The organism is Pelomonas sp. CA6 (assembly GCF_022549225.1).
Lineage (GTDB): Bacteria > Pseudomonadota > Gammaproteobacteria > Burkholderiales > Burkholderiaceae_C > Roseateles.
Map to the genome: position 1 here is coordinate 387,126 of NZ_JAKZFD010000002.1, position 109,691 is coordinate 496,816.

General features: G+C 70.9%; 81 protein-coding genes (1 of these 81 only partly in view). 28 read left to right on the plus strand and 53 right to left on the minus strand.

Annotated features, from left to right (window positions below; translation table 11 throughout):
* The 9 genes from LZ017_RS05535 to LZ017_RS05575 form a co-directional block, all read right to left on the minus strand.
* A protein-coding gene (locus tag LZ017_RS05535) for a PIN domain-containing protein (protein ID WP_241299086.1) crosses the window boundary here: on the minus strand, window positions 1–191 show its start. 268 nt of this gene lie to the left of the window's left edge; the window shows 191 of its 459 coding nt (coding positions 1–191); it begins with the start codon at window positions 189–191; its stop codon lies beyond the left edge, outside the window.
* Window positions 188–580, minus strand: a complete 393-nt coding sequence (locus LZ017_RS05540) for an AbrB/MazE/SpoVT family DNA-binding domain-containing protein (protein ID WP_241299088.1) — start codon at window positions 578–580, stop codon at window positions 188–190. The genes LZ017_RS05535 and LZ017_RS05540 overlap by 4 nt, the downstream gene beginning before the upstream one ends.
* A gap of 230 nt (window positions 581–810) precedes the next feature.
* Window positions 811–1,329, minus strand: a complete 519-nt coding sequence (locus LZ017_RS05545) for a GNAT family N-acetyltransferase (protein WP_241299090.1) — start codon at window positions 1,327–1,329, stop codon at window positions 811–813.
* Between the two features lie 112 nt (window positions 1,330–1,441).
* A complete protein-coding gene (locus tag LZ017_RS05550) occupies window positions 1,442–2,128 on the minus strand; it encodes a PolC-type DNA polymerase III (RefSeq protein WP_241299093.1) in 687 nt (228 codons plus the stop codon).
* Window positions 2,125–2,436: a nucleotide pyrophosphohydrolase gene (locus tag LZ017_RS05555; protein WP_241299095.1), complete on the minus strand. Its 312-nt coding sequence runs from the start codon at window positions 2,434–2,436 to the stop codon at window positions 2,125–2,127. The genes LZ017_RS05550 and LZ017_RS05555 overlap by 4 nt, the downstream gene beginning before the upstream one ends.
* 364 nt (window positions 2,437–2,800) lie before the next feature.
* Window positions 2,801–3,445 carry a 7-carboxy-7-deazaguanine synthase gene (gene queE / locus LZ017_RS05560; RefSeq protein WP_241299096.1) on the minus strand — a complete coding sequence of 215 codons (645 nt, stop codon included), beginning with the start codon at window positions 3,443–3,445 and terminating at the stop codon, window positions 2,801–2,803.
* A 10-nt stretch (window positions 3,446–3,455) separates the two neighbouring features.
* Window positions 3,456–4,592: a 6-carboxytetrahydropterin synthase gene (locus LZ017_RS05565; RefSeq protein WP_241299098.1), complete on the minus strand. Its 1,137-nt coding sequence runs from the start codon at window positions 4,590–4,592 to the stop codon at window positions 3,456–3,458.
* 306 nt (window positions 4,593–4,898) lie between these two features.
* Window positions 4,899–5,951, minus strand: coding sequence for a S1/P1 nuclease (locus LZ017_RS05570; RefSeq protein WP_241299100.1), 1,053 nt, complete (start codon window positions 5,949–5,951; stop codon window positions 4,899–4,901).
* Window positions 5,952–6,077: 126 nt separating this feature from the next.
* Window positions 6,078–6,791: a triacylglycerol lipase gene (locus LZ017_RS05575; protein ID WP_241299102.1), complete on the minus strand. Its 714-nt coding sequence runs from the start codon at window positions 6,789–6,791 to the stop codon at window positions 6,078–6,080.
* A 164-nt stretch (window positions 6,792–6,955) separates the two neighbouring features.
* Here LZ017_RS05575 and LZ017_RS05580 point away from each other — a divergent pair, with 164 nt between their 5' ends.
* The 3 genes from LZ017_RS05580 to LZ017_RS05590 all read left to right on the plus strand — a co-directional run bounded on the left by LZ017_RS05580 (window position 6,956) and on the right by LZ017_RS05590 (window position 9,087).
* Window positions 6,956–7,846: a LysR family transcriptional regulator gene (locus LZ017_RS05580; protein ID WP_241299104.1), complete on the plus strand. Its 891-nt coding sequence runs from the start codon at window positions 6,956–6,958 to the stop codon at window positions 7,844–7,846.
* Between the two features lie 100 nt (window positions 7,847–7,946).
* Window positions 7,947–8,657 (plus strand): Bax inhibitor-1/YccA family protein, encoded by a 711-nt coding sequence (locus tag LZ017_RS05585; RefSeq protein WP_241299106.1) that lies wholly within the window; start codon window positions 7,947–7,949, stop codon window positions 8,655–8,657.
* Window positions 8,658–8,685: 28 nt separating this feature from the next.
* Window positions 8,686–9,087 carry a hypothetical protein gene (locus LZ017_RS05590; protein WP_241299108.1) on the plus strand — a complete coding sequence of 134 codons (402 nt, stop codon included), beginning with the start codon at window positions 8,686–8,688 and terminating at the stop codon, window positions 9,085–9,087.
* Between the two features lie 4 nt (window positions 9,088–9,091).
* Here LZ017_RS05590 and LZ017_RS05595 read toward each other — a convergent pair whose 3' ends face one another.
* Entirely contained in the window at window positions 9,092–9,664 is a 573-nt protein-coding gene (locus LZ017_RS05595; RefSeq protein WP_241299110.1) for a DUF1566 domain-containing protein, read from the minus strand.
* 167 nt (window positions 9,665–9,831) lie between these two features.
* Between LZ017_RS05595 and LZ017_RS05600 the strand changes: the two genes are divergently transcribed.
* Window positions 9,832–10,353 (plus strand): GNAT family N-acetyltransferase, encoded by a 522-nt coding sequence (locus tag LZ017_RS05600; RefSeq protein WP_241299112.1) that lies wholly within the window; start codon window positions 9,832–9,834, stop codon window positions 10,351–10,353.
* Between the two features lie 15 nt (window positions 10,354–10,368).
* The gene (locus tag LZ017_RS05605) at window positions 10,369–11,016 is read left to right on the plus strand and encodes a DUF2238 domain-containing protein (RefSeq protein WP_241299114.1); all 648 of its coding nucleotides are present in this window, start codon (window positions 10,369–10,371) and stop codon (window positions 11,014–11,016) included.
* Window positions 11,017–11,035: 19 nt separating this feature from the next.
* Here the strand turns inward: LZ017_RS05605 and chrA are convergent, their stop codons facing one another.
* Window positions 11,036–12,388: a chromate efflux transporter gene (gene chrA, locus LZ017_RS05610; RefSeq protein ID WP_241299116.1), complete on the minus strand. Its 1,353-nt coding sequence runs from the start codon at window positions 12,386–12,388 to the stop codon at window positions 11,036–11,038.
* A 203-nt stretch (window positions 12,389–12,591) separates the two neighbouring features.
* Here chrA and LZ017_RS22050 point away from each other — a divergent pair, with 203 nt between their 5' ends.
* From LZ017_RS22050 to LZ017_RS05655, 9 genes are all read left to right on the plus strand, one after another.
* On the plus strand, window positions 12,592–14,136 hold the full coding sequence (locus LZ017_RS22050; protein WP_277604534.1) for a methyl-accepting chemotaxis protein: 1,545 nt from the start codon (window positions 12,592–12,594) through the stop codon (window positions 14,134–14,136).
* 147 nt (window positions 14,137–14,283) lie between these two features.
* Complete coding sequence (locus LZ017_RS05620; protein WP_241299118.1) at window positions 14,284–18,936, plus strand: M91 family zinc metallopeptidase; 4,653 nt, start codon at window positions 14,284–14,286, stop codon at window positions 18,934–18,936.
* A gap of 15 nt (window positions 18,937–18,951) precedes the next feature.
* A complete protein-coding gene (locus LZ017_RS05625) occupies window positions 18,952–19,377 on the plus strand; it encodes a hypothetical protein (protein ID WP_241299120.1) in 426 nt (141 codons plus the stop codon).
* 371 nt (window positions 19,378–19,748) lie between these two features.
* The gene (locus LZ017_RS05630; protein WP_241299122.1) at window positions 19,749–21,050 is read left to right on the plus strand and encodes an O-acetylhomoserine aminocarboxypropyltransferase/cysteine synthase family protein; all 1,302 of its coding nucleotides are present in this window, start codon (window positions 19,749–19,751) and stop codon (window positions 21,048–21,050) included.
* 278 nt (window positions 21,051–21,328) lie between these two features.
* Complete coding sequence (locus LZ017_RS05635) at window positions 21,329–22,366, plus strand: sulfate ABC transporter substrate-binding protein (RefSeq protein ID WP_241299125.1); 1,038 nt, start codon at window positions 21,329–21,331, stop codon at window positions 22,364–22,366.
* 39 nt (window positions 22,367–22,405) lie between these two features.
* Window positions 22,406–23,287 carry a sulfate ABC transporter permease subunit CysT gene (gene cysT, locus LZ017_RS05640; RefSeq protein WP_241299127.1) on the plus strand — a complete coding sequence of 294 codons (882 nt, stop codon included), beginning with the start codon at window positions 22,406–22,408 and terminating at the stop codon, window positions 23,285–23,287.
* On the plus strand, window positions 23,287–24,186 hold the full coding sequence (gene cysW, locus LZ017_RS05645) for a sulfate ABC transporter permease subunit CysW (protein ID WP_241299129.1): 900 nt from the start codon (window positions 23,287–23,289) through the stop codon (window positions 24,184–24,186). Before cysT ends, cysW begins: the two co-directional genes overlap by 1 nt.
* On the plus strand, window positions 24,183–25,244 hold the full coding sequence (locus LZ017_RS05650; RefSeq protein ID WP_241299131.1) for a sulfate/molybdate ABC transporter ATP-binding protein: 1,062 nt from the start codon (window positions 24,183–24,185) through the stop codon (window positions 25,242–25,244). The genes cysW and LZ017_RS05650 overlap by 4 nt, the downstream gene beginning before the upstream one ends.
* Before the next feature lie 19 nt (window positions 25,245–25,263).
* Complete coding sequence (locus LZ017_RS05655) at window positions 25,264–26,196, plus strand: CysB family HTH-type transcriptional regulator (RefSeq protein ID WP_241299133.1); 933 nt, start codon at window positions 25,264–25,266, stop codon at window positions 26,194–26,196.
* On the opposite strand, the gene LZ017_RS05660 is transcribed toward LZ017_RS05655, so the two are convergent.
* Genes LZ017_RS05660 through LZ017_RS05690 form a run of 7 tightly spaced genes read right to left on the minus strand, consistent with a single transcriptional unit; the run spans window position 26,081 to window position 33,917 of the window.
* A complete protein-coding gene (locus tag LZ017_RS05660) occupies window positions 26,081–26,863 on the minus strand; it encodes an HAD-IA family hydrolase (protein WP_241299135.1) in 783 nt (260 codons plus the stop codon). The two genes, LZ017_RS05655 and LZ017_RS05660, sit on opposite strands and share 116 nt — an antisense overlap.
* Window positions 26,860–28,932 (minus strand): transketolase, encoded by a 2,073-nt coding sequence (tkt, locus tag LZ017_RS05665; protein ID WP_241299137.1) that lies wholly within the window; start codon window positions 28,930–28,932, stop codon window positions 26,860–26,862. The genes LZ017_RS05660 and tkt overlap by 4 nt, the downstream gene beginning before the upstream one ends.
* Before the next feature lie 20 nt (window positions 28,933–28,952).
* Window positions 28,953–29,831 carry a phosphoribulokinase gene (locus LZ017_RS05670; protein ID WP_241299139.1) on the minus strand — a complete coding sequence of 293 codons (879 nt, stop codon included), beginning with the start codon at window positions 29,829–29,831 and terminating at the stop codon, window positions 28,953–28,955.
* A gap of 8 nt (window positions 29,832–29,839) precedes the next feature.
* Window positions 29,840–30,967, minus strand: coding sequence for a class 1 fructose-bisphosphatase (locus tag LZ017_RS05675; protein WP_241299141.1), 1,128 nt, complete (start codon window positions 30,965–30,967; stop codon window positions 29,840–29,842).
* Between the two features lie 18 nt (window positions 30,968–30,985).
* Window positions 30,986–31,957 (minus strand): CbbX protein, encoded by a 972-nt coding sequence (gene cbbX, locus LZ017_RS05680; protein WP_374109883.1) that lies wholly within the window; start codon window positions 31,955–31,957, stop codon window positions 30,986–30,988.
* A 26-nt stretch (window positions 31,958–31,983) separates the two neighbouring features.
* Window positions 31,984–32,400, minus strand: coding sequence for a ribulose bisphosphate carboxylase small subunit (locus tag LZ017_RS05685; RefSeq protein ID WP_241299143.1), 417 nt, complete (start codon window positions 32,398–32,400; stop codon window positions 31,984–31,986).
* A 23-nt stretch (window positions 32,401–32,423) separates the two neighbouring features.
* Window positions 32,424–33,917, minus strand: a complete 1,494-nt coding sequence (locus LZ017_RS05690) for a form I ribulose bisphosphate carboxylase large subunit (RefSeq protein WP_241299145.1) — start codon at window positions 33,915–33,917, stop codon at window positions 32,424–32,426.
* Between the two features lie 109 nt (window positions 33,918–34,026).
* On the opposite strand from LZ017_RS05690, the gene LZ017_RS05695 reads away from it, so the two are divergent.
* On the plus strand, window positions 34,027–34,965 hold the full coding sequence (locus LZ017_RS05695) for a LysR family transcriptional regulator (RefSeq protein WP_241299147.1): 939 nt from the start codon (window positions 34,027–34,029) through the stop codon (window positions 34,963–34,965).
* 18 nt (window positions 34,966–34,983) lie between these two features.
* On the opposite strand, the gene LZ017_RS05700 is transcribed toward LZ017_RS05695, so the two are convergent.
* The 18 genes from LZ017_RS05700 to LZ017_RS05785 form a co-directional block, all read right to left on the minus strand.
* Window positions 34,984–36,411: an efflux transporter outer membrane subunit gene (locus tag LZ017_RS05700; protein ID WP_241299149.1), complete on the minus strand. Its 1,428-nt coding sequence runs from the start codon at window positions 36,409–36,411 to the stop codon at window positions 34,984–34,986.
* 11 nt (window positions 36,412–36,422) lie between these two features.
* A complete protein-coding gene (locus tag LZ017_RS05705; RefSeq protein WP_241299151.1) occupies window positions 36,423–39,515 on the minus strand; it encodes a MexW/MexI family multidrug efflux RND transporter permease subunit in 3,093 nt (1,030 codons plus the stop codon).
* Window positions 39,512–40,699: an efflux RND transporter periplasmic adaptor subunit gene (locus LZ017_RS05710; RefSeq protein WP_374109884.1), complete on the minus strand. Its 1,188-nt coding sequence runs from the start codon at window positions 40,697–40,699 to the stop codon at window positions 39,512–39,514. Before LZ017_RS05710 ends, LZ017_RS05705 begins: the two co-directional genes overlap by 4 nt.
* 159 nt (window positions 40,700–40,858) lie before the next feature.
* Window positions 40,859–42,004 carry a cytochrome-c peroxidase gene (locus tag LZ017_RS05715; RefSeq protein WP_241299154.1) on the minus strand — a complete coding sequence of 382 codons (1,146 nt, stop codon included), beginning with the start codon at window positions 42,002–42,004 and terminating at the stop codon, window positions 40,859–40,861.
* The gene (locus LZ017_RS05720) at window positions 41,994–44,831 is read right to left on the minus strand and encodes a TonB-dependent receptor (RefSeq protein WP_241299156.1); all 2,838 of its coding nucleotides are present in this window, start codon (window positions 44,829–44,831) and stop codon (window positions 41,994–41,996) included. Before LZ017_RS05720 ends, LZ017_RS05715 begins: the two co-directional genes overlap by 11 nt.
* Before the next feature lie 93 nt (window positions 44,832–44,924).
* A complete protein-coding gene (locus tag LZ017_RS05725; RefSeq protein WP_241299158.1) occupies window positions 44,925–45,911 on the minus strand; it encodes a FecR domain-containing protein in 987 nt (328 codons plus the stop codon).
* A 2-nt stretch (window positions 45,912–45,913) separates the two neighbouring features.
* A complete protein-coding gene (locus LZ017_RS05730; protein WP_241299166.1) occupies window positions 45,914–46,426 on the minus strand; it encodes a sigma-70 family RNA polymerase sigma factor in 513 nt (170 codons plus the stop codon).
* 280 nt (window positions 46,427–46,706) lie between these two features.
* Complete coding sequence (locus tag LZ017_RS05735) at window positions 46,707–50,096, minus strand: GH36-type glycosyl hydrolase domain-containing protein (protein ID WP_241299168.1); 3,390 nt, start codon at window positions 50,094–50,096, stop codon at window positions 46,707–46,709.
* An 18-nt stretch (window positions 50,097–50,114) separates the two neighbouring features.
* The gene (locus LZ017_RS05740) at window positions 50,115–50,858 is read right to left on the minus strand and encodes a dienelactone hydrolase family protein (protein ID WP_241299170.1); all 744 of its coding nucleotides are present in this window, start codon (window positions 50,856–50,858) and stop codon (window positions 50,115–50,117) included.
* Complete coding sequence (locus LZ017_RS05745; protein ID WP_241299172.1) at window positions 50,855–51,868, minus strand: sn-glycerol-3-phosphate ABC transporter ATP-binding protein UgpC; 1,014 nt, start codon at window positions 51,866–51,868, stop codon at window positions 50,855–50,857. The genes LZ017_RS05740 and LZ017_RS05745 overlap by 4 nt, the downstream gene beginning before the upstream one ends.
* Window positions 51,869–51,881: 13 nt before the next feature.
* Window positions 51,882–55,061 carry an amylo-alpha-1,6-glucosidase gene (locus tag LZ017_RS05750; protein WP_241299180.1) on the minus strand — a complete coding sequence of 1,060 codons (3,180 nt, stop codon included), beginning with the start codon at window positions 55,059–55,061 and terminating at the stop codon, window positions 51,882–51,884.
* A gap of 72 nt (window positions 55,062–55,133) precedes the next feature.
* Window positions 55,134–55,946 (minus strand): carbohydrate ABC transporter permease, encoded by an 813-nt coding sequence (locus LZ017_RS05755; protein WP_241299182.1) that lies wholly within the window; start codon window positions 55,944–55,946, stop codon window positions 55,134–55,136.
* Window positions 55,943–56,863: a carbohydrate ABC transporter permease gene (locus LZ017_RS05760; protein ID WP_241299183.1), complete on the minus strand. Its 921-nt coding sequence runs from the start codon at window positions 56,861–56,863 to the stop codon at window positions 55,943–55,945. The genes LZ017_RS05755 and LZ017_RS05760 overlap by 4 nt, the downstream gene beginning before the upstream one ends.
* Before the next feature lie 14 nt (window positions 56,864–56,877).
* Window positions 56,878–58,182, minus strand: coding sequence for an extracellular solute-binding protein (locus LZ017_RS05765; RefSeq protein WP_241299185.1), 1,305 nt, complete (start codon window positions 58,180–58,182; stop codon window positions 56,878–56,880).
* Window positions 58,183–58,220: 38 nt separating this feature from the next.
* A complete protein-coding gene (locus LZ017_RS05770; RefSeq protein ID WP_241299187.1) occupies window positions 58,221–59,702 on the minus strand; it encodes a glucoamylase family protein in 1,482 nt (493 codons plus the stop codon).
* A gap of 66 nt (window positions 59,703–59,768) precedes the next feature.
* Window positions 59,769–62,699 (minus strand): TonB-dependent receptor domain-containing protein, encoded by a 2,931-nt coding sequence (locus tag LZ017_RS05775; protein ID WP_241299189.1) that lies wholly within the window; start codon window positions 62,697–62,699, stop codon window positions 59,769–59,771.
* Window positions 62,700–62,727: 28 nt separating this feature from the next.
* On the minus strand, window positions 62,728–64,785 hold the full coding sequence (locus LZ017_RS05780) for a glucokinase (protein ID WP_241299191.1): 2,058 nt from the start codon (window positions 64,783–64,785) through the stop codon (window positions 62,728–62,730).
* Window position 64,786: 1 nt separating this feature from the next.
* A complete protein-coding gene (locus tag LZ017_RS05785; protein WP_241299194.1) occupies window positions 64,787–66,154 on the minus strand; it encodes a GH1 family beta-glucosidase in 1,368 nt (455 codons plus the stop codon).
* A 187-nt stretch (window positions 66,155–66,341) separates the two neighbouring features.
* On the opposite strand from LZ017_RS05785, the gene LZ017_RS05790 reads away from it, so the two are divergent.
* The gene (locus LZ017_RS05790; protein WP_241299196.1) at window positions 66,342–69,419 is read left to right on the plus strand and encodes a two-component regulator propeller domain-containing protein; all 3,078 of its coding nucleotides are present in this window, start codon (window positions 66,342–66,344) and stop codon (window positions 69,417–69,419) included.
* On the opposite strand, the gene LZ017_RS05795 is transcribed toward LZ017_RS05790, so the two are convergent.
* The 7 genes from LZ017_RS05795 to LZ017_RS05825 all read right to left on the minus strand — a co-directional run bounded on the left by LZ017_RS05795 (window position 69,397) and on the right by LZ017_RS05825 (window position 83,270).
* Window positions 69,397–70,509 carry an ABC transporter substrate-binding protein gene (locus tag LZ017_RS05795; protein ID WP_241299198.1) on the minus strand — a complete coding sequence of 371 codons (1,113 nt, stop codon included), beginning with the start codon at window positions 70,507–70,509 and terminating at the stop codon, window positions 69,397–69,399. The genes LZ017_RS05790 and LZ017_RS05795 overlap by 23 nt on opposite strands.
* 85 nt (window positions 70,510–70,594) lie before the next feature.
* The gene (locus LZ017_RS05800; RefSeq protein WP_241299200.1) at window positions 70,595–72,691 is read right to left on the minus strand and encodes a M13 family metallopeptidase; all 2,097 of its coding nucleotides are present in this window, start codon (window positions 72,689–72,691) and stop codon (window positions 70,595–70,597) included.
* Between the two features lie 25 nt (window positions 72,692–72,716).
* Entirely contained in the window at window positions 72,717–73,304 is a 588-nt protein-coding gene (locus tag LZ017_RS05805; protein ID WP_241299202.1) for a phosphatase PAP2 family protein, read from the minus strand.
* A gap of 70 nt (window positions 73,305–73,374) precedes the next feature.
* Window positions 73,375–75,324, minus strand: a complete 1,950-nt coding sequence (locus LZ017_RS05810) for a beta-galactosidase (RefSeq protein WP_241299205.1) — start codon at window positions 75,322–75,324, stop codon at window positions 73,375–73,377.
* Between the two features lie 50 nt (window positions 75,325–75,374).
* A complete protein-coding gene (locus LZ017_RS05815; protein WP_241299207.1) occupies window positions 75,375–76,751 on the minus strand; it encodes a Gfo/Idh/MocA family protein in 1,377 nt (458 codons plus the stop codon).
* A gap of 8 nt (window positions 76,752–76,759) precedes the next feature.
* On the minus strand, window positions 76,760–79,723 hold the full coding sequence (locus LZ017_RS05820) for a TonB-dependent siderophore receptor (RefSeq protein WP_241299209.1): 2,964 nt from the start codon (window positions 79,721–79,723) through the stop codon (window positions 76,760–76,762).
* Window positions 79,724–79,778: 55 nt separating this feature from the next.
* A complete protein-coding gene (locus tag LZ017_RS05825; RefSeq protein ID WP_241299212.1) occupies window positions 79,779–83,270 on the minus strand; it encodes a TIM-barrel domain-containing protein in 3,492 nt (1,163 codons plus the stop codon).
* 406 nt (window positions 83,271–83,676) lie between these two features.
* On the opposite strand from LZ017_RS05825, the gene LZ017_RS05830 reads away from it, so the two are divergent.
* From LZ017_RS05830 to LZ017_RS05855, 6 genes are read left to right on the plus strand one after another with little or no spacing between them, the layout of a single operon-like run.
* Entirely contained in the window at window positions 83,677–84,858 is a 1,182-nt protein-coding gene (locus tag LZ017_RS05830; RefSeq protein ID WP_241299214.1) for an SIS domain-containing protein, read from the plus strand.
* A complete protein-coding gene (locus LZ017_RS05835; protein WP_241299216.1) occupies window positions 84,845–85,816 on the plus strand; it encodes an ROK family protein in 972 nt (323 codons plus the stop codon). The genes LZ017_RS05830 and LZ017_RS05835 overlap by 14 nt, the downstream gene beginning before the upstream one ends.
* A 44-nt stretch (window positions 85,817–85,860) precedes the next feature.
* Window positions 85,861–87,213: a D-tagatose-bisphosphate aldolase, class II, non-catalytic subunit gene (locus tag LZ017_RS05840; protein ID WP_241299218.1), complete on the plus strand. Its 1,353-nt coding sequence runs from the start codon at window positions 85,861–85,863 to the stop codon at window positions 87,211–87,213.
* Window positions 87,214–87,246: 33 nt separating this feature from the next.
* Window positions 87,247–88,014 carry a DeoR family transcriptional regulator gene (locus LZ017_RS05845; RefSeq protein WP_241299220.1) on the plus strand — a complete coding sequence of 256 codons (768 nt, stop codon included), beginning with the start codon at window positions 87,247–87,249 and terminating at the stop codon, window positions 88,012–88,014.
* A 2-nt stretch (window positions 88,015–88,016) separates the two neighbouring features.
* Window positions 88,017–89,135, plus strand: a complete 1,119-nt coding sequence (locus LZ017_RS05850; protein ID WP_241299222.1) for an N-acetylglucosamine-6-phosphate deacetylase — start codon at window positions 88,017–88,019, stop codon at window positions 89,133–89,135.
* 35 nt (window positions 89,136–89,170) lie between these two features.
* A complete protein-coding gene (locus LZ017_RS05855; RefSeq protein WP_241299224.1) occupies window positions 89,171–90,985 on the plus strand; it encodes an MFS transporter in 1,815 nt (604 codons plus the stop codon).
* 12 nt (window positions 90,986–90,997) lie between these two features.
* Here the strand turns inward: LZ017_RS05855 and LZ017_RS05860 are convergent, their stop codons facing one another.
* The gene (locus LZ017_RS05860; protein ID WP_241299226.1) at window positions 90,998–91,444 is read right to left on the minus strand and encodes a universal stress protein; all 447 of its coding nucleotides are present in this window, start codon (window positions 91,442–91,444) and stop codon (window positions 90,998–91,000) included.
* 104 nt (window positions 91,445–91,548) lie between these two features.
* Window positions 91,549–92,013, minus strand: coding sequence for a MarR family winged helix-turn-helix transcriptional regulator (locus tag LZ017_RS05865; protein ID WP_241299228.1), 465 nt, complete (start codon window positions 92,011–92,013; stop codon window positions 91,549–91,551).
* A gap of 384 nt (window positions 92,014–92,397) precedes the next feature.
* Here LZ017_RS05865 and LZ017_RS05870 point away from each other — a divergent pair, with 384 nt between their 5' ends.
* Entirely contained in the window at window positions 92,398–93,726 is a 1,329-nt protein-coding gene (locus LZ017_RS05870) for a diguanylate cyclase domain-containing protein (protein ID WP_241299230.1), read from the plus strand.
* Between the two features lie 88 nt (window positions 93,727–93,814).
* Complete coding sequence (locus LZ017_RS05875; protein ID WP_241299232.1) at window positions 93,815–94,423, plus strand: DUF2242 domain-containing protein; 609 nt, start codon at window positions 93,815–93,817, stop codon at window positions 94,421–94,423.
* A 153-nt stretch (window positions 94,424–94,576) separates the two neighbouring features.
* Here LZ017_RS05875 and LZ017_RS05880 read toward each other — a convergent pair whose 3' ends face one another.
* The 6 genes from LZ017_RS05880 to LZ017_RS05905 form a co-directional block, all read right to left on the minus strand.
* A complete protein-coding gene (locus LZ017_RS05880; protein WP_374109885.1) occupies window positions 94,577–95,644 on the minus strand; it encodes a sulfate ABC transporter substrate-binding protein in 1,068 nt (355 codons plus the stop codon).
* Window positions 95,645–95,765: 121 nt separating this feature from the next.
* On the minus strand, window positions 95,766–98,489 hold the full coding sequence (locus tag LZ017_RS05885; RefSeq protein ID WP_241299234.1) for a TonB-dependent receptor domain-containing protein: 2,724 nt from the start codon (window positions 98,487–98,489) through the stop codon (window positions 95,766–95,768).
* Between the two features lie 149 nt (window positions 98,490–98,638).
* Window positions 98,639–99,589, minus strand: coding sequence for a CysB family HTH-type transcriptional regulator (locus LZ017_RS05890; RefSeq protein WP_241299236.1), 951 nt, complete (start codon window positions 99,587–99,589; stop codon window positions 98,639–98,641).
* 130 nt (window positions 99,590–99,719) lie between these two features.
* Window positions 99,720–100,319, minus strand: coding sequence for an alpha/beta hydrolase (locus tag LZ017_RS05895; RefSeq protein ID WP_241299238.1), 600 nt, complete (start codon window positions 100,317–100,319; stop codon window positions 99,720–99,722).
* A gap of 42 nt (window positions 100,320–100,361) precedes the next feature.
* Complete coding sequence (locus LZ017_RS05900; protein WP_241299240.1) at window positions 100,362–100,580, minus strand: molybdopterin-binding protein; 219 nt, start codon at window positions 100,578–100,580, stop codon at window positions 100,362–100,364.
* A 142-nt stretch (window positions 100,581–100,722) separates the two neighbouring features.
* Window positions 100,723–101,202 (minus strand): host attachment protein, encoded by a 480-nt coding sequence (locus LZ017_RS05905; protein WP_241299242.1) that lies wholly within the window; start codon window positions 101,200–101,202, stop codon window positions 100,723–100,725.
* An 85-nt stretch (window positions 101,203–101,287) separates the two neighbouring features.
* On the opposite strand from LZ017_RS05905, the gene LZ017_RS05910 reads away from it, so the two are divergent.
* From LZ017_RS05910 to LZ017_RS05925, 4 genes are read left to right on the plus strand one after another with little or no spacing between them, the layout of a single operon-like run.
* Window positions 101,288–101,530 (plus strand): glutaredoxin domain-containing protein, encoded by a 243-nt coding sequence (locus tag LZ017_RS05910; protein ID WP_241299244.1) that lies wholly within the window; start codon window positions 101,288–101,290, stop codon window positions 101,528–101,530.
* 28 nt (window positions 101,531–101,558) lie between these two features.
* Entirely contained in the window at window positions 101,559–102,002 is a 444-nt protein-coding gene (locus LZ017_RS05915) for a helix-turn-helix transcriptional regulator (protein ID WP_241299246.1), read from the plus strand.
* 54 nt (window positions 102,003–102,056) lie between these two features.
* On the plus strand, window positions 102,057–102,467 hold the full coding sequence (locus LZ017_RS05920) for a VOC family protein (protein WP_241299248.1): 411 nt from the start codon (window positions 102,057–102,059) through the stop codon (window positions 102,465–102,467).
* A complete protein-coding gene (locus LZ017_RS05925) occupies window positions 102,464–104,881 on the plus strand; it encodes an excinuclease ABC subunit UvrA (RefSeq protein ID WP_241299250.1) in 2,418 nt (805 codons plus the stop codon). The genes LZ017_RS05920 and LZ017_RS05925 overlap by 4 nt, the downstream gene beginning before the upstream one ends.
* Here LZ017_RS05925 and LZ017_RS05930 read toward each other — a convergent pair.
* Together LZ017_RS05930 and LZ017_RS05935 are read right to left on the minus strand one after the other, a co-directional pair.
* Complete coding sequence (locus LZ017_RS05930) at window positions 104,869–106,539, minus strand: ShlB/FhaC/HecB family hemolysin secretion/activation protein (RefSeq protein ID WP_241299252.1); 1,671 nt, start codon at window positions 106,537–106,539, stop codon at window positions 104,869–104,871. The genes LZ017_RS05925 and LZ017_RS05930 overlap by 13 nt on opposite strands.
* Before the next feature lie 29 nt (window positions 106,540–106,568).
* The coding region (locus LZ017_RS05935) for an MBG domain-containing protein (RefSeq protein WP_241299254.1) at window positions 106,569–109,691 on the minus strand (3,123 nt) is incomplete at its 5' end.

Genomic DNA, 109,691 nt, shown 5'->3' on the forward strand with positions numbered 1-109,691 from the left:
GGAAAGGCCAGCGCCGTCATCAGCCGCGTGGCGCTGTCCGGACTGACACGCGGCAGCCAGCGGCCGTCCTGCCAGCCGCGCCGCAGTGCCTGCGCCTGCTCGTCGGTGCACAGCAGCGCACGCAGCAACAGCGGCGTGTCGATCACAACGGGACGGCTTGCCGTCTTCGCCGCCGAACGGACGCGGCTCATCGGCTCACCACCTTGGTTGCACGTTTTGTTACAGATCCCTCATTTTTCGCGCGGCTGGCTGCGGCCTCGCGGCGCGGCGCCGGTTTCTTGGCGGCGGCACTCGATGTTTTTTTTGCCGGGCTGGCCTTGGCTGCAGCGGCCTTTTTACGACTCCCCGTTTTTTGGGCTCCTTCCCCCGAGGCCCAGGCCGCGGCGGCCTCCAGCGTTTTTTCGTCCAGCGCGAGTTCCGCCAGCTTGGCGCGCAGCGCGTCGCCGCGCTGGATGCGCACGGGGGTCAGCACGATTTGCCCGGCCCGGGCCTGCACCTCGAAGTACTGCACGGGACCGATGGCTTCGGTCACGCTCTTGGGAAGGGTCAATTGATTCTTGGAAGTAAGCTTGGCCAGCACGGAGCACATTCGCAAAGTAAGGGGCCATTACTTTAGCGCGTCCTGGCTTTCGTCGCGGCGATGCACGCAGCCGGGCGCGATGCGGCGCGAGCACGGCCAATTCAGCTGAGGCAAGACCTGACCCCAGCGGAACTCAAGAAAAAAACGGGCATGAAAAAAGGGCCGCATCAGCGGCCCTCTTTGTCAGGGGATAGAGGCGAGCGATATCGCCTTCGGTCTTGCCAGGGGATTCAGGCGACCGTGCGCTGCAGGCGCAGCTGCTGCAGCTTCACGCCTTCCACATCCACCGTCTTGGCGGAATCGAACTCGGGCTCGAAGCCGGCCTGCTCGAAGAAACGCAGCGCGCGTCCATTGCCCTGATAGGTCCACAGCGTGACCTTGGTGCAACCTTCCTCCTGCAATCCCTCGCGGGCGGCCTGGACCAGGGCCTGACCCACGCCCTTGTCCCAGTGCTGGGGGGCGGCATAGACGGCCCAGATCTCACCGGTGGTGGACGGCGTGCCCTTGTCGCGCGAGCGATCGAAGCCAACAAAGCCCATGGGCTCGTTGTCCACGTGCGCGACCAGCAACTGGGGTTCGCAGAGTTGAATGGCCTCGCGCCAATAAGCCTGGCGCTGTGCCACCGACAGATTGGCCAGGGCGGAGTCGGGCCACAGACCCTTGTATGCATCCTGTGCGGCAGCCACTTGGATCTGGGCGATGACCTTGGCATCGCGCAAGGTGGCCGGACGGACCTCAATACTCGACATAGCTAACGAAAGCGGGCAGCAGAAAACCAAAGCCCAAGATTGTCCTCGCCAATTGCGGCCGAAGCCGCCCTTGACAGCAGCTTTTTTTGTGGCCCCGAAGTGAGGCCCCGGATCAGGCCAGGCTCAAACAGGCCTGCCGACGCTGCGAAAGCTCGCGCGCATAGGCCGCGACGCAGCGCCCGAACTGGGGCCGGGTCACGCCCTGCAGGCGCGCCAGCAGCTCGTGGCGCACCGGCAGACCCTGGAGCTGCTCGCTGAACTCTCGTTGCAGATCCTGCTGCATGCGCAGCAGCAGCTGCGCGGTGGTCAGCGCATCCGCCAACGCCCGGTGCGCCCGCCCGTTGTCGGGCAACGCATGGTGGCGTGCCAGCGTGCCCAGCTTGCAGTTGGGCGCCTCCGGATAGAGCCGGCGCGCGAGCTTCACCGTGCAGGCGAACTCGGGCGCCCGCTCGGGTGCGCAGTCGGCGCGTTGCAGCTCATGGAGCCAGAAGCCGCGGTCGAAGCTCGCGTTGTGCGCCACCATGCCGCAGCCCGCCGCGAAGCGGTCCACCTCGCGCATCACCTGCGCGGCATCGGGTGCCTGCTCCAGCATCTCATTGCTGATTCCGGTGAGGCGCTCGATGAAAGGCGGCACCCAGGCCCCGGTGTTCATCAGGCTCTGGTACTGGCCGACGATCGCCCCGTCGCGCACCAGCACCGCGGCAATCTCGGTCGCCCGCCCGCCGCCCTGCGGTGAATGGCCCGTGGTCTCGAAGTCGATCACCGCGATGGTGTCGAGCAGCGCGTCGGGAAAGCTCATGCAGGTTCCGGGTACTTCACGGCGTTCTTCAGCAGCTTGCGCTCCACCGCGTCGGCCACATCCACGCCGCTGCGATCGGCGATCTGCAGCAGGTACATCAGCACGTCGGCGATCTCCTCGCCCAGATGCTCACGCGTCGGCTCGTCCAGCGCCAGCGACTCCTCGGCGGTCTTCCATTGGAAGATCTCGACCAGCTCGGCCGCCTCCACCACCAGGGCCATGGCCAGGTTCTTGGGCGTCAGGTAGGGCTGCCAGTGGCGGGCCTCGGCGAAGGCACGCAGACGGCGCTGAAGGTCTTGTACATCCATGGGTTGCAGTGTGCCCAGCCCGTCCGGCCGGCTCAAGCGAAGCATGTCCGGCGAGGGCGTGGCTGCAACGCCGCCGCGCTTTTTCTGCCCTCTGTTTTCAACATGAGGTTTTAGATATCTCTTTCTGGTGGTCTTAGTAGAGGGGCGGGTCTTCTGTGGACAAGCCAGATTTTTCGTTTGCAATCAAACGCTTGCTTGTGAACAAACCCTGTGCACCCAGCCCCTGGATTCGGCGGGACTGACAGACAACAATCCGCCCCCGGGCTCGGCTCCTGTGGACAAATGGGGGCTTGCTCCAAAGTTTTCCACAGCCTTGTTGGCTTGACGCGCCGGGGCCATCCGGCCTAGCGGTGCCCGCGCGGCCTCAGTCGATGCCCACCACCTTGTGCATCTGGATGGCCAGCCGCCATTGCGGATGGGCCAGGCAGTAGGCCACCGCGTCGCGGGTGTGTTGCTTCTGCAGCACCGAATCCATGGGCTGCAGGAAGAAATGGCGGAAGTCCAGCCCGGCGAAGCGCTCCGGCGCCGCCAGCGGCTGCGGATAGACGAGCTTGAGCTCGTCGCCTCGGGTCAGCACCAGCGGCGCATCGGCCTTGGGGCTGACGCAGATCCAGTCCAGCCCGCGCGGCGCGGGCTGGGTGCCGTTGGTCTCCACCGCGACCTCGAAGCCGCGTGCATGCAGGGCGTCGATCAGTGCCTCGTCCAGCTGCAGCAGCGGTTCGCCGCCCGTGCACACGACATAGGGGCGGCCGCCCGCGGAAGGAGCTCCGGCCGGCCATGTCGCCGCCACGGCGTCGGCCAGGGCCTCGGCCGAGGCGAACTTGCCGCCCCCCGTGCCGTCGGTGCCGACGAAGTCGGTGTCGCAAAAGCTGCAGACCGCGCCGGCACGGTCCTGCTCGCGGCCGCTCCACAGGTTGCAGCCGGCAAAGCGGCAGAACACCGCCGCGCGCCCGGCCTGGGCACCCTCGCCCTGCAGCGTGTAAAACAATTCCTTGACGGCGTAGCTCATCGTCGGGCCCTCACACCGGAATCAGGTCGACGCTGGCACCCAGCGCGGCGATGGCGCCGCTGCCGCGCGTCTCGTACAGGTCCACGCGCTCGAGCTGTGGCAGCCGCGCGCGGGCCTGCTGCAGCACCCAGTCGGCCAGGCTGGCGGTGTCGCTGTCGGGCAGGCCGGCGATCTCGTGCAGCGGATGATGGTCCAGGGACTTGAACAGCGGATCGAACTGCGCCTTGACGTCGCCGAAGTCCACCGTCCAACCCGCCAGCTGGTCCAGCGCCGCGCGCAGATGCAGGCGCAGCGTGAAGGTATGGCCATGGATGCCGGCCAGTGCGTGGCCTTGCGGGGCCCGCGCCAGGCGCACCGCGCTGTCCAGCGTGAACTCCTTCCAGATGCGGTAATGCTGGCCGTCGAAGTTGGCGCCGCTGGAGCCGGTCTCGTACACCGTGACCCAGGACAGCTCGGGCAGCTGCGGCTTCAGCCGGGCCCACAGCCACGACGAGATGATCTCGCTGGTCGGGTTCTGCAGCCCGTCGATCTCGTTGAGGCAGTGGTAGTTGAGCTGGTGGTGATAAGGCGCCCAGAGCTCGTCCAGATGGTCGTAGTCCACCGCCAGATCACGCTCGCCCAGGTCCTGGTTGGCATGCAGGATGAGCTCGAAGCCATGGCCATGCATGCGTCCGCATTTATGGCCGGCCGGCACATGGGGCAGCTGGTGCGCCGCCTGGAAGCGGTAGCGCCGCCAGACATGGGCCTGGCCGCTGGCGTCCAGGTCCACGCCGGAGTTCGCGGTGCTCTGCACCCCCACCTGCGTGATGCCGGGCACGTCGAACTCGGACTGCAGGCGCTGGCGTATCCAGCGCGCGAGGTTCTCATCGGTGGGCTGGGCCACATGGTCGTTGAGCAGGCCATGGTCCAGCGTCGCGACGCAGGCCTCGACGCGCTCGCGCAGCTGCTGCACCTCGCCGCCCGGAAAGGCCGCCCAGCCCGCGGGCAGTTCGGCGCGCACGGTGGCGAAGTAACTGTGGCCATGCAGGCCGCGGCTGCGGTGGCCGGCCGGCAGGGCGGGAATGTGACAGGCGGATTCGAAGCCGGCCGAAGCGCAGAACAACGGCGGCGCGCCCGGAACGGGCGGGGCGGAGGGGGCGTGGGACATCGCGGCGCACGCCGGAGCCTGGAACCCCGGCGAAGTCTTCAAAACCGCAGTTTGACACGCCCCTCTTCTTATTCCTTGGTTTAGATATTCTGTTTAGTCGTTTTAGTAGGGGCGGCCCCGCGCTGTGGACAAGCCCCGATTTCCCTTGCGGATCAATCAGTTGTTCGCCGTCCAACGCTGTGGGCGCGGACCGGGGCAACTGCGGGAGGAACAGACAACAACTTGGGCGGGCCAGCCGGGGCTGTGGACAAGCGGGGACTTGTTCGAATGTTGCTCACAGCTTTGTCCACAGGGCGGCGGCGGGGCTCAGCGCTTGTCGCCGTCCGGCCAGATGGCGCGCAGCAGCTGGGCCAGGCGTGCCCCGCCCTTGATCAGCTGGCCGCGGATCTGCGCGACGCTGCGCGCCTCGTAGCCCTCGGGCAGGCTCACGGTCCAGCGCGGGCCGCGCAGGCTTTGCGCGCGCGGGCCGAAGCCCATGCCTTCGAAACTCTGGCGTGCCTGCAACAGCGATTCGCCGGCCCAGGCCTCGGCCCAGCCGTCCACCGGGCCGGCGCTGGCGGGCACGGCCCGCGCCGGCTCCACCAGGGCCGCCAGTTCGGCCAGGGTCAGCTTGTTGGGCAGGTTGTCCCAGTAGGCGTGCAGATTGCCGCCATAGCCGCCCTGGCCGTTGGGCAGGGTCAGCGCGTTGCCGCCCACAGTGTGGGTCTGCGCGTCCAGCCCGGTGGCGTCGGGGTCCACCTGGGCCCCCTTCTCGTCCAGGTAGATGGAGCCCATGTGCAGCGGCTGGTGCATGTCGCCCAGCGCATGCACCAGCAGGGCCAGGGCCTCGCGCTCGGTCTCCAGGCTGAAGGGCGCCGGCACCGGCTGGCCGCGCAGCCGCGCCGTCGCGGCCTTCACCGCATGGACGATGTCGTGGTCGCTGGTGCCCACCGCGCCGGGCTGGTAGCGGCCGCGCTGCAGCGCCACGTTGGTGTAGTGGTATTGCTTGTGGCAGTTCTCCTCGCCGGGTTTGGGGCCGCATTGCTCGTTGTTGCGCTGCACGTAGGCGCGCATGAGCGCCTCTTCGTCGATCTTGTTCTCGAAGGGCGCGCATTCGGGGAAGCGCCCGGTCGTCGCGTACTTGAAGTCGTTGTACACGTCGATGCCCTTCACGCAGTCGCCCCAGACGGCAATGTCGCGCATGCTCACCGGCCCGAGGATGCGGCGCAGTTCGGCCTGGGCGCGCTGGCCTTCCAGCAGCCGGTCGGCGATCTCGCCGATGGTGGAGTGGCCCTGGGCGCCAAAGGCGAAGGCGGAACCGGCGCTCAGCAGCGCGACGGCGGCACAGGCGCGCGCCAGCAATTGGGAGGTCTTCAGCATGATGGACGATGAACTTTTGAGAGTGCGCGGATTGTCGCGCGCACCCATGGCGGGCGCATGGCGGAGCGGGAGCGGGGTCAGGGCTTGCCGCACGCGACTCGCACGTGAAAACCCCAAGAGGGACGCTCAGAGCCGGCGGTAGAGGTAGCGCCTCAGGCCCTGCGGGTCCAGAGGCTTCCAGCCTTCGCGCGGCTGCGCCAGCCGGTCGGCGATCGCGAGCATCACCAGCGGATTGGCCGGCAGCCCCATGTGGCTGGCGGGCACGACGATGTTTTCCGCCAGCGGACCCGGCTCCAGCACGCTGCACTGCCAGGAGACCACGCCATCGCTGCGCGAGAAGATGGAGGTCGTGGGACAGGGCGGCGCCTCGCGGATCTGGGCCAGGGTCGGCGGATCATGCGAGTCCAGCCCGCTGACCCAGTCGTAGAAGCGCCAGGCATGCGTGGCGCGCGGATGGCCGGTGAAGGGCGTGCCCAGCGTGATCACATTGCGCACCTGCTGCGGCGAGCGCTTGGCGATTTCGCGCGCGTAGATGCCGCCCAGGCTCCAGCCCAGCAGGCTCACCGGCTGGCCGCCGTGCTGTTCATGGACCTGCTGCAGCAGTGCGTGGCAGCGCTCCAGCACGCCGTGGCGCGGCCCGACGTTGAGCCCCAGGCCCCAGCCCCGCGTGGGATAGCCCAGCCGTTCCAGCACGCGCCGCAGGGCCCGGGTGCTGAAATCGCTGGCGGCCAGGCCGGGAAAGACCAGCACCGGGTGGCCATCGCCGCGCGGCAGCTTGCGCAGCCAGGGGCCACCGGCCAGCAGCGCGGCATATTCCCAGGGCGCCCGCCCTTCCAGCATCACATGCCAGAACCGGGGCGGCCGCGGCAAGGACGCCGGGGACGTGGACGATTCGGAAGACAAGGAATCCGTGATGGCAGGTTCCCGCGGAGATCGAGGGAGATCGGGCGGATTCTAGGAGATCGCAGGAGATAGACTCCGCGCCCAAGGTCCATCTGCACGCCATGTCCCAGCTCAACTACCGCCATCTGCATTACTTCTGGGTCGTCGCCAAGGAAGGCGGGCTGGCGCGCGCCGCGGACCGGCTGGGCATGGCGGTGCAGACCGTCAGCGCCCAGGTCAAGGCGCTGGAAATGGCGCTGGGCCACCAGCTCTTCAAGCCCCAGGGCCGCGGCCTGGTGCTGACCGAGGCCGGCCAGGCCGCGTTCGCGCGCGCCGAGGAGATCTTCCAGATCGGCCAGCTGATTCCCGCCGAGGTGCACCAGGCCGCCACCGGCCACCGCGTGCGCCTGGCCGTGGGCCTGTCCGACGGCATCTCCAAGCTGGCCGCGCATGCGCTGCTGGAGCCGGTGCTGTCCACGCCCTCGCTGAAACTGGTCTGCCATGAAGGCGAGGTGGAGGAGCTGCTCTCCGAGCTGGCGCTCCACCATCTGGACCTGGTGCTGGCTGGACAGCCGGCGCCGCCCAATCCCAACCTGAGGCTCAGCAGCCGGCGCATCGCCGTTTCCGAGGTGGATTGGTACGGCCCCGGCCAATGGGTCAGCAAGGCCGCCAGCCGGCGCTTCCCGGACTGCCTGCAGGAATTGCCGGTGCTGCTGCCCACCGGGCATTCGGCGCTGCGCGCCAGCGTGGACCGCTGGCTGGAGCAGCATGGGCTGCGCCCCCAGGTGGCCGGCGAGTTCGAGGACAGCGCGCTGATGGCCGTGTTCGCCAGCGGCGGCATGGGCGTGTTCCCGGTCAGCCGGCTGGGCAACCAGGAACTGGGCCTGATGCGCGAGCTGCGCCTGCTCGGGCGCTGCGACGACCTGCACGAGGAGGTCTACGCGATCCGCTCGCGGCGCAGCCAGCACCATCCGCTGGTGCAGCGCCTGATGGGCGAGGACGAGGCCGGTTGATTTCGGTTTTATAGGAATGTTCCTTCCTTGACCGATGGTTTTTCGGAAGGGTGACTTGTCCTAAGGTGCGCGCTCGGACAAGCCCCTCTGGAGGACCGTCATGCATCCGTCTCACTCTTCTTCCCCCTACGCCGGGCCGTCGACCGACGCCGTCGTGATCCGCGCCGGCGCGCAGGACGGCGCGCGCGCCGAGATCACGCGCGTGCTGCGCAACACCTATGCGCTGCTGTCCATGACGCTGATCTTCAGCGCCGCGGTGGCCGCCGCCGCGGTGGCGCTGAAGCTGCCGGCGCCCGGCATGATCCTCACGCTGGTCGGCTACTTCGGCCTGCTGTTCCTGGTGCACAAGCTGCAGAACCGCGCGGCCGCGCTGCCGGCCGTGTTCGCGCTGACCGGCTTCATGGGCTATACGCTGGGGCCCTTGCTGAGCCAGGTGCTCAGCCTGCCCGGCGGCGCGCAGACCATCGCGGTGGCGCTGGGCCTGACCGGGCTGAGCTTCCTCGCGCTGTCGGCCTATGTGCTGACCACGCGCAAGGACTTCAGCTTCATGGGCGGCTTCCTGATGGCCGGCATGGTCGTCGCGCTGCTGGCCATGCTGGGCGCGGTCTTTTTCGAGATCAAGGCCCTGGCCGCGGTGGTCTCCGGCCTGGTCGCGCTGCTGTCGGTGGGCATGCTGCTGTTTGAAACCAGCCGCATCGTCAACGGCGGCGAACGCAACTATGTGCTGGCCACCGTCGGGCTGTTCGTGTCGCTGTTCAACCTGTTCACCAGCCTGCTGAGTCTGCTGGGCCTGGGCGGCAGCAACGAATGAGGCACGCGCTCGGAGCGAGGATCTCTCGATGAAGAAGGCGATCTGGATCCTCGTGTCGCTGCTGGGCCTGCTGTGGACCAGTCTGGCCTGGCTGCTCGCCTCGCTGAGCGACTGGCTGGCGCGCGCGCTGGCCTCGGGCGAGGCGGGCCGCGCCGGCCAGGCCGTCGCCGAATGGCCGCTGCCGGACTGGCTGGCGGTTTGGATCGACGCGGAGCGTCTGCGGGCGCTGCAGGCGCTGTTGCTCGATCTTCTGGACCGGGCCCAGTCCGCCCTGCCGCTGCTGGGCTCGGCGCTGCAATGGCTGGAACCGATGATCTGGGTGTTGTGGGCGCTGGGCCTGGGACTGCTGTTGCTGCTGGGCGGCCTGGTCCACTGGTGGGCGGCCTCTCTGCCCGCCGCCGGGAGGGCGGTGGCGGCGGCCTCGCGCTGAGGCTTCAGCGGGCCGCGTCGCGCACCAGCAGCAGCGCCAGCCGCGTGGCCTTGGGCACCTCGCCCTTGGCCTCCGCGCCGTCCAGGCGCACGGCCCAGCCCATCATCGCCATCTGTTCGCCGCCGCCATCGCCGCGGCCGCGCATCACGTTGTCATAGCGGTAGGGATTGACGCGGCCCGGCTCCACATGGGCGGTCGCGGTCCAGTACCAATCCAGCGGCAGGCCCGGCACCAGCGCGCGCTCACGCGGCGTGACCAGCTGGCGCGCGAGCAGGCGCAGCTCCTGCACGCGGGGCAGTCGCCAGCCTTCGCCACGCTTGCGCGCCAGCGCGACGGCCTGGGCCTGCGTCAGCTGCAGGGCCTCGCCGGTACAGCGGCGCCCATTCCATTGCATGCCCTCGGCGCAGCGCGACCAGACCAGGCCCGCGCGGCCGTCCACCAGCAGCGAGGCCGGATCGCCGGGGCGCAGCGCAGCGTCCTGCGGTGCGTCCGCGGCCCGGGCGCCACCCGACAGCAACAACGCCAGCAGCAGGGTCGCAGGCAGGGCGACGGGCCTTTCGGTCGGCAGACGGATCATCGGAAGGAGAGCGGGACAAGGGGAGGGTCGGGTGTTGCGCGCATTGTGCGGCAGGGCCGGCCAGGGTTCGTGCGGCATGCGCAACAGGGGCCCATGCTGCTAGCATGCCCTGCCCCCCGAACGGAATGACGACGTCCCGCGAGCCGCCCGAACCCGCCGAGAGGACCATGAGCCAAGCCCTGCCACCGCTGGAATTGCGCCGCGCCGCGCCCGATGACCTGCTGCGCATCGAGAACCTCATGCAGTTCTACAACTACGATCTCAGCCAGTGGACGCCCGTGCCCTTCGGCGACAACGGGCTCTACCAGCTGCGGCCTAAGGCGCCCTACTGGGCGCAGCCCGGCGTGCACCCCTTTTTGATTCACATCGATCAGCAGCTGGCCGGCTTCGCGGTCGTCGACGACGAAACGCAGGAAGCCGACACCGATCACAACATGGGCTACTTCTTCCTGGCGCGGGGCTACCGCGGCCGCGGCCTGGCGACCCACGCCGCCGGCGAGGTGCTGCAGCGCTTCCCGGGGCGCTGGGAGGTCTATCACCTGCTGGTCAACACCCCGGCCGCCGAGTTCTGGCCGGAGGTGATACGCCACCATGCCGAAGGCGAGATCCAGCGCGAGCCGCGCCTGATCCATGAGGATCCCTGTGTGCTCTACCGCTTCAACGTCGCGGCGCGCGGCGGACTCGCCTGAGCGTGGAAACCCAACATGACCACAAGCACGCAAGCCCTGACCCCCGATCCCTCCCGGCTGCCGTGGCTGCTCAGCCCGCTGCTGCTGGCTGCGCTGCTGCTGTCGGGCTGGCACCCGTATGACCGCACCACCTGGTGGCTGGAGGTGCTGCCGGTGCTGATCGCCTGGCCGCTGATCCTTGCCAACGCGCGCCGCTATCCGCTCACGCCGCTGTTGCTGGGCCTGGTCTTTCTGCATTGCCTGGTGTTGATACTGGGCGGCGCCTACACCTATGCGCGCGTGCCGCTGGGCGAATGGGCGCGCGAGGCCTGGCACCTGAGCCGCAACCCCTATGACAAGCTGGGGCACCTGATGCAGGGCTTCGTGCCCGCGCTGGCGGCGCGCGAGATCCTGCGCCGCGGCGCCCATGTGCGGGGACGCAAGATGCTTGCCTTTGTCGTCGTCTGCATCGTGCTGGCGATCAGCGCCGGCTACGAGCTGCTGGAATGGGCCTCGGCGCTGGCGCTGGGCCAGGGCGCGGATGAGTTCCTCGGCACCCAGGGCGATCCGTGGGACACGCAGTCCGACATGTTCTGCGCCCTGGTGGGAGCGGTTCTGTCGCTGCTGTTGCTGAGTCGCTGGCATGAGCGCCAGCTGCGCGCGCTGGGCGTGCCGCCGCCCTGAGCGCCCCGCGTCCCCTGCCTCAGCCCACGACGCGGCTGAGCAGCCCCAGCAGCGCGCAGGCCGCGATCACCTCCATCACGCCGCGCCGGTAGCGCAGCAGCGCCACCGCGGCGCCCAGCGCGATCGCCGCGGCGCGCCAGTCCGGCGCCTGGGCCAGGCCCTGCGGCCACAGCACCTGCACGCCGAAGAACAGCGCCAGGTTCAGGATCACGCCCACCACCGCCGCGGTCACCGCCGTCAGCGGCGCGGCCAGGCGCAGCCGACCGTGGGTGGCCTCCACCAGCGGTCCCCCGGCGAGGATGAACACGAAGGACGGCAGAAAGGTGAACCAAGTCACCACGGCGGCGGCCAGCACGCCGGCTCCCACCGGTCCCAGTGCCGCGGCCAGGGCCAGGTCTTGCCACCCGGCGACAAAGCCCACGAAGCTCACCACCATGATCAGCGGCCCCGGCGTGGTCTCGCCCAGCGCCAGCCCGTCCATCATCTGGGCCGCGCTGATCCAGCCGTGCTGCTGCACCACGCCCTGCAGCACATAGGGCAGCACCGCGTAGGCGCCGCCGAAGGTCAGCAGCGCCGCCTGGCTGAAGAAACGCCCCGCCTGCACCGGCAGGCTGTGCAGCCCGAACAGCGCCGCCAGCGCGGCCATGGGCAGCAGCCACGCCAGCGCGCCCAGTGCCAGCGTGACGCACAGGCGAGCGCGACGAAAGCGCGCATGCGCCGGCGTGGGCGTGTCGTCGTCGATCACCGCCGGTGCATGGGGGGCGGCGCTGGCCGGCGCGTGCCCGCTGGCCGCGCCGAACTGCCGAGGTGCCCAGCGCCCGCCCGCCACGCCCAGCAATGCCGCCACGCCGATGATCAGCGGAAATGGCAGGTGAAGCCCGGCGATCGCGACGAAGGACGCCGCGGCGATGCCCCACAGCCAGCCGCCCTTCAGCGCCCGCGCGCCGATGCGCTGCACCGCCTGCACGACGATGGCCGCCACCGCTGGCTTGATGCCGTACAGCAGACCGGCGATCAGCGGCGTCTGGCCCCAGGCCATGTAGATCCAGGACAGCCCGATCAGGATCAGCAGCGAGGGCAGCACGAACAGCCCGCCGGCGATCAGGCCACCCGGCGTCCTGTGCAGCAGCCAGCCCAGGTAGGTGGCCAGCTGTTGCGCCTCCGGTCCCGGCAGCAGCATGCAGTAGTTCAGCGCATGCAGAAAGCGCCGCTCGCTGATCCAGCGCCGCCGCTCCACCAGTTCCTGGTGAAGGATGGCGATCTGCCCGGCCGGACCGCCGAAGCTGATGAAGCCCAGCTTGAGCCAGAAGCGCAGCGCTTCGGCCAGCCCGGGATGGGGTGGACGATCGGCCGGGACGGGGGCAGTGGACATGGCGCCATTGTGCGTGCGCGCCGATGACGGTGCGCCAAACGCCCTTGCAAACGGCAATCGATCATGAATATACGTATTTACTGATGTTTGGATGGGCACGGCGGGCCTCGGGGCGCTAAATTCGGCCCCGCCTTACGGCGGCCTGGCCGCCGCTGAGCCGGCGCCCGCCTTCAGGAGCACGGCCGACAACACAGGGAATCACGATGAAGAACTTGCGATTCAGCACCCGTTTGCTGCTCTGCGCGGTCGTCCCCGCGCTCTTCTTCCTGGCCGCGGTCGGCGCCTCGCTGGCCGGCCTGTTCAGGACCGAAGGCGACTTCGCGCGCCTGATCGAGCGCGAACTGGCGATCGCCAACGGCTTCAACGAGATGTACGGCCAGGGCCTGCAGATGGGCCAGGCGCTGCGCAACATCGTGCTGGCGCCCGAGAACAAGAAGGCCTATGCCAACTTCGATGCCGCGCGCGAGGCCTTCGACAAGGCGCTGGAAGGCGTGCGTCCGCTCACCGCCGGCCTCGCCATCGAGGCCTCGCTGCCGCGCCTGGCCGAGCTGCGCCAGACCCAGACGGTGGCGCAGAACGAGGTGCTGTCGCTGTCCGGCAAGGACCAGGCGGCGGCCATCGCGGCGCTCAATGCGCGCGAGACGCCGGCCTGGCGCGAGCTGCGCGCCGAGGTTCTGAAGCAGGTCGAGGCGGCGCGCCAGATGGCCGAGCAGGCGCGCGAGGAAACCAACCGCGCGGTGGAACGCTCGCAGCGCTGGGCCGCTGCGCTGGCGCTGCTGGCCGCGCTGGTGGCCGGCGTGCTGCTCTTCACCACCCAGCGCACGGTGCGCCGTGAACTGGGCGGCGATCCGCAGGATGCTGCCGCGGCGCTGCGCCGCATTGCGTCGGGCGACCTGTCCGAGGACGTGCCGTCCAGCAATGGCGGTGCGCAGAGCCTGATGGCTGAGCTGGCGCGCATGCAGGAATCGCTGCGTACGCTGGTGGGCCAGGTGCGCGGCGCCAGCGAAAGCATCCTGGTGGCCAGCTCCGAGGTCGCGCAAGGCAGCGGCGACCTGTCCGCGCGCACCGAGCAGGCCGCGTCCAGCCTGCAGGAGACGGCGGCGTCGATGGAGCAGATCACCTCCTCGGTGCGCAGCAGCGCCGACGCGGCATCCACCGCCAACCAGCTGGTGGCCAATGCGGCCGACACCGCCGGCCGCGGCGGCCAGGTGGTGGCCGATGTGGTCAGCACCATGGACGACATCCGCGCCGGCTCGCGCCGCATCGGCGACATCATCGGCGTGATCGACGGCATCGCCTTCCAGACCAACATCCTGGCGCTGAACGCCGCGGTGGAGGCCGCGCGCGCCGGTGAACAGGGGCGCGGCTTCGCGGTCGTGGCCGGCGAGGTGCGCAGCCTGGCGCAGCGCTCGGCCGAGGCGGCCAAGGAGATCAAGACCCTGATCACCGCCAGCATGGAGCAGGTGGAATCCGGCGCCGAGCGCGTCGGCGCGGCGGGCCAGACCATGGACGACATCGTCGCCAGCGTGCGCCGCGTCAACGACGTGATCAACGAGATCAGCGCCGCCAGCGCCGAGCAGAGCAGCGGCATCGAGCAGATTGGCGCCGCGGTGGGCCAGCTCGACGAGGCCACCCAGCAGAACGCCGCGCTGGTGGAGGAGTCCGCCGCCGCCGCCGAATCGCTGAAGGAGCAGGCCCAGGCGCTGGCCCAGCTTGTGGGGGAATTCCGGCTGCAGCCGGGGCGTTGAGTCGCTGCCCGATGAACCGCGGGCGGTCGCAGATCGCCCGACGTCTGATGTTCTGGTTTTCCTCCCCTGTCAAGCTTGACAGGGTGTGGAATTTCGCCTGGCAGCTACCCTCATCGTCACAAAAAAGATGCGGGGGAGTTAGCAGGAATGTTCAAACAGAACATCAAGAAAAGAGGCATCGCGCTCTTGATGCTGTTGGCTGCTGGGTACAGCAGCGCCGAAAACCCGACAACGCGCCCAATGGGTGCGGACGACCACGTTGCCGAAGTGAATGCGGCTCCGGGAGGTAACCCCACCCCCCCACCCTACTTCGAGCAGAACATCCTCGTGCGCTCGGGAGAGACGGTCCGGGGACTGGGCCCTGACTTGATGGGGGACTCCATCAACGAATACAGCGGCGGCCTGGTGTTCAACCACACCGATGTCGCTCTGCCTGGCAATCACGCGCTCCCGGTATCGGTCGGAAGACGGCTGGCGGCCGGCACGAAGCAGGCCGCCTTCCATTCGGGGCTGTTTGGAGACTGGGACCTGGAGATTCCTCACCTGCATACCGTGGTCGGGAAAGGAGAGACCTGGTACGGCGATGCCTATCAGACCCGCAACGGTAACCGATGCAGCCAGTTTGTCCTGCCTGCCCCCGTTTCTGTCAACGGCGGGAACAGAATGCTCAGCGCCCATCCCTACCAGTACTGGGACGGTTATCACCTGTACACCCCCGGGGACGGTGATCAGACCATGCTCAGCCGCCCCGCGGCCGCCGGAGGTACGGGCCTGCCACAGCCCTCGAACGGCGGACCTTATCCGATCGTCACCAAGAAGCATTGGACATTCAGCTGTCTTCCGTCGATGGCGCGTGGATCCGGGGAAGGCTTTCTGGCGCATGCCCCCGATGGCACGCGTTACCAGTTCGACCATATGGTGAGCCGGGTGCATCCCAGCTTCAAGTTGGCGGCCGGTGCTGTCATGGAGCGGAGCCAGATCTGGATCCTGCCCACCCAGATCATGGATCGTTTCGGGAACTGGGTGCGCTATAGCTATGGCGGAGCAGATGGATGGCAGCTCAACTCGATCACCTCTAGTGATGGGCGGTCCATCACCTTCACCTATGGGGGCAATGGCAATCGCGTGCAATCGGTCAGCGACGGCACACGGACCTGGAGCTATGTCTACGACGGCAACGGCGCCTTGCAGCAAGTCGTGCAACCGGATGGCTCGCGGTGGCAGTTCGCCCTGTCGCAGATCGAGAGAGATCCCCTTTCCTCACCCGACCCCGACTGTGGTGACGGCGCGGCCGAAGCGCCCTGGGATAACGAGGTCCGCACCGGAACGATCACGCATCCCTCCGGGGCCGTGGGCACCTTCAATCTCCGCATGACGATGCATGGGCGCTCAAATGTGCCCCAACCGCGCGTATGCATGGCCGCTACGCTCTCCCGCTACTTCACGAACTACGCGCTGAGAAGCAAGACCCTCAGCGGACCCGGCTTGGCCCCCATGACCTGGTCCTATGCGTACAGCACGGCGGAGGGCAGCTATGCGCCTTGCAATGGCTGCACCTCGACCAAGACGGTCAGCGTGACGGACCCTCTGGGCCATGTTGCCGTCAGCACTTACGGAACGCTGCACGGCCTCAACGAAGGGTTGCTGCTCGGCCAAGCCATCAGCAATTCAGAGGGCGGTCTGTTGCGCACCACCAGCTATGCCTATGCGGCACCCAACCGAGGGCCCTACCCCGCGTTTGTCGGTAACAACGGCAGCATCACCGATCCGATGAGCGCGATCTGGGTACCTCAGAGCCAGCGCGTGATCAACCAGCAAGACGTCTCATTCACTCAGGAAGTCACGGGATTTGACAGCCTGGCTCGGCCGACCGGATGGCTCTCGTCCAGCAGTCTGGGCCACAGCCGGACTGAAGAGATAGCCTACTACGACCACACCGGCTTGTGGGTGTTGGGTCAGACGGCAAGCCGGACGGTTGCGGGCGTCACCACCTCCAGCACTGCCTACGACGGCGGCACGGCGCAACCCAGGGCCACCTATGCCTTCGGCAAGCTGCAGACCGTTTTCACCTTCAATGCCGACGGAACACTGGCCGCCACCAAGGATGGGCTGAATCACGCGACCTCCTATGCCAACTACAAGCGAGGACTGCCGCAGAACGTCCAGTATGCCGACGGCAGCACCCTCAGTGCCGCCATCAACAACATTGGCGGCATTGCCAGCGTGACCAACGAAGCTGGCGTGACCTGGAACTTTGGCTATGACGCCATGGGGCGGCTCGCCAGCAAGACGCCGCCCGGAGGCGACGCCCAGCCCTACAACACAACCCACCTGTCCTTCGTTCAGGCGAATGCACCGGCCTACGGCCTGGAAGCCAACCACTGGCGCCAGACCGTCACCACAGGAAGCGCCGTAAGCACCCATTACTACGACGCGCGCTGGCGAAAGCGCCTGACTGTGATCCACGACGCGAACGACGTCGCCAACACGCAGCGCGTGCAGCGGTTTGACTACGATCCGTACAACCGCTTGGTCTTCGTCAGCTATCCGGCACGGTCCCTGCCATCGGTTCAGGCCACCATCGCGGGAATCGCCACGACTTACGACGCATTGGGTCGTTCCACCGGCACGCGGTCCGACAGCGAGCTGGGCGTCCTCACGACGACGACCCAGTACATGCCCGGCTTTCAGCGGCAGTTCACCGACGCGCGCGGCCATACGACTTTGACGGGGTTCCAGGCGTTTGACGAACCCACCGAAGCCGCGGTGGCGTGGGAACAAGGCCCGTCGGGCTACAACCTGAGCATCGAAAGAGACGTCTTCGGCAAGACCCTCCACCTCACCCGCAGCGGCAGCTACGAGGGGGCTGTGATCAGCGTTACCCGAAGCTATGTGTACGACGAATACCACAGGCTGTGCAAAACCGTCGAGCCAGAAACGGGCGCGACGATCCAGTATCTGGATGCGGCCGACAACGTCGCCTGGCGCGGTCTGGGCCTGAGCCTGACCAGCCTGTCCGGGTGCGACTGGGGTGACGTTCCGGCGAATCGAATCGTGGGCTATGCCTACGACACGCGCAACCGGCTGACGAGCACCTCCTACGGCGATGCAAGCCCGGGCATCGAGCGCAGCTACACGCCGGACGGTCTGCTTGCGAGCGTGAGTTCCGATGGTTCCACCTGGACCTATGGCTACAACAACCGGCGTCTGTTGACGGCCGAACAACTGAGCCTGGACGGTGCCAGCTACGTCATTGGCCGCAACTACGAAGCCAACGGACATCTCAGCGCGCTGAGCTATCCAGAAGGCGCGACGGTGGCCTACCAGCCCAATGCGTTGGGAGAAGCCACGCAAGTGAGCGGCTACGCCAGCGGGGTGAGCTACCACCCCAACGGGATGGTGGCGGGCTACCGCTTGAGCAATGGCATCCAGCACACATTGACGCTCAATGCACGGGGCCTGCCGTATCAAAACATTGATGCAGGCGTGCTGAACGACGTCTATGGCTATGACGCCAACGGAAACGTCACGAGCATCGTGGATCAGCAAGAAGGGGTGAGCACGCGAACGCTGGCCTATGACGGTTTGAACCAGCTGACTGTGGCCAACTCGAATGTGTGGGGTTCGGGGAGCTACGAGTACGACCCGCTGGGCAACCTGCGCAAGAGCGTGATCGGAGCGCGCAGCTCAGTGCACGGGTATGACGGGAGGAGCAACCGGCTGGTGGCGATCAACACGAATGGCAGCGTGACGGGCTACGGGTACGACGCCAACGGCAATGTGAGGCAACGAGGGACGCAGAGCTACGTGTTCGATCTGGGGAACCGGCTGAGGCAGGCGGTGGGAGTGGCGAGCTACAGCTACGACGGGCATGGCCGGCGCACGAAGGTGGCGGGAAGCGCAGGAGCAAGCCAGGTGCAGGTGTACTCGCTGGAGGGGCAATTGCTGTACGGGAAGCAGCAGCAAGGGGGCCAGGGAGAGGGGATACGCTACGTGTACCTGGGGAGGCAGGTGCTGGCGCAGACGAGCAGCGGGAGCGGGAGCCAGTACCTGCACAAGGATGTGCTGGGGAGCGCGGTGGCGCGCACGGGAAGCGGAGGTGAATGGGTAGGGGGGCGCACGCGGTGGGAGCCGTACGGAGGACACAGCGGGGCGGCGCCGGGGAGGCTGGGCTTCACGGGGCATGTGGAGGACGCGGATACGTTGCTGACGTACATGCAGCAGCGGTATTACGATCCCATCGCAGCGCGCTTCCTATCGGTGGATCCTGTAGTGACCGATGCTGCGACTGGGAAGTCGTTCGGGCGCTACCACTACGGGGACAACAATCCATACAAGTACACAGACCCGGATGGACGCGAAGTCAAGGTGGTCGGCAGCAACGACTTCAAGAAACAAGTTGCTGCAAACATTAAGCAGATCGAGTCCGGACCGAATGGCAAGGCATTGATGCAAGAGGCCTACGCAACGCCCCGTGTTATCACCATTACGGAAACCAAGGGCGGAAACTTCAACGAGACTTCGAGCAAGGCCGATAAGCAGCCCTCGGACTCCAAGATTGGATTCAATCCGTCTAGCAAAGAGGGCGGCAAGGATGCGACTGGCAGCACGAATCGTCCTGCTTTTGTTGGCTTAGGGCATGAGGTGGGCCATGCGGTTGCCGCTTCTAAAGGAGAACAGAGCTTCGATAGGGGGAGTGGGAAGGCGGGCACTACACCACCAAGCGAGAAGCAATCCCTGAAGGCTGAAAATGGAATCCGACAAGATCACAAGCTGCCACTGCGGCCTTCTTACTACTAGTATTCCTTGTCAACTATGACTAAGAAGCAAGTACCCCCCGTTGAGCTCTTGCATCGCAGGGCATCGCTTCGACGTTCTGCCGCCGCGATCCTTGCAGGCATCGGCTTTGGTGCGGCCAGCCCGGTTCATAGCAGCGGTGAACCAATGCCCTTTGTTCTAAATGCTGACTTCATCGCGAAACATGTCGAGCCCAAGATCAAGATGCCCAAGGGCGCTCATGCGCTGACCTCATATAAAAGGTACTACGCTGTTGATCGCTCGCGGGCAGGCGCTGTGAGCGTTGTGGGAGCCTTTATCCACGATGTCTCCGCTCCCGGCGTCGTGATTGTCGAGATGGACGATTTGCCAAGGCGGCTTGACGGCGGTTGCGATGTGATCGACGTGCGTTACTCGGTAGCTGCTCGGCGCGTCCTCTCTGCCAGATGCAACGGTGTTGCATAGCAAGCTGACCACACCCGTGGTCGGCCTGCGATGTAAAACCTCCTCGCAACGACGTTGCGGCCCAGCAGGCCCCTGGAGTGGCCTGCTGGGGTTGAGGCAAAATCGCTCCCGCAAAGACAACGAGCTGACGTTTAACTCAGCACACCCCTACGGACCACTGGGGCCCATTGCGGCACTGGTGACTCTGCCCAAAAGCCGAGCAGGTCACTTTGTGCCGTGCTTGCGCGCTGACCAATGACGGTTTGAACCCACTGACGGTGGCCAACTCCAATGTGCGCTTGCGAGCAAGCTTATGCGCCGAACTCAGTTGGCCCCGGGCCAGGCCTGGCCTAGTCTCCAGGCCATCGACCACCCGCGCTGAGAGAACCGGCATGAGCGACCCCCGTCCCCGTTTCGAGACCCTGGCCCTGCATGCCGGCTACCGGCCCGACCCGACGACGCGTGCTGTCGCGGTGCCGATTTACCAGACGGTGGCCTATGCCTTCGACAGCGCCCAGCATGGCGCCGATCTGTTCGATCTGAAGGCCGAAGGCCATATCTACACCCGCATCAACAACCCCACGCAGGGCGTGCTGGAGGAGCGGCTGGCGGCGCTGGAGGGCGGCATCGCCGCGCTGGCGCTGGCCTCGGGCCAGGCCGCGGTGACTTACGCGATCCAGACCCTGGCCGAGGCGGGCGACAACATCGTCGCCAGCAGCGCGCTGTATGGCGGCACCTACAACCTGTTCGCGCACACGCTGCCGCAGTTCGGCATCCAGACCCGCTTCGCCGACGTGCGCCACCCGGAGCGCTTCGAAGCGCTGATCGACGCGCGCACCAAGGCCGTCTTCGTCGAAGCGCTGGGCAATCCGCAGGGCCATGTGACCGACATCGAACGGCTGGCCGAGCTGGCCCATCGCTACGGCGTGCCGCTGATCGTGGACAACACCGTGCCCAGCCCCTATCTGAGCCGGCCCATCGAGCATGGCGCGGACATCGTCGTGCACAGCCTGACCAAATACCTCGGCGGCCATGGCACGGCGGTGGGCGGCGCGATCATCGACGCCGGCCGCTTCCCCTGGGCACAGCACAAGGCGCGCTTCCCGCGCCTGAACGAGCCGGACGTCAGCTACCACGGCGTGGTCTACACCGAAGCCGCCGGCGCCGCGGCCTACATCACGCGGGCGCGCGTCGTGCCGCTGCGCAACACCGGCGCGGCGATCTCGCCCTTCAACGCCTTCCTGATCCTGCAGGGCATCGAGACCCTGGCGCTGCGCATGGACCGCATCAGCGCCAACGCGCTGGCCGTGGCGCGCCACCTGCAGCGCCATCCCAAGGTGGGCTGGGTCAACTACGCGGGGCTGGAGGAGCACCCGGACCACGCGCTGGTGAAGAAATACCTGTCCGGCCAGGCTTCGGGCTTGCTGACCTTCGGCATCCGCGGCGCGGCGGGCGAGGACCCGCGCGCCGCCGGTGCCCGCTTCCTGGATGCGCTGCAGCTCTTCACGCGCCTGGTCAACATCGGCGACGCCAAGTCGCTGGCTACCCATCCGGCGTCCACCACCCACCGCCAGCTGTCCCCGGCGGAGCTGGACGCGGCCGGCGTGGGCGAGGACGCGGTGCGGCTGTCGGTGGGCCTGGAGCACATCGACGACCTGCTGGCCGACCTCGACCAGGCGCTGGCCCAGGTCTGAACCGGCGCGCGCAAGCGCCAAGTGTGCGAGACGGGTGCCCCGGCACCCGGGCGACCGACCCCTCGGGCCGGTTGCCGAAAGCCGGGGCGTGCGCCCGGGCCGTGGCTGGGTCTGGAGGGTGGTCTGGGGAGTCTTCGCGGACAGTTCCGGCCACGGCCCCGGGGGTGCGTTCCCCTGCTTAGTGCCTTAAAGGCATAAGCAAATCCGAAATATGTTGTTCCATGAATAAGGAACCCTGGGCAAGCTGCGAAGCCTTCACACTTGCCCGAGTTCCCGCCATGTCGCTGCGTACCCCCCGCCTGAACCGCCGCACTGCTCTGAACGCCCTGCTCGCGCTGGCCGCCCTGCCGCTGATGGCCGGTCCGGCCCGGGCCAGCGACGCCAACACGCTGCTGAACGTCTCGTACGACGTGGCCCGCGAGCTCTACAAGCAGATCAATCCCGCTTTCGCCGCCCACTGGAAGGCCAAGACCGGCCAGGCGGTGACGCTGAACCAGTCGCACGGCGGCTCGTCCAAGCAGATCGGTTCGGTGATCGGCGGCCTGGAGGCCGACGTGGTGACCATGAACCAGGCCACCGACGTCGACACCCTGGCCGAGAAAGGCCTGACCCCGGCCGACTGGCGCCAGCGCTTCCCGAACAACGCGGCGCCCTACAGCTCCACCATCCTCTTCCTGGTGCGCAAGGGCAACCCCAAGCAGATCAAGGACTGGAACGACCTGGCCCGCGCCGGCGTCTCGGTGATCATCCCCAACCCCAAGGTGACCGGCAATGGCCGCTACAGCTATCTCGCGGCCTGGGGCAGCGTGCTGGCCAAGGGCGGCAGCGAGGCCCAGGCCAAGGACCTGGTGACCAAGATCCTGGCCAATGTGCCGGTGCTGGACGGCGGCGGCCGCGGCGCCACCACCACCTTCACCCAGCGCGGCATCGGCGACGTGCTGCTGACCTTCGAATCCGAGGCCGAGCTGATCGAGAACGAGTTCGGCAAGGGCCAGTTCGAGGTGGTCACGCCCTCGGTCTCCATCGAGGCGGAGGCGCCGGTGGCCATCGTCGACAAGGTGGTGGCCAAGAAGGGCACGGCCCAGCTGGCCAAGGCCTATCTGGACTTCCTGTGGACGCCCGAGGCCCAGGAGATCATCGCCAGGAACAACTTCCGCCCGCGCGATGCCGCGGTGTTCAAGCGCCACAGCCAGCGCTTCGCCACCATCAAGCTGTTCAGCGTCGAGCAGCAGCTGGGCGGCTGGGCCAAGGTGGGCAAGACCCACTTCGCCGATGGAGGCCAGTACGATCAGATCATGGCCGGCATCAAGCGCTGATCCCGGGCCGTCGTCCGCTTCTCCCTTGCTGAGCCGTTCATGAACACCGCCGTTCTTCCCGCCGCACCGGCCGCGGGCGCGCCCGCGCGCAAGCGCCGCCGCGTGCTGCCGGGCTTCGCCCCGACGCTGGGCTACACGCTGTTCTACCTGTCGCTGCTGGTGCTGATCCCGCTGGCGGCGGTGTTTCTGAAGTCGGCCGGCCACGGCTGGGCGGCTTTCTGGGACGCCGCCACCTCGCCGCGCGTGCTGGCGTCCTACCGCCTGAGCTTCGGTGCGGCGCTGCTGGCGGCGCTGATCAACGTGGTGTTCGGCTTCATCCTCGCCTGGTCGCTGGTGCGCTACGAGTTCCCAGGCAAGAAGCTGGTGGATGCGCTGGTGGACCTGCCCTTCGCGCTGCCCACCGCGGTGGCCGGCATCGCGCTGACCGCGCTGTACGCGCCCAACGGTTGGATGGGCAGCTGGCTGGAGCCGCTGGGCATCAAGGTCGCGTTCACGCCGCTGGGCGTGCTGGTGGCGCTGATCTTCATCGGCCTGCCCTTCGTCGTGCGCACCGTGCAGCCGGTGCTGGAAGACCTGGACACCGAGCTGGAGGAGGCAGCCGCCTCGCTGGGCGCGCACCGCTGGCAGGCCTTCCGCCTGGTGCTGCTGCCCATGCTCTCGCCGGCGCTGCTCACCGGCTTCGCGATGGCCTTCGCGCGCGCGGTGGGTGAGTACGGTTCGGTGATCTTCATCGCCGGCAACATGCCCATGGTCAGCGAGATCACGCCGCTGATGATCATCACCAAGCTGGAGCAGTACGACTATGTCGGCGCCACCGCGATCGCGACGGTGATGCTGGTGTTTTCGTTCACGCTGCTGCTGGCGATCAATGGTTTGCAGGCCTGGAGCGCGCGGCGCAACGGCCTGGATGGGAGGCGGTGATGGCGGGGGCCGTATCGACTTTGAACGCGGGCAACCACGCCGCCGTCGGCGCGGGCCGCTACCAGCGCAACGCGGCGACGCGCGAGCAGCCCTGGGTGCGCTGGACCCTGCTGGGCCTGGGCCTGGGGTTCTTCGGTCTCTTCCTGGTGCTGCCGCTGGTGGCGGTGTTCACCGAGGCGCTGCGCAAGGGCTTCGAGGTCTACCTGGCCGCGCTGCTGGAGCCGGACGCCGTGTCGGCGATCCAGCTCACGCTGATCGCGGCGGCGGTCTCGGTGCCGCTGAACGTGGTCTTCGGCGTTGCCGCGGCCTGGGCGATCACCAAGCATGACTTCCGCGGCAAGCAACTGCTGATCACGCTGATCGACCTGCCCTTCTCGGTTTCGCCGGTGGTGGCGGGCCTGATCTATGTGCTGATCTTCGGCGCGCAAGGCTGGTTCGGCCCCTGGCTGCAGGCGCATGACCTGAAGATCATCTTCGCCGTGCCGGGCATCGTGCTGGCGACGGTGTTCGTGACCTTCCCCTTCGTGGCGCGCGAGCTGATCCCGCTGATGCAGGCCCAGGGCCGCGACGAGGAAGAGGCCGCCACCGTGCTGGGCGCCAGCGGCTTCAAGACCTTCTGGCATGTGACGCTGCCCAACATCAAGTGGGGCCTGCTGTACGGCGTGATCTTGTGCAATGCGCGCGCCTTCGGCGAGTTCGGCGCGGTGTCGGTGGTCTCCGGCCACATCCGCGGCCAGACCAACACGCTGCCGCTGCATGTCGAGATCCTCTACAACGAATACCAGTTCGCCGCGGCCTTCGCGGTGGCCTCGCTGCTGGCGCTGCTCGCGCTGGTGACGCTGGGCATCAAGCAGTTCATCGAGTGGCAGGCCACCCGCTCGACCAAGGAGTCCTCATGAGCATCAGCGTGCGCAATGTCCACAAGTCCTTCGGCAGCTTCACCGCGCTGGGCGACGTCAGCCTGGACTTCCCGACCGGCGAGCTGACCGCGCTGCTGGGCCCTTCGGGCTGCGGCAAGACCACGCTGCTGCGCATCATCGCCGGGCTGGAGACGGCCGACCGGGGCCAGGTCTTGCTCGACGGCGAGGACGCCTCGGACACCCATGTGCGCGAGCGCCAGGTGGGCTTTGTGTTCCAGCACTATGCGCTGTTCCGCCACATGACGGTGTTCGACAACGTCGCCTTCGGGCTGCGCGTGAAGCCGCGCAAGGAGCGTCCGTCCGAATCCGTGATCCGCAAGAAGGTGCACGAGCTGCTGAACCTGGTGCAGCTGGACTGGCTGGCGGACCGCTATCCGCCGCAGCTCTCCGGCGGCCAGCGCCAGCGCATCGCGCTGGCCCGCGCGCTGGCCGTGGAGCCGCGCGTGCTGCTGCTGGACGAGCCCTTCGGCGCGCTGGACGCCAAGGTGCGCAAGGAGCTGCGCCGCTGGCTGCGCCGCCTGCACGACGAGCTGCATATCACCAGTGTCTTCGTCACCCACGACCAGGAAGAGGCGCTGGAGGTGGCCGACCGCGTGGTGCTGATGGACCATGGCCATGTCGAGCAGGTCGGCACGCCGCAGGAGGTCTACGAGCGCCCGGCCACGCCCTTCGTCTACGGCTTTCTCGGCGCGGTCAACCGCTTCGTCGGCCAGGCCGAGGGCCGCGTGCTGCGCCTGGGCGAGCAGTCGCTGCTGACGCAGTCGGGCCTGGACGCGCAGGGCCAGGTCCAGGCCTATGCCCGCCCGCATGAGCTGCGCATCCTGCGCGACCCCGACGCGCCGGGCCTGCCCGCCACGGTGGACCGGGTGCTGAGCTTCGGCGCCGCCGCGCGCGTGGAGCTGACCGGCCCGGCCGGCGAGCACCTGGAGGCCGAGCTCAGCCGCACCGAGGCCGAGGCGCTGCAGCTGGCCAATGGCCAGCGGGTGCGCCTGCAGGCCGCGCGCCTGAGCCTGTTCGACGTCGATCGGGCGGCCTGATCCGCCGCCGCGCCGCGCCATGAACTTTCAGCAGCTGCGCATCGTGCGCGAGGCGGTGCAGCGCCAGTTCAACCTCACCGAGGTCGCGGCGGCGCTCTACACCTCGCAATCCGGCGTCTCCAAGCACATCAAGGACCTGGAGGACGAGCTGGGCGTGGAGCTGTTCCAGCGCCGTGGCAAGCGGCTGCTGGGGCTGACCGCGCCGGGCAAGGAACTGGTCGTGATCGCCGAGCGCATGCTGCTGGACGCGGGCAACACCAAGCGCCTGGCCCAGCAGTTCTCCGGCGCCGAGCAGGGGCAGCTGAGCATCGCCACCACCCACACCCAGGCGCGCTATGCGCTGCCGCAGGTGGTGGCGCGCTTCAAGGCGGCCTTTCCCAAGGTCCACCTGGTGCTGCACCAGGGCAGCCCGGCGGAGATCGTTTCGCTGCTGCAATCGGGCGCGGCCGACATCGGCATCGCCACCGAGGCGCTGGACCAGGACCCCGGCTTCGCCACCTTCCCGTTCTACGACTGGCAGCATGCGGTGGTCGTGCCCGAGGGCCATGCGCTCGCGCGGCAGCCTCTGACGCTGGAGGCGCTGGCCGAGCATCCGCTGATCACCTACCACGAGGGCTACACCGGCCGCGCGCGCATCGACGCCGCCTTCGCCGCGCAAGGCCTGACCCCGGACATCGTGCTTTCGGCGCTGGACGCCGACGTGATCAAGACCTATGTGCAGGTCGGGCTGGGCGTGGGCATCATCGCGCGCATGGCCTTCGAGCCCGCGCGCGACACCGGGCTGCTGCGCCTGGACGCCGGCCATCTGTTCCCGACCAACGTCGCGCGCATCGCGCTCAAGCGCGGCCACTACCTGCGCGGCTTCGCCTACCGCTTCCTGCAGGAGTGCTCGGCCGAGCTGAGCGAAGAGGCGGTGCGCGCCGCGCTGCAGCCGGCGTCGTTGACTGTCTGAACTCGTCGAAGTGCGCGATCCAGCCGTCGGGCGCCTCGCCGCACTCGGCCAGGCCGCCTGGGTAGCCGTGGCGCACCAGCCAGACCGCGATGCCGGCGGCGCGCGCGGTGCGCAGGTCGGTCAGGGAATCGCCCACCAGCAGCGCCTGCGCCGGCGCCAGGCCCAGGCGCTGCAGCGCCAGCCAGACCCCGTCCGGATGCGGCTTGGCGCGCGCCAGCGTGTCGCCGGCGATGACCAGGTCGAACAGCGGTGCCAGCGCGTGGCGCTGCAGGATGCGGCGCGCGAAGCGCTCCTCCTTGTTGGTCAGCAGCGCCAGGCGCAGACCCGCCGCGCGCGCCCGCCGCAGCAGCGCGGCGGCACCCGGATAGAGCCGGCTGCGCGTGCCGCAGCGCCGCTCGTAGTCGCGCGCGAAGCCGGCCCAGGCCGCGTCCAGCCACTCGGCGCGGTCCGCGGCGACCAGCGCGCGCATCAGCAGTTCGCGCGTGCCCCCGCCGATCCAGCCGCGCACCTGCTCTTCCGCCACCTCGGGCAGGAGGAGGCGGCGCAGCGTGTCGTTCAAGGCGTCGGCGATCTCGGCGCTGGTGTCCGCCAGCGTGCCGTCGAGGTCGAACAGCAGCAGCGCGATGGTCCCGTTCACCGGAGGCCTGTCGGGCGAAGCGGCGCTCATGGGGTGCTGCGCCGTGGCGCCAGGCAGCGCAGCACACAGGCCACGACGCCGTCGACGCTGAAGCCGAAGTGGCGCATCAGCACCGGCCCCGGCGCCGATTCCCCGAAGCGCGCCAGGCCCAGCACCGCGCCATCGCGGGCCGTCTGTCGCGCCCAGGCCTGCGGATGGCCGGCCTCCACCGCGATGCAGGGCAGCTGCGGCGGCAGCACCGCATGGCGCCAATCCTGCGGCTGGGCCTCGAAGCGTTCCAGACAGGGCATGGAGACCACGCGCAGCGCCAGCCCGTGGGCGGCGGACAGCCGTGCCTGCGCCTGCAGCACCAGGGCCAGCTCGGAGCCGGTGGCCAGCAGCACGCCGTGCTCGACGCGGTCGCCGCGCGCGGCGCTGAGCACATAGCCACCGCGCGCCACGCCGTCCGGATCGGCGGCGAAGGCCACCGGCGCCAGCGCCTGGCGCGACAGCACCAGCGCGCTGGGTCCGTCGCGACGCGCCAGCGCCTGGGTCCAGGCCACCGCGGTTTCCAGCCCGTCGGCCGGGCGCCAGAGTTCCAGCCCGGGGATCAGGCGCAGCGAGGCCAGGTGCTCCACCGGCTGGTGCGTGGGGCCGTCCTCGCCCAGCGCGATGGAGTCGTGGGTGAAGACATGGATGACGCGCTGGCGCATCAGCGCGGCCATGCGTATCGCGCTGCGGCTGTAGTCGCTGAAGCACAGAAAGGTGCCGCCGAAGGGGATCAGTCCGCCGTGCAGCGCAACGCCGTTCATCAGCGCCGCCATGCCGAACTCGCGCACGCCGTAGCTGAGGTAATTGCCGGCGCGCCCCGGGCCGATGCGGCGGTGGCCGCGGAAATCGGTCAGGTTGGAGCCGCTGAGGTCGGCGCTGCCGCCCAGCAGTTCGGGCAGCCCCGGCGCCAGTGCATCCAGCACCTGGCGCGAAGCGGCGCGGGTCGCCAGCGGCTTTTGCGCGTCGCCGCGCCAGGGGGCCAGCGCCGCCGCGACGCGGGCGCGCCAGTCGGCGGGCAGCTCGCCGGCGATGCGGCGCCGGAACTCCGCCGCCAGCGCGGGATGGGCCCGCGCATAGGCCTCGAAGCGCGCCTGCCAGGCGCCGCGCCGGGCCGCGCCGGTCTCGCCGGCGTGCCAGTGCGCGCGAAGCTCCTCGGGCAGCTCGAAGGGCTCGTGCGGCCAGTCCAGCGCCTGCGCCAGCGCCTCGCGGCGGCGCGCGCCCAGCGGAGCGCCATGGACCTCGGCGCTGCCTTCCAGATCGGGCACGCCCTTGCCTATGGTGCTGCGGCAGACGATCAGCGCCGGCCCGGCGCCCTCCACCGCGCCTTCGCGTGCCTCGCACAGCGCGGCGTCCAGCGCGCGTACATCATGCGCGTCCACCGGGCCGATCACGCGCCAGCCGCAGGCGGCGAAGCGCGCCGCGCTGTCGTCGGCGAACCAGTCGCCGATGGCGCCGTCGATGCTGATGCCGTTGGCGTCGTACAGCAGCGTGAGCCGGGCCAGGCGCAGCGTGCCGGCCAGCGAGATGGCCTCCTGGCTCAGGCCCTCCATCAGGCAGCCGTCGCCGGCGAAGACATAGCAGCGGTGGTCGACGATGCAGTGGCCGGGCCGGTTGAACTCGGCCGCCAGCAGCCGCTCGGCCAGCGCCATGCCCACCGCATTGGCCAGGCCCTGGCCCAGCGGGCCGGTGGTGGTTTCGACGCCGGGGGTCAGGCCTTGCTCGGGGTGGCCGGGCGTGCGGCTGCCGAGCTGGCGGAAGCGGCGCAGTTCCTCGCGCGGCAGCGCGTAGCCGCTCAGATGCAGCAGTGCGTAGAGCAGCGCGCTGGCATGGCCGTTGGAGAGCACGAAGCGGTCGCGGTCCGGCCAGTCCGGGCAGGCCGGGTCGTGCACCAGATGGCCCTGCCACAGCGCCAGCGCCATCTCGGCCATGCCCAGCGGGGCGCCGGGATGGCCGCTGTTGGCGGCTTCCACCATGTCCACGGCCAGCATGCGCAGCGCGCTGCTCATGCGTGCCGACAGGCGTGCGTCGTCCAGGCAGGCGGCCGCTCGCCGCCCCTCATGTGCGTTCATCGGGAACTCCAGGTTGGGGGTCAGGCCAGTGCGCGCCGCTTCTGGTCCATCAGGCGCAGGATCAGCGGCGTGAAGATCAGCTGCATGGCCAGCCCCATCTTTCCGCCCGGCACGACCAGGGTGTTGGGCCGCGTCATCAGGGCCCCGTGCAGCATGGACAGCAGGTAGGGGAAGTCGATGCCCTGGGGCTTGGCGAAGCGGATCACGACCATGGACTCGTCGGCGCTGGGGATGTCCTTGGCGATGAAGGGGTTGGAGGTGTCCACCGTGGGCACGCGCTGGAAGTTCACATGGGTGCGGCTGAACTGCGGGCAGATGTGGTTCACGTAGTCGGGCATGCGGCGCAGGATGGTCTCCACCACCGCCTCCTGGCTGTAGCCGCGCAGGGTCTGGTCGCGGTGCAGCTTCTGGATCCACTCGAGATTGATGATGGGCACCACGCCCACCAGCAGGTCCACATGGCGCGCGACGTCGACGCCGTCGGCGCCCACATAGCCGCCATGCAGGCCCTCGTAGAACAGCAGGTCGCTGGGCGCCATGGGCTGCCAGGGCGTGAAGCGGCCGGGCTCGCCGCCGAGTTCGCGCGCCTCGGCGGCGTCGTGGATGTAGCGGCGCACCTGGCCGCTGCCGCTGGCGCCGTAGTCGGCGAAGGTGGTGGCCAGTTCGGCGAGCAGGTTGCTCTCGGGCCCGAAGTGGCTGATGCGCGGTCCCTCGCCAGCGTCGGCGCGGCGCACGCGCTCGCGCATCTCCTGGCGGTCGAAGCGGTGGAAGGCGTCGCCTTCGACAATCTGCGCGCGCAGGCCCTCGCGGCGGAAGATGTGGGCGAAGCTCTTCATCACCGTGGTGGTGCCGGCGCCCGAGGAGCCGGTGATGGCGACGATGGGGTGGCGGGTGGACATGGGGCGGCTCAGGCGGAGGGCTGCAGGCCGAACAGCGAACGCGCGCTGAACAGCGGAGACGCGAAGGGGCGGTCCCGCCCCTCGTCGTGCTCGGCGTGGTAGCGCTCCAGGCGCAGCACCTCGGCGGCGCAGCCCAGGATCACCGGCACGCGCTGGTGCAGCGATTCGGGCTGTAGCTCCTGCAGGCGCTGCCGCCCGGTGGAGGCCAGGCCACCGGCCTGCTCGATCAGCAGCGCGGCCGGGTTGGCCTCGTACAGCAGGCGCAGGCGGCCGGGGCGCCGTGGTTCGCGGCTGTCGCGCGGATAGAGGAAGACGCCGCCGCGCATCAGGATGCGGTGCACCTCGGCCACCAGGCAGGCGATCCAGCGCATGTTGAAGTCCTGCCCGCGCTCGCCCTGACGGCCGGCCTGGCATTCGGCGACATAGCGCTGCACCGGCGGCTCCCAGAAGCGCGCGTTGCTCATGTTGATCGCGAACTCGCCGCAGGTCTCGGGAATGCGCAGCGCCGGATGGGTGAGGACGAAGTCGCCCGTGTCGCGGTCCAGCGTGAAGCCGTGCGTGCCCCGGCCCAGGCTGAGCACCAGCATGGTCGCCGGGCCGTAAATCGCATAGCCGGCGGCGACCTGGGAGCGCCCGGGCTGCAGGAAGTCCGGCTCCCGTGGCGCGGGGTCCTCGTCGTGGCGCAGCACCGAGAAGATGCTGCCCACCGAGATGTTGACGTCGGTGTTGGACGAGCCGTCCAGCGGATCGAACACCAGCAGGAAGCGGCCGCGCCGCCGGCCCGGATCGGCCGCGACGGCGATGGGGGCCTCGGCCTCCTCGCTGGCCATGCCGGCGACGCGGCCGCTGGCCTCGAGGCCGCGCACCAGGGCCTCGTGGGCCAGCAGGTCCAGCTTCTTCTGCGTCTCGCCCTGGACATTGCACTGCGCCAGCGCGCCCAGGTAGCCGCCGTCGGCGAGGCCGCATTCCGGGCCGCCCAGCGCCCCGCGCGTGGTCATCGCCGCGATGTCGCGCAGCGTCGCGGCCACCTCCAGCAGCAGCGCGCCCAGCTCGGCGGTGTCGCCGGACGCGCCGTCGGGAACGCCGGTCGGGTCGCGCAGGAATTGGGCGAGGGTGATGCGGCCAGTTGTCTGCATGCGGGTCTCCTGGGGGGCCTAGGGCGTGGGGACGTCGGGGGCGAAGAGGCGGCTGGCGCGGATGTCGCCGGCGGCGATCAGGCTCAGCGTGTCGCGGTCGAACTCGCGCTCGCGCTGCTCGAACAGGCGCGAGGCCTGGCGCAGCCGGGCGCGGTCCAGCGCGTTGCGCACGCTGCGCGCGTTGGCGAAATGGGGCTGGCGCCGGCGCAGCGCCAGGTAGTGGGCAAAGGCCTCGCGCGCGCCCGGCCCGAAGCGGTAGGCCTGCTGCGCCAGCAGGCGCTCGGCGATCAGCAGCAGTTCGTCGTCCGCATAGTCGGGAAAGCTCAGGTGGTGGGCCACGCGCGAGCTCATGCCGGGGTTGGACTGGAAGAAGCGGTCCATGCGGTCCGGGTAGCCGGCCAGGATCACGACCAGGTCGTCGCGCTGGTTCTCCATCACCTGCAGCAGGATCTCGATCGCCTCCTGGCCGTAGTCGCGCTCGTTCTCGGGGCGGTAGAGGTAGTAGGCCTCGTCGATGAAGAGCACGCCGCCCATGGCCTTCTTCAGCACCTCGCGGGTCTTGGGCGCGGTATGGCCGATGTACTGGCCCACCAGGTCGTCGCGCGTCACCGCGACCAGATGGCCCTTGCGCACATAGCCCAGGCGATGGAGGACCTGGGCCATGCGCAGCGCCACGGTGGTCTTGCCGGTGCCGGGGTTGCCGGTGAAGCACATGTGCAGGCTGGGCGGCTGCGCGGCCAGGCCCAGGCCCTGGCGCAGCCGCGCGATCACCAGCAGCGCGGCGATGTCGCGGATGCGCTGTTTGACCGGCTGCAGGCCCACCAGCTCGCGCTCCAGCTCGTCCAGCACGGCCTCGGCCTGGCTGTGCGCCAGCACCTGGGCCACGGTGCGCGGCGTTTCCGCCTCCGGGGCGGCGGCGGTCGCGTTTGCCGGGGGGGCGGGCGTCGGCGCGGGGGCCGGGCGGGCGCCGGGAATGCGGTAGTTCATCATCGGGGGCGCTCCCTGCGGCGTACCGCTCAGCGATCCGCGCCCGCGCTGACGCAGGCGTAGTGCTGCTGGCGGCCCGGCCCCTCCTGGCGCGCCAGCCGGAAGCCGGGCTCGTGTGCGGGCCGCTGGACGATGAAGCTCATCGCGATGGACTCGACGCCGCGCGTGGCGTCGAAGGCCTGCAGCCGGATGTAGTGCGTGGGAAAGGTCTTGCGACAGTCCGCCAGCTCCAGCATCACGCCGGCGGCGTCGCGCAGGTCGAACATGGGCATGCCGAACATCTCCCAGTAGGTGTTGCGCGGATGCGGGTCGTCGGTGGTCTCCAGGCTCCAGGCATAGCCTTGGCGCAGGCCGTACTCGACCTGCCGCGCGATCTCGGCGTCGCTCAGGTCGGGCAGGAAGCTGAACTGACCCTGGGTCAGCCGGCCGGTGGGGTTGTTCATCATCGCGGGGCTCCTTGGCATGGCGCTCAGGCGCCGAGGGATGGCGTGGCGACGTAGTCGCTGGTGTCGGTGGAGGCGTAGTTGAAGGCCACGTCCTTCCAGGTCTCCAGCGCCTGCTGCAGCGGGCGGCAGAAGCGCGCGGCCTCGTGCAGGATCTGCGGGCCCTCGGCGGTGAGGTCGCGGCCCTCGTTGCGCGCCTTGACCATGGCCTCCAGCGCCACGCGGTTGGCCACCGCGCCGGCCTGGATGCCGGCCGGGTGGCCGATGGTGCCGCCGCCGAACTGCAGCACCACGTCGTCGCCGAAGAGCTGCAGCAGCTGGTGCATCTGGCCGGCGTGGATGCCGCCCGAAGCCACCGGCATCACCTTGCGCAGGTCGGCCCAGTCCTGGTCGAAGAAGAGTCCGCGCGTGAGGTCGCGCCGCGTGTAGGCGTCGCGGCAGACCTGGTAGTAGCCCTGGACCGTCAGCGGATCGCCCTCCAGCTTGCCCACCGCGGTGCCGGCATGCAGGTGGTCGCAGCCGGCCAGGCGCAGCCACTTCGCGACCACGCGGAAGCTCACGCCATGGTTCTTCTGCCGCGTGTAGGTGCCATGGCCGGCACGGTGCATGTGCAGAATCATGTCGTGGCGGCGGCACCAGTTCGCCATGCTCTGGATCGCGGTCCAGCCCACGACCAGGTCCACCATCAGCACCACCGAGCCCAGCTGTTTGGCGAACTCGGCGCGCTCGTACATCTCCTCCATGGTCGCGGCGGTCACGTTCAGGTAGCTGCCCTTGACCTCGCCGGTGGCGGCGCTGGCCTTGTGGACGCCGTCCATCACATAGAGAAAGCGGTCGCGCCAGTGCATGAAGGGCTGGGAGTTGATGTTCTCGTCGTCCTTCATGAAGTCCAGGCCGCCCTTGAGGCCCTCGTAGATCACGCGGCCGTAGTTGCGCCCCGACAGGCCCAGCTTGGGCTTGGTGGTGGCGCCCAGCAGCGGGCGGCCGAACTTGTCCAGGCGTTCGCGCTCGACGATGAGCCCGGTGGGCGGGCCCTTGAAGGTCTTCACATAGGCGACCGGGATGCGGATGTCCTCCAGCCGGCAGGCCTTCAGCGGCTTGAAGCTGAAGACATTGCCGATCAGGCTGGCCGTCATGTTGGCGATGGAGCCTTCCTCGAACAGGATCAGGTCGTAGGCCACCCAGGCGAAATACTGGCCCGGATTGCCGGGCACCGGCTCCACGCGGTAGGCCTTGGCGCGGTAGCTGTCGCAGGCGGTCAGCCGGTCGGTCCAGACCACGGTCCAGGTCGCGGTGCTGGACTCGCCGGCCACCGCGGCGGCGGCCTCCACCGGGTCCACGCCGTCTTGCGGCGTGATGCGGAACAGGCACAGCACGTCGCTGTCGCGCGGCGGGTAGTCCGGCGCCCAGTAGCCCATCTGGCGGTACTTCAGCACGCCGGCGGCATAGCGCTGGCGGGCGTCGGTCACCGGGCCGGGCTGGCCGTCCTGCAGCGGCAGGGGCTCGGCGGGCTTGTTCATCGTGCGTGCTCCATCGGGTGGCGATGGAGCCACTCTAGGGAGCAAGACAGCTCAGGAAAAGTCAAATATTCTTCGCTTCCAATTCAGCAATTCCTTAACTGAGGCGCCGATGAACCTGAGCTTTCGCCAGCTGCGCGTGTTCACCGAGGTCGCCCGCCTGGGCAGCGTGCAGCGCGCCGCCGAGACCCTGCACCTGACGCCGCCGGCGGTGTCCATGCAGATCAAGGAGCTGGAGTCCCAGGTCGGGCTGGCGCTGTTCGACCGCAGCCGGCGCCGCCTCTCGCTGTCCACCGCGGGGGAGTACTTCCTGGTCTACGCGCGCCGCCTGCTCGCCACGCTGAAGGAGGCCGACGACGCGATGGCGCGCTTCAAGCGCGTGGAGTCGGGGCTGCTGACCGTGGGCATGGTCAGCTCGGCCAAATATTTCCTGCCGCCGCTGCTGGCGCGCTTCCATGCCGAGCATCCGGCCATCGAGCTGCGCCTGAAGCTGGGCAACCGCGAGCAGCTCGCCGCGCTGATGGAGGCCAACGAGCTGGACCTCACCGTGATGGGCCGCCCGCCGCAGGCGCTGGCGACGCGGGCCGAGCCATTCGCGATGCATCCGCATGGGCTGATCACCGCGCCCGAGCACCCTTTCGCGCAGATGGAAAGCGTGCCCGCCGCGGCACTCGCGCGCGAGCCCTTCATCGTGCGCGAGGACGGCTCGGGCACGCGCGCCGCGTTGATGCAGTACCTGGAGCACCACCGGCTGCAGCCGGTGTTCGTGATGGAAATGGACTCCACCGAGGCGATCAAGCAGGCGGTGATGGCCGGCCTGGGCGTCAGCCTGGTCTCACTGCACACCATAGGCCTGGAGATGCGCCACGGGCTGCTGGCCGCGCCCGCCGTCGAAGGACTGCCGCTGATGCGGCGCTGGCATGTGGTGCACCTGGCCGCCAAGCTGCTGTCGCCGGCGGCCGAGGCGCTGCGCTACTTCATCCTGGAACGCGGCGAGGCCCATCTGGCGGCGATGTTCGCCGCCGCCGACGGCGCGCGGGGCGCGCGCTGAAGGCCGCGGGCCGGGGTCTCAGCCGGCCGCCTCGTCCGGCTGCCAGCCGCCGCCCAGCGCCTTGTACAGCGCGACCAGGCCGGTGTAGGCCGCGGTTTCCGCCTCGGCCAGCGCGTCCTGCGCGCGCAGCAGGCTGCGCTGCGCGTCCAGCAGCTCCAGGTAGGGGGCCACGCCTTCGCGGTGGCGCGCCTGGGCCAGCTCGGCGGCGCGCCGGCTCTGCTCGGCGGCCTGCAACAGGCTGCGCATGCGCTGCTGGTTCTGGCCGTGCTGGCTCAGCGCGTTCTCCACCTCTTCGACCGCCAGCAGCACCGCCTGCTCGTACTGCGCCTGCGCGCCGTCGACACGCGCCTGCGCGGCGCGCAGCCGGGCACGCGCCGAGCCGCTGGGCAGCGCGGCCCAGCGCGCGCCGGTGTCCACGCTGAAGGCGCGGCTGGCCGCACTGCCCAGGTCCGCGCCGCGCAGCGCGACAAAGCCCAGGAAGCCGCCCAGATCCAGGCGCGGATAGAGGTCCGCGCGCGCCGCGCCAGCCTCGGCGCCGCGCGCCGCCAGCGCGCGTTCGGCGGCGTGCACGTCGGGCCGGCGGCGCAGCAGCTCGCCCAGCTCGCCGATGGGCAGGCGCTTGTCCAGCGGCTGCAGCGTGCGCGGCTGCAGCAGCGGGGCCAGCTCCGCCGGACGCAGCCCGGCGAGCACCGCGACGCGGTGCGCGGCGAGGCGGCGCGCGTTCTCCAGCCGCGGCTGCTCGGCCTCGGCGCTGGCCAGCGCGGCGCGCGCGCTGGCCAGGTCGCCGGGCAGCGCGCGGCCGGTCTGCACCTGCGACTGCACCACGTCCAGGCTGCTCTGCAGGGCCTGCAGCGTGCGCTTCAGCAGGGCGAGCCGCTGTTCGGCGCCGCGCATTTCGTAGTAGTGGCGCGCCAGTTCGGCGACCGCGACGACGCGCACCTGGGCCAGCTCGGCGGCCTGAGCCTGGGCGCGCGCATCGGCGGCGGCCTCCAGCCGGGCCAGTCGGCCGAAGAGGTCGATCTCCCAGCGCACGTCGAAGCCGGCACGGCTGCTGGTCGACAGGCTGCGCGCCTCGGCCGGCGCGCCGTTGCCCTGGGCGATGCCGCGCGTGCGGCTGGCGCTCAGGTCCAGCGTGGGCAGGCGGTCCAGCGCCGCGCCGGTCTGCGCCGCGCGCGCCTCGGCCAGCCGGGCGTGGGCCAGGCGGATGTCGTGGTTGGCGGCCAGCGTGCGTTCGACCAGCGCGTCCAGCTGCGGATCCTCCAGCTGGCGCCACCAGTCGCGCTGCACGGCGTCACTGGCGAAGAGCTGCTGCTCGGGCGCCGCGATCGCCACCGGCGCGACCGCTGGTGCCAGGTGTTGCGGGCCGCTCGCGCAGGCGCTCAGCAGGCCCGCCAGCAGGGCCAGCGCGAGGCCTGCGCGCGCGGCCGGGGTCTTGTCCGTGTTCATGGGCATCTCCTTCATGCCGCCTCCCCGGGGCCGGCCAGGGCCTGGTCCAGCTCGCGGGCGCGCGCCGAGTTGCCGGCGGCGCGGTGGTCGCGCGCCAGCAGCGTGTACATGGTCGGCAGCACGAAGAGCGTGAACAGCGTGCCCACCAGCATGCCCACGACGATCACCAGGCCGATGCTGTAGCGGCTGTTGGCCCCGGCCCCGCTGGCGAACAGCAGCGGCACCAGGCCCACCACCATGGCCGCGGTGGTCATCAGGATGGGGCGCAGGCGGATGCGCGCGGCCTCCTCGATCGCGCCACGGCGGTCCAGCTGGTGGCTCAGCTGGATCTCGTTGGCGAACTCCACCATCAGGATGCCGTGCTTGCTGATCAGCCCGATCAGCGTCACCAGCCCGATCTGGGTGTAGATGTTCAGCGTGGCATAGCCCAGCGCCAGCGGGATCAGCGCGCCGCACAGCGACATGGGCACGCTGACCAGGATGATCAGCGGATCGCGCAGGCTTTCGTACTGCGCCGCCAGCACGAGGTAGATCACGACGATCGCGAACGCAAACGCGAATACCAGCGCCGAACCCTCCTGTGCGTACTGGCGCGCGTCGGACTGCCAGTCGAAGCTGAAGCCCACCGGCAGCTGAGTGGCCTGCTGGCTGAGGAAGTCCACCGCGTCGCCCATGCTGACGCCGGGCATGGGGATGGCCTGGAAGGTGGCCGCGTTGAGCTGGTTGAACTGGGTCAGCTTGTTGGGCTCCACGCCCATGCTCAGCTGCACCAGGTTGGACAGCGGCACCGGCTGGCCGCTGGCGCTCTTCACGTGGTAGCGGCCCAGCGACTCGGGGGTCAGGCGTTGCTCGCGCGGCGCCTGCGAGATCACGTCGTAGGAGCGCCCGTCCAGGCTGAAGCGGTTGAGGTAGTTCTCGCCCACCAGCACCTCCAGCGTGTCGCCGATGGCGCGCATGCTCACGCCCAGGCTGTTGGCCTTGGCGCGGTCCACGCGGATGCTGACGACCGGGTTGTTGTAGTCCAGGTCGCTGTCCACCACCATGAACTTGCCGCTCTCGCGCGCGGCGGTCTTGAGCCGCTCCATCGCCTCGTACACCACGCGGTGGTCGGCCGCGCTGCGGATCACCATCTGCACCGGCAGGCCGCCGGTGGAGCCCGGCAGCGGCGGCAGCTGGAAGGCGAAGACCTGGCTGCCCTCCACCTCGTTCATGCGCGCCTGGATGTCGGCCTGCACCTCGGGCTCGCTGCGCTTGCGCTGGCCCCAGTCGGACAGCATCAGCCCGCCGATGCTGCTGGAGACGCCGTCCACGCCGTTGATCAGCCAGCGGCCGGTGCCCTCGGGTACCTGCGCCAGCACCGTGTCCCACTTGCGACCGAAGGTCTCGACGTAGTCGATGTTGGCATGCTGCGGCGATTTGATCGCGGTCAGCACGTTGGCCTGGTCCTCGGCCGGCGCCAGCTCGCGCTGCGCGGCGTTGTAGAGCAGCGGCAGGCTGGCCATCACCGCCAGCGCCACGCCCGCCGTCACCCAGCGGTGGTGCAGCGACAGGTCCAGCACCCGGCCGTAGATCACCGACAGGCGGTGGAACAGCGCCTCCGAAAAGCGCTCCATCGGGCCCTCGCTGATGCGCGGCTTCAGCAGGTAGGAGCTCATCACCGGCGACAGCGTCAGCGCGATCACGCCCGAGACCACCACCGATCCGGCCAGCGTGAACGCGAACTCCTTGAACAGCGAACCGGTGAGCCCGCCCATCAGGCCGATGGGCGCGTACACCGCCGCCAGCGTCAGCGTCATCGCGATCACCGGGCCGGCCACCTCGCGGGCGCCGATCAGGGCCGCCTGCACCGGGCTCAGCCCTTCTTCGATGTGGCGGTGCACGTTCTCGACGACGACGATGGCGTCGTCCACCACCAGGCCGATCGCCAGCACCATGGCCAGCAGCGTGAGCAGGTTGATGCTGAAGCCGAACACCAGCATCAGCGCCGCCGCGCCCAGCATGGACAGCGGGATGGTGACCACCGGCACCAGCACCGCGCGCAGCGAGCCCAGGCACAGGAAGATCACCAGCACCACGATCACGATGGCCTCCACCAGGGTGTGCTGCACCTCGTCGATGGAGGACTGGATGAAGCGCGCCAGCTCGAAGGGCAGCTGCGCCTTGACGCCCGGCGGCAGGTTGCGTTCGATGGTGGGCAGCAGCTCGCGGGCGCGCTTCACGATGGTCAGCGGGTTGCCGTTGGGCGCGGCATGCAGGCCGAAGTACACCGCGGGCTCACCGTCCATGGTGGCGCTAATGTCGCTGGACGCGGCGCCCAGCTCCACCGTCGCGACGTCGCCCAGGCGCACCAGCGTCGAGCCCTGGCGCTTGACCACCAGGTCGCGGAACTCGGCCACGCTGTTGAGGTCGGTGTTGACCTTGATGTTGGCCACCACGTAGAGCCCCTTGGCCTGGCCCGGCGCCGCCTGCACGTTGTTCTGGCGCAGCGCGTCGGCCACCTCGCCGGCCGACAGGCCCTGCGCGGCCAGCCGGTTGGCGTCCAGCCACACGCGCATCGCCAGCGTCTGCCCGCCGCTCATCTCCACGCTGGCGACGCCGTCGATGGAGGCCAGCTTGGGCTGCACCACGCGCGAGAGGTAGTCGCTCAGCGCCGGCACGCTCATCGTCGTGCTGGAGAAGCCCAGATAGGCCACCGCCGTGCCCTCGCCGGAGGACTTCAGCACCACCGGGTCATAGGCCTGGCGCGGCAGCTTGTACTTGACCTGGTTGACCTTGGCCATGGTCTCGGTCAGGGCCTTGTCGGCGTCGGCATTGAGCTTCATGCGCACCGAGATCACGCTGCGGCCCTGCGTGGACGAGGAGTTCAGGTAGTCCACGTTCTCGATCGTGGCCACCGCCTCGGCCAGTGGCTGCGTCACGAAGCCCTGCATCAGCTCCGGCGCCGCGCCGGGGTACTGGGTGGTGATGGTGATGGTGGCGCTCTCGGTCTGCGGGTACTGGCGCACCGGCAGGCTGAAGAAGGCGCGCAGGCCCAGCAGCAGGATCAGCGCGCTGACCACCAGCGCCAGCACGGGCCGGCGCACGAAGAGGTCGGTGAATTTCATGGCTGGCCCTTCCCGGCTTCGGGCTGCGCGCCCTGCGGCGCCGAGGCCGCGGCCGCTGCGGGAGTCTTGGGCGCCAGCGTGTCCTGGGCGCTGATCTCCACCGCCGCGCCGTTGTACAGGCGCAGCTGGCCCGAGGTCACGACGCGCTCGCCGGCCTTCAGCCCCTGGGTCACGACGACGCGGCCCTGGTCGCGCTCGCCGGTCTTCACCTGCACCTGGCGCACGCTGAGCCCGCCGCCCTTGGCGCCGGACTCCACCACGTAGACCGAATCGCCATAGGCGTTGTAGGTCACGGCGGTTTCGGGGACGCTCAGCACGTCGGGGCGCGGCGCCAGCGCGACCGCGGCATTGACGTACATGCCGGGCACCAGCAGGCCGTCCGGGTTCTTCAGCGTGGCCTGCAGGCGCACGGTGCGCGTGGCCGGGTCCACCTGCGGCTCTATGGTGCTGAGCGTGGCGACGAAGTCGCGGCCCGGATAGGCGTCCACGCGCAGGCGCACGCGCTGCTCGCGGCGCAGCACGGCATAGGCCGATTCCGGCAGCGTCAGGTTGGCATGCATGACGCGGCCGTCGGTCAGGGAGACCAGCGCGTCGCCGGCGCGCACGAACTGGCCCAGGTGGACCTGGCGTATGCCCAGCACGCCGTCGAAGGGCGCGGCGATGCGCTTCTGCGCAATCAGCGCGCGCACCCGCTGCAGCTCGCCCTGCACCTGGTCATGGGCGCTCTGCGCCTGGTCCATCTGCTCCTGAGTGGCGGCCTGCTGCGGCAGCAGGCGGCGCGTGCGCTCCAGCGCCGCCTTGGTCTGCACCGCCTGGGCCTGCAGCCGTGCCAGCTCGCCCTGCTCGGGCGCGTCGTTGAGCTGCACCAGCAGCTGACCGGCGCGCACCCGCTCGCCGGGCGAGAACAGGATCTGCGCCACCCGGCCATCGCTCTCGGCCGGCACGCTGACCTGGCGTGCCGCCTCCAGCGTGCCGATGCCGGTGAGCTGCTGGGCCTGCGTTGCCTGCAGCACCGCGGCCACCGCCACCTTGGTCGGCGGACTGGTCCAGGCCGGCGCGGCCTGCGCGCGACCCTTGGTCAGCATCCAGCCGCCGCCGGCCGCGGCCAGCCCCACGATCAATGCGCCGCCCAGCAGCCATGGTTTCGTCGATCTTGTCACCCGGGACTCCCACTCTCTGTTCATCAATGAAGCCCCGCGGATTGTTCAGAGGGCGGCGTAACAGGGCTAGAACAAAATCGCTTTGGCCCCCTGTGTGAAGGTCTATCGCGCGCTGTACGCACCAATTGCGCTTGTTTGAGAACTAACGAGCCAGGAAGCGCCCGTTTGAGGGTGCGCCGGGGCTCACAGCGTCTTCAGGAAGGCCTCCAGGTCCTGCACGTCCTGCGGGCTGAGCTTGAGCGGCTGGATCAGCGGCGAGGGCGGCGGCAGCGGCGGCTCGCGCTTGGGCGGCTGGACCATGCCGACGTTGTACATGTCGATCACATTGCGCAGCGTGGCCAGCAGGCCCTGGTGCATGTAGGGCGCGGTGCGCGCGATGCCGCGCAGCGTGGGCGTGCGCATGCTGCCCAGGTCCTCGGCCTTGCCGGTGACGGCCTGGCGGCCCAGGTCCTGGCGCGGCCGGCCGAGCAGGCTGATGCCGATCTGGTGGAACTCATGCTGGGTGAACTGCGGGCCGCTGTGGCAGTTCATGCAGCGGCCCTGGGTGCGGAACAGGTGCAGCCCGCGCAGCTCCTGCTCGTTGAGCGCCTGGGGCTGGCCTTCGATGAAGTCGTCGAAGCGGCTGCGCGGCGCGGCGATGCCGCGCTGGAAGGCGGCCAGCGCCTGGCCCAGGCGCTGCACGGTGATGGCCTCGTCGCCGAAGACGCGGGCGAAGCGCGCCGGGTACTCGGTCTCCTGCGCCAGGCGGCGCTGCAGCGTGGGCAGGTCCATGGCCATCTCGACCGGGTTCTGCAACGGCAGCAGGGCCTGGCTTTCCAGGTCGGCCGCGCGGCCGTCCCACATCAGCGCCGGCACCAGGCCCACGCCCAGCAGATGCGGCGTGTGGCGCGGCCCGGCCTGGCCGTCGTGGCCCACCGCGACCCGGCGTCCGTCGCCAAAGCCCAGGTGCGGCGCATGGCAGCTGGCGCAGCTGATGTCGCGCGCACGGGAGAGGCGCGGGTCGAAGAAGAGCTGCTCGCCCAGCCGGCTCAGCGCCGGCGGCGCCTCGGGCGAGGCGGGCCGCGGCCCCAGCTCCTGCCAGCGCACGCCGGCGTCCACGCTGGGCGCGGGCCAGCGGGCCACCGGCTCGCGGTAGACGCGCGCGGCGCATTCGGGCCGCTCGCGCAGGCCCTGTGGCGTGGCCAGCGCGCGGCGGCAGTCGGCCAGCGCGTCGGCGCCGCCGCGCGCGTCGGCCTGGGCGGATCCGGCCGTGGGAAGCACGGCCGCGGCCGCCATCAGGCCGGCGGCGAGCGAGCGGCCCAGGAGGTGGCGCAGGCGCTCAGAACTCATAGCCCACCTGCAGCGAGGCGCTGCGCCCCTTTTCGTACGTCATGGTGTCTCCCGCGCCGGTGATCACGTTGCGCCGGTTGGTCAGGTTCTCGACGCTCAGCGTCACGAAGGGCCGATGGCGGCCGAAGCGCGGCTGCCAGCTCAGGCTCATGTCCCAGGCGAAGCTGGGCTTGAAGTCGGTCTCGGCATAGATGGTCGCCAGGCCGCCGTCGAAGGGCTCGCTCTTGTTGGTGCTGGCGACCTTGCGGTAGCCGCCCTGCCAGCGCGCGAACTGGTAGAGGCTCAGGTGGGCAGCCGGCCATTCGGTGGAAAGGCTGGCGCGCGCGGTCCAGGGGCGGTTGTAGTTGTCCGCCGGCTTGTCGGACAGGCGGATGAACTGGCCCTTGTACTTGATCCAGGGATCGCTGCCGTCCGCGGGCAACAGGGCTTCGTAGTCGGCATGGTTGCTGCGCTGTTGCGAGCGGCTCAGGCTGAGGTTCCAGCGGTGGTAGCCGCCGGCCCAGGCCAGCGCGCGCGCGCCGTTGAGTTCCACGCTCCAGTTGTCGGCACTGCCGCGACCCTGGTTGGTGTAGACATAGGGGCCGACGCCGGCGTACTGGCCGCTGCTGTCCTTGGGCCGCGTGCGCGTGAGCTGGTCGCGCGACTCGCGGTGCACCCACTTCAGCGCCAGGCTCCAGTCGCGCGCCTGGTAGGCGGCGCCCAGCATGCGCTCGTCGTCATAGGGGCTGCGCAGGTCCTCCAGCCGGTTCTGCGGCTTCTCGCGCGCGCCGTCGTGCCACAGCAGGTCCTTGCCGCGGCTTTGCGCGTACTGCAGGGTCTGGCGCTTCTCGCGCAGCGCCGCGTTGAAGAAGCTGCGCCCGTAATAGCGGTTCAGGCCGAACTGCAGCTGCAGGGGCCAGGCCTCCAGCGGCGTCCAGCTGCCGGCCAGGCGCGGCGCCAGCGTCGGCCGGCTGGCCAGTTCGTCGCGGTCGGCGCGCAGCCCCAGGCGCAGGCTCAGGCCTTGCCAGCGCGCCTGGTCTTCCACCCAGGCGCCAAACTGCGCGGCGGTCAGCGCCAGGCGGCCGGCCTGGAAGACGTCGCGCTTGGCGAAGTACTGGCCCTGGCCGGGGTTGGCCAGCGTGGGTGCGAGCGAGCAGGCCTCGGTGTCGACCACGCCGTTGGCATCCGTGCAGTTGCGCGTCAGCGCGCGGTTGTTGGCGCCATAGCTGTAGTGGTCGCGCAGGCGCTCGTAGTGGGCCTCGCGCTGCCTCAGGCTCAGGCCCCAGCTCAGCCGGTGCTCGGCGCCGGCCAGCGGCAGCGCGCGCTGCAGGCGGCTGTCCAGCGAATAGGCCAGCGTGCGCTGCACCGTGTCGACGTCGCCCCAGGAGCCCTCCGCGCTGCCCTTGGTGGGGTCGCCCCAGTTCTTGTCGGCCGACCAGTACCAGAACTTGAAGTAGGGCAAGGCGGAGCGGCGCGAATTCTCCATGCGCTGGTAGCTCAGTTCGTGGCGCAGCTGCTGGCCCGCCCAGTCATGGGCCAGGCCGCCGGAGAGGGACTCGCCGCCGCCGCGCACGGTGAAGTCGGTGCCGCGCCCGTTCTGCAGGAAGTATTGGTCGCGCATCGGTTCGTGGCGCAGCGTCGCCCAGGCATGCAGGTCGCGGCGGGGGCGCCAGTCCAGCTTGACCAGCCCGTCAGTCTTGCGCCGCGTCTGGTCCTGCTCGGCCAGCGAGGGGTCGGCGGGGGTTTGCGAGGCCGCATAGCCGCGCAGCGGGATCAGCGAGCGCGTCTGCGTCAGGTAGGCCGTGATGCCCAGCGTGTCGCTCGGCCGGCCCTGCAGGGTGGCGCGCAGCGTCTGCTTGCTCCAGCGCGGCTGCCGGGCCGCCGAGGTGGAGTTGCGCAGGTCTTCCTCTTCCTGCGGGTCGACGAAGAGGGTGCTCCATTCGCTGCGCGCCAGGCTGTAGCTGACGCGGCCGCTCAGGCTGCGGCGCGCCTCGCAGAGCTCGGCGCGGACCACGCCGCCCTGGAACTCGCCATAGCGCGCCGAGACATTGCTGTCGTGCACCTCGACGCTGCACAACAGGTCCTTGTCCACCGGCATGCCCTGGGAGGTGCCCGGCACATCGGCGACGGCGGCGGCGTTGCTGGCCACCGGATCCAGGTCGTTGTTCAGCGAGACGCCGTCGAGCAGGAAGAGGTTCTGGTAGTACTTGGCGCCGTTGATGGAGATGTCCGCCGCGGCGATCTCGCCCTGGGTCAGCGCGGACAGCTGGGCGTTGTCGAATTGCAGCTGCGGATGCAGCTTCAGCACGCTGGTGACATCGCCGTTGACGGCCGGGAAGCGGCGCAGCGTGCGTTCGCCGATGTGGCTGACGCCGCCATGCTCATCCAGCGCGCCGGCGCGGGTGCGCACCAGCGGCAGCACGGGCAGCGGCGTGGATGGGGCGGCCGCGCCTGGCGCCTGTGCGCCCGTCGCGGCGGACGGCGGGCGTCGGCGCAGCGTGTAGCTGCCGTCGCTCAGCGCCACCAGTTCCAATTCGCTGCCGGCCAGCAGCAGCTCGGCGGCCATGCGGGCCGACAGCGAACCGCTCAGCGCCGGGCTGCGCAGCCCCTCGGCCAGCGCCGGTTCGAAACTCAGGCCCAGTCCGGATTGCGCGGCGAACAGCGCCAGCGAACGGCCCAGCGGCCCGGCCGGGATCTCGTAATGCCGCGCGGCGACGCTGTCCAGCGTCGGCCGGTCGGGCGCCGCACCGCTGCTGCCGCAGGACGCGGCGATGGCCAGGACGAGCAGGGTCTTGCGCAGGGCGGGCTGGCGTCGGGCTGGCCGGGAAGCAGGGAGGAACAGGGACATGTCGGTGTGACGCGGAGGTGGCGATACCTCCTTGCCCGCCGAGCCCGAAAAAAGAATCAGTCTTGTGGGCGCGTCGGTGCGATCTGCGATCACTCAGCGCGCGACCAGCGTGACCCAGAGCCCGCGGGCGCGCAGCCTGGCTTCCAGCGGGTGGGTGGAGACCAGCATGACCAGCACGCGCTCGGGGTCGTCGATGGGGAAGGCGCCGCTGATGCGCAGCCCCGCCACCGCCGCATCGCAGCGCAGCAGGCCGGGCCGGTAGCGCGACAGCTCGGCCAGCAGCGCGTCCAGGCGCAGGTTGTCGGCCACCAGCATGCCGCCGGTCCAGGCCAGCGCGGTCGGGTCCAGCGGCACCGCGTCCTCCACCGCGCCGGCGTCGAAATGCGCCTGCTGGCCGGCGCGCAGCACGCGCGCCGCCGTCGCCGGGCCGTGCCGCGGTTGCACGCGCACCGCGCCGTCCAGCACGGACAGCAGCGCGCGCCCGGGGTCCAGCAGGCGCAGCGCGAAGCGCGTGCCCAGCGCCTCCAGCTCGCCCAGGGCGGTCGCCAGCACGAAGGGGCGCGGCGGCGTCCGCGCATCGCGCGCCGTCTGCACCAGCAGCTCGCCGCGGCGCAGCCGGACCTGGCGGCGGTGGGCGTCGAAGCGCAGGTCCAGCGCCGTGTCGGTGTTCAGCGTCAGCCGCGAACCATCGGCCAGCCGCAGCTCGCGCCGCTCGCCCACCGCGCTGCGGTGCTCGGCGGTCCAGGCCTGGGTCTGGACCAGCTGCCAGCCCAGCGCGCCCGCCGGCAGCAGCGTCAGCGCGCCGGCCAGCTTGAGCAGCGCCCCGCGCCGCCCGCCGCCGCGCGGGCGCAGCAGCGCGGGCTTGGCCAGGGCGGGCGGCAGCGAGCCCAGCTTGTCCAGCAGGCGCTCGGCGCGGGCCCAGGCACGCGCGTGTTCCGGGCTTTGCTGCCGCCAGCGCTGGAAGGCGGCGCGATCCGCGTCGCTGGCCTGGCCGCTCTGCAGTTGCACCAGCCAGTCGGCCGCCTGCTCGAGGATGGCCGGGTCCAGGCGCACGCCGTCCGCCGCTTGCGTGTCGCGCATCGTCAGTCCATCAAGTTCAGGCAGGCCAGGAAGGCCTGCTTCATGTAGCGCTTCACCGTGACCTCGGCCACGCCCAGCCGGCGCGCGATGTCCGCGTAGCGCAGGCCGTCCAGCTGGGCGAGCAGGAAGGCTTCGCGCACCGGGCCGGGCAGGCCGTCCAGCAGCGCGTCGATTTCCTGCAGGGTCTGCAGGATCTGCAGGCGCTGCTCCGGCGCCGGCGCGCAGGCCTCGGGCAGCGCCGCCAGCGCCTCCAGGTAGGCGCGCTCCAGCGCCTGGCGCTGGAACCAGTTGACCAGCAGCCCCCTGGCCACCGTGTTCAGGTAGGCACGCGGCTCGCGCAGGCTGGCCGGCGGCGTGCGCGCCGCCAGCAACCGCGCGAAGGTCTCCTGCGCCAGATCGGCCGCGTCCGCCGAACTACCCAGGCGGCGCCGCAGCCAGCCGTACAGCCAGCCATGGTGGTGGACATACAGCTCGTGCAGGGCTTGGGGATCCAGGGAGGAATCGGCGGCGGACACGCGGGGCGGGCGGTGCCTCGTGCCCCGCCTTGCAAATAGGAATTGTTCGCATTCTAACGATTGCTCACGTCCTGTGCGCCGTCGCCGGGCGACCGGCAGTCCGAGGGGGCGGTCCTCGATCCTGGCTCAGCCCGCCCCTGCGGGGCAGGGTCGGGCCTTCGCCAGGCGTTGGACAGTCCGAGGGGGCGGTCCTCGGTCCTGGCCCAGCCCGCCCCTGCGGGACAGGGTCGGGCCTTCGCCAGGCGTCGGACAGGCCGCAGGGCCTGTCCTCGGTCCTGGCTCAGCCCAGTCGCACTTCCCAGTGCAGGGTCTGGCCCGGGGCCGGCCGGGGCAGGGCCACCGCGCCCAGGCGGTAGCGGTGGCGCAGGCGCTCGAAGGCCAGCGGGCCCTGGGCATCGCGCACCTCGTTGACGCCATGGCCGCGCGGGCCCACGCGGTAGTGCAGCGCCAGGTCCAGGCCGCCCAGTGTCAGCCGCACGCGCAGACCGTCCAGCGAAGCGGGCATCACCGGGTCCAGCACCAGCGCGTCGCGCTCCAGGCGCAGTCCCAGCAGCCCGGAGATCACCAGCCCCAGCGCGATGCCGGGGCCGCTGGAATAGACGCGCCAGCCGCCGTCCAGCAGCACGCGGCCCTCCAGCACCTCGGCATAGCGCTGCTGCGCCTCGTAGCGGTCGGGGAAGGCGGCGTCGGAGCTGGAGTAGTAGCAGTTGGCCTGGCGCCGGCTGGCGCAGGCCAGCCGATCGGGCAGCGCCACCGGATGGGCCTGGGCGAGCGCCTCGAAGAAGGCCTCGGCGCGGCCCAGGTGGGCCAGCATCTGCGCATAGCGCAGGTGGGCGTGCATGTACATCACGCCGATCTCGCGGCCGAAGAAGCTGCTCGTCTCGGCGCGCTGGAACAGCCGCGTCGGGCCGCCGCGGTAGGGCAGCGGCGCGTCGAACAGCCGCGCGCCGTCCGGCCCCTTCAGATGGCGCTCGATCAGCGCCGCCTGGGTGTCGGCCTGCTCGGGGCTGAGCAGGTTCTCCAGCACCGCATGCATCATGGGCAGCAGGCTGTAGCGCAGGCCGGTCAGGGTGTCGCGCGGGTGCAGCCACAGCTGCTCGGCGCCGTCCTCGGCGCGGTGCAGATAGCCGGCCACCACGTCGTCGCGCACCAGGTGGGCCTGGAAGGCGGCGTTCACTTCGGCGGCCTCGGCCTGCAGCTGGCGCGCTTCTTCCTCGCGGCCCAGCCCGGCCAGCGCCTCGGCCAGGCGCAGCAGCATCTGGTGATGCAGGGTCACGGTCCAGGCGCTGCACAGGCGCTCGCGCAGCGCCGGGTCGGCGGGCTGCAGCGAGTCATTCCAGTCGCCATGCCAGTAGGCGGCCAGCCGCGTGCCGGGCACGCAGCGCGCGCGGATCAGCGCCAGCGCGCGCTCCACATGGGTCCAGACCGTGGCCGGCGCGTCGTCGTGGAAGGGCAGCGCCTGGTCCAGCAGCCCGGCGTCGCCGCTGGCGATCAGGTACTGCGCCAGGGCCAGCAGCGGCCAGAAGACGATGTCGCCATGCGAGTCGCCGGCGCGGATGGCGCGCTCGCGCTCGAAGAACATGAACCACTGCGGCCAGTCGCCGCTGGCATCCTGGGCCGAGAACACGCGGCACAGCAGGTCGCGTACCGGTTCGGTCCGGCCCAGCGCCAGCAGCATCTCCAGCGGGCCCTGGCAGACATCGCGCGTGCCCCAGCCGCCGCCGGAGTACTGCTCCAGCCCGCGCGGCGACAGGTAGTGCACCAGCGCGTTGTGGCGGTACCAGGGCAGGATGTCCGCCAGCTGCGCCAGGCGCTGGCCGTCCGCGCCGGGGGGCGGCTGCCAGCTCGGCAGCGTCAGGCTGTCGAGCTCGTCCAGCCCCGTCGCCTGCGCGGGCGGCGCCGCGTCCAGCAGCTCGCCGCGCAGCTGCAGCGCCAGCTCCTGCACGCGCTCGAAGTCCAGGCACAGCAGCGGTTCGCCGCGGCTGCGCCCGTCGGGATAGAGCCGCCCATCGTCGCCCGCCTGCGCCTGGCCGCCCTGCGGCAGCACGAGGCGGAAGGCGCCGTCGGGGAAGCGCCGCGCCAGCTCGCTGCCGGGCGGCGGCGCGAGGCGCAGGCTGCCGTCGGGCTGCCATTGCAGCGGCACCGGCGCGGGCTGGCTGCCATCGTCGCCGCCCAGCGCCAGATGCAAGGTGGCGCGCAGCCGCGCCACCGGGCCGGCGAGCACGCGCACGCGCAGATCCATCCGCTCGGGCGCGTCGGGCGCCTCGGCGCGGACCTCGATCAGCCCGCCCGCGTGGGCGTAGAGCCAGCGGCAGGACTGCGGGCGCATCTCGAAGGCCGAGGGCAGGCCCAGCAGCTGCCATTCGCCGCCGGGCGCCTGCATGAACAGGCGCAGGCCCTGCGAGCGGAACAGCCCCAGCAGGCTGTGCTGCGCGGAGAGCAGGCGGTTGAAGCTGACATGGCCCTGGGTCAGCATGGAGTGGAAGACGCCGCCCATCCAGCAGGTGCTGGTCAGCGCCCGCTCGTCGGGCACCAGGTGGGCGCCGCTGCGCAGCAGGTGGCCGTGCGGGCGCTGCACGCGCAGCTCCTTGGCGCGCAGCACCACGTGGGCATCCTCGGCGTGGAAGAAGGACAGCAGCCGGCCCGGCTGCCCCTGGCCGTCGCGCGCCTCGCGCTCCTCATGGCGGCGCGGACCGGGAAAGAATTGTTCGATCTCGTCCGGTTGCAGCTCGCGCGTGGCCAGCAGCGGCGCGGTCGCGAACAGGCTGGCGGATTCGCGCGCCGGGCGCGGCGCGGGGGTGCCGTCGGCGGGGCCGGCCGCCAGCGTCGCGACGGCCTGCGGCAGCGCGAGCAGGGCGGCGAGTCGCTCCAGGTCGGTGGCGTCGCTGGCCTGCGGATGGTGGGCTTCCAGGTGCAGCACGAAGCCGGTGCGGCCCTGGGCGCCGGCGGCCAGCACCAGGTCCTGATCCTCCAGCGCGGCCATCGCATGCTCGTGCTGCAGCCGCCGGCCGGGCAGGCCTTCCAGCAGCGCGGCGGGCAGCAGCCCTTCGTGCGCGGCATGGCCGAAGACCTGGGCCGCGTCGGTGGCCCAGCGCACGCAGCGGCGCAGCGAACCGGCGAGCAGCCAGGGGTGACGGCCGCGCTGGGCCTGGTTCTGGCGCACCGCCAGCAGCACGCCGTGGCGCTCGTGCGTCAGCGGCTGCAGGTCCAGGTAGTGGCTGACGTAGTACTCGTTGAGGCGCAGCGCGCCATAGTCGGCCAGCCCCAGGTCCTGCAGCAGCAGCAGGTTCAGCGTGCAGGGCGTGCCGCCCTCGTTGCGCGCGCTCAGGTGCCAGAAGGCGGTGGTCTGCTCCGGCACCAGGCGCAGCTCCAGCGTCAGGGCCAGGTCTTGCCAGCGGCCGCGCATCGCGAAGCTGTCGCCGTCCTGGCTGCCGACGCAAGGCGCCAGCGGCGAGCCGGGGCCCAGCAGCGGCGCGAGCTGCACGCGGCCCTGCGCGTCGCGGCGGCGCAGCCACAGGTTGGCGGGACCGCCTTCCAGCTCGTTGCCGGGAAAGAGGTTGACCATCAGGCCGGGCGCCAGCAGCCGGCGCAGCGCGCCATGCGTCAGCAGCTCGGCCTGCAGGCCCTGGGGACGGCCCAGGAGGATGGGATGGGGGATGGGAGAACTCATGCTCGAACGGGCTGGGGGTCAGCGCCGCACCTGGGCCAGCAGCCAGGGCAGCAGTTGGGGATCTTGGTAGGCGGGGGTCCAGGCGTCGTGGCCCACGCCGGGAAAGACGGTCAGCGTGGCCTGCCCGCCGGCCGCGCGCAGCGCGTCCACGCAGGCCTGCTGGCGCGCCAGCGGCACGACGGTGTCGCGATCGCCGTGGTAGGCGCGCACCGGCACCTCGCGCATCGCCGCGACGGCGCGCGGATTGCCATAGCCGCAGACCGGCGCGATGGCGGCAAGGTCCTGCGGATGGGCGCAGGCCCAGTCCCAGACGCCGTGGCCGCCCAGGCTGAGCCCGGTGGCGCTGACGCGGTCGGGGTCCACGCGCAGCCGGCTCTTCAAGGCCTCCAGCAGCGCATGCAGCCGTGCCGGCGCCCAGCGCGCGCCCTCTTCCAGCTGCGGGCTGGCGAGGATGCAGGGCAGCTGGGCGCCGCCCTCGTCGGCCAGGCGCGGCGGGCCGTAGACCTTGACGCGCTGTAGATCCTCGCCGCGCTCGCCCGAGCCGTGCAGGAAGACCAGCAGCGGCCAGGGCTCGCGCCGCTGCGCGTAGCCGGGCGGCAGCCACAGCCAGAGCCGGGCGAAGCCCGCCGCGCCATCCAGGCGCCAGGCGCTCTGCCGGCCTTCGGCCAGGCCATCCGGGATGGACGAGCCGGTGGCGCAGCCGGCGCCGCTGAGGACGGCCGAGGTGGCGGCCAGGGTTTGCAACAGATGTCGGCGGTTCATGGTTCCAGGCGGCGGCCCTGGGCATCGAAATGCAGGGCCTGTTCGGGGTCGAAGTCCAGCGCCACGCGCTCGCCGCCACGCAGCGGCGTGTCGGCGGGCGCGCGCGCCACCAGCAGCGCGCCATCGTCGGTGCGCACATGGGCGTAGGCCACGTCGCCCAGATGTTCCAGCAGCTGCAGCTCGCCCGCCAGACGTCCCCCCTCGGCCGAGGGGCGCAGCCGCAGCTGCTCCGGGCGCAGGCCCAGCTCGTGCGACGCGGCGCCGGGCAGGGCCTGGCGGCTGGGCAGGAGGTTGATGCGCGGCGAGCCGAGGAACTCGGCGACGAAGCGGTTGGCCGGCTGGCGGTAGAGCGTCAGCGGCGCGCCGACCTGCTCGATGCGGCCCTTGTTGAACACGACGATGCGGTCGGCCAGGGTCATGGCCTCGGCCTGATCGTGGGTGACGTAGAGCACCGTGCTGCCCAGCTGGGCATGCAGCCGCGCCATCTCCACGCGCATCTGGCCGCGCAGCGCGGCGTCCAGGTTGGACAGCGGTTCGTCGAACAGGAAGATGCCCGGCCGGCGCACGATGGCCCGGCCGATGGCCACGCGCTGGCGCTGCCCGCCGGAGAGCTGGGCCGGCAGGCGCTGCAGCAGCGGCGTGAGCTGCAGCGCCTCGGCCGCCTCGGCCACCGCACGCTCCACCTCGGCGCGCGGCGTGCCCGCCAGCTTGAGCCCGAAGGACATGTTCTGCGCCACCGTCATGTGCGGATACAGCGCATAGCTCTGGAACACCATGGCCAGGCCGCGCGCGGCCGGGTCCACCTCGTTCATGCGCCGATCGTCGATGCGCAGCTCGCCCTCGCTGATGCTCTCCAGCCCCGCGATGCAGCGCAGCAGCGTGCTCTTGCCGCAGCCCGAGGGGCCGACGAAGACGACGAACTCGCCGTGCGCCACGTCCAGGTCGATGCCGTGCAGCACCGGGGTGCTGCCATAGTGTTTGCGCAGTCCGCGCAGGCTCAGGGAGGCCATGGTTCAGACCCTCTCAGGGCTCCAGTTCAATGCTCGAAAGACCGGGCGGCAGCACCAGCTCGCGGCCGTCCCAGGCCAGCGCGCGGCCCGCGTGGACGGCGCGCGGCAGTGCCCCCTCGCCGGGCCAGGCCAGGCGCAGCGCGCCGGGCAGGCGCTCGGGGCGATGCGCCACCGCCAGGGTCCAGCCGCCGCCGGGGCGGCGCGTCAGGCTGTAGTCCAGCCGGCCATAGGCGGTGGACAGGCCGGCCACGCGCAGGTCGCCGGCCTCGCGCCAGGCCGGCAGAACGCCGGCGCCCAGCACCAGGTCCTGGCGCGGCTCGTCCTCGTAGGCCAGCAGGTCCAGCGCGGCGCGCAGATAGTCCGACGAGACCCAGGCATGCGGCATGTCGCCCAGGAAGCGCGGCTCGCGCGGGTCGGGCAGCACCACCTCGGCCCACTGGTTCCAGCCCGCCGGGCGCTGGTCGCGGAAGAAGAAGTCCAGCAGCCGGTGCGCGCGCTCGGGCTGGCCCAGGCGCAGCAGCGCGCTGACGTTGCGCAGCTCGTAGGGCGTGTAGTCCTTCCAGGCCAGGCGGCCCTCGGCGCGCGCCAGGGCCTGGACCCAGTAGCGCTCGAAAGTGCCCTGCAGCAGCGGCGCGGCCAGCCGGTCCTGCATCTGGGCCGGATTCAGCGCCATGGTGGTGGAGCTGGCGTCGAAGTCGCCGCGGTCGGCGGCACCGGCGATGTGGTCCAGCCGATAGTGGCCCGCCGTCATCGCGATGGAGGCGGACAGCTCGCGCGCGAACTCGTCGCGCCAGCCGGCCCAGCGCCGCGCCAGCGCGGGCTGGCCCAGCGCCTGCGCGATCTGCACCGCGTCCTGGTAGCCGCGCAGGGCCCAGAAATCGTCCCAGTAGGCGTAGGCGGGCTTGTCGGCATAGCCTTCATGGCTGATGGACGGCGGCATCAGGCCGAAGAAGCGCAGCCGCTCGGGCGTCCGGTTGGCCGCGCCGCGCTCGCTCTGGCGCAGCGCCTCCATCCAGGCCAGCACGCGCTGCACCTGGGGCCAGTGGCGCTCCAGCAGCGCGCGATCCTGCGTGTGGCGCCACAGCTCGGCCACCGCGTACAGGTACTGGCCGTGGCTGTCGTTCTCGGTGACCGGGTCGGCGCCGCGCTGGTCCACGCAGCAGGGCACCTTGCCGGACTCGAAGATGTAGCCGGCGAACCAGTCGACGAACTCGCGCGCGGCCTGCTGCTCGCCCATGCGCAGCAGCCCGGCCACCATCATCGCGCCGTCGCGCACCCAGGAGCGCGCATAGGAGCGCGTGCCCGGGCGCAGCGCCGGCCCCTCGCGCGACATCAGGATCTGCGCCAGCGCGCTGCGCATGTTGCGCTCCAGCGCCCGGCCCGGCGGCGGCAGTTCGATGCGCACGCGGCCCAGGCGCTGCTGCCAGCGCGCCGCGGATTGCTCGAAGCGCTGCGCCAGGGCCTGCGCCGACAGTGTGCCGGCTCCCGGCTCGGGCGGCGCGGCCTCGGGTGGCGCGTCCGGCGCCGGGGCCTCATCCACGGCCCGCGACGACGCGCGGCGCGGCTTGGCGCTGTCGCTGGGCGCGGCGGGGCCGCTGCGTTCGCTGACCCAGCCGATCTCGCGCTGCTCGCCGGGGCCCAGGTCCAGGTCGAAGCGCAGCAGCGCCGATGCGCTGCCCTGCGGGTCGCTGAACACCAGGCCCGGCTCCAGCGCCAGGCCCTGGCGCACCGAGGCCAGGCCCAGCCCGCCGTCCAGACCGGTGGCGGTGATGCGCTGCGGCGTGCTGCTGAAGCGCAGCTGCCAGGCCGGCGCGCCGCCCTCGCCCGCCTGCACCCGCAGGCGGCCGTCCTGCCAGCGCAGGCTGCGCAGCGCGGTGATGCCGCCCGGCGTGGAGAGGAACTGCTGCGGCGGATTGACCTGCCAGGGGCGCAGCAGCAGCAGCAGGCTGAGGCGCTGCGGCCGCGGGCCCGGGTTGCTGACCGTGTAGCGGGCGAGCAGGCGCGGCGCGCGCGCCGGGCCGTCGGCCGTGGCTTCGACGCGCAGCCCGGCGGCCTCGTGCTGCCATTGCACCGAGGGCAGCGGCAGCGCGTCCTCGCGCAGGCCATGCTGCATCTGCACCTGGGCCCAGCCCAGGCTGCGGCCGTCGGCCAGCAGCAGCAGCGGTTCGATGGAGGGGCCGCCGCGGTCCAGTTCGATCGCGCCGTCCTCGCTGATCAGGCCGGCATGCTGGGCGCCGCCGTCCACGCCGACCACGGTCCAGTAGTTCTGCTCGCCGACGAAGGCGCGCGGCATCTCGCCGCGCGGCAGGCCGCGTGCCAGTTCGGACAGCATGGCGTTGCGGTCCGGCCATTGCGCCGCGTCGCGCAGCGCCACGCGGGGCGCGGCCTGGCCGCGCGGATAGCGCAGGCGCAGCCAGCGCCATTCCTGCTCGGGCAGGTAGAGCGCATCGCTGCCGCCGTCGCTGCCCTGCACCTCGCGCAGCAGGGTCCAGCGCTGGCCGTCCTGCGAGGCCTCCAGCCGGTAGTCCAGGCCACGCGCCATCTGCGGCCATTGCAGCCACAGGCCGTTGAACTCGCGCGGCCGGCCATGGTCCAGCACGGTCTGGCCGGGGCTGTCGCTGCGCTGCGGCGCCGGCCACGCGGCCGGCGCGGCAAGGCGCGGCTGCAGCTTCAGCGCCGCCACGCACAGCTGCCCGCGCCCGCCGCCCTGCTGGCCGGCGACCACGGTGAACTCCAGGAAGCGCGTGCTGCGCAGCTGGCGGTCCGGCGTTGGCCCCCAGGCAAAGCTGACATGGCGGCGCTTGAAGGCCAGCTCCGTCAGCGTGCGCGGCAGCGCCAGCGCCGGGCGGTTCACCCACCAGACGTTGTCGCCGCTGGCGTCCACCAGCTTGAGCTGCAGGTCGTTGCCATCGCCACGGCCGCGCAGCCGCGCCTGCAGCACGAAGTCCTCGGGCCAGTCCATCGCCAGCTCGCGGCGCATCACCGCATAGCCGGAGACGCCGGCGAAGTCGTAGTTCAGGCACAGGCTGCCGTCGCGCTCGCGCGCCAGGCTGGCGCGCACCTGGTCCGAGGCCGAGGCCGTCCAGCGGCCCGCGTCTTTCATGTCGTCCAGCAGGCGCGGCGCCTGCGCCAGCGCCGCCAGCGGCGCGAGCAGGCCGGCGACGCAGCCCCACAGCGTGGCACGCAGTCTCATTCGGTCATCCATGGCAGAGGCGTCGCCGCGGGGCGCGCTGGGTCGAGCCGGCCGGAGCCGGTGTGGCGGTGGTCATTTGACGGAGCCCATCAGCAGCCCCTGCATGTAGAAGCGCTGCAGCGCCAGGAAGAGCAGCAGCACCGGCAGCACGGTGATCACCGCGCCGGCCATCATCAGCTCGCTGTCCTGCACATGCTCGCGCGACATCGCCGCCAGCGCGACCGGCAGCGTGTGCATGCCGCTGTCGGTGAGCACGATCAGCGGCCACATGAAATCGTTCCAGCTGCCCAGGAAGGCGAACACCGCCAGCGTGACCAGCACCGGCTTGAGCACCGGCAGCACGATGTGGAAGAAGATGCGCCATTCGCCGGCGCCGTCCATGCGCGCCGCCTCGATCAGGTCATCGGGCACGCCGCGCGCGTACTGGCGCACCAGGAAGATGCCAAAGATGCTCGCCATGCTGGGAATCAGCACGCCCATCCAGGTGTTGACCAGGCCCATGCTCTTGAGCATCAGGAACAGCGGCAGCATCGCCACCTGGCCGGGGATCACCAGCGCGGCGATCAGCCAGCCGAAGACGCGCTCGCGCCGCGCGAAGCGCAGCTTGGCGAAGCCATAGCCGGCCAGCGTGTTCAGCGTGGTGGACAGCAGCGTCGCCGCCAGCGCCAGCCCCAGGCTGTTGACGAAGGCCTGCGCGATGCCGCCGGCGCGCAGCAGCTGCTGGTAGTGCGCCAGCGTGGGCTGGCGCGGCAGCAGCGGTGGCGGCAGGCTGGAGGCGCTGCCGGCCGGCATCAGCGAGACCGACACCATCCACAGGAGCGGGAAGACGGCCAGCAGGGCCAGGCCCCACAGCAGGCCGTTGACGAACCAGGCCCGGGCCTTCATGCGCGGCCTCCGGACAGGCGCGCCTGCAGGGCCATCAGACCCTTGCTGACCGCGACGATGATGAGGAAGAGCACGAAGGCGACCGCCGAGGCCAGGCCCAGGTTCCACCATTTGAAGCCTTCCTCGTACATCAGGTAGAGCACGCTGACCGTGCTCTGCAGCGGGCCGCCCTGGGTCATCACATAGGGTTCGGCGAAGAGCTGGAAATAGCCCGCCGTGGTCAGGATGCTGACCATGAGCAGCGTCGGCGCCAGGCTGGGCAGCGTGATGTGGCGGAACTGCGCCCAGCCGCGCGCGCCGTCCAGCCGCGCGGCCTCGTAGAGGTCCTCGGGGATGGCCTGCAGCGCGGCGATGAAGATGATCATGTTGCCGCCGAAGTTCTTCCACACCGCGAACAGGATGATGGTGGGCATGGACCAGCGCGGATCGCCCAGCCAGTCCACCGGGTCCAGCCCGAGGCCGGTGAGCGCGTAGTTCACCAGCCCGTACTTCACGTGGAAGAGATAGCGCCAGATCACCGCCACCGCGACCAGCGTGGTCACCACCGGCGCGAACAGCGCGGTGCGCAGCACCGGCTTGAAGCGCGCGAGCCGGGACTGCAGCAGCACCGCGCACAGCAGCGAGGCGGCGATGGACAGCGGCACGCCCAGCACGACGAAGTAGGCGGTGTTGGCCAGCGCCTGCCAGAACAGCGGCATGGACAGCACCTGCAGGTAGTTCTGCAGGCCCTGCCAGCGCAGGTTGCGCCAGTCGGCCAGCGCGTAGATGTCGAAGTCCGTCAGGCTCAGGCTGAGGCCGGCGAGCACTGGCACGCCGAAAAACAGCGCGATGACGGTCAGCGCCGGCGCCACGAAGGCCCAGCCGGCCAGGGCCTCGCGGCGCGCGCTGCGCGTCGGTCCCGAAGCGGTGTCAGGCACCTTGCTCTCCTTCTTCACGCGGCGCCTCCGCGTTGCGCCAGCATCCAGCGGCGCTTTTCCAGGATCGCGTCGACGCGGCGGTCCAGCTCGGCACCGAGCTGGCGCGCGGTCGCCGCCACGGCGGCCTCGCCGCCGCGCGCCGGGTCCACCGCGTGGGCGCCGCGCGCCGCCGCCAGCTGCATTTCCTGCACGATGCGCTCCCATTCCGGCACCGCCGGCGCCGCGCGCGCGCGCTCCAGCTGGCGGTAGAAGGCCGCCGCATGGCGGTCCTGGCGCAGCGGCGGCTCGCCGGCGCGCGCCAGCGTCCAGCTGCTGCGCCGCGACGGCAGGTCGCCGGTCAGCGCGTAGAAGCGCTGCTGCACCTCGGGGCGGCTCAGATAGCGCATCAGCGCCCAGCACTCCGGCTTGAGCCGGGAACGGCGGAACATCACCAGGCTGGCACCGCCGGCGATGGATGCGCCGGGCCCTTGCGGGCCGGGCAGCTCGGCGGTGCTCCAGGCCTGGGCCAGCTCGGCGCCGAGGCGGCGCTTGAACTCGCCGATGTTCCAGGGCCCGGAGATGTAGAAGGCAAAGCTGCCGCGGCCGAATTCCTGCCAGACGTTGGCGATCTGGTTGTTGCTCAGGCCCGGCGCCTCGGCGCGCGCGAAGCGCTCCAGATAAAAGCCGAGCGCCCGCTGGAAGCCGGGGCCGGTGAAATGGCCGTAGCGCCCGCCGTCGCGCAGCAGCTCGCCGTCCTGCTGCAGGGCCAGCGCCAGCAGCGGCTCGAACTCATTCGTGGGCAGCAGCAGCGGCGTGGCCATGCCGGCCCGGCGCAGCCGCGCCAGCGCCTCGCGCCACTGCGCCCAGTCGCGCGGCGGCTGCGCGATGCCGGCCCGCTGCAGCAGGTCGTGGCGCACGAACAGCAGCCGCGTGTCCACATACCAGGGCAGGCCCACGCGCGCGCCCTCGGGTGCGTTGGTGGCCCAGATGCCCGGGAAGTAGTCCTCGGCCGGCGGCGCGTCGGGCTGCGCCAGCCAGGGCGCCAGCGGCTCCAGCGCGCCCAGCGCCTGCATCTCCGGGAGCCAGGTGTTGCCCATCTGGGCCAGGTCCGGTGTCGCGTCGCCGGCGAAGGCGGTGAGCAGCTTCTCGTGTGCCGAGGTCCAGGGCAGGGTCTCGACCTTGACGCGCAGGCCCGGGTTCTCGCGCTCGAAGCCCTCCACCAGCTCGGCGGCGACCTCGCCTTCGCGGCCCATGGCCCAGAAGCGCAGCTGCTTGCGCTCGCGCGGCGCGCAGCCGCCCAGCAGCGGCGCGGCCAGGCCCGCCGCGGCGGCCTGGAGCACGGCGCGGCGCGGTCGCGGGTCCGGGGCCGCGCCGGATTTCACAACCATCCGCCCGTGAAGCCGGCGCGCTGCAGGCCGCGGCGCAGGTGGGCGTTGCGGCGCAGGGTCTGCCAGATCAGCTCGCCGCGGTGGTTGCCCAGCATGGCCAGCAGCGGGCCCTGGTCGATGCCCAGGTAGTCGGTGTCCACCCAGCCGCGCCCGGGCTCGATGCGGCCATGCTGCAGCTTCACGTCGGTGTAGGTGAAGCTGGGGTTGAAGCAATCCAGGAAGCCATAGCGGCCCCAGACATGCGGATGGCGCTCGCGGATCGCGCGCAGCGCGGGCACGACGATCTCGGGCGCGAAGGCGATGGACGAGCCTGCCGCATAGGGCGCCAGCGTGCCGTCGTCGTAGTGCCCCATGCCGCGGCCGGCGTAGCTGATGAAGCGGCGCTTTTCCGCGGCGCGGCCGGCATCCCAGTGCGCGCCCTTGAACATCCGTTCGACGTCGGCCGGGCCGTCGCTGGCGCTGATGCCCCAGACCTCGGCGCTGTAGCCGTTCCAGCCCAGCGGGTTGGCGCGCGCATAGGCCTGCTGCGCGTAGGTGGCGCGGCGCGAGTTCTCGAAGTAGTCCAGCCCGCGCTGGCGCATGTAGGCGTCGCGCAGGCCGCGGAAGTCCACCCAGCAGTGGGTGAACTGGTGGCCGAACAGCGGCGCGAAGCGCAAATGGGTCTGGCCGTAGTCCGTGCCCCAGCTGTCGCGGTCGTAGGTGCTGGTCCAGGCTTCCCAGGCCTCGGGGCCGACCGGCTGCGTGGGCGAGCCCAGCGCCAGGAAGTAGACCATCATGGCCTCGTTGTAGCCCTTCCAGTCGGACGTGATGAAGCCCTGCTCCGGCGTCCAGCCATGGCTGATGGCCGGCGGGCGCACCTGGGCCCAGCGCCAGTCCACGCGGCCGTAGAGCTGGTCCACCAGCGCGCGGATGCGCGCCTCGTCGGGCTGCTCGGCGTCGAAGAAGCTCTGGCAATGCAGCGCGCCCATCAGCATCAGCGCGGTGTCCACCGTGGACAGCTCGCAGCGCTCGAAGCGGTGGCCGGTCTTCATGTCCAGGAAGTGGTAGAAAAAACCGCGGTGGCCGGCGACGCCGCGCGGCTGCGGGCCCTGCGGCAGCCCGGCGAGAAAGTCCAGCGTGCGCAGCACGCGGCCGCGCGCCTGCTCCCGCGTGACATAGCCGCGCGCCACGCCCAGCGGATAGGCGCTCAGCGCGAAGCCCACCGCCGCGATGCTGGCGAACGAAGGGCTGGGCCAGCGGTCCGGCGCGAGGCCGTTGTCGGCGCGCGTGGTCTCCCAGAAGAAGTCGAAGGTGCGCCGCTCGAGGTCGTCGAGGAAGGCGGTGTCTTGCGCCGACAGGTCCGGCGCGCTGGCGGGGGAAGCGGGCCGCGGCGGCGAAGCTTGGACGCCGGCCGCAGCGCCGGATGGGGCGAGCCCCAGCGCCTGCGCGAGCAAGGCGCTGCCCGCGCCGGTCAGCAAGGAGCGGCGATTCATGGATGTGTCGTTCATGCCAGGGCGATGGCAGCGCCGACTGTAGGCGCTGCCACCTTTGCTCCGTTGTTAGAAGCTGTACGAAGCGGTCACCTTGTAGGTGCGCATATCTCCGCGAATGTCGTTGGCCTTGCCCAGGTTGGGATTGTCGCCACCCAGGTAATTCTTCGGGGGGGTGCCCGGGCCACCGACCCAGTCGTCGTAATAGCCCCAGTTGGTGCGGTTGAACAGGTTCAACACATCGGCGCGCACGCGCAGGGCACCCGGACCGATGCGGAACTCCTTGGACAGGCCCAGGTCGAACTGGCTGAAGTTGCCGGCCTTGCCCTCGACATTCATGCACTGGTTCCAACCGCCCGCGCAGTTGGTGATGCGGCGCGGATTGCCCGTGTCCCAGGTCCATTTGCCGGACAGGCCCAAGCCCCAGGGCAGGCGGTCGGTGAAGCCGGCCAGGACCAGGCGGTCCTTGGGCGACAGCACCGACTGGTTCCATCCCCGCGTGCCCTTGCCATAGGTCCAGTCGAAGATGTCGGTGTTCCAGTCCTTGTTGGTGGTCTGCCCCTTGGCATGGGTGTAGGCGGCCGTCACGCTCCAGCCGCTGGCCACGGTATAGGGCTTTTCCAGTTTGACGAACAGGCTGGTGGTCTTGATCTCGCCGACGGTGTCGCCCAGGATCAGGTTGCCGTAGCCCTTGGGTCCGCCCCACAGCGGGTCGATCGAGCTTTGGGTCCCCCAGCCGCCGTTCGGATCGCGGTTGCCGCTGAACCAGATGAACTGGTTCTTCGCGTGCTGCCGAGACACCGAGATGTCGGCATTCCACTCGCCCACGGCCTGACGCACGCCCAGGCTGATCTGGTCCGCGAAAGGCATCTTGTAGTTGTTCTTGATCAGCCAGATTTCGCCGTTGGCCTGCGCGTTGTGCTGAAGCTCCTGCAGCGCCTGGTTGGCCATCGTGCGGTCATAGCTGCGTCCCAGGCCGCCGTAGACCACAGTGCTGCGCGTGCCCGTCACGTCGTAGGAGAAGCCCAGGCGGGGGGCCAGCGCGCCCTTGAAGGCCTTGCGCGAACTGCCGGTGGCGATGTAGTCGTCGATGTTGATGCCGCCCTTGGCGAGCGACTGTGCATAGGTCTGGTTCGCCGGTGCGGTCACGCCACCGATGGTGCGGCCGTCGAGCCCGCGCAGCGCTGTCACGATGTCGGCCGGCGTGGCATAGCTGTTGTTGAGCATGTTGGTCTCGTAGTCCCAACGAAGGCCCAGCGAGACGTCTAGCTGGCGCGTGACCGACCAGTCGTCCTGCAGGTACAGGCCGATCTGCTTGTTGTCGTAGTTGACGTTGATCGGCTCGGCCGAGCGCGTGATCTGGCATTGGTCGCTCTGCAGCCCGCCGGAGGCGACATTGGTGCCCGTGCAGACGCCGTTTGCGTAATAAGGCAGGCCGGTGGTCTGGTCCACCACGACGTTGATCGCGGGCACGCCGTACTGCGTGCCGCCCAGCCGGTAGCCCATCAGCTTGAGCTGGGCGCCCCCCTTGATCACATGGCCCTGGATGCCGGTGAAGCTGAGGTCGTTCTTGACGTACACCTCGTTCTGCTTGCGGTCCTGCGCGTCGGGCGAGCCGCCCGTCCACAAAATGTCCTGCGAGTTCTTCAGCTCGTTCGTCGGCGAATACTTGTAGCGGAACAGCGGCGAGTTGGTGACGCCGTGCGGGTTCCAGCGCGACCGAGACACGCCCACCTTGGCCTCGTTCAGCCAGGCATCGCGTGCCCATTCATGCGACAGGTCCACGCGGGTCTCGGTGTTCTTGCTGTTCGATTCCGTGCTGGCGGCGGACAGGCCGTTGTCGCTGACCAGGTTCTTGGCGTCTTCGTCGCGCACCGTGAAGCTCAGGTCCAGCTTCTGCTCGTCGTTGATCTGGGTCGAAAGCTTGCCGAACAGCAGGTGTTCCTTGAACTTGCGGGTATAGGGGCCCTGTTCCGACTTCAGCTGCGGGATGAGGCCGGGCGAGGTCGGGTATTTCTCGAAGTTCTTGCCCGCGGTCTGTACGGGACGGTCGATGGACTTGCCGTCATAGGCCAGGAAGAAATGCAGCTTGTCCTGCACGATCGGGCCACCCAGCGAAAAGCCGGTTTCGATCTGGGTGAACGAGGGGCGCGGAATGCCGGCGGCTTCGTTTTCGCTTTGCTTGGGGCTGTAGGCGCGCCAGTTGGATCCGGTCCGGTTGCCGTACACCTCGCCGTGGAACTCGTTGGTGCCGGACTTGGTGACCGCCGCAATGCCCAGCGAGGTCAGTTGATCGAACTCCGCCTTGTAGTTCTGCGTCAGCACACGGTACTCGCCGATGGCTCCTTGCGGGAAGGGGTTGCCCTGGCTTTCCTGCTGCCCGACGACACCGCCGCGCAGGATGTTGTTCTTGCGGCCCACGCCGTCGATGAAGATGTTGACGCTGTCCTCGTTCTGCGCGCCGCCACGGATACGGGTGCTGCCATCGCTGCCGGTCTCGAAGCGCGCGCCGGGCGCCAGGTCCACCGCGGAGAGGAAGTTGCGCGTGATCTGAGGCAGGTTTTCGATCATCTTGTTCGACACCAGCGTGCTGACCTGGGTGTCGCGCACGCCTTGGCGCTGCGCCGATCCCGAGACGACGACGGTGCCGAGCTGGCTGTGGCTGGTGGAGAGATCAACGGTGGCGTTTTCGCCGACGGAGAGCGTGATGAGGCTGCCCTGGCTGGCCCCGCCGACACGGATCTCATAGGCCCCCGGATTCAGTCCCAGCAGCACATAGCTGCCATCGGACAGCGTCCTGGTGCGGTAGGTGTTGCCGTTGGCCTTGTTGATGGCCACCACCTCCGTGCCTTCGGGCGCCTTGGCGCCTGCGGCGGAAATCTGGCCGCGCACCGTGGCGCCGGTGATTTGTGCCTGCGCCGCCGTGCCGGCCAGCGCCAGCACGATGGCGGCCGCCACGGCATGACGACGGTAAGGTCGAAGGGGAGGGGTTCTGCTCATGTTGTCTCCTGTTGTGAGATGAGTCGCTCTACGGGGATCTCCGTGTGCAGGACTCGCGCACGACCAGCGCCACCGGCATCACGGCGGGCGCCGTGTGGGTGTCGGTGTCGGATCCGGTGTCGAGTTCCGCGGCCAGCGCCACCAGCGCCTGCCCGCCCAGCGCGGCAATGGGCACGCGCACGGTCGTCAGCGCCGGGCGCACATAGCGGGCGATGGGGATGTCGTCGAAGCCGGCCAGCGCGATGTCCTCGGGCACGCGCAGGCCGGCGTCGGTCAGCGCCTGCAGCGCGCCGACGGCCATGATGTCGTTGGCGCAGAAGAGCACGTCGGGCCGCTCGGGCGGCTGCTGCAGCGCCAGCGCCCGGCCGGCGCGGCGGCCGCCGTCCTCGCTGAAGTCGCCGTCCAGCAGCAGCGCGCGGCGGCCCGGGGGCAGGCCGTCGCGGTAGCCGCGCAGGCGCTCGCGCGCCTCCCAGTTGCCGGCCGGGCCGCCGAGGAAGGCGATGCGCTGGAAGCCCTGCGCCACCAGGTGCTCGGTCATCGCGCGCGCGCCGCCGAAGTTGTCGACGACGAAGGCGGGATGCTGGGTCTGCGACACGCCGGAGTTGAGCAGCACGGTGGGCAGGCCCGCGGGCAGGTTGCGCGCGAGGAAGTCCTCGTCCTCGTCGGCATGCGGCGACATCACCAGCAATCCGTCCACGCGGCCGTTCATCGCGCGCAGCGCGGCGGCGGCTTCCTCGGCATCGCCGTGGGAGCTGGACAGCAGCAGGTGCAGGCCGCGCGCGCGCGCCGCCTGGTCGATGCCGCGGATCAGCTCGGAGAAGAACTCGCCGTGCAGGTCGGGCAGCAGCGCACCTATGGTGTCGGTGCGCCGCGTGATCAGGCTGCGCGCGGCGCCGGACGGGGCATAGCGCAGTTCGCGGGCGAGTTGCAGGATGCGCTCGCGCGTGTCGGGCAGCACGTTGTCCGCGCCATTGAGCGCGCGCGACACGGTGGCCACCGAGACTCCGGCGGCGCGGGCGACATCCTTGATCGTGGCGGGCATGGGGCTCATCCTGAGTGGCGGGGGAGGCGATGCTAGCGCGCCCCTCCTGCGGGTCCCCTCCTCCCGTCCGCCGGCCAGCGCCACCCGGGCCGCGCCCAGCAGCACCGGCTGCGCATGCGTCACCAGGCGCACCGGCACCTCCGCCAGCGCCTGCGAAAAACTGCCCTTGGCCGCGAAGCGCGCGCGGAAGGCCGGATCGGCCAACCAGGCCCGCGTGGCCTGCGGCAGCCCGCCGACCAGGTAGACGCCGTCCCAGGCGCCCAGCATCAGCGCCGCGTCGCCCGCGACCGCGGCCAGCGCCTGCGCGAACAGCCGCAGCGCCCGCTCGGCGCGCGCGTCATGGCCCTCGCGGGCGCGCCGCACGATCTCCTCGGGCGCGCAGTCGTCGCCAGCGGCGCCGTCGTCCGCCAGCGCGGCATACAGATGCGCCAGCCCCGGGCCACTGGCCACGCGCTCCCAGCTGACGCGGTCGAAGCGCCGCCTCAAGGCCTGCGCGACGGCGGCTTCCTCTTCGTTCTCCGGCGCGTAGGCGGCCTGGCCGCCCTCGGTGTCCAGCACCTGCACCTGGCCGTCCTCCACCAGGGCCAGCGCAATGCCCAGCCCGGTGCCCGCGCCGACCACGGCGTGGCGGCGCCGCGCCGCGGGGGCGGCCGCGTCGGCGTTCGCGCAGGGCCACAGCAGCGGCGCCTCGTCCTCCTGCAGCAGCGGCAGCGCATGGGCGGCGGCGGCCAGGTCGTTGAGCAGTGCGACGCGCTCCAGTCCCAGCTCGCGCTGCAGCGCATCGGCGTCGACCAGCCAGGGCAGGTTGGTCATCTGCACGCGGCGGCCGCGCACCCGGCCGGCCACGCACAGCAGGGCGTGGCGCACCGTCGCGCCGCAGCTGTCCAGGTAGGCGCGGCAGGCCTCGGCGGCGCTGGCGAAACCCGCGGCCGCATGGCTCTGGAGGTGCAGCAGCCGGGGCTGGCCGTCGGCGCCGGGCTCGGCCAGCGCCAGGCGCATGTTGGTGCCGCCCAGGTCCACGACCAGCCAGCGCTGCAGGCTCATTTCAGCGGTCCAGCGCGGCGCCGTGGCTGGCGATCACGTCGGCGTAGAAGCGCGCGCTGGCCTTGGGCGTGCGCTGCAGCGTCTCGAAGTCCACATGGACCAGCCCGAAGCGCTTGGCAAAGCCCAGCGCCCATTCCAGGTTGTCCAGCAGCGACCAGGCGCAGTAGCCGCGCACGTCGGCCCCGCGCGCGATCGCGTCGCGCACCGCGCCGAGGTGGGTGCGCAGGTAGTGCACGCGCAGCGGGTCGTCGACGCGGCCGTCCACCGGCTTGGGCGGGTCGTAGAAGGCGGCGCCGTTCTCGGTCACGTACAGCGGCAGCCCGCCATAGCGTTCGCTCATCCACAGCAAGGTGTCGGTGAGGCTTTGCGGATGCAGCTCCCAGCCGGTCTCGGTATAGATGGCGCCGGGCTGGCGCACCGGGCTGGCGGGCACCGGCCAGGCCTGCGCGTCGTGGCGCACCACCGCGCGGGTGTAGTAGTTCAGCCCGAGGAAGTCCACCGGCGCCTTCAGCGCCTCCACCTCGGCATCCGACCAGTCCGGCCAGGCGGCGCCGAAGACCTCGCGCAGCTCCTCCGGGTAGCGGCCCAGCAGCGCCGGGTCCAGGTACTGGCGGTTCATGTAGGCGTCGGCCAGGCGCTGCGCATGGCGGTCGGCCTCGCTGGCGTCGGGCATCACATGCTTGGGTTCGATGTTGACCACCAGCCCGATCTGCTGCCGGCCCACCGCCCGGTAGGCCTGCACGGCGCGCGCATGCGACTGCATCAGCCGGTGGGCGGCAATCGCCGCCTCGTGCGCGCTGCGGTGGCCCGGCGCGAGCACGCCGTGCATGTAGCCGCCGTCGGCCACCACCCAGGGTTCGTTGATGGTCGCCCACAGCGGCACGCGGTCGTCCAGCGCGCTCCAGCAGACTTGGGCGTAGTCGGCAAACCAGTCGGCGATGTCCGGGTTCAGCCAGCCGCCGCGGTCGTCCAGCGCGGCCGGCAGGTCCCAGTGGTACAGCGTCGCCATCGGCGTGATGCCGGCGCGCAGCAGTTCGTCCACCAGGCGCTCGTAAAAGCCCAGGCCGGCGGCATTGACGCGGCCGCGCCCCTCGGGCATCACGCGGCCCCAGGCGATGCTGAAGCGGTAGGTGGTGAGCCCCAGCTCGCGCATCAGCGCGACGTCCTCGCGCATGCGGCGGTAGTGGTCACAGGCGATGTCGCCGGTGTCGCCGCCCAGCACGCGGCCCGGCGTGCGCACGAAGCGGTCCCAGATGCTGGCACCGGCGCCATCGGCGCGCGGCGAGCCCTCGATCTGGTAGGCCGAGGTGGCGCAGCCCCACAGGAAGCCGGGCGGAAAGCCGGACGCGGCAGCAGACCTTGAATCCATGTCTCCTCGTTCTTTCTGACGCCATGTAAACGTTTACATGGACTGTCGCAGCAGCCAGCTGGGCTTGTCAATAGCGCGCTTACCCGGGGCTGCCGGGCTGTCGCGCGGGCGCCGCGCGGTGCCGCCGGCCATCGTTCGTGCGGCGCCCGGACGGCGAAGGGGTGGCGCGCTGAATAAGATCTCGCCTATGCGATTTCCCTTTCGTGGCCTGGCGCTGCTGTTGTGGATGGGCGTGGCTGCCGCGAACGCGAATCCGGCGGGCCAGAGCCTGGAGGTGCAGTTCCGCAGCGTGGCCGTGCCCCAGAACACCGTGCCCACGCTGGCGCAGGACCGCGCCGGCTTCATCTGGGTGGCGACCAGCCGCGGCCTGACCCGTTACGACGGCTACCGCCTGCGCCCCATCGAGCAGGCGGGGCCGACGCCGGCCCAGCGCAGCCTGGGCTGGGTGCGCGCGCTGGCGCCCACGCGCGATGGCCGCATGTGGATAGGCACGGAGTTCCTCGGCCTGATGGTCTTCGACCCGGAGCAGGAGCGCGTGGAGGCGCAGGGCAGCGTGCGTGGCGCGGCCGGGCCGCATGCGCCGATCCGCGCGCTGGCCGAGGACGCCGAGGGCACGATCTGGGTGGGCACCGTGGGCCAGGGCCTGCAGCGCTATCACCCGGCGACGCGCCACTTCGAAGCCCAGGATTTGCGCTGGCAGGGCGAGCCCGAGACCCGCGTGCTGGCGCTGCGCGTGGGGCGCGACGGCACGGTCTGGGCGGGTCACTGGCGCGGGTTGTCGCGCCGCCATGAGGGTGTCTGGGAATCGCTGGCGCTGCCGGACCTGCCGCCCGGCGGCAGCCCGGTGCTGGCGCTGACCGAGACGCGCGACGGCCGGATCTGGCTGGGCACGCAGGACGGTCACCTGGGCGTGGTCGAGGAACAGGACGGCGGCGCCCGCGTGCGCTGGGTGCAGCGGCTGAAGGCGCCCATCCAGGCGCTGGCGCAGGCCGAGGACGGCTTGCTGTGGGTGGGCAGCAAGGTCGGTCTGCTGTGGGTGGACCCCGAGCAGGGCCGGCTGCAGGCCTGGCTGCGCCACGACGCGCGCCGGCCCACCAGCCTGGCGGGCAATGACGTCAGCGGGCTGCTGCGCGACCACAGCGGCGCGATGTGGGTGACGGGCTACGGCCTGGGCCTGCAGCGCCACCGCCATCATCCGGCGTTGGCCGTGCGCGGCCCCGACGCCGCCGGGCCGCTGACCGAGGTCGACGTGCGCGCGCTGCTGGCGCGGCGCGATGGCGAGGTGCTGGCGCCCACCCAGGCCGGCCCCGTCGTGCGGCTGGACGGCCGGCCCGGGCGCGAGCTGGCGACGCTGGGCGTCTGGCCGCGCGAGCGCGGCGCCATCGTCGACGCGCTGACCGAGGCGACCGACGGCAGCGTCTGGCTGGCCTCCGCCGGCCGGCTGGAGCACCGCACGGCCCAGGGCCGGCTGCTGCGCGACTGGCCGCTGGACGGCGGCCGCGCGCAGCGCCTGCTGGTGCGCGCCAATGGCGAGCTGTGGTTGGGCATGCAGGAGGGGCTGTACCGGCTCGCCGGTCCCGCCGCCGCGGCCGTCGACCGGGTGACGCTGGCCGGCGGCGAGGCGCTGCACGGCGGCATTTACGCGCTGCTTGAAGAACCCGGCGGCGCGCTCTGGGTGGGCGGCCAGCAGGGCCTGTTCCGCGAACAGGGCGGCGCGCTGGCGGCCGTGGCGCAGGCGCCGGACGAGGCCTTGGGCAGCCCCATCGTGATGGGCCTGCTGCGCGCGCGCGACGGCACGCTGTGGGTGGACACGCCGGCCAGCGGCCTGCACCGCCTGCGCGGCTGGGACGGCCAGGGCCGGGCGCGCTTCGAGCGCGTCGGCGAGCGCCACGGCCAGGAAGGCGTGTTCGGCGGCAACCTGCACGAGGACGCGCAGGGCCGCATCTGGAGCCAGCTGGCCGTCTACGATCCGCGCGCCGACCGGCTGGACAGCTTCGGCGCCGCCGAGGGCGCGGACTTTGGCAGCTTCTGGTTCTTCGCCAGCACCGAACTGCCCGGCGGCGGCCTGCTGTTCGGCGGCAGCCGCGGCTTGCTGCGTGTGCAGCCCGAGGCCTACCGGCCGACCGCGCAGCCGGTGCCGCTGGTGATCAGCGCGCTGCGCGTCAACGGCCAGCCCTACCACCCGCAGGGCCTGCAGCAGGGGCTGCGCCTGCCCGCCGGCACACGCACGCTGGGCGTGGAGTTCGCCGGGCTGGACTACGCCGACCCCGGCCGGCTGCGCTACCAGTACCGGCTGCAAGGCCTGGACAACGAATGGACCAGCGCTGACGCCAGCGCGCGCAGCCCCAGCTTCGGCCCGCTGTGGCCGGGCCGCTATGTGCTGCAGATGCGCGCGGCCGCGCAGCCGGCCGTCGGCGAACCGGCCGAGCTGGACCTGCCGGTGGTGCTGCTGCCCGCCTGGTGGCAGACCCTGTGGGCGCAGCTGGCCGCCGTCGCGCTGGGGCTGGGCGCGGTCTGGGCCTGGGTGCGCTGGCGCACCCGCGTGCTGCGTCGCCGCGAGGCCGAGCTGCAGGCCCAGGTGGAGGCGCGCACCGCCGAGCTGCGCGAGGCCAGCCTGACCGACACCCTCACCGGCCTGCGCAACCGCCGCTACCTGGAGCTGCGCCTGCGCGACGACCTGCGGCTGTGCCTGCGCCGCTTCGAGCCGCCGGGCGGCGAGCCGGGCCTGGACGGCGACCTGGTCCTGATGCTGCTGGACCTGGACCTCTTCAAGCGCATCAACGACACCCATGGCCATGCCGCCGGCGACGCGGTGCTGACCCAGCTGGCGCAACGGCTGCGCGCGGTCTTCCGCGACACCGATTCGCTGGTGCGCTGGGGCGGCGAGGAGGTGCTGGCGCTGGTGCGCGAGACGCGCCGCGAGGATGCCGCCGATCTCGCCGCGCGCGTCTGCGCCGCGGTGCGCGAGCAGCCTTTCGACATCGGCGACGGCCACCGGCTGCAGGTCACCGTGTCCATCGGCTTCGCGGCCTTCCCGCTGGACCTGCGCCGACCGCGCGCCTGGGACTGGCAGAGCAGCCTCAACCTCGCCGATTCGGCGCTCTACGCGGCCAAGGCGCTGGGACGCGATGGCTTTGTGGGCGCCGTGTCCGCCGACGGCCTGGATCCGCGCGACGCGCCGCGCGACGCGCGGGACTGGCTGCGCGGCGACCCGCGTCTGGTCGTGCGCGCCAGCCGGGTGCTCAGCGTCCCGCTTGCAGTGTGACGAAGTCGCTGCCCTGGTGGGCGCCGGGGCCGTAGCGCAGCGCGAAGCCGCCCAGGTCCAGGTCGCCCAGCTGTTCCAGCGCCTGCTGCAGGCCTTCGCGGGTGACCGGCGCGGGCGCGCGGCGCAGGGCCTCCACGAGCACGCGCGCGGACAGATAGCCCTCCAGGCTGATGCTGTCGAACTGGCGGTCGCCGGCCTCCGTCATCGCGCGCTGGTAGGCGGCGACCACCGGCAGGCTGGCGTCGTGGGCGTCCGGCACCACCTGCGACAGCGTGACGCCCTGCATCTGCCGGCCCAGGGCCTGGCGCAGCGGTTCCATCCCGGTGAAGGACAGGCCGTAGAAGGGGCCGCGGAAGCCGGCCTCGCGCGCCTCGCGGACGAAGGCGGCGCAGCTGTCGTAGGTGCTGGCCATGAAGATTGCGTCGGCCGGGTTGCGGCCGACCAGCGCCTGCACCGCGGCGGCCACCTCGGTGGAGTTGCGCTTCACGGTGGCCACCGCGCCCAGCTCGATGCCGGCCGGCGCCACCGCGGCGCGTATCGCTTCCAGCCCGGCGCGGCCGTACAGGTCGGCCTGGTAGAGCACATTGAGCCGGCGCACCTTGGCCGCGCGCATCGCGCGCACCAGCACCTGGCCCTCCTCGCGGTAGCCGGCGCGCACGTTGAAGACCTGGACCTGCGCCGGATCGCGCAGGAAATCGGCGCCGGTGAAGGGCGCGACGAAAGGCAGCCGCGCGCGCCGCGCATAGGCCAGCGCGACGCGGCTGGTGGGCGTGCCCACGTAGCCGAACAGCGCGACCAGGCTGGAGTCCTGGCTCAGCTCGCGCGTGTGGGCCTCGGCGCGCTCGGGCTCGTAGCTGTCGTCGCGGCGCAGCACGCGGATGCGCGCGCCGGCGATGCCGCCGCCGCGGTTGACCTGGTCGAACAGCGCCTGCGCGCCCGCGTGATAGCGCTGCCCCAGCAGCGCGGCTGGCCCGCTGAAGGCGGCCGATGAGCCAAGCAGGATTTCGCCGGCGCGCGACTGCGCGCGCGCCAGCAGAGGCGCGCCAGCCAGCAGCGCCAGCAGGGAACGACGGCGACAGGGGAGGTTCATCGTGCCCTCATCTTGGCACCGCCGGCCCGTGCCAGCCAAGACAGGCCCCATGGATCGGGATCAAGAAGCCGGCATGCATGGGCGATCACCAGATGCGGCAGCGCTGCGCATCCGGCTTGACCATCTTCTGCCCCGGTTTGCAGGCGAAGGCTTGCTGGAACTCGGGCATGTTCACCGCGACGCCGTTGATGCGGTAGCGGCCCGGCGAATGCGGGTCGGTGCGCGCGCTGACGCGCAGCGCCTCGGGCCGCGCGTGGCTGCAGTCCCATTGCGCGAAACCGACGAAGAAGCGCTGCGCCGGCGTCAGCCCGTCGCGCTCGGCCGGAGCCCTGCCCTGGGCGCTCAGCTCGGCCACCTGGGTCTGCCAGGCCGCCCAGGCCAGCACCAGGCCGCCCAGGTCGGCCAGGTCCTCGCCCAGCGTCAGCTTGCTGTTGATCTTGAGGTCGTCGACCACGGTGTAGCGCGCGTACTGGTCGGCGACGCAGGCGGCGCGCTTCTCGAAGGCCTTGTTGTCCTTGGCGGTCCACCAGTCGCGCAGGTTGCCCTTGGCGTCGAACTGGCGGCCCTCGTCGTCGAAGCCATGGATCAACTCGTGGCCGATGGTGCCGCCGGTGTTGCCGTAGTTGGGGCCGTCGTCCGTCTTCGGGTCGAACAGCGGCGGCTGCAGCACGCCGGCGGGGAAGTTGATGTCGTTCATCTGCGCGTCGTAGTAGGCATTGACGGTCTGCGGCGTCATGCCCCACTCGCCGCGCTCCAGCGGCTTGCCGATCTTGGCGAGCTGGCGGCGCGCCTCGAACTCGTGGCCGCGCTCGACGTTGCCGGCATGGTCGTCGGCCGCGAGCCGGTAGGCGCCGTAGTCGCGCCAGCGCTCGGGGTAGCCGACCTTGTTGACGATGGCGTGCAGTTTCTCCTGCGCGCGCTTCTTGGTGTCCGGCCCCATCCAGTCCAGCGCGGCGATGCGCTGCGCCATCGCCTGCTCGATCTGCTGCGTCATGCGCAGTGTCTGCTCCTTCAGCTCGGGGCTGAAGTTGCGTTCGACGAACTCGCGCCCCAGGTCCTCGCCCAGCTGCTGGTCCACGCCCTCGACGCAGCGCTTCCAGCGTGCCTTGAGCTGCGGGATGCCGTGCAGGGTCTGGCCGAAGAAGTCGAAATGCAGCTGGACCATCGCGCGGTCCAGCGCCGGCGCCTGGCTGCTGACCAGCTGCCAGCGCAGGCTGCTGCGGATCTGCGCCAGGGTCAGGTCTTGCCACTGGCGGGCGAGCGCGCGGAAGAAGGCGGGTTCGGTGACGTTGTAGCGCTGCGGCGCCTCCAGCCCCAGCGCGCGCTGGTAGGCGCCCCAGTCGAAGCCCGGGGTGAGCGCCTGCAGGCCGCGCGCGTCCATCGGGTGGAAGCTCTTGTACGGGTCGCGCTGCTCCACCGGGCTCATCGACGCGCGCGCCAGGCGCGTCTCCTGCGCCAGCACCTCGCGCGCCTGGCGCCGCGCCGCGGCGGGCTCGTCGCCCAGACGCTCGAAGTTGCGCGCAACGTGGTCGAGGAACTGCGCGCGCATCTGGCGCGCCTTGGGCGTCTGGTCCAGGTAGTAGGAGCGGTCGGGCAGGCTCAGCCCGCCGGCATAGGCGAAGGCGATGACGCGGCTGGAGTCGGCCAGGTCCTGCCCGGCGCCGAAGCGGAAGAAGAAGCGCGCGTTGTTGTGCGCCAGGTGCAGCGCGGCGAGCAGTTCGGGCAGCTGGTCCTTGCGGCTCAGCGCGTCGATGCGCGCGAGCCAGGGCTTCAGCGGCGCCAGGCCGCGGCGCTCCACCGCGTCCTCGTCCATGCAGGCGGCGAAGTAGTCGCCGATGCGCGCCTGGCTGGGCGTGCGCTCGGCGCCACCGGCGGCCAGCTTTTCCAGGATGCCCCACAGGTAGCGGCGGTTCTCATCGGCCAGCTTGGCGTACACCGACCAGCGCGACTGGTCCGCCGGGATGGGGTTGCGCTGCATCCAGCCGCCGCAGGCGAACTGGTAGAGGTCCTCGCAGGGATCGGCGTTGCGGTCCATCGCCTCGGTATCCAGGCTGGGCGTGTAGGGCAGGCGCTCCAGCGGCCGCTGGGGCTCGGCGTCGGCGCGCGCGGCGGTGGCGGCGCCCAGGGTCAGCAACGCGGCCAGGGCCAGCGCGGCCGGACGGTGCGATTCGGTGAAGTTCATCCCTGTCTCCTTGGTGGTTCGTCGATCAGCGCGCCGCGGCCCGCGGCGCCAGCAGGCGGCGCGCGAGCCAGGCGCAGGCCCCGCCCAGCGCGGCGCCCGCGACCACGTCGGCGGGGAAGTGCACGCCCAGGCTCAGGCGCGACACGGCTGCCAGTGTCGCCCAGACCAGCAGCAGCGGCCGCCAGGCGGGGGGCGCCCAGCCCCACAGCCAGCCGGCCAGCAGGGCCGCGCTGGCGGCGTGGCCGCTGGGGAAGCTGTATGGAGATTCGGGCGGCTCCAGCAGGTGCAGCGCGTCGGGCGGCAGCATCATGGAGGGCCGCGGCAGTGCGATGCCGGCCTTGAGCAGGCCCACGGCCAGCGCGGCGAGCACGAAGCCCAGCAGCAGCTGGCGCGCCGCCAGGGTCAGGTCTTGCGCGACGGGGCCGGCGACGCGGCGCCGCGCCACCAGCGCGCCGGCCGCGAGCAGTGCCAGCAGCAGCGGGATCAGCCGGTAGTCGGCCGACCCGGAGACGGCGCGCATCAGGCCGTCCCACAGCGGATGGCGGATCCCGTTGACCGCCTGGAAGAGCCAGGCGTTCAGCCCCAGCCCGTCATAGAACACATTCTTCAGCATGGAGCGCGCATTCTCGCGGCTCCGGGGCGTCCGGCCGCCGGGACGCACCCCGCGCTTGCGCGGGGTGCGTTCAGGGCCGGTCGGGGGTCTCGTAGAGCGGCTCGGCCAGGCCTTGCAGCGTGGGGGCCGCGCCCGTGGGCGGCTGGGTGCTGAAGACCAGCACCTCGTTGGCGCCGGCGCGCAGCCAGGAGGCCGGCAGGTACAGGCTCTGTTGCGGGCCGATGTTCCAGAAGCGGCCCAGGTGCTGGCCGTTGACCCAGACCTGGCCCTTGCCCCAGCCGCGCGTGTCCAGGAAGCTGTCGGCCGGCTGCGCCAGCTGCAGCGTGCCACGCCAGAAGCCCGGGCCCTGCGGCGCGGCGCGGGCCGCGGCGTCCGTCGGTCCCAGGCGCTCCAGGCCCGTCATCGGCAGCGTGTAGACCTGCCAGTCCAGCAGCTCCTGGTCGTTCAGGCGCACCGAGCGGGTGATGCCCTTGTGCTCATCCACCAGCCGGGAGCCGAAGCCGATGCGTCCCATGGCCTCGACGAGCAGGTCCAGCCGCGTGCCGGCGGGCAGGTCCAGCGCCAGCGCGTTCTGGCCCAGGCGGCGGTCCAGCGTGCCGATCACGCGGCCGTCGGCCATCACGACGGCGTGGTCGCGCAGCTCGCTGAGCACCAGCTTGCCGCGCGCCGGCGCGTCCAGCTGCTTGCGATAGAGGATGTAGCCATGGTTCTGACCAAAGGCTTCCATGGGCCGCACGCGGCGCGAGGCCTGGGGTTTGGCGAGCCTGTCCAGCACCGCAACGAGCGTGCCCACGGGCTGCAGCGCGAACGCCGGCAGCGCGCGCACCACGGGCGCCGGCGGCAGCGCGGGCAGGCGTTCGCCGGGCGACAGATGGCGCGCGATCACGGCGCGCAGCGCGTGGAACTTGGGCGAGGGTCGTCCGGCCTCGTCCAGCGCGGCGTCGTAGTCGTAGCTGGTGGTGTCGGGTTGGTAGGGCTCGCTGGCCGAATAGTTGGCGCCGGCCAGCCAGCCGAAGCTGGTGCCGCCGTGGAACATGTAGAGGTTGAAGGACACGCCCTCGCGCAGCAGCCAGTCCACCGTGTCGGCGTTGGCCTGCGCGTCGCTGCGATGGTGCCGCTCGCCCCAGTGGTCGAACCAGCCGGCCCAGTATTCGCCGACCATGGCCGGCCCTTCGGGCCGCCAGGCGCGCAGCGCGCGCAGCGAGGCCTGCGCATCGGCCAGCCCGCCGCCGAAGTTGACCACCGCGGCGACGCCCGGCAGGGTGCCGCCCTCGAACAGCGATTCGCTGCCGCCGTCGGAGGTGAACAGGGGCGCGTCGAAGCCGGCGCCGCGCATCTGCGCCAGCATGGCCTGCATGTAGTCGCGGTCCTGGCCGAAGGAGCCGTATTCGTTCTCCACCTGCAGCATCAGGATGGGGCCGCCGCGGCTGCTCTGCAGGTCGCCGATCTCGTCGCCCAGGCGCTGCAGGAAGCGCGCGCTGGCGGCCATGAAGCGCGGGTCCAGCGAACGCACGCGCAGCCCGGGGGTGCGCAGCAGCCAGGCCGGGAAGCCGCCGAAGTCGACCTCGGCGCAGACATAGGGGCCGGGGCGCAGGATGACCTGCAGCCCCTCTTCCTGGGCGGTGCGGATGAAGGCGCGCAGGTCCCGGTTGCCGCTGAAGTCCCACTGGCCCGGCTCGGGCTCGTGCTGAGACCAGAAGGCGTAGGTCGTCACCGTGTTGAGCCCCATCGCGCGCGCCATGCGCAGGCGCTCGCGCCAGGCGGCGCGCGGGATGCGCGGGTAGTGCATCTCGCCCGAGCGGATCACGAAGGGGCGGCCGTCGAGCAGGAAGCGCCCGCCCTGGATGGCGAAGCGCGCGGTCGCGGTGCTGGCGGTCGCTGCGCTGGGGGCCTCGGCGGCGCGCGCTGGCTGCGGCAGCCATTGGGCGGCCAGGCCCAGCGCCATGAGCAGCGCGGCGGCGGCGGCGCCCCGGCCCGGGCGGGTGGAGCGTGAGGTGGGGAGGCGGTGTCGTGGCGGCATGGGTGGCGCCGGCGCGGGGCGCGCCGCGCTCGGCGCGCCTCCGCCGTGGCTCAGTAGCGGTCGTCGAAGGCGAAGATGGGCTTGCGCGTCTTCCACTGCCCTTCGGTGAAGTCCGGGAAGGCCAGGGTCTTGAAGCCCTCGGCGATGGACTGCTCGGACAGCGGCGTGATCGCGCTCCAGGCCACCGCGTCGTAGATGTCGATGGGCATGGGCGCGTTGGCCTTGAGCGCTTCGACGAAGGCATGAATCACGAAGTAGTCCATGCCGCCGTGGCCGGCGCCTTCCGCCGCCGCGGCGTACTTCTTCCACAGCGGGTGGTCGAAGCGGTCCTGGTAGCGCTTGAAGTCCTCCCACTGGTGCGGCGGGCTGATGCCCTCGATGTGGATGGAGCGGTTCAGGTCCATCCACAGTCCGTCGGTGCCCTGCACGCGGAAGCCCAGCGAGTAGGGGCGCGGCAGCGAGGTGTCGTGCTGCAGCACGATGGTCTCGCCGTTCTCGCAGGCCAGCGTGGTGGTGACGATGTCGCCGAGCTTGAACTTGGCCTTGGCGCTGGGATGGTCCTTGGCCTTCATCTTGTTCACCACGTAGTCGTGCAGCCCGCGCGCCTTGCTCGCGAAGCTGTTGATGTGGGTGAAGCGGTTGCCACGGTGGATGTTGACGTACATCGCGCAGGGGCCGATGCCGTGGCTGGGGTAGAGCTCGCCGTTGCGCTGCACCGAGTGCTCGGTGCGCCAGCGCGCTTCGGACCAGCCCTTGGCGCCGAACTCGACGCCGCTGCCATAGGGCTTGGCGGGATCGCCGGAGTTGAACTTCACCGCGCGCAGGTCATGCTGGTAGCCGCCCTGCAGATGGACCAGCTCGCCGAACAGGCCGGCGCGCACCATCTGCAGCACGGCCATCACGTCGCGGCGGTAGCAGACGTTCTCCAGCAGCATGTAGGGCGTGCCGGTGCTCTGCTGCGCGCGCAGCACGTCCCAGTGATCCTGCAGCGTGACGCCGGCCACGACCTCGCAGCCCACCGGCACCTTGGCCTGCATCGCGGCGATCGCCATCGGGGCGTGCAGCTCCCAGGGCGTGGCGATGATCACGCCGTCCAGCCCCGGGTGCTCCAGCAGCTTGAGGTAGGCCATGGGGTCGCCACGGCCGGCCGCGTCGACGCCGAAGGTGGCCGGGCGCGGCTTGCCCGCCTTCTCGACCATGGCCAGCGCGCGCTGCAGCATCAGCGCCTCGATGTCGCACAACGCGGCCACCTCGACATCGTCGCGGCGCACCAGCTCGCGCAGCAGCACCTGGCCGCGCATGCCCGTGCCTATCATGGCCAGCCGCAGCCGGCTGCGCGGGGCCGCGGCGGCACGCGCGCCGCCGCTCAGTGCCGCGGCACCGAGCGCCGCGGCGGAACCATTGCGAAGAAATTCTCTGCGTTGCATGAGCGTCATCAGAACTTGTAGTTGGCCGACAGGCTGTAGATGCGACCGAACAGGTTCTGGCTGTGCGGGTAGCCTTCCCAGCCGTTCGGGTCGTAGTAGGGCTTGCGGTTGAACGCGTTCTTGACGTTGAGGCCCAGCTTCAGGCTCTTGATCGGCGTCCAGCTCAGGCCCAGGTTGACCGTGTAGTAGGAGGGCGTGCCGTTGCACAGGTTCTCGGGCAGCGAGACGCCCGCGGCCTTGCACTGGCCCGGCGCGTTGGTCGTGTCGCTGCCGTCGTATGCCCACTTGGTGGAGCCGGTGTAGTTGACGAACACGCTGGTGACGAAGTTGCCATAGCTCCAGTCGGCATTGACCGTGGCGCGCAGGCGCGGGTTGTTCCAGTAGCCCACGTAGTTGCCGCTGAAGCCGCTGCCGTCGTCGCCGTTGTAGCTGTTGCGGTTCATCACGGTGGCCGCGGCGCCGACGTTGAGGCGGCCCCATTCGCCCAGCCCGAAGCGGGCGCGGGCGTCGATGTCGAAGCCATCGACCAGGCTGCGGCCCCGGTTGCGATAGCTGTTGATCAGGCCGGCCAGGTTGCCCACGCTGTAGCCCGGCACGCCGCCGGCGCAGGCCGCCGCGTTGGCCGGGTTGGCGCACATCGCGGCCGCGGCCGCCATGTTGGCACGGTCGGTCTCGGAGATGGCCAGCCGGGTGGCGCCGGGCGCGCCCGCCAGCGAGGGGCCGTACTTGGCAACCAGCTCATCGAAGAGTTCGTTGAAGCCCTGGCGCTGGATCTCGTCCCGGCGGTAGACGAACCAGTAGTCCATGGACACGTCCAGGTTGCGCGTGGGCTGCAACACCACGCCCAGCGTGGCGATCTTGGCCTTCTCGGGCTTGAGGTTCTTGTTGGGCGGCGTCAGGCCGCCGATGGTCATGCTGCAGTTGGAGTTCAGCAGCTGCTTGCCGAGGTCGCGGTCGGTGGCCGAGACGGACTTCTGCAGCAGGTTGGCGATGGCGTTGGTCTCGTTGCAGCGCACGGTGTCGCGGATGCCGCCCGCCTGCGCGTAGACGCCGCCCTCGCCGGACTCGGCCAGGTTGGGCGCGCGGAAGCCTTCGGAGTAGGTGCTGCGCAGCAGCAGCTCGGGCATGGGGCGGTACTTCAGGCCCACCTTGGGCGCCACGTTGGCGGCGAAGTGGGGGTATTTGTCCACGCGCGCGGCGACGTCCATCTCCAGGGTCTTGGTCAGCGGCACGACGGCCTCGCCGAACACCGCGCCGATGGTGCGCTTGCCGTCGAACCACGAGCCGCCCTGCTGGGTGATCAGGCCGTTGGCGGCGTCCGGGTTGCCCGGGGTCACAAAGGACTCGCGCATCAGGTTCACGCCGAAGGCGCTGCGCACCTCGCCGGCGGGCAGCTTGAACAGCGTGCCCTCGACCTTGGCGTCCCAGGTGATGAGCTGGGTCCGGGACTGGATGTCGAAGGTCGGGAAGGCCTCGCGGATCAGCGCGGCGTTCTTGTCGTTGATCACGCCGAACTGGTAGGCCGGGTTGTCGGCGATGTAGCTGCGGCCGGTGACCGGGTCGGTGGTGAAGGGACCGAAGGCCTTCTCGAAGCCCTTGGTGTTGATGTTGATGGTTTGATAGAGCACCGAGTGGCTGCCGGCGACGGACATCGCGGTCTCGAAGTCCCAGTTGCCCAGCGTGCCGCGCACGCCGGCCAGCGCGCGGTAGCTGTTGTCGGTGTTGCGCTGGCCGAAGTGGCCGGTCGCGTCCTGCAGCAGGTAGTTCAGGCCCACGGCGCCGCCCATCTTGGCTTTGAGCTCGGGGCTGGCCTTGTTGTAGACGTTGTTGGGGCCCAGGTAGGGATAGATGAAGGTGTTGAGCGTGTTGCCGGTGTTGCGCGAGTACCAGTTGATGGTGGAGCCGCTGTTGAAGGAGCGCGGGCCGTTGCGGCCGCGCATGTCGATGTCGGTGTAGGTCAGCTCGGCGAAGCCTTCCAGCGCGTCGCTGATGTTCAGGCGGCCGTTCAGGTACAGCGTGGTGCGCTGGGAGCTGGGCACCACGTCCAGCCCATAGGGCAGGCTGTTCCAGATGCAGCGCTGGCCCGAGGCCTCCTTCAGCGTGTTCTGGCAGCCGGGCGCGACTTCCTGCGAGCGCGCGTTGTTGGCGGCCTTGTCGAAGACGAAATAGGTGCCGGGATTCAGCACGCCCGGCTCGGAGCCGGTGCCGATGCGGAAGTTGGGAATGAAGTTCGGGTTGTTGACGTAGAAGTGCTCGGGGCGTTTGTCATAGGTGTCCGACAGCGCGACGGCATCGCGCTTGAAGAAATTCACCGAGCCATAGACATTGAAGCGGTCGCGGTCCAGATCGCCGAAGCCGTAGATCGCGGTGGCTTGGCGCTCGCCGAAGCTGCTCACGCGGTCGGAGAAGTCGGCGGTGGCGCTGAGCTCCAGGCCGCGGTAGCTCTTCTTGGTGATCACGTTGATCACGCCGGCCACCGCGTCGGAGCCGTACACGGCCGAGGCGCCATCGGTCAGCACTTCCATGCGTTCGATTGCCGCGGCGGGAATGGAGTCGATGTTGACGAACTGCTTCTGGAAGCCTTCCGGCGCGCCGTAGAAGGACAGGCGGCGGCCGTTCAGCAGCACCAGCGTGCCCTGGGCACCGAGGCCACGCAGGTTGGCCTGGGAGGCGCCGTCGGAGCCGGTGAACATGGAGCGGTAGTCCTGCTGCGCCGGGCGGGCGGCGGGCAGGTTGTCCAGCACCTGCATCAGCGTGCGCGCGCCCATGGCCTGGATTTGCTTGGCGTCGATCACCTGCACGGGCGAGGCGGTCTCGGCATTGATGCGCTTGATGCTGGAGCCAGTGATTTCCACCTTCTCCATCTTCTGCGCGCCCTTGGCGTCATCGTCCTTGGCCGGGGCCTCGGCGGCCAGCAGCGGGGTGCACAGCCCAGCGGTCATCAGCACAGCCATCAGCTTGGTGGGTTTCATCGCGTCTCCTGGTTGAATTTCTGCGCCCGGCGAGCCGGGCAGGGGTTCGGGGGTGTCAGCGCTTGCGGTTCGCGGGGGGGCGTTCCGCGGTCGGTTCGGTGGGCAGGGCCTGGACCGTGTCGCCCTCCTGGCCCAGCAGCAGGGCATTGGCCCAGTTGCCGCAGACCCGCTCGGGTTGGGCGCCGCGCGCACCCAGGGTGCGCAGCGACAGGCGCTGCAGGCCGCGCAGGTCCAGCTCCGGCTTGACCACCGCGGGGGCCTGGACCAGGCCGCTGTCGTACAGCAGGCGACCGTCGCCCCAGACCTGGAACTGCATGCCGCCGGCGGCGCGGCAGCTGTCGTCCATGCCCAGATCGGCGCGGAAGAGCTGCCAGTGGCCGCCCAGCTGCAACTCCAGGCGCTGGCCCGGGCGCATGCCCAGACCCTTGCGGAACTGCAGGCCGTTCATGCGCATCGCGTCGGCGCCGCTGGCGGGGCGGTCGCGGGTGATGCCGGCGGGCAGCGTCAGTTCGGACAGCGCGCGTTGCAGCGGCCGGCCTTCGGGCGCCTGGTGCTCCAGCACCTTGAAGCGCGACAGCGTGATCGGCCCGACCTCGGCCGGCACGAACGCGTTGTAGGCCTTGGCCGGCGCCTCGCCGGCCGCGCTGACCATGGGGTCGGCGCCGTTGGCGGCGTCGCCTGCCGGGTTGTGCACCGACAGCACGCGGAAGCGCAGCAGGCGGCCGGCGCTGGGGCGGAACTCGATGCGCTGCGCCTCCTGCTGCAGCTTGAGGCGGCCGCGCGCGACGGGTTGGCCCCAGTCGCCATTGTTGTCGGCCAGGTAGACCTCGTAGTCACGCACCTGGCCGTGCTTCCAGTGCTTGTCGGTGCGCGGCGCCAGCTCGATGCCGTCGATCAGCCGGCGTTCGCCCAGGCCCAGCACCCATTCGTGCGGGCCGGTCCGCTGGGCCTGATTGCGCGTGCTGCGGAACCAGGTCTCGGGCTTGTCGTCGAAGGCGTTCTCCAGCGGGTGGCCGGGCTCCTCGGCCGGACGGCCCACGACCAGCAGGCTGTCCGGCGCCACGGCGCGGCCGGTCTCGGGCGCGTCGGCGAACTCGGTGCTGCGCGTCTGCGCGCTCGCGGCGTCGATGCGGACCTGGATGTCCAACGCCTCGCGGATGTCGACGCGGCGGCTGCGCACCCAGGTCGTGCCCTGGCGGTCGCTGGCGTCGTGGACCCAGCCCTCGGCGTCCGCCGGCAGCGCCGCCAGCGCGGCGCGGTCGGCGACGCGCGGCAGCTCGCGGCCGTTCAGCAGCACGGCTTGCGGCGCGGCGTGCGCATGCAGCTGCAGCGCGTAGCGGCGCGCCGGCTCCTGGCCCTGGTACTCGCCGCGCACCGGGTCGATCTGCACGCGCACGTCGCCCACGGTCGCGGCGCCGTGCGACGGCGCCTGCATGCGGATGCGTTGCTCGCTGAAGGCGCCCTTCGCGTAGCGGCGGGTGTTGCCGTCGTCTTCGTACAGCAGGTACTGCGACTCACCGTGAGGGTAGAGGTCCAGGGTCAGCTCGTCCTTGGGCTTTTCGCCGTCGTACAGCACCTCGGGATACATCGGCAGGATGGCGCCGGCGCGCACGAAGACCGGCAGCGTGGCCAGGTCCACCTGGCGGTCCAGGCGCCGGCCCTCACGCGGGGCCTGCACCTGGCGACCGTCCCAGTAGTCGAACCACAGGCCCTGCGGCAGGTGGATGCCCTTGCGCCAGCCCTGGCTGGCGGCCTGGCTGCGGAACACCGGCGCCACCAGCAGGTCCGGCCCGAGCAGGAACTGGTGCTTGTGCGCCTCGGTGGCGGCCTGCGGATCGCCGGCGTGGTCCCACATCAGCCCGCGCACCAGCGGCGCGCCGGTCTGCTCGGCCTCGCGCGCCAGCGTGTACATGTAGGGGGTCAGGCGCAGCTTGAGCTTGAGGTAGCGCCGGTTGATCGAGCGGTAGGGCTCGTCGAACCACCAGGGGTGCTTGCGCGCGGCCTCGGCCCAGCCGGACATGCCCATCAGCACCGGCGTGAAGCTCTTCCACTGCAGGTCGCGCGTGTAGGTCTCGGGGCTGCCGCCGAAGATGGCGTCCACGTCGCCGGTGGCATAGGCCTGGCCGGAGAGGCCGGAGCCGATCAGCGTCGGGATGTGCCAGCGGATGTAGTCCCAGCTGGCCGACTGGTCGCCCGTCCAGGTGACCGCATAGCGCTGGATGCCGGCCCAGCCCATCACGGTCCACAGGAAGGGGCGCGAGTCGGAGTTGTCCAGGATGCCCTGGTAGGCCGAGCGGTTGGCATCGAGGGCGAACTGATAGCCCTTGCCGGTCCAGGCCACGTCCAGCTTCTGCACGCGCGAGCCGGCCTGGCCCACTTCCCAGGCGATCTTGTCCACGCCGTCCTCGGTCCACAGCCCGGTGCGGAAGCCCAGCTCGGCCAGCCCCTTCACCACGCGCGGCAGTTCGGTGTAGCCGCAGCCGTAGCCGTCGTTGGGCAGGATCCAGCCGCCCGGCATGTCGTGCTCGCGGTACTTGCGCGCCACGGACTCGATCACGTCCGGCGTCTTGCCCGTGGGGCCGTCGCTCCAGCCGCGCGGCACGGTGCCGGGTTTCTTGACGTTGTCGCCGTCGTTGTAGCAGTCGGCGTCGCCGTACTCCAGGGCCCAGCGCGGCAGCAGCCGGGCGCGGCCGGTCAGCTCGGTGTAGGCGGCGAGCACCTCGCGCAGCCCCTGGGCTTCGGTGCCGGCGACGAAGTAATAGGCGTCGAAACGACCCTCCTGGTGCTCCAGGCTGACCTGGTCGTCCAGGCGCAGGTCGTAGCTGCCATTGCTCCAGGTGTTGCGCAGCATGCCCCAGCCGCGCGAGCTCATCAGGAAGGGCGCGGGGCTGGGCCGGTCGCCGTCCTCCCAGCCACCGGAGTAGGAGATGTCCAGCTGGCGGCCCTTGAACTCGAAGCGACCGTTCTGCTGGCCTCCGCCGTAGAAGCGCTCGTCGCGCCGGCTGCTGAGCGTCTGCACCGCGCGCTTGTCGGCCAGGTCCAGCGGTTGCAGCTCGCGCCACAGCGCGTCGCTCTCGCCCGCGCGCAACAGCTCGAAGCGCAGCGGCTTGCGGTGGATGCGCAGCGTCAGCGCGGCGGTCTGGATCTCGATGCGGTCTGCGTGCTCGACGATGCGGTGCTCCACCTCGGCCCAGCGGCGCGGCAACACGATGGGCGCGGCCTTGTCGCCGGCGCCACTGAGCTGGCCCTTGGCGCCGGCCTGGATATGGATCAGGTCGGCGCGCAGCAGGCTCACGCGGATGCGCGTGCCGGCGTCGGTGCGCAGCTCGAAGCGGGTGGCTGCGCCGTCCTCGCCGGGCTGGCTGCCCGGCTGGTTGTCGACGGCGGGCAGGGGCTCCAGCTTCTGCAGTTGCCCCACCGAGGCCGCCTGGGCCCAGCCCCCGGCCAGTCCCGCGCCCGCCAGCAGCCCTGCCGCCAGCAGCGGCATGCGCCGGTTCGCCGCCCGCGCCGCCCTGCCCTTGCCCACCGACCGTCCCGCCTTCTTCATTCGATGTCCTTGCGCGCCGCCGTCGCGGCCTGTTTCGAAACCAATGCGCAAACTCTAGAAACCGCTTCGAAAGAAGTCAACGAATCGAAACCATGAATCGAAAGTTATGACAGTTTTTAGGGGTAATCCATGAGCGACAAAAGGCAACAAACTTTCCTTTTTCGGCGCTAGTCGCTCAACATCTTTTCATTTTTGTGCGTGCAAGATCGTTGGGACGGCGGAACTCCGGTCCAGCGCAAGGCAGGCGTCGGCCTTTGCTCATCGGGTCTGGCGGTTGTCTGGGCCTGGCTCCCACCGGAATCGAAAAGTTTCTTTTGTTGGCAACTTTCGAATCCTAAGTAAAAACTTTCTTTGTTTGACAGTTCGAAAGTTAGGGGCTATCGTTTCGCGGCACATGGAACCTGCAATGAGCTCACTACTGCACCGCGAGAACACAGACTGGCAGCGCCTGGGTGGCCTGCACACGGCCGAGGAAATCGATCACCAGCCCGCCATCTGGCGCGCGCTGGCGGCGACGCTGGGGGGCCAGCAGCCGCGTATCGACCGCTTTCTGGGCGACTGGCTGAGCCAGCCGGGGCATCGCGTGATCCTCACCGGCGCGGGCAGTTCGGCCTATATCGGCGAGATGGTGGCGGACACGCTCAACGCCGCCTGGCCGGCCGAGGTGCGCGCCATCGCCAGCACCAGTCTGCTGACCCATCCCGAGCTCTACCTGCGTGCCGAACAGCCCACGCTGCTGGTGTCCTTCGCGCGCAGCGGCAACAGTCCCGAGAGCCTGGCCACGGTGGAGCTGCTGCGCGGCTTCGTGGCGCGGCCGCGTTTTCTCAACATCACCTGCAATGCCCAGGGCGAGCTGATGACGGGCAGCGAGGGCCGCGAGGACACGCTGAACCTGCTGATGCCCGAGGGCAGCTGCGACCGCGGCTTTGCGATGACCAGCAGCCTGTCGACGATGATGCTGGCCGCGCTGGCTGCGCTGGGCGCGGGCCCCTGGACCGAGCGCATCGCGCGCATCGGGCGCCTGGCCGGCCTCGCGGAGACCGCGCTGCGCCGCTGGGCCGAGCCGGTCCAGGCGCTGGCGCAGCAGCCGGTGCAGCGCATCGTCTACCTGGGCAGCGGCGCGCAGGAGGCGCTGGCCCGCGAGGCCGCGCTCAAGGTGCTGGAGCTGACCAGCGGCCGCGTGATGGCGGTCGCCAACTCCCCGCTGGGTTTCCGCCACGGGCCCAAGTCCATGCTGGATGGCGAGTCGCTGGTCGTGGTGCTGCGCAGCCGCGGCGAGGTGGCGCGGCGTTATGAGCATGACCTCGTGCAGGAGTTGCGCCGCGATGGCGTCGCGCCGCACGTGCTCACCCTGGGGCCCGAGGATGAGGCCGAGGCGCTGCCCTCCTTCCTGCCGGTGCCGGATCTGCCCCAAGGCGACGCCGCGCTGGACGACGTCTGGCTGATTCCGCTGTGGCTGATCGCCGCGCAGCTGCTGGCGCTGAACAAGTCCGTCGCGCTGGGCCTGACGCCGGACAACCCCTTCCCGGACGGCACGGTCAACCGCGTCGTCCAGGGCGTCACCATTCACAGCCATGACGGACGCTGAACACGCCGCCCAGCCGGCCCAGGGACCGGTCTACCTGGGCCTGGACATCGGCGGCACCAAGATCGAGCTGGTCGCCTGCGACGAGCGGCTGTCTGTCGTGCAGCGCGAACGCATCGCGACGCCGACGACGGATTTCGAGGCCTTCATCGCCGGCATCGCCACGCTGGTGCAGCAGGCCGAGGCCAGGCTGGGCCGGGCAGCCACGGCCATAGGCCTGGGCATGCCCGGAGTCACCGACGCCGCGAGCGGCTGCCAGATCAGCTCCAACGTACCAGCGCTGAACGGCCGCCGCGTCGCGCCGGCGCTGCAGCAGCGCCTGGGCCGTCCGGTCCACATGGGCAACGACTGCCAGTGCTTCGCACTGTCCGAGGCGCAAGGCGGCGCGGCCGACGGGCTGCCCAGCATGTTCGGCGCCATCCTGGGCACCGGAGCCGGCGGCGGCTTCTGCGTCGACGGACGCCTGGTGGCTGGCTACAACGGCCTGGCCGGCGAATGGGGGCACTGGCCGGTGCCGGCGGCGCTGCTGCAGCGCCACGGCCTGCCGCTGCTGGACTGCCCCTGCGGTCTGCGTGGCTGCCTGGAGCGCTATGTCTCGGGTAGCGGGCTGTCCACGCTGTACCGGCTGCGCAGCGCGACGCCGCAGGGGCAGACGCTGGACGCCGCCCAGGTGCACGAACGCGCCGCGCTGGGCGACGCGCTGGCGCGCGAAGCCCTGGCCCAGCACCTGGACCTGCTGGCCCAGGGGCTGGCCGGGTTGGTGCTGGCGCTGGACCCGCATGCCATCGTGCTGGGCGGCGGCTTGTCCAAGCTGCAGCGCCTCTACGACGAGCTGCCCGCCGCGGTGGCGCGCCACCTGTTCCGCGGCGCGCGCGTGCCGCCCATCCTGGCGCCGCGCTTCGGCGATGCCGGCGGCGCGCGCGGCGCGGCGCTGCTGGCGCGCCAGCGCAGCCGCGGCTGAGCCGCGCCCTTTTCCCGCTCCCGCAACGACCCCGGATCTCCGCCATGGCCTTCTCTTCTCCCATCCTGGACCGCATCGCCGCCCACCGTCGCGGCGAGCCCGTGGGCATCACCAGCGTCTGCTGCAGCAACACCCATGTGCTGCAGGCGGCAATGCAGCTGGCGCGCGCGCGCGGCGGGCTGCTGCTGATCGAGTCCACCTCCAACCAGGTGGACCAGTTCGGGGGCTACACCGGCCAGACGCCGCCGCAGTTCCGCGACGCGGTGCACGCGCTGGCACGGGACTGCGGGCTGGCGCCGGCGCAGCTGGTGCTGGGCGGCGACCACCTGGGCCCCAACGCCTGGCAGCACCTGGGCGCCGCGGAGGCCATGGGCCATGCGCGCGAGCTGATCCGTGCTTATGTGAGCGCTGGCTTCCACAAGATCCATCTGGACTGCAGCATGGCCTGCGCCGACGATCCGGCGCGCCTGCCCGATGAGTTGGTGGCGCAGCGTTCGGCCGAGCTGGCCGAGGTGGCGGAGGCCGCCGCGCGCGAGGCCGGCCTGGCGCCGCCGGTGTACGTGATCGGCACCGAGGTGCCGGTGCCGGGCGGCGAGGCGCAACTGGGCGGGGGCGTCGCGGTGACGCGACCCGAGGCCGCGGCGCAGACCCTGGAGGTGCACCGCCGCGCCTTCGCCGCCACGCCCGCGCTGCGCGAGGCCTGGCGCCGTGTCGTCGCGATGGTGGTGCAGCCGGGCGTGGACTTCGATCCCACTTCGGTGCAGCACTACGAGCGCGGCGCCGCCGCGGCGCTGTCGCGCTTCATCGAAGGCCAGCCCGGCCTGGTCTACGAGGCGCACTCCACCGACTACCAGACCGAGGCCTCGCTGCATGCCATGGTGCGCGACCACTTCGCCATCCTCAAGGTCGGCCCGGCCGCCACCTTCGCGCTGCGCGAGGCCTGGTTCGCACTGGCCCGGTTGGAGCGCGAGCTGCTGCCCGAGGCGCAGTGCTCGCGCCTGGTCGAAACCCTGGAGCAAACCATGCTGGCGCAGCCGCGCCACTGGCAGAAGCACTATCCCGGCTCGGCGCAGACGCAGCGCCTGCTGCGCGCCTACGGTCTCAGCGACCGCTGCCGCTATTACTGGGGCGAAGCGCCGGTGCGCGTGGCGCTGCAGCGCCTGATCGCCAACCTGGACGCCCAGCCGCTGCCGCTGCCGCTGCCGCTGCTGAGCCAGTTCCTGCCCGAGCAGGCGCAGGCCGTGCTGGAGGGGCGGCTGGCCGCGCGTGCCGAAGACCTCGCGCGCGACAAGGTCGCCTCGCTGCTGGCCCGTTACGCCCGCGCCTGCGAGGCCAACGAAGCGCCGCCGCGGGAGCCGGACGAAAGAAATACTGCGCAAGTCCTTTCGAACCATTAAGCTGGACCGCTTGTTCGAAACGGAATCGAAACCATGCGAAACACCAGCCAGCGGCGCGAACAAATCCTCCAGCTTCTCGTGAAGCAGGGCAGCGTGCAGGTGTCGGACCTGGTCACGCTGACCGGCGTGTCGGCGGTGACCATACGCACCGATCTCGCGCAGCTGGAGCTGCAGGGCCTGGCCACGCGCAACCATGGCGGCGCGACCCTGATCCGCACGCCGCCGCAGGAACAGAGCGTGCGCCAGCGCGACAGCCTCAACAGCGGGCTCAAGGAGGCCATCGGCGCCTGCGCGGCCCGGCTGGTGCAGCCGGGCGACAACATCATCATCGACTCCGGCACCACCACCGTGCCGCTGGCGCGCCACCTGCTGGACCATCGCGAGGTCACGGTGATGACCAACGGCCTGAACATCGCCTGGGAGCTGGCCAATGCACAGGGCGTGGAGGTCATGCTGACCGGCGGGCTGCTGCGCAAGCAGTCGCTGTCCTTCCATGGTGCGCAGGCCGAGGCCTGCCTGAACGCCTACAGCTTCGACACCCTGTTCCTGGGCGTGGACGGGCTGGACCTGCAGTTCGGACTGACCACCCACCACGAGGCCGAGGCCAGCCTGAACCGCAAGATGGTGGAGCGCGCGCGCCGCGTCATCGTGCTCAGCGATGCGTCCAAGTTCGGCCGCGTGAGCCTGCACCGCATCGCGCTGCTGGAGCGCGTGGACGTGGTGATCACCGACGCCGGCATCAGCCCCGAGTACCGCGACGGACTGCAGCGCCTGGGCATCGAGCTGCTGGTGGCGGAGTGAGCATGGCCGAGATTGCGCCGCGCAGCGTCGAAGGCCGCGTGCTGACGCCCCAGGGCTGGATCACCGGCCGCCTGCATTACGACAGCCATGTGCGCCGCATCGAGGCCTGCGACGGCGTGCGCGCGGACCGCATCGTGCTGCCGGGCTTCATCGACCTGCATGTGCACGGCGCCGCCGGCGTGGACATCATGCAGGGTGGCGACAGCGCCACCATCGTGGCGCGCGCCCATGCCCGCCATGGCACGACGCTGATGCTGGGCACCACCATGACCGCGCACGAGCGCGACATCCTGCGCGCGCTGCAGGGCCTGGCCGGCGCGATCGCGCACAAGGCCGCGGACGGCGCGCGCGTGCTGGGCGTGCATCTGGAAGGGCCATTCCTGAATCCGCACCGGCTGGGCGCGCAGCCGCCGCTGACCGTGCCCGCGACGCGCGAGGCCGTGGCGCGCCTGAATGCCATCGCGCCCATCCGCGTGCTGACGCTGGCGCCCGAGATGCCGGGCCACCTGGCTCTGATCCCCGAGCTGGCCGCGCTGGGCCTGCGCGTGCAGCTGGGCCACAGCGCCGGCAGCTACGAGGACGGGGTGGCCGCGCTGCGCGCCGGCGCCGCCGGCTTCACCCATTTGTTCAACGGCATGACTGGGCTGCACCACCGCGAACCCGGCATCGTGGGCGCTGCGCTGGCGCATGCCGAGTACGCCGAGCTGATCCCCGACCTGGAGCATGTCAGCCCAGGCGCGATGCAGGTCGCGCTGCGCGCCATTCCGCGGCTCTATGCGATCACCGACGCCACCGCGGCCACCGGCATGCCGGATGGCGAGTACGCGCTGGGCCCGCAGCGCGTCTACAAGTGTGCCGGCTGCGTGCGCCTGGCCACCGGTTCGCTGGCCGGCAGCGCGCTGACCATGGACCAGGCGCTGCGCAACCTGGTCGCGTTGGGGCAGGACTTGGCGCTGGCCTCGCAGCGCTGCTCGCGTTTCCCGGCCGACTATCTGGACCTGCAGGACCGCGGCCGCCTGGCGCCCGGCGCCTGGGCCGATCTGGTGGTGCTGGACGAGGCGCTGGCGCTGCGACAGGTCGTCAGTGAGGGCCTGGACGTGCCGCTGGCCGCATCGCCCTGAGACACAAGGACAACACCCGGAGACAAGGACCCCCGATGAACGCCACCGCCCCCCTCCCCGCGGCGCGCGGCGCCGCCCTCAGTGGGCTGCGCTACATGCGCTACCAGCTCTTCATCGCCGGCATGGGCGGTCTGCTGTACGGCATCGACATCGGCATCATCGCCGGCGCGCTGCCCTATCTGGAGTCCACCGCGGTGACGGCCTGGCGCTTGAGCGCCCAGCAACTGAGCTTCATCGTCGCGGCGGTGCTGCTGGGCAGCGTGCTGTCCTCGCTGTTCGCCGGTGCGCTGGCCGACGCGGTGGGGCGCAAGAAGGCCATGGTGCTGGCCGGCGCGCTGTTCACGCTGAGCATCCCGCTGATCGCGCTGGCCGACGGCTACACGCCGCTGCTGCTGGGACGGCTGTTGCAGGGCATCAGTGGCGGCCTGATCGGCGTCGTCGTGCCGTTGTATCTGGCGGAATGCCTCAGCGCCGACCGGCGTGGGCGCGGCACCGCGATGTTCCAGCTGCTGCTGACCGTGGGCCTGGTGGTGGCCGCGCTGATCGGCCTGGTCCAGGCGCACTCGGTGGAGTCGGCCAGCGCCGCGGCCCAGGCCGCCGGCGTCAACGTGGAGCAGGCGGTGTTCGCGGCACGCGACCAGGCCTGGCGCAGCATCTTCTGGATGTGCCTCATCCCCGGGCTGGTGTTCACGCTGGGCGGCCTGCTGCTGGCCGAATCGCCGCGCTGGCTGCAGCGCCGCGGCCGTGACGCCGACGCGCTGAGCGCGCTGAGCCGCAGCTTGCCCGAGGACCAGGCCCGCGCCCAGCTGAAGGAGATCGCGCAGAGCGGAGCCGGGACGGCCTCCGGTGCCGGCGCGCGCGACGCATTGCTGTCGCGCCGCTATGTGCTGCCCTTCCTGCTTGCCTGCCTGGTGCTGGCCTGCACCCAGGCCACCGGCATCAACTCCATCCTGGCCTATGCGGTGAATATCCTGAACACCGCGGGCCTGCCCGGCTCCATGGCGAACTGGGCGGATGTCGCGATCAAGCTGCTCAACGCCGCCGTGACCGTGCTGGCGGTGAGCCTGGTGGATCGCAAGGGGCGCAAGTTCCTGCTCATGCTGGGCAGTGGCGGCATCGTTGTATCGCTGCTCGCCGCGGCGCTGCTGTTCCAGAGCGCCGAGCGCGGCCAGCGCGACGTGCGCGAGGCCCTGGCGGCACAGCAGCAGGGCGATGCGCTGCTGCTGAAGCTGGACGAGGCGCAGTGGCGCCGCCTGGGCGCCGATCCGGCGGCCGGCGCGCAGCTGCTGACCGTGGCCTGGGCCTATGGCGAGTTCAGCAATGTGCAGACCCTGCGCAGCGACGCGATCACCGGTGCCACGCTGCGCATCAGCCGTGCCGACACCGTGCAGCCGGACAGCGTGATCGGCGCCTTCTTCCGCCGCCTGCACCTGAACCCCTTCGCCGATCCAGCCGTGTCGGCGCAGGCGCCGCTGCAGATCACCTCGGCGCGCCTGGGCGCGGTGCCCAGCGCCGCGCACGGCGGCTGGGTGGCGCTCGCCATCCTGGCCTGTGTCGCCTTCTTCGCGGTGGGGCCGGGCGTCTGCGTGTGGCTGGCGCTGTCGGAGCTGATGCCCACGCGCATACGCTCCAACGGCATGAGCATCGCGCTGCTGGTGAACCAGTTCGTGTCCACCTCCATTGCGGCGGTCTTCCTGCCCACGGTGGGTCAGCACGGCTATGCGGCGATGTTCTTCTTCTGGGCTGGCTGCACGCTGGTCTATTTCCTGACGGCCGCCTTCCTGCTGCCCGAAACCAAAGGCCGCACGCTGGAAGAGATCGAGGGCTTCTTCAGCCCTCGCAAGACCTGACCCCGCGCGGCCTCAGCCGCCGCGCACCAGCAGCACCGGCACCGGCGCCTGGCGCAGCACCATCTCGGCGTCGCTGCCCAGCAGCGCGCGGCTGGCGCCGCGCCGGCCGTGGGTGCCCAGCACGATCAGTTCGGCACCGCAGTCGCGTGCTTCCTGAACGATCAGGTCGCTGACGCGCGAGGCCAGGCTTTCGATCAGATGGGTCTGCACCGGCAGGCCGGCCGCCTCGACCTGGGCTCGCGCCGCGGCCAGCACCTTTTCGCCGCCTTCGCGCAGCAGGTCGAAGTTTTCCGGCGTCAGTCCGAGGCCGGCGCTGGAGAACATCGCGAAGGAATGCAGGTCCACCGCGTTCATCAGATGGAGCTGGGCGCCGCACAGGCGCGCGACCTTGATCGCCTCGGCCAGGCCGGCGTCGGAGGTGGGGCTGCCGTCGACCGGCACGAGAATCTTGGCGTACATCGTGGCTCCTTCTGGAGAAAAGACCGGAGATCACGATGCTGCGTCGGCGCCGCCGCCTTTGGATTGACCGACATCAAGAGGCGGCGGGCCGCCGTTCACGCCGTTCAGTCGGACGAGGCTTCGCCGTGGGCCTGGTCCAGGCGCGCCAGCAGGTGCAGGAACAAGGCCTCTTCCTCGTCGTCCAGCGCGGCCAGCAGCCGGCGCCGGGCGCGGCGCGCCAGCCGTTCGGCCTCGTGCAGCCGTTCACGGCCCGTGGCGCTGAGCTCCAGCAGCAGGCGGCGGCGGTCCTGCGGGTCGGGCCGGCCCTCCACCCAGCCGCGTCCGCACAGCAGGCGCACGACCAGCGAGGTGGTCGCCCGGTCCAGCGCGATCATCCGGCCCAGCTCGTTCTGGCCCAGCGGCGCCGCCGAGGCCAGCGCGCACAGCGCGGCGTATTGCGACGGGGTCAGGTCCAGTTCCGCGCAGGCGCTGGCGAACAGGCTGCCGGCGGTCTGGTGCGCCCGCCGGATCAGGTATTCGGGGCTGCGGAGAAGGCGGTCCAGCGCCTGGCTCTTGGGGCGTTGCGGCATGGGGCAGAGGGGGTTGGGAGGGCGGAGGTCGGCCGAGTCTCGCGCAATTCCTGCTCCCGGTCTGACTGCAAACAGGGGACATCCCGGCCGGGTGGATCGGCCGTGAGGCTGACGCCAGGCTGTCGGACATCCGGGTTGTTGCTTGACAGTTGTCAAACGGTGCAGCGAATATTTGGCAGCCCCCCGCCCTTCCAGTAGATTCCCGGCCGGCGTCCGTGCCGAGAGTCACATCAAGAAGTGACGTATTGCCACAGCCCATCCGGAGACACCGGGCCTGACCCCGAGCGGCCATCGCGGCGCGGGGGAGCGGGCCCGTAGCGGACGCTCAACGGAAAACAAGATGCAAGAACGGAGCTGTCTGCCGCTGCGTGCCGAGGCCCCCCGATGACGGCCCGGTATGCCACCCGTCCGCGCAAGGCCGGTTCGCTGGCCTCGCTGGCTCGGCCCGCGCCCGCTGCCGCGGTCGCCGGCCAGCCCGGTCGCCCGCAGCCCTTGCGCGTGCTGCTGGTGTCGGACCAGTCGGCGGTGGCGGAGGCGCTGCTGGCGCTGCGCGACAGCCTGCAGCTGGAGCTGCTGCTGCATCCCGAGCCCGGCAGCGCGCTGCAGCGCTTCGTGCAGGAGCGCGCCGACTGCGTGCTGCTGGACGACGCGATGGGCGACGACGCCCTGCTCAGCCTGCTGGAGGGGCTGCGCTCCAGCCTGCACAGCGAATGGCTGCCCATCATGCTGCTGGTCGACGATGCCGCGCACTGGCGCCGGCTGGCGCTGCGCGCGCCGGGCATGGTGGACTATGTGCTGGCCAAGCCGCTGGAGCCGCTGGCGCTGCACGAGCGCTTCGTCGCGACGCGGCGGCTGGTGTCGCTGCGCCGCGTGGCGCGCAGCGCGCTGGACCGTGTCAGCGAGGGCGTGATCGTGATCGACGAGCAGGGCCGCATCCGCTCCTTCAATGCCGCGGCCGAGCGCCTGTTCGGCTGGAGCGCGGGCGAAATCATCGGCAGCAAGATCAACGCGCTGATGCCCGACCCGCACCAGAGCCTGCACGACAGCTACCTGAACCACTACCTGGACGGACGCGCGCCGCGCATCATCGGCGTCGGCCGCGTGGAGATGGCGCGACGCCGCGACGGCGGGCTGTTCCCCATCCACCTGACCGTGGCGGACATCTCCGACGAGACCGGCATTCGCTTCGTCGGCGTGGTGCGCGACCTCTCGCCCGAGTACGAGCGCCGCGATCTGGAGGCCATGGCCTTCCGCGACAGCCTCACCGGCCTGCCCAACCGCAGCTTCGCCGAGCAGGAGCTGCAGCACCAGCTGGAGCGCGCCGCGGTGCTGGGCGGCAGCTTCGCGCTGCTCTTCGTGGATCTGGACGAGTTCAAGCAGGTCAACGACAGCCTGGGCCATGCCGCGGGCGACGCGCTGCTGCGCGAGGCGGGCCAGCGGCTCAAGCGCGCGGTCTCGGCCGACGACCTGGTGGCGCGGCTGGGCGGCGACGAATTCCTGGTGCTGCTGCAGGGGGTGGATTCGCGCGAGTCCGCGGCCGCCATCGCCGCGCGCATCGCCGAGCAGCTGGGCCGCCCGGCGCTGCTGCAGGGCCAGGCGCTGTCGCTCAGCGCCAGCATCGGCTGGTCGGTCTACCGCCATGACGGCATCGACGCGGCCAGCCTGATGCACAAGGCCGACCTGGTGATGTACCAGCGCAAGCGTCAGCGCTGAACCCTGGCGTCCGCGGTTCGCCCTGCGCCCGGACGGGCGAAGGCGGTGGCGGGGATAATGGCTGCCTGTACATCAGGGACGTTTCGCGATGTCTGCATCTTTGACCCGCACCTGGCTCGCGGCCGTCGCCGCCGCCGCGCTGCTGGCCGGCTGCGGCAGCCTGGGCAGCGAGAGCGGCGCGTCGCGCCGGACCTCGGTCTACCAGAACGAGCGTTTCCAGGCCGACGAGACCTTCTCGCGCCTGTTCGACGCCAGCGTGGAAGACACCTGCGAGGCCGCGCGCCGCGCGCTGCTGAGCCAGGGCTATGTGATCACCACCGGTCAGCCCGACTCCATCTCCGGCCGCAAGCGCTTCCAGCCCGACGGCGAGGTGCATGTGGAGCTGAGCTTCAACATCGTCTGCGTGCCCGAGGGCAATGGGGGCAAGCTGGCCACGGCCTATGTGTCGGCGCTGCAGGACCGCTACGCGGTCAAGAAGAGCGCCAACTCCACCAGCCTGGGCGTTTCCGCGATCGGCTCGATCTCGGTGCCGCTGTCCTCGACGCAGGAATCGCTGGTCAAGGTGGCCTCCGAAACCGTGCCGGCGGGCCAGTTCTATGACCGCTTCTTCGCGCTGATGCAGCGCCTGCTGCGCGACCAGGGCAGCGCCACCGCAGCCACCACGGCGTCCGGTCCACGCGACGCCGACACACGCTGACACAAAAAAGAGCCCCGCCCGGTGACCCGGAACGGGGCTGCTCGCACAGAGCAAACGGTCGGCAGTGACAGACCCCGGTGAAACCAGGACCGACCGAGGAGACAAACGGAATACGGGAGGCCCGCCGCCGGACGCGGCGGCCCTCGGTCGCGCTCAGCGGCGCGCGTAGATCTGGTCGAAGAGGCCGCCGTCGTCGAAGTGCTGCTTCTGCGCCTGGCGCCAGCCGCCGAAGAGCTCGTCCACCGTGAAGAGCTGGGTGGCGGCGAACTGCTTGGCATAGCGGGCCGCGACCTTGGCGTCGCGCGGGCGGTAGTAGTGGCGCGCCGCGATCTCCTGGCCCTCGGGGCTGTACAGGTACTCCAGGTAGGCCTGGGCCTGCTTGCGTGTGCCCTTTTTGTCGACCACCTTGTCGACCACCGCGACCGGCGGCTCGGCCAGCACCGAGATGCTGGGCGTGACGATCTCGAACTTGTCCTTGCCCAGCTCCTTGACGGCCAGATAGGCCTCGTTTTCCCAGGCGATCAGCACGTCGCCGATGCCGCGCTCGACGAAGGTGGTCGTGGAGCCGCGCGCGCCGGAATCCAGCACCTTGGTGTTCTCGTAGATGCGCTTGACGAAGGCCTTGGCCGAATCGGCATTGCCGCCCGGCTGCTTCAGCGCATAGCCCCAGGCGGCCAGATAGTTCCAGCGCGCACCGCCCGAGGTCTTGGGGTTGGGCGTGATCACCTCCACGCCGCTGCGCGCGAGGTCGGGCCAGTTGCTGATCTTCTTGGGGTTGCCCTTGCGCACCAGGAAGACGATGGTGGAGGTGTAAGGCGAGGCGTTGTGGGGCAGGCGCTTCTGCCAGTCGGCCGGGACGAGCTGGCCATGGTCGTGCAGCGCGTCGATGTCATAGGCCAGCGCCAGCGTCACGACGTCGGCCTGCAGCCCGTCGATCACCGAGCGCGCCTGCTTGCCCGAACCGCCATGCGATTGCTTGATGCCGAGCGCCTCGCCGGTCTTGGCCTGCCAGTGCTTGGCGAAGGCGCGGTTGAAGTCCTGGTAGAGCTCGCGCGTGGGGTCGTAGGAGACGTTGAGCAGCTGGGCCTGGGCCAGGGCCGGCGCGGCGCCGCCCAGCAGGGCGGTGGCGGCCAGCAGCGAAACAGCGAGGCGACGGGTGACGTTCACGGCAGGGTTCCGATGGGTTGCGGGAGGCTTGCCAATGTAGGCGAGGGCCTTCATGAGGGAAACCAAGAAGAAGTGCTTTGCTTAGCAGCTTCGCGCAGAAGGCGCGAGGGCGGCGGTGCCGGCCCCGCTCCCCCGGCCCCGGAAAGGCCGGGGCCGGGGAGCGGGGCCTCAGCCCTCAGCCTTTGAAGCGGTGCTCGAAGCCCACCCAGAACTGGCGTCCGTAGGGCAGGTAGTAGCCCACCGGGTAGTAGGGCCAGGCCGCGCTCTCGTCGCGGCGCACCTTGTTGAGCAGGTTGTTGACCGTCAGGCTCAGCGTGCTGCGCGCGCTGAGCTGGTAGCGCGTGTCCAGGTTGAGGTTCCAGTAGGGGCCCAGCCAGCCGGCCTGGTCGTCGCGGGCCACCTTGCCGTTGCGCTGCGCGCTCAGCGTGGCGCCGATGTCGCCCAGGGTCCAGTTCAGGCTGGTGTTGAGCCGGCTCGGCCAGTCGCCGTAGTCGAAGGTGCCGACGCGGTTGATCGCGGCGTCGCCGTCGAAGGCCTGGTAGACGTAGCTGCGCACCTTGCTGTACTTGGCGCTGGCCTGGAAGCGGCCCAGGCTCGCGGTGCTCCAGCCGTAGCGCAGGCTCAGGTCCCAGCCCCAGGTGCTCTTGCGCGCCGCGTTGATCGGGTTGACGCGGATCTCGCTGACCTCGCCGGGGCGCAGCAGTGCGTCCTCGGGGTTGCGCACCACGCGCGCCAGCGTGGCCTGGCAGCTGGGCGAGCTGATGTCGTAGAGGCCGGTGCGGCAGGCCGATTCGTCGCGCAGCACCTGGTCGCCGCTGAGGTTGGTGACCAGGTCGCTGATCGCCACCTTCCAGAAGTCCAGGCTCAGGTCCAGCTGCTGGGTGGGCTGCCAGACCAGGCCCAGACCCCAGGATTTGCCGTGCTCGGAGCGCAGATCCTTGGAGCCCGAACGCACGAAGTTGAAGCCCGGCGAGACGTTGGCGAACTCGCACTTGTCCAGCGGCAGGCCGGCCTTCGCGCAGCGGTAGTAGTCGGTGGAGCCGCTGTAGTAGCCGCGCGTGCGCTCGGCGAAGATGTAGTTCATGTCCGGGGCGCGGAAGCTGGTGGCATGGTGGGCGCGCAGCAGCAGCTCGGGCAGCGGGCGGAACTCCAGCCCGGCGTTGTAGGTGGTGCTGGCGTCGTCGCGGCCGGCGAAGCGGTAGCTGTCGTGGCGCGCGGCCAGGTTGGCGCTCAGTGTGCGCAGCAGGGGCAGCTGCAGCTCCAGGCCCAGGGCCTTGCGGTCGCGCGTACCGCGCACCTCGGCGGCTTCGCTGGTGGCGTAGAACACGCCCTGGCCCAGGCGCGGGTCGGACAGATTGCTGAAGCCCTGCTTGCCCGCCTCGGCGACGACGGCGGCGCGCAGCGGGCCGGCGGGCAGCGCGAGCAGCTCGCCGTTGGCGCTGGCCGACAGCGTGTGGGTCCAGCTGGTGTTGCGGCCCCAGCTTTCGCCGACGATGCGGTCGAACTCCTGCGCGCTGAGCGGGCGGTAGAGGCGCTTCTCGTCGGGCGTGTAGCGCCACACGCCCTGCGCGTCCTGGCCTTGGCGCGGGCCGAGGAAGAACTCGTCCACCCCGGCCAGGAAGCGCGGCGTGCGGGTGCGGTTCTGGTAGTAGCCGCTGCTTAGCGCGGCCTCGTAGCTCCAGCTGCCGAAGAGGTCGCCGCGCGCGCCCAGCGCGACCTGGTGAGTGCGGTCGGTCCAGTGGCGGTTGAAGCGGTCTGCGCCGCCCATCTCCTCGGGCGAGATACGCCGCGACCAGGTCTCCAGCCGGTTGCTGGCGGTGTTGCGGAAATAGCCCTGGTTGGCCGATTCCGAGGTCCAGGCCGGGCCGCGCGTGTTGTTCTCGGTGTCGGTCCAGCCGGTTTGCAGGTCGGCGAACAGCTCGTGCCGGTCGCTCAGCGTGTAGGTCAGCACGCCGGCGAGCTGGGCGCTGCGGTTGCCGGTCTGCGTGGTCCAGTAGGTCGGCGAGACGCGGCCGCTGCCGCAGTAGCTGCCCGAGCTGCCGGTGTACAGGCCCACCGAGCCTTCGAACAGGCCCTGCACCGGCGCGCAGTCCGCGGGCGTCACGTAGCGGCGCGACTGCACGTCGCGGCGGCCGAAGACCACCGTGGGCGCGCCGCCCTTCAGCGTGGTGTCGGCCATGAAGGGGCGCTGGCGGCTCCAGATGGGGTCGCGGCCGCTCAGTTCCACCGCCGCGGCGGCGCGCAGCGCGCCGCTCTGGAAACCGCCGGACAGCTGGGCGCGCGCGTTCGTGCCGCCGCCGCGCTGCGTGGTGCCGGCGCGCAGGTTGAGCTGCAGCCCGTCGAGCTCGCGCTTGAGCACGATGTTGACCACGCCGGCCACCGCGTCCGACCCGTAGATGGCCGACGCGCCGCCGCTGAGCACCTCGATGCGGTCCACCAGCGCCGACGGAATGTTGGCCAGGTTGACGAAGTTCACCGAGCCCTCGTAGGCGGTGGGGTACTCGGTCAGGCGGCGGCCGTTGACCAGCACCAGCGTGTGGTTGGGGCCCAGGCCGCGCAGGCTGATCGCGTTGGCCGCCGGCGTGAAGGTGTTGCCGAAGTCCTCGCCCTGCGTGAAGCCGGAGTTCTCGGTCAGCGCGGCCAGCGCGTCGGAGACGTTGCGGTAGCCCAGGCGATCGATGTCCTCGGCCTTGATCACCGTGACCGGCGTTGCGCCCTCCTGCTGCAGCCGGCCCAGGCGAGAGCCCGTGACCACGACCTGCGGCAGGGGCGCGCCGGCCTGGGCGGCGGGCTGCGCCGGCGCGGCTTCTTGGGCCTGGACGGCGGTGGAGGACAGGGAGGCAAGGGCCAGCAGCGCCAACGCCAGAGGCGTCGGCCGGCCCGGGGCACGGGACAGCATGTTTCTTCCTTTGATGAGGTGACGAGAGGGCAGGCGCGCCCGCGTGTCGCGGGAGCCTGGCGGCTTGCGCCCTGGCGGAGCGGGCCGTCTTGTGGAGGCCGACTCTAGGCAGCCCCGGGCGGGGCGTGAACGAACAAAGCCGTCTGTGCTTACTCGGTCTGCGCGGCCGTCTGCGCGCGCGCGGACTCCACTTCGGCGCGCGTCAGCGGCGGCGCAAAGGTGGTGATGAAGTCGTAGACGTAGTCGCGCAGGTAGGCGTCGCGGCGCACGGCCAGGCGGGTCAGGTTGTCGGCGAACAGATGGCGCGCGTCGATCGCGCGCAGCTGGGTGTCGCGCTCCTCGTCGTAGGCGATCGCCGCGACGATGCCCACGCCCAGGCCCAGCTCCACATAGGTCTTGATCACGTCGGCGTCCATCGCCACCAGGCTGACGTCGAAGGCGAGGCCGGCGGCGTGGAAGGCCGCGTCGATGTGCGAGCGCCCGGTGTAGCCGCTCTCGTAGGTGACGATGGGGAAGCGCGCCAGGCGCTCCAGGGTCAAGACCTGACCCTCGGCGGCTTCGCGCGCCAGCGCGTGACCGGGCGGCACCAGCACGGTATGGGTCCAGCGGTAGCAGGGCAGCGTGAGCAGCTCGGGATGCAGCGCCAGCGCCTCGGTGGCGATGCCCAGGTCGGCCTCGCCCTCCAGCAGCAGCTGCGCCACCTGCTGCGGCGAGCCCTGCTTGAAGTGCAGCAGCACCTCGGGGTGGCTGGCGCGGAAGTCGCGCACCGCCGGCGGCAGCGCGTAGCGCGCCTGGCTGTGCGTCGCGGCGATGCGCAGCGTGCCCTGGCCGGCGCGCGCGAAGTCCTCGCCGGCGCGGCGCAGGTTCTCGGCCTCGCGCAGCAGGCGCTCGACGATGGGCAGCACATGGCGCCCCGGTTCGGTCAGGCCCAGCAGCCGCTTGCCGGAGCGCACGAAGAGCTCCAGCCCGAGTTCGTCCTCCAGCTCGCGGATCTGGCGGCTCACGCCGGGCTGGGAGGTGTGCAGCGCCTGGGCCACCTCGGTGAGGTTGAAGCCGCGGCGCTGGGCTTCGCGGAAGGATCGCAGCTGCTGGAAGTTCACGGGCGTGTGGGTCTGGAGTCCGGGGGTGGGGCCGGATTCTTGCCAGACGCGCGCGCCTTGTCCTCCAAGAAAAAGTGCTTTGCTTATGCGCGCCCGCGCTGACGCCGGGCGGCACGGCCGGATGTCGGGCTCAGGTCGCGAAGGACCATTCGCGGAAGTCGGCATGCAGTGGGCGCTGTTCGCGCGCCGCGCGGGCGCGTGCCTGCTCCACCCAGCGCCGGGCCAGCGGCAGCGGACCGAAGCCGGCCTCTGCATTGATGTGCCCGACGCGGCCGAGGTTGCTGTAGCTGCTGCCCCAGCGGCTGGCCCAGCGCAGCGCGCTGGCGGCGCTCATCCAGGGGTCGTTCTGGCTTGCGATCAGCTGCGTGGGGCGCGGCAGGCGCTGGTGCGGCAGCTGTTCGGCCAGGCCGAACTTGTCCGGCTCGGCGGGCGCCACCAGCAAGGCCTCGCGGATCGGCGAGTCCGGCCGCGCGGCCAGGTGTTCGGCCAGTGCCAGGCAGCCGAAGCTGTGCGCCACCGCGATCCAGCCGCCGCGATGGCCATCGGACTCGGCGCTCTCCAGCGTGCGCTGGATGCGTTCGCTCCAGCGCGGCAGGTCCGGCGTGCTGAAGTCGCGCTGCTGCACGCGTCGCGCGTCGCGGTACTGGATCTGCAGCCAGCTCTGCCAGTGGGTCGGGCCGCTGTCGCGCAGGCCCGGGATGATCAGCAGTCGGGGCGGGTGGTAGGGCATGGCAACTCCTGTGGGGGCCGGGGCTTTGCCCGACCCCGGGGCTCACAGCGTGGCGATGGAGACCTCGGTGGACTTCACCAGCGCCACCACCTCCTTGCCGAGGCTGAGTCCCAGCTCCTTGATCGAGCGCGTGGTGATGACCGAGGTGACGACGATGCCGCCGGCCGCCTGCACCGCGATCTCGGAAACCACCGGTCCCTCGTTGATCTCCTTGATGGTGCCGCGGAACTGGTTGCGGACGTTGATGGCGCTGATGCTCATGGTCGGCTCCTGGGCGGGCCTGGCGGCCCTGGGTTGAAGGATGGAGCCAGCTTAGGCGGTGCGTGGCGCGCACAGAACTGCGCATTGCGCAGCAGGGTATGTGCTGCGCGCATGAGGGCGTCGGGCGCCCCGGGCCTGGCGTTCAATGGCGGCGCGGGAACAGCCGCGCCGTGAGCTCGTGGGGTTTCTCGTGCACCAGGTCCAGCGCCTGCTCGCGCGTCACGGCGGCGGCCACGCGCGTGCTCAGCGCCTTGCGCAGCAGGCCCAGAAATCGCGGCGCGGCGACCAGGTCCAGCGTGCGGAAGCGGCCCGCCTCCAGCGCCTCGTCCAGCGCCTGCGCCACGCGCGCGGCGAAACCGCGGGCCTCCTCGTGCGATTCGTCCAGCCCGGCCGAGGTGGTGGTGCTGCCGCCGCGCCGCCCTTCGGCGTCGCGGCGCAGGTCGGCCTTGTCAGCATGCGCGGCGGCGTCGGTCAGCGTGTGCTGCGCTTCCAGGTCGCCGGCGGCTTCGGGCAGGCGCAGCAGGTGGGCCACGCCCTCGTCGGCCACCAGCACCCAGTGGCTGCCATCGTCGCGCGGCACCGGGCGGCCGGGCGTGGGAGAGAAGGGGGCATCGGCGTTCATCGTGGATCCTGCCTTGAAGCGACAGGTCTTGCCGGGCAAGCCGCGTGCCCGGCCGGGGCCGGACCGGCGCGCATACACTGCCGCCATGGAATTCAAGATCGTCGTCTACTCCAAGTCGGCCTGCCCGCAATGCGACACGGCCAAGATGCTGCTCAAGACCCGCGGCCTGGCCTTCGAGGAAATCCGCATCGACGACGAGGCCGAGCGCCTGGCCTTCTACGCCAAATGCGGCCCGGCCGTGCGCCAGATGCCGCAGGTCTTCATCAACGACCAGCGCGTGGGCGGCGTTGCCGGCCTGCAGGCGGCGCTGGCCCAGCTGGGGCGCTGAGCCCCCTGCCCTGAGCCGAGGCCGGCCCGTGAAGACCGCGCCGGCCCATCATCTGCGCGATCTGGCGCGGTTGCGCCGAGTGCGCGACCGCATCGACCGCGAGTACGCGCAGCCGCTGGACGTGGAGGCGCTGGCGCGCGGCGTGCACATGTCGGCCGGCCACCTGAGCCGCCAGTTCCGGCTCGCCTACGGCGAATCGGTCTATGCCTATCTGATGACGCGGCGCATCGAGCGCGCGATGGCCCTGCTGCGGCGCGGCGATCTGAGCGTGACCGAGGTCTGCCTGGAGGTCGGCTGCAGCTCGCTGGGCAGCTTCAGCGCGCGCTTCGCCGAACGGGTGGGCATGCCGCCCAGCGTCTACCGGCAGCAGGCGGCCGGCGTGGCGGCGGGCCTGCCCGCCTGCGTCGCCCGGCAGGTCATGCGACCGGTCAGGAATGGAGAAGCGCCGCCCCCGGGGCCGCCTCTAGACTGAGTTCCATGGCCACCCGGTCCTCGGGCGGCCGAACCCCAAGGAGGCAAGTGCAGCATGAACCTGAGCATCCATTCCACCTTTCTGCCGCACGAAGACCCCGAACGGTCGCTGGCCTTCTACCGCGACCTGCTGGGCCTGGAACTGCGCAACGACGTCGCCTACGGCGGCCATCGCTGGCTCACGCTGGGCGCGCCCGGCCAGCCGGTCTCGCTGGTGCTCTTCCCGCCCGGCGCCACGCCCGGCGTCACCGAAGAGGAGGGGCGCGTGCTGGCCGAGATGATGGCCAAGGGCACCCTGGCGATGATCATCCTGGCGACCCCTGACCTGGACGGCGTCTTCGAGCAGCTGCAGGCGCGCGGCGAGGTCGAGATCGTCCAGGAGCCCACCGACCAGCCCTATGGGGTGCGCGATTGCGCCGTGCGCGATCCAGCGGGCAACATGGTGCGCATCCAGCAAACGGCATGAAGCGCCCGCCGCCGCCCGCCGCCGCCGACCGCCATCCAGCGGACCGCCACGACACGATCCGCGTGCACGGCGCGCGCGAGAACAACCTGCAGGACATCCACATCGAGATTCCCAAACGGCGGCTGACCGTGTTCACCGGCGTGTCCGGATCGGGCAAGAGCTCGCTGGTGTTCGGCACCATCGCCGCGGAGTCGCAGCGGCTGATCAACGAAACCTACAGCGCCTTCGTGCAGGGCTTCATGCCCGCGCAGGCGCGGCCGGACGTGGATGTGCTGGACGGGTTGACGACGGCCATCGTTGTCGACCAGGAGCGCCTGGGCGCGCAGTCGCGCTCCACGGTGGGCACGGCCACCGACGCGAACGCGATGCTGCGCATCCTCTTCAGCCGGCTCGGCCAGCCGCGGATCGGGCCGCCCGGCGCCTTCTCGTTCAACGTGCCCACGGTGCGCGCCGCTGGCGCGATCACGGTGGAGCGCGGTGCCGCCCGCACCGTCAAGCAGAGCTTCAGCCGCCTGGGTGGCATGTGCCCGCGCTGCGAGGGCATGGGCACGGTCTCCGAGATCGCGCTGACCGAGCTCTACGACGACAGCAAGTCGCTCAACGAGGGCGCGCTGCGCATTCCCGGTTTCAGCATGGACGGCTGGTATGGCCGCATCTTTCGCGGCTGCGGCTTCTTCGACCCGGACAAGCCGATCCGCAAGTTCAGCAAGCGCGAGCTGCAGGACCTGTTGCACAAGGAGGCGACGCGCATCCAGGTGGACGGCGTCAACCTGAGCTACGAGGGGCTGATCCCGCGCATCCAGAAGTCCATGCTGGCCAAGGACGTCGACGCGCTGCAGCCGCATGTGCGCGCCTTCGTCGAGCGCGCGGTGCGTTTCTCGACCTGCCCCGACTGCGGCGGCACGCGGCTGGCCGAGGCGGCGCGTTCGTCGCGCATCCGCGGCCTCAACATCGCCGAGGTCTGCGCGATGCAGATCAGCGACCTCGTGCCCTGGCTGGCCGGCCTCGACGCGCCCGAGGTCGCGCCGCTGATCGCGGCGCTGCGCCGCACGCTGGATTCTTTCGTCGAGATCGGCCTGGGCTATCTGTCACTGGAGCGGCCCACCGGCACGCTGTCGGGCGGCGAGGCGCAGCGCACCAAGATGGTCCGCCACCTGGGCTCGGCGCTGAGCGACGTCAGCTATGTGTTCGACGAGCCGACCATCGGCCTGCATCCGCACGACATCCAGCGCATGAACGAGCTGCTGCTGCGGCTGCGCGACAAGGGCAATACCGTGCTGGTGGTCGAGCACAAGCCGGAGACCATCGCGATCGCCGACCACGTGGTGGACCTGGGTCCGGGGGCGGGGCGCGACGGCGGTCGCGTCTGCTTCGAAGGCAGCGTGCAGGGCCTGCGCGACAGCGGCACGTTGACCGGCCGCCACCTGGACGACCGCGCCGCGCTCAAGCCCGCGACGCGCCAGCCCCGCGGGGCGCTGCAAGTGCGCGGCGCCTGCACCCACAACCTGCGGCAGCTGGACGTGGACATCCCGCTGGGCGTGCTGGTGGCGCTGACCGGCGTGGCGGGCTCAGGCAAGAGCTCGCTGGTGCAGGGTTCGCTGGCCGGGCGCGACGGCGTGGTGCTGGTGGACCAGGACGCGATCGGCGGCTCGCGGCGCAGCAATCCGGCGACCTGCACCGGGCTGCTGGACTCGATACGCAACGCCTTCGCCAAGGCCCATGGCGTGAAGCCGGCGCTGTTCAGCGCCAACTCCGAGGGCGCCTGCCCGGCCTGCGGCGGCGCCGGCGTGGTCGAGATTGACCTGGGCAGCATGGCCGGGGTCGCCGTGCCCTGCGAGGACTGCGGCGGCAAGCGCTTCCAGGCCGCTGTGCTGGCCTACCGGCTGGGCGGTCAGGACATCAGCGAGGTGCTGGCGATGTCGGTGCAGCAGGCGCTGGCGTTCTTCGCCAGCGGCGAGGCGCGTCTGCCCGCGGCGCTGGCCATACTGCGCCGGCTCGCCGATGTGGGGCTGGCCTATCTGACGCTGGGCCAGCCGCTCACCACGCTGTCCGGTGGCGAGCGCCAGCGGCTCAAGCTGGCGATGCGCATGGCGGAGAAGGGCGACGTCTACGTGCTGGACGAGCCCACCGCGGGCCTGCATCTGGCCGACGTCCAACAATTGCTGGCCTTGCTGGACCGGCTGGTCGACGAGGGCAAGTCGGTCATCGTGGTCGAGCACCACCAGGCGGTGATGGCGCATGCCGACTGGATCATCGACCTGGGGCCCGGTGCCGGACACGAGGGCGGCCGCGTCGTCTTCCAGGGCACGCCGGCCGAGCTGGTGGCCGGCCGCGCGACGCTGACCGGCCAGCATCTGGCGGACTATGTGAAGGCGGCGCCGACGACGGCGCGGGCCGCGCGTCAGAAGCGGTAGTCGGCCCTCAGGAACAGGCGCGGGTTGCGGTCCGGGCGTTCCGCCGTGCTGGTGCCGCCGCGCAGCCGCGCGGCCAGCGTGGCTTCCAGGGTCCAGCGCTCCAGCGAGGCGCGCAGCCCCAGGCCCGCGCCGGCCAGGGCCCGACGCGCGGCCGAGCCGGCGTCCCAGGACTCGACGTTGGCGCGCGTGCGCGCGCCGTCGACGAACAGAAAGGGCGTGGTCGGGCCGGCTTCCATGCGCAGCTCCAACTGCGCGAGCCAGCCGGCGTCGCCGCTGCCCTCGCCCATCGGGTAGGCGCGCACGCCATAGGAGCCGCCGGCGCCGAATTTCTCGGAGGCGTCCAGGTTCTGCGCCGCCCATTGCGCCGACAGCCGGCCGTACAGCGTGAAGGGCCCGCCCAGCTTCTGGATGCGCGCGATGTCCAGGTTGAGCTTCTGGAACCCGCCCTGGGTGCGCGCGGTGAGCGCGTCGGTGGCCAGCGATCCGGCGTCCAGGTTCAGCCGGCCGGCCGTCAGGCTCAGCAGGCCATAGGTGACGCCGCCACCGCCCAGCGCGTCGCGGCGGTCGAACTGCAGCCCCGCGACCAGCAGCCGGCTGGACTTCTCATGCACCACCTCGACGGCGCGCAGGCGGTCTTCCATGCGCTTGTGCTGCAGGCTCAGCGTCGCGAGCAGATTGCTGGCCTGCGAGCGCAGCACCGGATAGCTGAGCCGGGCCGTCGCCACGCGGGCATAGCCGGCGGCGTCGAGTTCGGCGAACTCGCCGCCCAGCTGGTAGCTGGTGCGCGCCATCCCCAGCATGCCGCGCAGGCCGCTGGGGCCCAGCGGGGTTTCGTATTCGGCCGAGCCCAGGCCCATGCGGCGGTCCGTGTACAGCGCGCTGAAGCTCAGTTTGTCGCCATAGCGCCAGGGGCTGTTGATGCGCAGGTTGGCGGTGGCGCGCGTGCTGCCGGTGTTGCGGTTGCCGGCGTTGTCCAAGCCCAGTTCGCCGCTGACGGTGTCGGTGCGGCGGATCTCCACCAGCAGGTCGCCCTCGCCGCGTTCGCCGCCGGGGCGCAGCACCGGGCGGACCTTGCGCGCCGGCTGGTCGTCCAGGATCAGCAGCGTGCGCTCCAGGTCCGCGTCGCGGATCACCTCGCCGCGCCGCAGCCCGTGGTCCAGAAAGGGCTGGGCGCCCTGCGCGTCGGCGGCATCGTCGGTTCCGACGGCGAGCACTTGGCCGAAGCGGCCTTCGACGATCTGCACCACCAGCGCGCCGGCGCTGCTGCTTTGCGGCGGCACATAGACCTGCACGAAGGGATAGCCGCGGCGGCGGTAGTGGCCCATCAGGGTGTCGGTCAGCGCGCGCAGCTGGGCCAGCGTATAGCGCCGGCCCTTCCAGTCGCCCAACGCGGCGAGCAACTCGTCGCTGGGGATGGCGAGGTTGCCGCGCAGCTCCAGGGTTTCCAGCTGCAGCGTGGGTCCGCTGCCCTCGCCCCCCGGGGCGGAGGCCGCGGCGGCGGGTGGCGGCGGCAGCGCGCTCTGGTCGGAACGCAGCGGGCGCGGCGGCTGCCGGCCCTGGAGGTCCTGGGCCTCGCTCGGGGCCGCGCCCTGGGCGATCGCGCCGCTGCCAAAGACCAGCAGGGCCAGCAGCGGGGGGGTGTGTTTCAGCTTCCTCACAGACGCATGCTCCGGCTTCAGGGCCTGTCTTATTTGGTCGCCGCGGTGGCGACCGCCGAGGGAGGTGCACCGATGTTAATGCCACCCTCGATCACGAACACATCCAGCGGGCCATTCGCGCTGGGCACGACGACGGCGGGGTTCAGCACCTTGTTCTTGCCGTTCTTGCCCGTGCTGTTCTCCACCTTCGCGCCCACCTCGGCGCTGCTGGCGACAGGGCCGGTTCCGGGCGTGGTGTAGACCAGGATCGACGCGTCGCCAGCGGCGGCGGGCGCGGCGGCCGGGATGCCGCTCGTACCCGCGCCTGCGCTCGTACTCGCGTTCGCGCCCGCACCCGCACCCGCAACGGCGGCGGTCGGTGCCGCCGACAGCGTGATCGCGGAGCCGCTCGGGGCCGCGCTGACGGCGGGCGTACCGGGGGTGAGCGGAATGTAGTTGAGCGTGCCGTAGCCGCTGCCGCCGGTTTCGCGGGCCAGCGCGGGCACGGCGTTGTCGGCGAAGGCCGGTACCGAGACGGGCTTGGGCACCAGTTCCTGGCCGCTGGACGGGGCCGGCGTGACGCTCAGCGCCAGCTCGTTGCCGGGGGCCTGGACGAAGACATAGTTGCCCTTGTTGGCGCTCAGGCCGCCACCGCTCACCGCGTAGCTGCCCACCGCGCTGGTCGGCGTGGCCGGGCTGGCGAAGCTCAGCGCGCCGGTCGTGGCCGAGGCCAGCGTGTCGCCGCCGACGAAGCCGCTGACCGTGCCGATGAGTACCGGATTGTTCGCGCCATAGATGCGCGAGGCACTGCCGGCCACATAGCTCAGCGTGGCCGGCGTCACGCTCAGCGTGCCGGGCGCGTAGCGGATGGCGTAGTTGGTGCTGCTCAGCCCCTGGGGCTGCAGCGTGTAGCGGCCGGCGTCGACCGCGCCCTGGGCGCTGCCGCCGTAGCTCAGCGTGCCGCCCAGCACCGCCGCGCTCTCGTTGTTGACGAAGCCGCTGAAGCTGACGCCGGCGCCGCCCGCCCAGGCCTGCGCGTCGTAGGTCTTGCTGGCGTTGCCGGCGCTGACCAGCAGCGGCGCTGGCGTGATGCTCAGCGCCGTCGCGTTGCCCGGGGCCTGCGCGAAGACATAGTTGCCGTGGTTGGCGACCAAGCCGCCGCCGCTGACCGCGTAGCTGCCCACCGGGCTGGTGGCGCTGGCGCCGCTGCCGAAGCTCAGCTGCCCGCTGGTGGCCGAGGCCAGCGTGTCGCCGCCGACAAAGCCGCTGACGCTGCCGCCAAAGCCGGGGTTCGCGGCGCCATAGCCGCGGCTGCCGGTGGTGGCGGTCAGCATCAGCGTGGCGGGGTTGATCGTCAGCTCGGCATTGGCGAGGTGCAGCTCGTAGTTGCCGGCGTCGCGGCCGGAGACGCTCAGGTTGGACGCATAGCGGCCGGCGTTGCGGCCGCTGGCGAGCCCGTCGACGACGATGTGGTCGCCGGCCAGGAAGCCGCTGGTGCTGGCGGGTGCCTGGCTTTGCACCGCGCCGTTGTAGACCGTGCTCGCCGGCGCCACCGAGACACTGGCCACCGCGCGCGTGATGCTGCTGCTGGTGTCGGCCACTGTGCTCACCGTGTAGTTGGCGCCGCCGTTGCCGTCGTTCACGGTGTAGCCGGTCACGAGCATGGTCTTGCCGCTGCCGGCGTTCTTGTCCACGTAGGCCTGGGTCAGGCCACTGACCGTGTCGTTGCCCTGCAGGCCCGCGACCGTGGGCGTTGCGCTGGAGAGGGTCGTGCCGTTGTAGGTCCGGGTGGCAGGCGTGGCGCTCAGGGTCAGCGCCGCCGGGTTCACCGTGAGGCTGCCGTCCACATAGCGGATCGCGTAGTTGCCGGAGCTCAGGCCTTGCGGCGTGATCGTGTAGCGGCCGGCGTTGACCGCGCCCTGGGCGCTGCCGCCGAAGCCAAGCGTGCCGCCCAGCACCGCGGCGCTCTCGCCGTTGACGAGGCCGCTGAAGCTGACGCCGGCGCCGCCGTTCCAGGCCTGTGCGTTGTAAGTCTTGCTCGCGTTGTTGGCGGCCACCGTCAGCGCCGCCGGCGTGATGCTGCCGATGCTGCCGCTGACGCTGGACGGCAGCGTGTAGTTGGCCAGGTTGGTGCTGCCGGTGGCGGCGAAGTCGCTGTTGTTCAGCGCGACCGTGACCCACTTGTTGGCGCCGGCGTTGGCGTCGGCATAGCGGCCGATGGTCTGGGTCACGGTGGCGCCCTCGCCGGCCGCGAAGCCGCTGAGCAGGAAGTTCTGCGGCGCCAGCAGCGCGGTGGTCGTGCCGTCGTAGACCTTGCTGGTGCTGCCGGTCAGCGTGCCGGTGATCAGCGTCAGGCCGGCCTGCGTGATGTTCAGCGTGCCGTCGACGAAGCTCAGCGCGTAGTTGCCGGCCGTCAGGCCTTGCGGCGTGATCGTGTAGCGGCCGGCGTTGACCGCGCCCTGGCTGCTGCCGCCAAAGCTCAGCGTGCCGCCCAGCACGCTGGCGCTCTCGCCGTTCACGAAACCGCTGACGCTGACGCCATTGCCGCCGCCGTAGGCATTGCCGCTGTAGACCTTGCTGTCGTTGTTGGCCGTCACGGTCAGCGGCGCCGGCGTCACGGCCAGCGCGTTGGCATTGCCGGCGGACTGCACGAAGACATAGTTGCCGTGGTTGGCCGTCAGGCCGCCGCCGTTGAGGGCGTAGCTGCCGACGTTGCTGGTGGCGGTGGCCGGCGTAGCGAAGGCGAGCGTGCCGGTGGTGGCGTTGGCCAGCGTGTCGCCGTTGACGAAGCCGGTGACCGTGCCGGTGGCGGCCGGGTTGCTGGCGCCGTAGAGCCGCGAGGCGTTGGCGGCGGTCAGCGTCAGCGTGGCCGGCGTCACGGTCAGCGCCGTGGTGTTGCCGGCGGCCTGCGCGAAGACGTAGTTGCCGTTGTTGGCGGTGAGGCCGCTGCCGTTGATGGCATAGCTGCCGACGTTGCTGGCGGTGGTAGCGGGCGTCGCGAAGGCCAGCGTGCCGGTGGTGGCGTTGGCCAGCGTGTCGCTGCCGACGAAGCCGGTCACCGTGCCGCTGAAACTGGGGTTGGCCGCGCCATACAGTCGCGACGCGCTGTTGGCCGCCACGGTCAGCGTGGCCGGGGTGACGCTCAGCGCGCTGGTGTTGCCGGCGGCCTGAGT

What these genes read in the sequence shown, in the direction of transcription:
- LZ017_RS05860 (WP_241299226.1), bottom strand. Translation starts at nt 91,444, where the DNA reads ATGTACGCCAAGATTCTCGTGCCGGTCGACGGCAGCCCCACCTCCGAC.
- LZ017_RS22050 (WP_277604534.1), top strand. Translation starts at nt 12,592, where the DNA reads ATGAAGAACTTGCGATTCAGCACCCGTTTGCTGCTCTGCGCGGTCGTC.
- LZ017_RS05875 (WP_241299232.1), top strand. Translation starts at nt 93,815, where the DNA reads ATGTCTGCATCTTTGACCCGCACCTGGCTCGCGGCCGTCGCCGCCGCC.
- LZ017_RS05590 (WP_241299108.1), top strand. Translation starts at nt 8,686, where the DNA reads ATGAAGAAGGCGATCTGGATCCTCGTGTCGCTGCTGGGCCTGCTGTGG.
- LZ017_RS05755 (WP_241299182.1), bottom strand. Translation starts at nt 55,946, where the DNA reads ATGAAGGCCCGGGCCTGGTTCGTCAACGGCCTGCTGTGGGGCCTGGCC.
- LZ017_RS05660 (WP_241299135.1), bottom strand. Translation starts at nt 26,863, where the DNA reads ATGAGCGCCGCTTCGCCCGACAGGCCTCCGGTGAACGGGACCATCGCG.
- LZ017_RS05575 (WP_241299102.1), bottom strand. Translation starts at nt 6,791, where the DNA reads ATGCTGGAAGGGCGGGCGCCCTGGGAATATGCCGCGCTGCTGGCCGGT.
- LZ017_RS05845 (WP_241299220.1), top strand. Translation starts at nt 87,247, where the DNA reads ATGCGAAACACCAGCCAGCGGCGCGAACAAATCCTCCAGCTTCTCGTG.
- LZ017_RS05795 (WP_241299198.1), bottom strand. Translation starts at nt 70,509, where the DNA reads ATGAACCTCCCCTGTCGCCGTCGTTCCCTGCTGGCGCTGCTGGCTGGC.
- LZ017_RS05670 (WP_241299139.1), bottom strand. Translation starts at nt 29,831, where the DNA reads ATGTCCACCCGCCACCCCATCGTCGCCATCACCGGCTCCTCGGGCGCC.
- LZ017_RS05810 (WP_241299205.1), bottom strand. Translation starts at nt 75,324, where the DNA reads ATGCCGCCACGACACCGCCTCCCCACCTCACGCTCCACCCGCCCGGGC.
- LZ017_RS05655 (WP_241299133.1), top strand. Translation starts at nt 25,264, where the DNA reads ATGAACTTTCAGCAGCTGCGCATCGTGCGCGAGGCGGTGCAGCGCCAG.
- LZ017_RS05780 (WP_241299191.1), bottom strand. Translation starts at nt 64,785, where the DNA reads ATGAGCCTGCAGCGCTGGCTGGTCGTGGACCTGGGCGGCACCAACATG.
- LZ017_RS05565 (WP_241299098.1), bottom strand. Translation starts at nt 4,592, where the DNA reads ATGTCCCACGCCCCCTCCGCCCCGCCCGTTCCGGGCGCGCCGCCGTTG.
- LZ017_RS05850 (WP_241299222.1), top strand. Translation starts at nt 88,017, where the DNA reads ATGGCCGAGATTGCGCCGCGCAGCGTCGAAGGCCGCGTGCTGACGCCC.
- LZ017_RS05840 (WP_241299218.1), top strand. Translation starts at nt 85,861, where the DNA reads ATGGCCTTCTCTTCTCCCATCCTGGACCGCATCGCCGCCCACCGTCGC.
- LZ017_RS05905 (WP_241299242.1), bottom strand. Translation starts at nt 101,202, where the DNA reads ATGAACGCCGATGCCCCCTTCTCTCCCACGCCCGGCCGCCCGGTGCCG.
- LZ017_RS05550 (WP_241299093.1), bottom strand. Translation starts at nt 2,128, where the DNA reads ATGAGCTTTCCCGACGCGCTGCTCGACACCATCGCGGTGATCGACTTC.
- LZ017_RS05675 (WP_241299141.1), bottom strand. Translation starts at nt 30,967, where the DNA reads ATGCAGACAACTGGCCGCATCACCCTCGCCCAATTCCTGCGCGACCCG.
- LZ017_RS05580 (WP_241299104.1), top strand. Translation starts at nt 6,956, where the DNA reads ATGTCCCAGCTCAACTACCGCCATCTGCATTACTTCTGGGTCGTCGCC.
- LZ017_RS05785 (WP_241299194.1), bottom strand. Translation starts at nt 66,154, where the DNA reads ATGGATTCAAGGTCTGCTGCCGCGTCCGGCTTTCCGCCCGGCTTCCTG.
- LZ017_RS05870 (WP_241299230.1), top strand. Translation starts at nt 92,398, where the DNA reads ATGACGGCCCGGTATGCCACCCGTCCGCGCAAGGCCGGTTCGCTGGCC.
- LZ017_RS05620 (WP_241299118.1), top strand. Translation starts at nt 14,284, where the DNA reads ATGTTCAAACAGAACATCAAGAAAAGAGGCATCGCGCTCTTGATGCTG.
- LZ017_RS05790 (WP_241299196.1), top strand. Translation starts at nt 66,342, where the DNA reads ATGCGATTTCCCTTTCGTGGCCTGGCGCTGCTGTTGTGGATGGGCGTG.
- LZ017_RS05885 (WP_241299234.1), bottom strand. Translation starts at nt 98,489, where the DNA reads ATGCTGTCCCGTGCCCCGGGCCGGCCGACGCCTCTGGCGTTGGCGCTG.
- chrA (WP_241299116.1), bottom strand. Translation starts at nt 12,388, where the DNA reads ATGTCCACTGCCCCCGTCCCGGCCGATCGTCCACCCCATCCCGGGCTG.
- LZ017_RS05715 (WP_241299154.1), bottom strand. Translation starts at nt 42,004, where the DNA reads ATGAGTTCTGAGCGCCTGCGCCACCTCCTGGGCCGCTCGCTCGCCGCC.
- LZ017_RS05585 (WP_241299106.1), top strand. Translation starts at nt 7,947, where the DNA reads ATGCATCCGTCTCACTCTTCTTCCCCCTACGCCGGGCCGTCGACCGAC.
- LZ017_RS05750 (WP_241299180.1), bottom strand. Translation starts at nt 55,061, where the DNA reads ATGAGACTGCGTGCCACGCTGTGGGGCTGCGTCGCCGGCCTGCTCGCG.
- LZ017_RS05690 (WP_241299145.1), bottom strand. Translation starts at nt 33,917, where the DNA reads ATGAACAAGCCCGCCGAGCCCCTGCCGCTGCAGGACGGCCAGCCCGGC.
- LZ017_RS05910 (WP_241299244.1), top strand. Translation starts at nt 101,288, where the DNA reads ATGGAATTCAAGATCGTCGTCTACTCCAAGTCGGCCTGCCCGCAATGC.
- LZ017_RS05775 (WP_241299189.1), bottom strand. Translation starts at nt 62,699, where the DNA reads ATGAGCAGAACCCCTCCCCTTCGACCTTACCGTCGTCATGCCGTGGCG.
- LZ017_RS05925 (WP_241299250.1), top strand. Translation starts at nt 102,464, where the DNA reads ATGAAGCGCCCGCCGCCGCCCGCCGCCGCCGACCGCCATCCAGCGGAC.
- LZ017_RS05920 (WP_241299248.1), top strand. Translation starts at nt 102,057, where the DNA reads ATGAACCTGAGCATCCATTCCACCTTTCTGCCGCACGAAGACCCCGAA.
- LZ017_RS05700 (WP_241299149.1), bottom strand. Translation starts at nt 36,411, where the DNA reads ATGAACACGGACAAGACCCCGGCCGCGCGCGCAGGCCTCGCGCTGGCC.
- LZ017_RS05710 (WP_374109884.1), bottom strand. Translation starts at nt 40,699, where the DNA reads ATGAACAGAGAGTGGGAGTCCCGGGTGACAAGATCGACGAAACCATGG.
- queE (WP_241299096.1), bottom strand. Translation starts at nt 3,445, where the DNA reads ATGAGCTACGCCGTCAAGGAATTGTTTTACACGCTGCAGGGCGAGGGT.
- LZ017_RS05685 (WP_241299143.1), bottom strand. Translation starts at nt 32,400, where the DNA reads ATGATGAACAACCCCACCGGCCGGCTGACCCAGGGTCAGTTCAGCTTC.
- LZ017_RS05895 (WP_241299238.1), bottom strand. Translation starts at nt 100,319, where the DNA reads ATGCCCTACCACCCGCCCCGACTGCTGATCATCCCGGGCCTGCGCGAC.
- LZ017_RS05830 (WP_241299214.1), top strand. Translation starts at nt 83,677, where the DNA reads ATGAGCTCACTACTGCACCGCGAGAACACAGACTGGCAGCGCCTGGGT.
- LZ017_RS05570 (WP_241299100.1), bottom strand. Translation starts at nt 5,951, where the DNA reads ATGCTGAAGACCTCCCAATTGCTGGCGCGCGCCTGTGCCGCCGTCGCG.
- LZ017_RS05880 (WP_374109885.1), bottom strand. Translation starts at nt 95,644, where the DNA reads ATGAAGGCCCTCGCCTACATTGGCAAGCCTCCCGCAACCCATCGGAAC.
- LZ017_RS05545 (WP_241299090.1), bottom strand. Translation starts at nt 1,329, where the DNA reads ATGTCGAGTATTGAGGTCCGTCCGGCCACCTTGCGCGATGCCAAGGTC.
- LZ017_RS05770 (WP_241299187.1), bottom strand. Translation starts at nt 59,702, where the DNA reads ATGAATCGCCGCTCCTTGCTGACCGGCGCGGGCAGCGCCTTGCTCGCG.
- LZ017_RS05800 (WP_241299200.1), bottom strand. Translation starts at nt 72,691, where the DNA reads ATGAACTTCACCGAATCGCACCGTCCGGCCGCGCTGGCCCTGGCCGCG.
- LZ017_RS05815 (WP_241299207.1), bottom strand. Translation starts at nt 76,751, where the DNA reads ATGCAACGCAGAGAATTTCTTCGCAATGGTTCCGCCGCGGCGCTCGGT.
- LZ017_RS05635 (WP_241299125.1), top strand. Translation starts at nt 21,329, where the DNA reads ATGTCGCTGCGTACCCCCCGCCTGAACCGCCGCACTGCTCTGAACGCC.
- LZ017_RS05855 (WP_241299224.1), top strand. Translation starts at nt 89,171, where the DNA reads ATGAACGCCACCGCCCCCCTCCCCGCGGCGCGCGGCGCCGCCCTCAGT.
- cysT (WP_241299127.1), top strand. Translation starts at nt 22,406, where the DNA reads ATGAACACCGCCGTTCTTCCCGCCGCACCGGCCGCGGGCGCGCCCGCG.
- LZ017_RS05630 (WP_241299122.1), top strand. Translation starts at nt 19,749, where the DNA reads ATGAGCGACCCCCGTCCCCGTTTCGAGACCCTGGCCCTGCATGCCGGC.
- LZ017_RS05695 (WP_241299147.1), top strand. Translation starts at nt 34,027, where the DNA reads ATGAACCTGAGCTTTCGCCAGCTGCGCGTGTTCACCGAGGTCGCCCGC.
- LZ017_RS05625 (WP_241299120.1), top strand. Translation starts at nt 18,952, where the DNA reads ATGACTAAGAAGCAAGTACCCCCCGTTGAGCTCTTGCATCGCAGGGCA.
- LZ017_RS05705 (WP_241299151.1), bottom strand. Translation starts at nt 39,515, where the DNA reads ATGAAATTCACCGACCTCTTCGTGCGCCGGCCCGTGCTGGCGCTGGTG.
- LZ017_RS05805 (WP_241299202.1), bottom strand. Translation starts at nt 73,304, where the DNA reads ATGCTGAAGAATGTGTTCTATGACGGGCTGGGGCTGAACGCCTGGCTC.
- cysW (WP_241299129.1), top strand. Translation starts at nt 23,287, where the DNA reads ATGGCGGGGGCCGTATCGACTTTGAACGCGGGCAACCACGCCGCCGTC.
- LZ017_RS05820 (WP_241299209.1), bottom strand. Translation starts at nt 79,723, where the DNA reads ATGAAACCCACCAAGCTGATGGCTGTGCTGATGACCGCTGGGCTGTGC.
- LZ017_RS05720 (WP_241299156.1), bottom strand. Translation starts at nt 44,831, where the DNA reads ATGTCCCTGTTCCTCCCTGCTTCCCGGCCAGCCCGACGCCAGCCCGCC.
- LZ017_RS05900 (WP_241299240.1), bottom strand. Translation starts at nt 100,580, where the DNA reads ATGAGCATCAGCGCCATCAACGTCCGCAACCAGTTCCGCGGCACCATC.
- cbbX (WP_374109883.1), bottom strand. Translation starts at nt 31,957, where the DNA reads ATGATGAACTACCGCATTCCCGGCGCCCGCCCGGCCCCCGCGCCGACG.
- LZ017_RS05825 (WP_241299212.1), bottom strand. Translation starts at nt 83,270, where the DNA reads ATGAAGAAGGCGGGACGGTCGGTGGGCAAGGGCAGGGCGGCGCGGGCG.
- LZ017_RS05600 (WP_241299112.1), top strand. Translation starts at nt 9,832, where the DNA reads ATGAGCCAAGCCCTGCCACCGCTGGAATTGCGCCGCGCCGCGCCCGAT.
- LZ017_RS05865 (WP_241299228.1), bottom strand. Translation starts at nt 92,013, where the DNA reads ATGCCGCAACGCCCCAAGAGCCAGGCGCTGGACCGCCTTCTCCGCAGC.
- LZ017_RS05605 (WP_241299114.1), top strand. Translation starts at nt 10,369, where the DNA reads ATGACCACAAGCACGCAAGCCCTGACCCCCGATCCCTCCCGGCTGCCG.
- LZ017_RS05740 (WP_241299170.1), bottom strand. Translation starts at nt 50,858, where the DNA reads ATGAACCGCCGACATCTGTTGCAAACCCTGGCCGCCACCTCGGCCGTC.
- LZ017_RS05745 (WP_241299172.1), bottom strand. Translation starts at nt 51,868, where the DNA reads ATGGCCTCCCTGAGCCTGCGCGGACTGCGCAAACACTATGGCAGCACC.
- tkt (WP_241299137.1), bottom strand. Translation starts at nt 28,932, where the DNA reads ATGAACGCACATGAGGGGCGGCGAGCGGCCGCCTGCCTGGACGACGCA.
- LZ017_RS05595 (WP_241299110.1), bottom strand. Translation starts at nt 9,664, where the DNA reads ATGATCCGTCTGCCGACCGAAAGGCCCGTCGCCCTGCCTGCGACCCTG.
- LZ017_RS05835 (WP_241299216.1), top strand. Translation starts at nt 84,845, where the DNA reads ATGACGGACGCTGAACACGCCGCCCAGCCGGCCCAGGGACCGGTCTAC.
- LZ017_RS05735 (WP_241299168.1), bottom strand. Translation starts at nt 50,096, where the DNA reads ATGAGTTCTCCCATCCCCCATCCCATCCTCCTGGGCCGTCCCCAGGGC.
- LZ017_RS05725 (WP_241299158.1), bottom strand. Translation starts at nt 45,911, where the DNA reads ATGCGCGACACGCAAGCGGCGGACGGCGTGCGCCTGGACCCGGCCATC.
- LZ017_RS05555 (WP_241299095.1), bottom strand. Translation starts at nt 2,436, where the DNA reads ATGGATGTACAAGACCTTCAGCGCCGTCTGCGTGCCTTCGCCGAGGCC.
- LZ017_RS05650 (WP_241299131.1), top strand. Translation starts at nt 24,183, where the DNA reads ATGAGCATCAGCGTGCGCAATGTCCACAAGTCCTTCGGCAGCTTCACC.